This window comes from Acinetobacter sp. AC1-2, assembly GCF_016124155.1.
GTDB classification, from domain to species: Bacteria; Pseudomonadota; Gammaproteobacteria; order Pseudomonadales; family Moraxellaceae; genus Acinetobacter; species Acinetobacter calcoaceticus.
Window position 1 is genome coordinate 1 of the sequence record NZ_JABFFO010000008.1, and the last position, 90914, is coordinate 90914.

At 39.7% G+C, this 90914-nt stretch carries 86 protein-coding genes, 4 tRNA genes, 1 rRNA gene, 2 pseudogenes and 1 riboswitch; of the genes and pseudogenes, 36 read left to right on the forward strand and 57 right to left on the reverse strand.

The annotated features are described in order from the left end of the window. The 19 genes from HL290_RS17110 to HL290_RS17200 form a co-directional block, all read right to left on the reverse strand. Positions 1 to 139 (reverse strand): GTP-binding protein (locus HL290_RS17110; protein WP_227545342.1); only part of this gene is annotated, 139 nt, incomplete at its 3' end. A gap of 146 nt (positions 140 to 285) precedes the next feature. Beyond that, positions 286 to 360 (reverse strand) — tRNA-Thr (locus tag HL290_RS17115). Positions 361 to 373: 13 nt separating this feature from the next. Then, a tRNA-Gly gene (locus HL290_RS17120) sits at positions 374 to 449 on the reverse strand. Between the two features lie 37 nt (positions 450 to 486). Beyond that, a tRNA-Tyr gene (locus HL290_RS17125) sits at positions 487 to 570 on the reverse strand. 53 nt (positions 571 to 623) lie between these two features. After that, positions 624 to 699, reverse strand: a tRNA-Thr gene (locus HL290_RS17130). 98 nt (positions 700 to 797) lie between these two features. Then, positions 798 to 2291 carry an anthranilate synthase component I gene (gene trpE, locus HL290_RS17135; protein WP_198497089.1) on the reverse strand — a complete coding sequence of 498 codons (1494 nt, stop codon included), beginning with the start codon at positions 2289 to 2291 and terminating at the stop codon, positions 798 to 800. Positions 2292 to 2400: 109 nt separating this feature from the next. After that, a complete protein-coding gene (locus tag HL290_RS17140) occupies positions 2401 to 3069 on the reverse strand; it encodes a phosphoglycolate phosphatase (protein ID WP_198497090.1) in 669 nt (222 codons plus the stop codon). A 65-nt stretch (positions 3070 to 3134) separates the two neighbouring features. Further along, complete coding sequence (locus HL290_RS17145; RefSeq protein ID WP_198497091.1) at positions 3135 to 3764, reverse strand: FHA domain-containing protein; 630 nt, start codon at positions 3762 to 3764, stop codon at positions 3135 to 3137. A gap of 41 nt (positions 3765 to 3805) precedes the next feature. Next, positions 3806 to 6082, reverse strand: a complete 2277-nt coding sequence (gene gspD, locus HL290_RS17150) for a type II secretion system secretin GspD (RefSeq protein ID WP_198497092.1) — start codon at positions 6080 to 6082, stop codon at positions 3806 to 3808. A gap of 41 nt (positions 6083 to 6123) precedes the next feature. Further along, on the reverse strand, positions 6124 to 6960 hold the full coding sequence (locus HL290_RS17155; RefSeq protein WP_198497093.1) for a type II secretion system protein N: 837 nt from the start codon (positions 6958 to 6960) through the stop codon (positions 6124 to 6126). Between the two features lie 2 nt (positions 6961 to 6962). Continuing rightward, on the reverse strand, positions 6963 to 7706 hold the full coding sequence (gene gspN, locus HL290_RS17160) for a type II secretion system protein N (RefSeq protein WP_092709578.1): 744 nt from the start codon (positions 7704 to 7706) through the stop codon (positions 6963 to 6965). A 333-nt stretch (positions 7707 to 8039) separates the two neighbouring features. Next, positions 8040 to 8366, reverse strand: a complete 327-nt coding sequence (locus tag HL290_RS17165; RefSeq protein WP_003654486.1) for an H-NS family nucleoid-associated regulatory protein — start codon at positions 8364 to 8366, stop codon at positions 8040 to 8042. Positions 8367 to 8560: 194 nt separating this feature from the next. Continuing rightward, a complete protein-coding gene (locus tag HL290_RS17170; protein ID WP_198497094.1) occupies positions 8561 to 9001 on the reverse strand; it encodes an acyl-CoA thioesterase in 441 nt (146 codons plus the stop codon). Between the two features lie 7 nt (positions 9002 to 9008). Further along, the gene (locus tag HL290_RS17175) at positions 9009 to 10202 is read right to left on the reverse strand and encodes a heme biosynthesis protein HemY (RefSeq protein WP_198497095.1); all 1194 of its coding nucleotides are present in this window, start codon (positions 10200 to 10202) and stop codon (positions 9009 to 9011) included. A gap of 9 nt (positions 10203 to 10211) precedes the next feature. Continuing rightward, a complete protein-coding gene (locus HL290_RS17180; protein WP_198497096.1) occupies positions 10212 to 11054 on the reverse strand; it encodes a hypothetical protein in 843 nt (280 codons plus the stop codon). A gap of 8 nt (positions 11055 to 11062) precedes the next feature. Next, positions 11063 to 11830, reverse strand: a complete 768-nt coding sequence (locus HL290_RS17185) for a uroporphyrinogen-III synthase (protein ID WP_004640716.1) — start codon at positions 11828 to 11830, stop codon at positions 11063 to 11065. Between the two features lie 3 nt (positions 11831 to 11833). After that, the gene (hemC, locus tag HL290_RS17190; protein ID WP_198497097.1) at positions 11834 to 12751 is read right to left on the reverse strand and encodes a hydroxymethylbilane synthase; all 918 of its coding nucleotides are present in this window, start codon (positions 12749 to 12751) and stop codon (positions 11834 to 11836) included. A 101-nt stretch (positions 12752 to 12852) separates the two neighbouring features. Further along, the gene (locus tag HL290_RS17195; protein ID WP_005045199.1) at positions 12853 to 13593 is read right to left on the reverse strand and encodes a LytR/AlgR family response regulator transcription factor; all 741 of its coding nucleotides are present in this window, start codon (positions 13591 to 13593) and stop codon (positions 12853 to 12855) included. A 60-nt stretch (positions 13594 to 13653) separates the two neighbouring features. Further along, on the reverse strand, positions 13654 to 14793 hold the full coding sequence (locus HL290_RS17200; protein WP_198497098.1) for a sensor histidine kinase: 1140 nt from the start codon (positions 14791 to 14793) through the stop codon (positions 13654 to 13656). On the opposite strand from HL290_RS17200, the gene argH reads away from it, so the two are divergent. Further along, complete coding sequence (gene argH, locus HL290_RS17205) at positions 14784 to 16217, forward strand: argininosuccinate lyase (protein WP_017387747.1); 1434 nt, start codon at positions 14784 to 14786, stop codon at positions 16215 to 16217. The genes HL290_RS17200 and argH overlap by 10 nt on opposite strands. 9 nt (positions 16218 to 16226) lie before the next feature. Then, on the forward strand, positions 16227 to 16496 hold the full coding sequence (locus HL290_RS17210; protein WP_000089995.1) for an oxidative damage protection protein: 270 nt from the start codon (positions 16227 to 16229) through the stop codon (positions 16494 to 16496). 306 nt (positions 16497 to 16802) lie between these two features. Here HL290_RS17210 and phoU read toward each other — a convergent pair whose 3' ends face one another. The 4 genes from phoU to HL290_RS17235 all read right to left on the reverse strand — a co-directional run bounded on the left by phoU (position 16803) and on the right by HL290_RS17235 (position 20540). After that, entirely contained in the window at positions 16803 to 17525 is a 723-nt protein-coding gene (gene phoU, locus HL290_RS17215; protein ID WP_003654470.1) for a phosphate signaling complex protein PhoU, read from the reverse strand. A gap of 108 nt (positions 17526 to 17633) precedes the next feature. Continuing rightward, positions 17634 to 18965, reverse strand: coding sequence for a TolC family outer membrane protein (locus tag HL290_RS17220; RefSeq protein ID WP_198497099.1), 1332 nt, complete (start codon positions 18963 to 18965; stop codon positions 17634 to 17636). 95 nt (positions 18966 to 19060) lie between these two features. Beyond that, complete coding sequence (locus tag HL290_RS17230) at positions 19061 to 19966, reverse strand: DMT family transporter (RefSeq protein ID WP_198497100.1); 906 nt, start codon at positions 19964 to 19966, stop codon at positions 19061 to 19063. After that, positions 19959 to 20540: a TetR/AcrR family transcriptional regulator gene (locus tag HL290_RS17235; protein WP_198497101.1), complete on the reverse strand. Its 582-nt coding sequence runs from the start codon at positions 20538 to 20540 to the stop codon at positions 19959 to 19961. The genes HL290_RS17230 and HL290_RS17235 overlap by 8 nt, the downstream gene beginning before the upstream one ends. A gap of 108 nt (positions 20541 to 20648) precedes the next feature. Between HL290_RS17235 and HL290_RS17240 the strand changes: the two genes are divergently transcribed. The 6 genes from HL290_RS17240 to gluQRS all read left to right on the forward strand — a co-directional run bounded on the left by HL290_RS17240 (position 20649) and on the right by gluQRS (position 27034). Continuing rightward, complete coding sequence (locus HL290_RS17240) at positions 20649 to 21734, forward strand: hypothetical protein (protein ID WP_198497102.1); 1086 nt, start codon at positions 20649 to 20651, stop codon at positions 21732 to 21734. Between the two features lie 34 nt (positions 21735 to 21768). Next, positions 21769 to 21903: riboswitch (TPP riboswitch) on the forward strand. An 88-nt stretch (positions 21904 to 21991) separates the two neighbouring features. Then, positions 21992 to 23869: a phosphomethylpyrimidine synthase ThiC gene (thiC, locus tag HL290_RS17245; protein WP_198497103.1), complete on the forward strand. Its 1878-nt coding sequence runs from the start codon at positions 21992 to 21994 to the stop codon at positions 23867 to 23869. 75 nt (positions 23870 to 23944) lie between these two features. Next, positions 23945 to 24580 (forward strand): NUDIX domain-containing protein, encoded by a 636-nt coding sequence (locus HL290_RS17250; protein WP_198497104.1) that lies wholly within the window; start codon positions 23945 to 23947, stop codon positions 24578 to 24580. Beyond that, the gene (gene cpdA / locus HL290_RS17255) at positions 24577 to 25389 is read left to right on the forward strand and encodes a 3',5'-cyclic-AMP phosphodiesterase (RefSeq protein WP_005037307.1); all 813 of its coding nucleotides are present in this window, start codon (positions 24577 to 24579) and stop codon (positions 25387 to 25389) included. Before HL290_RS17250 ends, cpdA begins: the two co-directional genes overlap by 4 nt. Before the next feature lie 210 nt (positions 25390 to 25599). Further along, complete coding sequence (dksA, locus tag HL290_RS17260; protein ID WP_004640678.1) at positions 25600 to 26136, forward strand: RNA polymerase-binding protein DksA; 537 nt, start codon at positions 25600 to 25602, stop codon at positions 26134 to 26136. Position 26137: 1 nt separating this feature from the next. Then, positions 26138 to 27034, forward strand: a complete 897-nt coding sequence (gluQRS, locus tag HL290_RS17265) for a tRNA glutamyl-Q(34) synthetase GluQRS (RefSeq protein ID WP_198497105.1) — start codon at positions 26138 to 26140, stop codon at positions 27032 to 27034. Between the two features lie 49 nt (positions 27035 to 27083). Here gluQRS and ftsW read toward each other — a convergent pair whose 3' ends face one another. From ftsW to HL290_RS17290, 5 genes are all read right to left on the reverse strand, one after another. Then, positions 27084 to 28280 carry a putative lipid II flippase FtsW gene (gene ftsW, locus HL290_RS17270; RefSeq protein ID WP_004795141.1) on the reverse strand — a complete coding sequence of 399 codons (1197 nt, stop codon included), beginning with the start codon at positions 28278 to 28280 and terminating at the stop codon, positions 27084 to 27086. A 24-nt stretch (positions 28281 to 28304) separates the two neighbouring features. Further along, entirely contained in the window at positions 28305 to 29651 is a 1347-nt protein-coding gene (gene murD / locus HL290_RS17275) for a UDP-N-acetylmuramoyl-L-alanine--D-glutamate ligase (RefSeq protein WP_017387755.1), read from the reverse strand. 160 nt (positions 29652 to 29811) lie between these two features. Next, a complete protein-coding gene (locus tag HL290_RS17280; RefSeq protein ID WP_003654445.1) occupies positions 29812 to 30063 on the reverse strand; it encodes a DUF6587 family protein in 252 nt (83 codons plus the stop codon). A 20-nt stretch (positions 30064 to 30083) separates the two neighbouring features. Further along, a complete protein-coding gene (gene feoB / locus HL290_RS17285; RefSeq protein ID WP_017391154.1) occupies positions 30084 to 31937 on the reverse strand; it encodes a ferrous iron transporter B in 1854 nt (617 codons plus the stop codon). Continuing rightward, positions 31934 to 32197, reverse strand: coding sequence for a FeoA family protein (locus HL290_RS17290; RefSeq protein WP_016801736.1), 264 nt, complete (start codon positions 32195 to 32197; stop codon positions 31934 to 31936). Before HL290_RS17290 ends, feoB begins: the two co-directional genes overlap by 4 nt. 143 nt (positions 32198 to 32340) lie before the next feature. Between HL290_RS17290 and xerD the strand changes: the two genes are divergently transcribed. The 4 genes from xerD (at position 32341) to thrC (ending at position 36959) form a co-directional block, all read left to right on the forward strand. Continuing rightward, positions 32341 to 33261, forward strand: coding sequence for a site-specific tyrosine recombinase XerD (gene xerD / locus HL290_RS17295; protein WP_198497106.1), 921 nt, complete (start codon positions 32341 to 32343; stop codon positions 33259 to 33261). 146 nt (positions 33262 to 33407) lie between these two features. Beyond that, positions 33408 to 34220, forward strand: coding sequence for a DsbC family protein (locus tag HL290_RS17300; RefSeq protein ID WP_056484281.1), 813 nt, complete (start codon positions 33408 to 33410; stop codon positions 34218 to 34220). A 243-nt stretch (positions 34221 to 34463) separates the two neighbouring features. Beyond that, positions 34464 to 35765 carry a homoserine dehydrogenase gene (locus HL290_RS17305; protein ID WP_004640662.1) on the forward strand — a complete coding sequence of 434 codons (1302 nt, stop codon included), beginning with the start codon at positions 34464 to 34466 and terminating at the stop codon, positions 35763 to 35765. Between the two features lie 54 nt (positions 35766 to 35819). Further along, the gene (thrC, locus tag HL290_RS17310; RefSeq protein WP_003654438.1) at positions 35820 to 36959 is read left to right on the forward strand and encodes a threonine synthase; all 1140 of its coding nucleotides are present in this window, start codon (positions 35820 to 35822) and stop codon (positions 36957 to 36959) included. A 106-nt stretch (positions 36960 to 37065) separates the two neighbouring features. On the opposite strand, the gene pbpG is transcribed toward thrC, so the two are convergent. Next, positions 37066 to 38112: a D-alanyl-D-alanine endopeptidase PBP7/8 gene (gene pbpG, locus HL290_RS17315; protein ID WP_198497107.1), complete on the reverse strand. Its 1047-nt coding sequence runs from the start codon at positions 38110 to 38112 to the stop codon at positions 37066 to 37068. Between the two features lie 212 nt (positions 38113 to 38324). Between pbpG and HL290_RS17320 the strand changes: the two genes are divergently transcribed. Genes HL290_RS17320 through HL290_RS17330 form a run of 3 tightly spaced genes read left to right on the forward strand, consistent with a single transcriptional unit; the run spans position 38325 to position 41981 of the window. Continuing rightward, entirely contained in the window at positions 38325 to 38960 is a 636-nt protein-coding gene (locus HL290_RS17320; RefSeq protein ID WP_003654436.1) for a response regulator, read from the forward strand. Between the two features lie 9 nt (positions 38961 to 38969). Beyond that, positions 38970 to 40538: a sensor histidine kinase gene (locus HL290_RS17325; RefSeq protein WP_198497108.1), complete on the forward strand. Its 1569-nt coding sequence runs from the start codon at positions 38970 to 38972 to the stop codon at positions 40536 to 40538. A gap of 24 nt (positions 40539 to 40562) precedes the next feature. Then, on the forward strand, positions 40563 to 41981 hold the full coding sequence (locus HL290_RS17330) for a sigma-54-dependent transcriptional regulator (RefSeq protein WP_198497109.1): 1419 nt from the start codon (positions 40563 to 40565) through the stop codon (positions 41979 to 41981). 4 nt (positions 41982 to 41985) lie between these two features. Here HL290_RS17330 and HL290_RS17335 read toward each other — a convergent pair whose 3' ends face one another. The 4 genes from HL290_RS17335 to lptF form a co-directional block, all read right to left on the reverse strand. Next, a complete protein-coding gene (locus HL290_RS17335) occupies positions 41986 to 43170 on the reverse strand; it encodes a S41 family peptidase (RefSeq protein WP_198497110.1) in 1185 nt (394 codons plus the stop codon). Between the two features lie 15 nt (positions 43171 to 43185). Next, a complete protein-coding gene (gene gpmI / locus HL290_RS17340) occupies positions 43186 to 44733 on the reverse strand; it encodes a 2,3-bisphosphoglycerate-independent phosphoglycerate mutase (RefSeq protein WP_198497111.1) in 1548 nt (515 codons plus the stop codon). Positions 44734 to 44859: 126 nt separating this feature from the next. Further along, positions 44860 to 45930: an LPS export ABC transporter permease LptG gene (gene lptG / locus HL290_RS17345; protein WP_198497112.1), complete on the reverse strand. Its 1071-nt coding sequence runs from the start codon at positions 45928 to 45930 to the stop codon at positions 44860 to 44862. Next, complete coding sequence (gene lptF / locus HL290_RS17350; RefSeq protein ID WP_045437233.1) at positions 45930 to 47030, reverse strand: LPS export ABC transporter permease LptF; 1101 nt, start codon at positions 47028 to 47030, stop codon at positions 45930 to 45932. The genes lptG and lptF overlap by 1 nt, the downstream gene beginning before the upstream one ends. A gap of 143 nt (positions 47031 to 47173) precedes the next feature. On the opposite strand from lptF, the gene HL290_RS17355 reads away from it, so the two are divergent. The 4 genes from HL290_RS17355 to HL290_RS17370 all read left to right on the forward strand — a co-directional run bounded on the left by HL290_RS17355 (position 47174) and on the right by HL290_RS17370 (position 50048). Further along, positions 47174 to 48622, forward strand: a complete 1449-nt coding sequence (locus HL290_RS17355; RefSeq protein WP_198497113.1) for a leucyl aminopeptidase — start codon at positions 47174 to 47176, stop codon at positions 48620 to 48622. Next, entirely contained in the window at positions 48615 to 49022 is a 408-nt protein-coding gene (locus tag HL290_RS17360) for a DNA polymerase III subunit chi (RefSeq protein ID WP_009392261.1), read from the forward strand. Before HL290_RS17355 ends, HL290_RS17360 begins: the two co-directional genes overlap by 8 nt. Before the next feature lie 37 nt (positions 49023 to 49059). Beyond that, positions 49060 to 49698, forward strand: a complete 639-nt coding sequence (locus tag HL290_RS17365) for a hypothetical protein (protein ID WP_198497114.1) — start codon at positions 49060 to 49062, stop codon at positions 49696 to 49698. 131 nt (positions 49699 to 49829) lie between these two features. Further along, a complete protein-coding gene (locus HL290_RS17370) occupies positions 49830 to 50048 on the forward strand; it encodes a hypothetical protein (protein ID WP_198497115.1) in 219 nt (72 codons plus the stop codon). Positions 50049 to 50109: 61 nt separating this feature from the next. Here the strand turns inward: HL290_RS17370 and HL290_RS17375 are convergent, their stop codons facing one another. The 6 genes from HL290_RS17375 to glnK form a co-directional block, all read right to left on the reverse strand. After that, entirely contained in the window at positions 50110 to 50769 is a 660-nt protein-coding gene (locus tag HL290_RS17375; protein ID WP_005037345.1) for a riboflavin synthase, read from the reverse strand. A 43-nt stretch (positions 50770 to 50812) separates the two neighbouring features. Next, entirely contained in the window at positions 50813 to 52105 is a 1293-nt protein-coding gene (locus tag HL290_RS17380; RefSeq protein ID WP_003654420.1) for a DNA adenine methylase, read from the reverse strand. Then, positions 52102 to 53187 carry a bifunctional diaminohydroxyphosphoribosylaminopyrimidine deaminase/5-amino-6-(5-phosphoribosylamino)uracil reductase RibD gene (gene ribD / locus HL290_RS17385; RefSeq protein ID WP_198497116.1) on the reverse strand — a complete coding sequence of 362 codons (1086 nt, stop codon included), beginning with the start codon at positions 53185 to 53187 and terminating at the stop codon, positions 52102 to 52104. The genes HL290_RS17380 and ribD overlap by 4 nt, the downstream gene beginning before the upstream one ends. A 15-nt stretch (positions 53188 to 53202) precedes the next feature. Beyond that, positions 53203 to 53661 (reverse strand): transcriptional regulator NrdR, encoded by a 459-nt coding sequence (gene nrdR, locus HL290_RS17390; RefSeq protein WP_003654416.1) that lies wholly within the window; start codon positions 53659 to 53661, stop codon positions 53203 to 53205. A gap of 161 nt (positions 53662 to 53822) precedes the next feature. Then, positions 53823 to 55217 carry an ammonium transporter gene (locus tag HL290_RS17395; protein ID WP_005037351.1) on the reverse strand — a complete coding sequence of 465 codons (1395 nt, stop codon included), beginning with the start codon at positions 55215 to 55217 and terminating at the stop codon, positions 53823 to 53825. A 56-nt stretch (positions 55218 to 55273) separates the two neighbouring features. Beyond that, a complete protein-coding gene (glnK, locus tag HL290_RS17400) occupies positions 55274 to 55612 on the reverse strand; it encodes a P-II family nitrogen regulator (RefSeq protein ID WP_000780326.1) in 339 nt (112 codons plus the stop codon). A gap of 278 nt (positions 55613 to 55890) precedes the next feature. Here glnK and HL290_RS17405 point away from each other — a divergent pair, with 278 nt between their 5' ends. The 4 genes and pseudogenes from HL290_RS17405 to HL290_RS17420 form a co-directional block, all read left to right on the forward strand. Further along, positions 55891 to 56118, forward strand: a complete 228-nt coding sequence (locus HL290_RS17405; RefSeq protein WP_003654412.1) for an accessory factor UbiK family protein — start codon at positions 55891 to 55893, stop codon at positions 56116 to 56118. Positions 56119 to 56183: 65 nt separating this feature from the next. Next, a complete protein-coding gene (locus HL290_RS17410; RefSeq protein WP_198497117.1) occupies positions 56184 to 57668 on the forward strand; it encodes a YifB family Mg chelatase-like AAA ATPase in 1485 nt (494 codons plus the stop codon). Between the two features lie 106 nt (positions 57669 to 57774). Next, on the forward strand, positions 57775 to 58320 hold the full coding sequence (locus tag HL290_RS17415; RefSeq protein ID WP_198497118.1) for an NADPH-dependent FMN reductase: 546 nt from the start codon (positions 57775 to 57777) through the stop codon (positions 58318 to 58320). 3 nt (positions 58321 to 58323) lie between these two features. Next, positions 58324 to 58425 (forward strand): annotated as a pseudogene (locus HL290_RS17420) (ATP-binding protein); the annotation flags it as partial. A gap of 25 nt (positions 58426 to 58450) precedes the next feature. Here the strand turns inward: HL290_RS17420 and HL290_RS17425 are convergent. Further along, on the reverse strand, positions 58451 to 59884 hold the full coding sequence (locus HL290_RS17425; RefSeq protein WP_198497119.1) for a PLP-dependent aminotransferase family protein: 1434 nt from the start codon (positions 59882 to 59884) through the stop codon (positions 58451 to 58453). Between the two features lie 111 nt (positions 59885 to 59995). Between HL290_RS17425 and HL290_RS17430 the strand changes: the two genes are divergently transcribed. Further along, positions 59996 to 60772, forward strand: coding sequence for an aldolase (locus HL290_RS17430; RefSeq protein ID WP_198497120.1), 777 nt, complete (start codon positions 59996 to 59998; stop codon positions 60770 to 60772). A 15-nt stretch (positions 60773 to 60787) separates the two neighbouring features. Further along, positions 60788 to 61666: a dihydrodipicolinate synthase family protein gene (locus tag HL290_RS17435; RefSeq protein WP_198497121.1), complete on the forward strand. Its 879-nt coding sequence runs from the start codon at positions 60788 to 60790 to the stop codon at positions 61664 to 61666. Positions 61667 to 61710: 44 nt separating this feature from the next. Here HL290_RS17435 and HL290_RS17440 read toward each other — a convergent pair whose 3' ends face one another. After that, complete coding sequence (locus tag HL290_RS17440) at positions 61711 to 62523, reverse strand: TorF family putative porin (protein WP_045437199.1); 813 nt, start codon at positions 62521 to 62523, stop codon at positions 61711 to 61713. Positions 62524 to 63485: 962 nt separating this feature from the next. Here HL290_RS17440 and HL290_RS17445 point away from each other — a divergent pair. Then, positions 63486 to 64802 (forward strand): OprD family outer membrane porin, encoded by a 1317-nt coding sequence (locus HL290_RS17445; RefSeq protein ID WP_133748029.1) that lies wholly within the window; start codon positions 63486 to 63488, stop codon positions 64800 to 64802. 106 nt (positions 64803 to 64908) lie between these two features. On the opposite strand, the gene ppa is transcribed toward HL290_RS17445, so the two are convergent. Together ppa and HL290_RS17455 are read right to left on the reverse strand one after the other, a co-directional pair. After that, a complete protein-coding gene (ppa, locus tag HL290_RS17450; RefSeq protein WP_003654399.1) occupies positions 64909 to 65433 on the reverse strand; it encodes an inorganic diphosphatase in 525 nt (174 codons plus the stop codon). 127 nt (positions 65434 to 65560) lie between these two features. Further along, positions 65561 to 65959 (reverse strand): MAPEG family protein, encoded by a 399-nt coding sequence (locus tag HL290_RS17455; RefSeq protein ID WP_003654397.1) that lies wholly within the window; start codon positions 65957 to 65959, stop codon positions 65561 to 65563. A gap of 106 nt (positions 65960 to 66065) precedes the next feature. Here HL290_RS17455 and HL290_RS17460 point away from each other — a divergent pair, with 106 nt between their 5' ends. Next, a complete protein-coding gene (locus HL290_RS17460) occupies positions 66066 to 66455 on the forward strand; it encodes a hypothetical protein (RefSeq protein ID WP_005037366.1) in 390 nt (129 codons plus the stop codon). Positions 66456 to 66495: 40 nt separating this feature from the next. On the opposite strand, the gene HL290_RS17465 is transcribed toward HL290_RS17460, so the two are convergent. The 6 genes from HL290_RS17465 to HL290_RS17490 form a co-directional block, all read right to left on the reverse strand. Beyond that, entirely contained in the window at positions 66496 to 68175 is a 1680-nt protein-coding gene (locus tag HL290_RS17465; RefSeq protein WP_198079161.1) for a long-chain-fatty-acid--CoA ligase, read from the reverse strand. Between the two features lie 295 nt (positions 68176 to 68470). Then, positions 68471 to 70690: a DNA topoisomerase IV subunit A gene (gene parC, locus HL290_RS17470; protein WP_198497122.1), complete on the reverse strand. Its 2220-nt coding sequence runs from the start codon at positions 70688 to 70690 to the stop codon at positions 68471 to 68473. A 152-nt stretch (positions 70691 to 70842) separates the two neighbouring features. Further along, positions 70843 to 72162: an MFS transporter gene (locus HL290_RS17475; protein WP_198497123.1), complete on the reverse strand. Its 1320-nt coding sequence runs from the start codon at positions 72160 to 72162 to the stop codon at positions 70843 to 70845. 81 nt (positions 72163 to 72243) lie between these two features. Beyond that, on the reverse strand, positions 72244 to 72888 hold the full coding sequence (locus HL290_RS17480) for a trimeric intracellular cation channel family protein (RefSeq protein ID WP_002121256.1): 645 nt from the start codon (positions 72886 to 72888) through the stop codon (positions 72244 to 72246). Between the two features lie 45 nt (positions 72889 to 72933). After that, positions 72934 to 73401 (reverse strand): YchJ family protein, encoded by a 468-nt coding sequence (locus HL290_RS17485; protein ID WP_080026152.1) that lies wholly within the window; start codon positions 73399 to 73401, stop codon positions 72934 to 72936. 72 nt (positions 73402 to 73473) lie between these two features. After that, entirely contained in the window at positions 73474 to 75066 is a 1593-nt protein-coding gene (locus tag HL290_RS17490; RefSeq protein WP_198497124.1) for a TerC family protein, read from the reverse strand. A 326-nt stretch (positions 75067 to 75392) separates the two neighbouring features. On the opposite strand from HL290_RS17490, the gene HL290_RS17495 reads away from it, so the two are divergent. From HL290_RS17495 to dinB, 4 genes are all read left to right on the forward strand, one after another. Next, positions 75393 to 76016 carry a TIGR00730 family Rossman fold protein gene (locus tag HL290_RS17495; protein ID WP_005037381.1) on the forward strand — a complete coding sequence of 208 codons (624 nt, stop codon included), beginning with the start codon at positions 75393 to 75395 and terminating at the stop codon, positions 76014 to 76016. 170 nt (positions 76017 to 76186) lie between these two features. Beyond that, positions 76187 to 77578: a multidrug transporter subunit MdtD gene (gene mdtD, locus HL290_RS17500; RefSeq protein ID WP_198497125.1), complete on the forward strand. Its 1392-nt coding sequence runs from the start codon at positions 76187 to 76189 to the stop codon at positions 77576 to 77578. 77 nt (positions 77579 to 77655) lie between these two features. Beyond that, entirely contained in the window at positions 77656 to 78414 is a 759-nt protein-coding gene (locus HL290_RS17505; protein WP_198497126.1) for a GH25 family lysozyme, read from the forward strand. Position 78415: 1 nt separating this feature from the next. Next, a complete protein-coding gene (gene dinB, locus HL290_RS17510; protein ID WP_198497127.1) occupies positions 78416 to 79471 on the forward strand; it encodes a DNA polymerase IV in 1056 nt (351 codons plus the stop codon). A 229-nt stretch (positions 79472 to 79700) separates the two neighbouring features. Here dinB and HL290_RS17515 read toward each other — a convergent pair whose 3' ends face one another. Further along, positions 79701 to 80519 (reverse strand): hypothetical protein, encoded by an 819-nt coding sequence (locus HL290_RS17515; RefSeq protein WP_227602321.1) that lies wholly within the window; start codon positions 80517 to 80519, stop codon positions 79701 to 79703. 167 nt (positions 80520 to 80686) lie between these two features. On the opposite strand from HL290_RS17515, the gene HL290_RS17520 reads away from it, so the two are divergent. Further along, entirely contained in the window at positions 80687 to 81040 is a 354-nt protein-coding gene (locus HL290_RS17520; RefSeq protein WP_198497129.1) for a RidA family protein, read from the forward strand. Between the two features lie 206 nt (positions 81041 to 81246). Here the strand turns inward: HL290_RS17520 and HL290_RS17525 are convergent, their stop codons facing one another. The 4 genes from HL290_RS17525 to HL290_RS17540 form a co-directional block, all read right to left on the reverse strand. Then, entirely contained in the window at positions 81247 to 81747 is a 501-nt protein-coding gene (locus HL290_RS17525; RefSeq protein ID WP_198497130.1) for a DUF2726 domain-containing protein, read from the reverse strand. 314 nt (positions 81748 to 82061) lie between these two features. Then, the gene (locus tag HL290_RS17530; RefSeq protein WP_005037393.1) at positions 82062 to 84443 is read right to left on the reverse strand and encodes a YgiQ family radical SAM protein; all 2382 of its coding nucleotides are present in this window, start codon (positions 84441 to 84443) and stop codon (positions 82062 to 82064) included. A gap of 214 nt (positions 84444 to 84657) precedes the next feature. Continuing rightward, a complete protein-coding gene (locus HL290_RS17535; RefSeq protein ID WP_198497131.1) occupies positions 84658 to 85917 on the reverse strand; it encodes an esterase-like activity of phytase family protein in 1260 nt (419 codons plus the stop codon). Positions 85918 to 86062: 145 nt separating this feature from the next. Beyond that, positions 86063 to 86467 (reverse strand): helix-turn-helix domain-containing protein, encoded by a 405-nt coding sequence (locus HL290_RS17540; protein ID WP_198497132.1) that lies wholly within the window; start codon positions 86465 to 86467, stop codon positions 86063 to 86065. An 81-nt stretch (positions 86468 to 86548) separates the two neighbouring features. On the opposite strand from HL290_RS17540, the gene HL290_RS17545 reads away from it, so the two are divergent. From HL290_RS17545 to HL290_RS17560, 4 genes and pseudogenes are all read left to right on the forward strand, one after another. Further along, the gene (locus tag HL290_RS17545; protein WP_198497133.1) at positions 86549 to 87034 is read left to right on the forward strand and encodes a DUF2938 domain-containing protein; all 486 of its coding nucleotides are present in this window, start codon (positions 86549 to 86551) and stop codon (positions 87032 to 87034) included. Between the two features lie 16 nt (positions 87035 to 87050). After that, a complete protein-coding gene (locus HL290_RS17550) occupies positions 87051 to 87617 on the forward strand; it encodes a flavodoxin family protein (protein WP_198497134.1) in 567 nt (188 codons plus the stop codon). 4 nt (positions 87618 to 87621) lie between these two features. After that, a pseudogene (locus tag HL290_RS17555) lies at positions 87622 to 87855 on the forward strand (DUF2798 domain-containing protein). Positions 87856 to 88134: 279 nt separating this feature from the next. Further along, positions 88135 to 88743, forward strand: coding sequence for a lytic transglycosylase domain-containing protein (locus HL290_RS17560; RefSeq protein ID WP_198497135.1), 609 nt, complete (start codon positions 88135 to 88137; stop codon positions 88741 to 88743). A gap of 53 nt (positions 88744 to 88796) precedes the next feature. Here the strand turns inward: HL290_RS17560 and cysK are convergent, their stop codons facing one another. The 3 genes from cysK to rrf all read right to left on the reverse strand — a co-directional run bounded on the left by cysK (position 88797) and on the right by rrf (position 90910). After that, complete coding sequence (gene cysK, locus HL290_RS17565; protein WP_198497136.1) at positions 88797 to 89795, reverse strand: cysteine synthase A; 999 nt, start codon at positions 89793 to 89795, stop codon at positions 88797 to 88799. A gap of 313 nt (positions 89796 to 90108) precedes the next feature. Next, positions 90109 to 90651: a GNAT family N-acetyltransferase gene (locus HL290_RS17570; RefSeq protein WP_198497137.1), complete on the reverse strand. Its 543-nt coding sequence runs from the start codon at positions 90649 to 90651 to the stop codon at positions 90109 to 90111. Positions 90652 to 90795: 144 nt separating this feature from the next. Then, positions 90796 to 90910: ribosomal RNA gene (rrf, locus tag HL290_RS17575) — 5S ribosomal RNA — on the reverse strand. Positions 90911 to 90914 lie beyond the last annotated feature (4 nt).

The window sequence follows — 90914 nt, forward strand, 5'->3', positions numbered from 1 at the left end:
AATCTTTCGCTTCACCGCCGTAAGTTTTTGCACAAATAGTTGCAATCGCAGCAGTTAAAGTTGTTTTACCATGGTCAACGTGACCGATTGTGCCCACGTTTACGTGTGGCTTATTACGTTCAAACTTAGCCTTAGCCATGTTTATAGTCCTCGTTTACGTCGAACACAATTCTGAGTAAGACCCAGCATCGACATATCGCCTAAAAAATCAAACACCCAATACTTGAAAAGCAGACTAATAAGCCTGCTTTTTAAATCTTTGTAGAAAATCTACTAAACTGTATCTGGAGCTCTTATCGAGATTTGAACTCGAGACCTCTCCCTTACCAAGGGAGTGCTCTACCACTGAGCTATAAGAGCGATTATCCTTCGATGGAGCGGGAGACGAGGGTCGAACTCGCGACATGCAGCTTGGAAGGCTGCCGCTCTACCAACTGAGCTACTCCCGCACGATGCTGGTATACTTAGCACTTCAATCGAAGTTAATGGTGGTGAGAGAAGGATTCGAACCTTCGAAACTTTCGTAGCGGAGTTACAGTCCGCCCCCTTTGACCGCTCGGGAATCTCACCACTTCACACTTATTTCAGTGTTATTCTTCACTTAACAACTTCACACTTTTAGATGGTGCCGGCACACGGATTCGAACTGTGGACCTACTGATTACAAGTCAGTTGCTCTACCAACTGAGCTATGCCGGCGCTTCTTAGTGTTTCGTACGTTTCGTATCGGAACGGTGTGCAGTTTAGCAAAACTTCCAAACGATGCAAGTGGTTTTTTAAAAAAAATCGCTAAAAACTCATAAAATCAATCCGTTTGACGATAATTCAACCGCTTTGATCACTGCGCGAGCTTTTATTTGTGTTTCATTCCATTCTGATTCAGGATTTGAGTCTGCAACCAGCCCTGCTCCAGCCTGCACATACACCTTTTTATCACGGATAACACACGTACGGATTGCAATCGACATGTCCATTTCACCATGCCATCCTAAATACCCCACTGCCCCGCCGAAAACGCCTCGCTTAACAGGCTCAACTTCATCAATGATTTCCATTGCACGAATTTTCGGTGCGCCAGATAAAGTACCTGCTGGAAAGGTTGCCTTAAATACATCTAAGGCATCGATATCATCACGAACTTCACCTTGCACATTTGAAACAATGTGCATGACATGCGAATAGCGCTCAATCACCATTTGATCAGTAACTTTGACCTTACCAATTTTAGAAACTCGACCAACATCATTTCGACCAAGGTCAATCAACATTAAATGCTCTGCTATTTCTTTTTCATCAGAAAGTAAATCTTTTTCTAAAGCGATGTCTTCTTCTTTAGTTTTTCCACGCGGTCTTGTACCTGCAAGTGGGCGGACTGTCGCAATACCATTTTCTAGTCGAGAAAGAATTTCTGGTGATGATCCTACAATATGGAATGGTTTGTTATCTGTAATTGTTTGACCCTGCACCAAAAACAAATATGGCGAAGGATTTAAATGACGTAAAGCACGGTAAACTTGCAAAGCCTCACCATCAAAGTCCGAAACCATACGCTGGCCCGGAACAACCTGCATAACATCGCCCGCTCTAATGTATTCTTTTACCTTCTCGATTGTTTCAAGGAACTTAGCCTTACCCGTAATTGATTCAAAATGAGGTGGTGTATGCGGCTTAGCTTGCAAACTCACTGGTGTAGCTAATAACTGCTCTAATCGATCTAACTTTTGCTGAGCATCTTCATAAGCATCTGGCTGCGTTGTATCAGCATGGACAATTAGAAATAAAGTATCTTTAAGGTTATCGAAAACAATGACTGTCTTTGATAGCATCAACCACAAGTCTGGTAAAGCAATTGGATCAGCAGCAGGTACATTCTTTAAGCGCGGCTCAATATAACGAACTGCATCATAGCCCAAATAACCAACTAGCCCGCCAGTAAAACTTGGTAATGCTGGCAAAAGCTCAGCTGGTGGCACAGTAAATTGCTTCTGAAATTCACGAATATATTGAAATGGATCTAGGCAATCTTCTTGTGTGATCGAACCATCAGCATGCTGTATAGACAAGACCCCTGCATTGCATGAAAAAACTGTCGATTCGCCTAAACCGATCATGGAATAGCGCGCCCAGTTTTCACCACCTTCAACCGACTCAAATAAATAAGCTTGTTTTTGGTCCTTAAAACGAGCAAAAACTGATAAAGGTGTTTCCGTGTCTGCTAAACGCTGGCGATAAACAGGAATCGTGTTGTAACCTGATGCCTTAAGTTGTTCAAATTGCGCTAATGTAGTCATGAATTTTTCTCTAATATGGTTTCGATTTAAAACGGTGTTTTTCTAGTTTCGATTTAGACACGCCATCGAAAAACCATACGCTTATTCATGCTGATCTCCATTTCACTCATTAGATAATTAACTCAGCCAAACTATCAACCACTTGCTGAGGTTGGCAATCATAGATATTTTCTCCATGATTATAGCCATAGCTAACCACAATACAATCAATTCCCGCGCGCCGTGCAGCCTCAATATCATTACTTGAATCGCCAATCATTAGCGCGTGCGAAGCAGATATCTTTAAACTTTGCATACAATGCAGCAAAGGCAATGGATGTGGTTTTCTCTCTGGCAAACTATCTCCTCCAAGTACAACTTGAAAATAAGAAGAAAGTTCCAATGAATCAAGTAACCCTTGAGCAAGTTGCACAGGCTTATTGGTAACACATGCCATATGTATATTCAAAGTTTTACAATGCTTTAAAAACTCAGTTACTCCAGGATAAATTTGAGTATTTACACAAAGCTCTGCACCATATACATCCACAAATTTTTGTAATAAAACTTTATGTTGTTCGGTATCTAATTTTCCAAATATATGAAGCAAAACACTTTCACAAAGTTTTGAAGCTCCTTTACCCACCCATTCTCGTATTTGTGCTTCAGTTACCAATGGCCAACTTAGCGCTTGTAAACTTAAATTCATGGATCGATATAAATCAGCTGCAGAGTCAACTAACGTTCCATCTAGGTCAAATAAAATTAAATCGCGCTTATTTAGTTGTGCAACAGACATCTTCTTATACTCAAAATTAAAAAGGCATGCGTTTAGCATGCCTTGATTGTAAAAGCACCAACAAATTATTTAAAGAACAACCATGCCAATAAAGCTAAGATTACTAAAATAATAATAGTGATCAAACCAACTGAGGCATTCTTCTGTTGCTCTTTTTCTTCAGCAACACGAGAAACAGGCTCATCAAAGGCAACAGGTGTCTGTTGTGGTTGTACATTAACATCTATCCCTTCTGGGATCGGGGCAGGTTTTGGAATAGAGATATTCTGCGGCATACCATCGCGACTAACTTCTATTTCAGCAGCACGCTCTGTAAGACTTGGCATCCCTTGATCGCTTAAATCTTGAGATGGGACCGTATTTACAGGTTCTGCTTCAATTTCAGGCAAATCCTCTATTTCATGCACAGGCGCTAATACAGAAAATTTAAAGCTCGCAAATTGAACAATATCACCATCATGCAGCTGTTTTTCTTGCTCAATACGAATATCGTTTATGAATGTGCCATTCGATGAATTAAGGTCTTGCACCCATAGCAATTGATCTTTTAAAAGCAATGCAGCATGGCGGCGTGAAATTTCAGCAGCTTGTAACAACACATCAGCATCTTGATGGCGCCCTACCAACATATCACGATCAATACTAATTTCTTGGCCAGTAATTTCGCCAGTAATTGCTTGTAATTTCCAAGTCATGCGTATGTCCTATTTCACTTTTTATCAATCATAACATGCTACTACGGCGCTGTGCTTGGACGCAGTGTCGTTGTTGTTACTGTATTTTTAGTACGATTAATTTCAGGCTCAGGTAACTGTAAAGTTTGCTTTCGAACCGCAGGTTCTACCGCTACGGGTGTGGTTACTGTCGAGCTTTTTCCACCCGAAGGAACCTGTTGATAATTTTGTGGCTGAGAGGTAACACTTGGCAGTGTCATCTTTTGATTATAGACATCATCGACCTGCTCAGGCAGTTTGGCAAAATTACCATTTTGATCCATCGCCAATTGTAAGCTGTAAAGCTGATTATAGCGCTGCTGAGACAAACGACGCACATCATTCGCATCACCCACAATTGTTGGATGAATAAAGACAAGAAGATTACGCTTCGTATTACTTCTGCTATCTGATCGGAATAACCTACCTAGGTATGGAATACTGCTTAACCCAGGAATACCTTGACGACTAAGTTCAACATCATCAGACACCAAACCACCTAAAACAACTGTTTGTCCATGCTCGGCCAATACAGCAGTTTTAATAGCGCGTTTATTAGTAATTAAATCGGCTGCCTGACCTTTACTGGTCTGAACATTCGAAACTTCTTGCTCAACTTCAAGACGAACCGTACCACCTTCACCGATATGTGGAACAACTTTTAATGTCACCCCGACATCTTTTCGTTCAACAGTTGTGTATGGATTGATACCTGTACTATTCGTAGTGACCGACCCTGTTACAAATGGAACGTTCTGACCTACAACAATATAAGCCTCTTCATTATCCATAGTCACAATGGATGGCGTCGAAAGTAAATTTGATTTGGTGTTAGCTTTGAGGGCTTGAATTAATGCACCATAAGCCTTACGGGAATTCTCAAAATTACCTACAGCAAAAGTTGCACCATTACCTTTATTGGCACCACCAGCAATAGCGGATGCCGCTCCAGCCGAACCACCAGATAAATAACCAGCAGCAATAGAAGATAAACTTGCACCCACATTACTGAAGCTAAGCAAGCCTATTCCACTAGATAGATCACCTAGCGCCCATTGAATTCCGAGTTGATCTGCATCATCTCCTGAAACTTCAATAATGGCAGCTTCAATTAACACTTGCTGACGGCGAACATCGAGTTGCTGGATAGCAGATTCAATTTCACGCATTAATTGTGGATCAGCCTTAACCACTAACGAGTTTTGAGCATTATCCGCGATAATGCTCACACCATTTTGGCTAAAGCTAGAGATACTGTTCTGATTGTTGTTATTTGAATTACCATTTAGGTTAATAGATGGAGTAGAAATTGAGTTACCGTTTGAACCAGATGTATTTGAGCTGGAATTCTGGTTATTACCCATCAAATTATTAATCGGATTCGATGAGTTAGAAGAATTATTATTACTATTTGACGAAGAAACCGCCTGCCCTGTTACGAGACCTTGTAAAATCTCTGATAAATTTTTTGCACTTGCATATTTCAGTCGGAAAACTTTTAAGCCGCCTAAACGGTCTGCCGAAGGCACATCCAGCATCTCAATCATGTGGCGAATGCGCTTACGTGTTTCAGGATCACCCTTTACCAAAATACGATTCGTTCGGTTGTCTGCAATAATACGAATACGTGCACCACTAAAATCTTTCGATGCGCCCGTTGCACTCATTGCCTCAAGTTGAGTAATGATTTCTTCTGCCTGACTCGATTGCAAGCTAATAGCTTCAATATCATTTTGCCCCGTACCATCTAGATTACGAATGATATTTTCAAGTTGGTAGATATTCACAGCTCGGTCCGAAACAATCAGCGCATTAGTGCCTGCTATCGCAGCCATATGTGCAAATTGAGGCATTAAAGGGCGAAGTGCTGGAATTAAGTCATTTGGATTCGTATTTTCAAGCCAAATCACTCGAGTGACGATTTGATCACCACGCAGCCTATTTCTAGAATCGTAAGGAATTCCCGAATTTTTAACATTGCTATCTGGCACAAGTTTGATGGTGTTCCCAGAAGGAATTGCTACCACCCCATTTACATTTAAGACCCCAAGAAACAGATCATAAACTTCATCTTTATTGAGGGGTTTATTCGATATTACTGTGACATTGCCACGCACTCGCGGATCTACTGCAAAGTTTTTTCCCGTGATATCTGCAACTTCATTAATAAATGCAGTTAAGTCAGCATCACGTAAATTGATCTTCCATGTCTGGGCATAGACGCTGCTGCTCACTGTCGCAATCAATGGGGCTGCTGCAAGTAATGCCCAAAGTGGACGTTGATGATTCAATAAAGCCATAACTTGCGATAATTCCTAACTCTTATGGTGACGTGTTATCACTAAAAATTTTGTTGTATGGTCATCACTTGATCACCACGTTTTATTTCTATTTTCACTTGCCCAGCTCGACGAGCTTGTTCAAGTAACTGCACATCCGTTTGTCCTTGCCCAACCGTTTGACCATTTAAAGAAACAATCCGGTCACCCGGCCTTAAACCTAACTTATTTCGAAGTGCAGTGGGTGTACGTTCTGTAACTTCAAAACCTTCACTTGAGTTACCGCTTACACCCATATCACGTAGATATTGTTCACGGTTCCCTTGCATTTGCTGAATAGCCTGTCCCAGCGCTTCTTGAGTCGTATTAACAGGTGCCGATGGTTGAGACGCTGTAGCAGTTGGTTGTGAGGCATCTGGCGTCATGGGCTGATATAAACCGTTTGGCAAACCTTTGAACTGAAGTTCACGAGTACTGCCATTACCTTGACGCAATATAACGTGATCCCAATAAACTTCTGCCAACTGATAAGATGTAGAGCCTATTGTTTCCCCCACCCGATATCGGTCAGCAGTATTATCAAGCTTAATCACCGCTGAGGAAAAACGGTTCGGATAGCCCACCATCACACCCTGCAATTCTAGGTTGACATTTTCCTGAGCTGCATTGGCTGAAGGTTCATTAAAAATCGAAAAAGTACTAATGTTAGGAATTTGCGGCTGCTGTGATCCCAACTCTACCCGATCGAATTGCATCATTTGAGGAGGGGCAATGACCCACCAAAATAATGAAGCTAATTTCCAACACAGCCATAAAATTAAAAAGGCAAATACGACAACACTTAACCGATCTAATTTTTGCCATTGTAGTTGCTGTAATTTTTCAATCCATACTTTCATTATTAGTTACCCCCTTGTATTAAGGGTTGACGAGAACTAATGACAAAAGTATCTAAACCAGCTTTTCCATCATATGACGGAATATTCAGTAATAATCTTTGTGTAAGCTGCACATCAAGCATCATATTGGCATCTAATAGAAGATTTGCCATTTTTTGACTGCGTTGATCACGTATATCAATCTGTAATTGGCCATTTTGATCCGTTAATTGCCCATTTAAAGAAGGCATATTCATCCGGTCTTGACGGTCACCAATATTATAAATTAAAGCACCACCACCCCAATGCAATTGACCATCAACTGCAGCGAAACCTTGCTCTTTTTTATAATTAAAATCAATATCTTTTAACTGGATACTGTTCACAGGCCATTGCCAGTTCACAATTTGTTTTAATGTTTCAGGCGCAATTTGACCATTCATTGCTCTAACAAGTACTTTTTTACCAACACCATAGGCCATTACCCCAGATAATTGGGTATTTCCACTATGGATATCCACATCAGCCGCGAACCTTAATAAAAACAGGTCAAGAGGTCTAGTTTTCCAATGAATCGAGCCTCTCAAAGTACCGCGCCGCCAATCTGCTTGGCCCTGCCAGATATTTCCACTTACATTGTGTAGAGTTTGATTATTCTTTGAAAATTTAGAAATAAGCCACGTCGCTGGGATCTGTAAAATAATAAAAATTAAAAATGCAATGAGGGCAAATAACCACCACTTCCACTGCTTAGACTTTTTCTTCATTCAGCCTTACCAACATGCAAATTATCGTCCTTATTTTGAGAGTAGCTCCCTAGTCTGACATTATGCATACTTTTTCAACATCGCCAATTCACTTCATATAAAAAAACCAAGCAATCAGGCTTGGCTTCTGTATTAAGACTATAAGTTGAACGTATGACAAAATCATGAAAACTGGCTAATCAACTTACTAAATGTACATTTGATCTCAACAATCTATTTAAAGATGAATTTAAACACTCAAATTCTTAAATAATATTTATAGCAAAATTTTAAATATTTTCACGCATAAAAAAGCCAGGCAAATTTGCCTGGCTTTTTAGATCAGCAATACGATTAGATTAAGAAATCTTCAAGTTTTGCGCCTTTTTCAATTTCAGCAACTAACCAGCGTGGTTGTTTACCACGGCCAGTCCAAGTCTCTTCAGAATTGTTTTTGTTACGGTAACGCGGTTCAACAGATTTACGTGTTGTTTTCTTACGTTTTTGAGCACCAAACTCAAGAAGTTGTTCAACACTAAAACCTACATTTTCAGCGATCTCGATAATTTGATTATAAGCATCTTCGATTGCTTGATCTTTTTTACTTACAATTAAAGCTTCAGCTTCTTCTTGTAAACGTTTTAACTCTTCAACAGATAATTCACTGATATCCGGTTTCATTAATAAACACTCCAGTCTTACAGACAATTCAAAATAATACAGACAAAATTTAAAAACATAAAATCAAGACCAATATTATTTATAATCTATTCAATAAGCAATAGTTTGAAAGCCGTGTTCATCAGAATAATCAAAAAAATTACCTTTTAATTACATTATCAATTATAAATGACATATATTTTATTAATATTTATTTAAGATAAATGTATTAAGTCATGTCCAACAGTTTTTTCTAGCTCAATAATTTTTTGTTTTATATCTTGAGGTATTTCACATTTTCGTTCTGTTAATTTATCTACGCATACCATAACAGCTTCACCCGTAGCTACGATTTGTTGTTGTGTTTCGCTCCATAATATATAAGCCATACGGAATGCACTATTACGGAGCTCCTCCACGCGAACACCAACTTTCAATACATCGGGATAAAAAACGGGCTTTAAGTATTTGCATTGGCTTGAAGCGACAACGGTATATAATTGTGGGGTTAATATATTTATCGCTTCCATATATAAAATACGTGAGCTTTCAATATATCGATAATATTGTACATTATTGACATGACCAAAAGCGTCCATATCTCCCCACGCTACTTTCTGTTCATATATTATCGGGTAGACAGACAGTTCTTTCATTTTTACCTCATATTTTAAATTTTAAAAAATTCGCATCATTTTCAAAGATTAGGTTTAACTGATTGATTAACACTTCATCTTCTTTAAGGGTAGACTTAATACGCAAATAGCTCATTAAAATATTATCTGGATATAATGTTAATAATGTTTCAGCCTCTGCTTGACGTCCAGTTGCCATATAGACATGCCATTTTGCAAAAGTTAAAACTGGCAAATTCATATATTGATTTTCAAGCTCAATAATTTTTTCTTCGACATCAGCATAGTCTGGAACCTGTTTAAGCAATTGTTGCTGAAACCACAGGTAAAACACTTCTGGATCAAACTGCTCTTTTAATAAGTGTAGTGTTAAGGCTGCATGCTGCATGCTCATATCAGGCATACGTGCTAATAGTTTGAGCCATAACAACTTACTGCTATAAGGTCGAGTTTGGATCTCAGACTCCAAATCCAGATAACGTTGTTGCAAGGCATGCAGGTCATCAATAGAAGCCTGATCAAATTGCTGAAGAAGTTGCTGCAACCATAAATCACGGTGTTCAGCATCTAATAATCCATACTTCATTGACCGTAAATATACCCATGGATGTTGCAGCGCTAATTGCCCCCATAACGCAGTTAATCTTTGCTGGTAGGCTGTTTCTATTTCCTCAAGCCAAGGCGATAACTGATGCTGGTATAAAAACTCAAGATGGGTTAATGCCCGGTCAGCTTCGTTTTCAGCTAAGAAGATTTCGATTCGCTCTAACTCAGCCAATTCAAATGCCATGGGTGGTGATTGATCTAAAGCAGCCAATGCTTTTGGATAGTCTCCGCTTAAAACCAGAAACTTGGCATCAATAATATTTTTTAAAAGTCCTGATTGAGTAAAAACACGTTCAATAAATACACGTTGGTCTTCGGCAGCCTCTAATAACCAGACAATACCTAATTGTTCATAGGGATGAAGGTTTTTAAACTGGAAAATGTTTTCACTTTTTCTTTGCTCACGAGAGGAATAACGCTTAATCCAAAGCCATACGAGTTGTGCAATAAAACTCACTACCACAAAAGCAAGGGTTAATCCCCAGACATTTGTTTGCAACTGCAATTGTCGCCAGTAGATATAGACATACCCCATTCCATAGCCATAACTAAGTAAAGCTAAAGCTGCAAAGAGTATTAAGCTAATTACGAAATAAACCGACAGGAGGTGTTTCATATCTCCTCCTTATGAGCCAATTAGACCAAGTGTAGATAATTTAGGAACAGGCACTACCGATAAATGTGCCACTTTAGCAATACGTTTTTTTAACTGCTGACTCGTTGCATCAGGCATTTCATCTAGCTTTTGCATCACAGACTGCAACTCGTTTTGGTACTCTGTCATTTTCCCTTCATTGAGTGCCTGTTCAGCAATCAATAATCTTAATTGCACTTCTTTGAGCACTACACTTCGATTCATTAAATTAATAGACGGCGTTTCTACTTTTTCTATACGGAACCATTTCTTCCACCAAGACACAGACTCGGATTGATCCATCTCAAGTTTAGGCTGAGCTAAGGCTTGCTGAATATTTTTATCAATCGTCTGTAATAAATCGTCAATCAATTGATGGCGTTGATTTTGGGCCAAACTGAATTGTTGAACTGCCTGTTTATCCTGCTCCAGCGATTGGTTCAAGCTATGTTGCAATGCAGGGGCAATTTCATAGTGTAGAAGAGATTGCTGTAACTGGTTTAATTGATCAACTGCGTAAATCAATTGTTGCTGATCAATTGCAAATTGAATTAAATCTAACTTTTGTTTAATTAAAACTGTAGGGGCAATACCCATCGGCGGGACTTCTAAATGGCCGGCCGGACTCAGTTTATTCCCTGTATTTACAGGTTGATTCTGTAATTGTCGTTGTAAAGCAACCAATTGATCATTTAGATTGGCATAGTGCTGTTCTGATTGAAGCAAACTTTGCTTAAGCTCGGGAACAGTACGAGAAATTTGCCACATATCGTAACTGAGCTTAGCCAACCAAGCCATGCCCAGTAAAATGATGATAGAAACAAGTTTTCTCATACGAATCCTTATAATGCCTGAATGTGATGAATCATCCCCGAAGGCGATAAATTTTCAAGTTGAATAATGTGAAAATGAGCCTGTTGCTGATCGCGATATTCTTTAACAATTTGAAAAAGACGTGGCCCTAAAACCAAATATACACAATCAGGTTGTACATTATTTTTTGAACAGAGCTCTAACCAATACTTCCAGCTCGCCTCACTCGTAATTAAGACCAGCCATTTGTTTAAATTATAATTTGAATTCTGTGTCAGATGTTTGAATGTGGAATATGAGGCTTCTGGACACTGCCGATGATATAAAACGAAATTTAAAATCTGAATTCCTTGTTGTTGCAAGGTCTCCATCATAAATTGACGGCCACCTTCTCCTCGCCAAAAAGCGACGCTACCAGCTTGCTTCATATTATGGAGAATAGGTAGATTTAACATCCCCTCAGAGGTTTCAACATCTGGAATATGTGCTTCTATTCCATATCCATTTAGACAATTGGCCGTTGACTGCCCAACAGCAATCCACTGAATATGTTTTAAATCACTGAGCTTTAAACCGCTTTGCAGTAAATACTTCATCCCCACATCAACAGCGGTTGGACTCACTACAACTATAGCTTGTGCTTTAACTAATTGTTGGTAAAGCTGAAGTAAATGTTCGGAAAAGGGTTTAGCAACGAGTTCTAAAAGAGGTAAAGACTCAACCTGATAACCTTCATTTTGCAAAACTTCTGTTAATTCTGCAGCCCGAGAATCAGGTCGAGTATTAATAAACAACATAGCTTAGTAGAGAGCCTTTAATAGCTCACCAGCACCTTGATCAAGTAAGTTTCGAGCAAGGTTTTCACCCAATTGCTGAGCATTGCTGGCTTCATCTGTCAGTTCAGCACGTAATAATGTTTGACCATCGGCACTTCCGACACGACCTTCAATATGGATTTGTCCATTTTGTAGTGTGGCATAACCTGCAATTGGGACCTGACAACCGCCTTCAAGATAAGCATTAAAGGCACGCTCAGCACGCACACAAACATCTGTTTCTTGGTGTAATAAAGGTTGAATTAAAGCTAATACTTCGCTGTCAGCTGCACGGCATTCCAAACCCAATGCACCTTGGCCCACAGCAGGCAAACTAATGTCTGGTGTTAAACAATGACGAATACGTTCTGACAATCCTAAACGCTTCAAACCAGCACTGGCCAAAATAATCGCGTCGTATTGACCATCATCTAGCTTCCCTAAACGTGTTCCAACATTTCCACGCAAATCAATAATTTGCAAATCAGGGCGTTGTTTTAAAATCTGAGATTTACGACGTAAACTTGATGTACCAACTTTTGCACCTTGAGGTAGATCAGCAAATTTTTCAAATTGATTTGAAACGAAAGCATCTAATGGATCTTCACGTTCACAAATTACCGCCAAGGTTAAACCTTCTGGCAAAGCCATCGGGACATCTTTCATTGAATGTACGGCTAAATCTGCACGCCCATCTAAAAGTGCTGCTTCTAACTCTTTAACAAACAGCCCTTTCCCACCAATTTTTGCTAAAGGCGTATCTAAGATTTTATCGCCCTGCGTGACAAATTTGACCAACTCCACCGTTAAATCCGGGTGAAGCTCCTGTAATCGGGCACGAATATATTCTGCCTGCCAAAGAGCAAGTGGGCTTTGTCGTGTAGCAATTTTCAAGGTTTTCATAAATTCAAGCATGGGCTGGTCAAACAATACACCCTAAACTTAACTTGATCCCTTAAAATTGCAAGTAAAATCTCGCACGTCCAAGATAACTCTTTTTAAGTTTAGAGCTGATGAATTCGATCTCTAAGCATGGATAAATGTCGACGGCTCACCGAAAGTCGTTCATCTAAACCACGTAATCGAACCTGATATTGCCCCGAACTGACCAACTCCAATCCATCTAAATATGCAACTGCAACCAACGCATTGCGATGAATGCGAATGAATTGATCTGCAAATTCGGTTTCAAGCTCTTTTAATGTTTCATCAATTAATACACTGCCATTTTGATGACGCACCGTGACATATTTCTGATCTGCTAAAAAATAATAAATATTCTCCACAGGAATCAGCTCAACCCCCCGATAGGTTTTAGCGGCAATTTGATGTCGCTGTGTTTTTAGATCATGTAAAAAATCATGTTGTGGCAAAGCATTGAGCTGTGCTCGAGTCAGCTGCGTCAGTTGACTAAAAACTTGTTCAAGTTCTTGAGGATCGATCGGTTTAAGAAGATAAGCTTGAGCCTGAGATTTAAACGCTTCCAATGCATGTTGATCATAGGCTGTACAAAATACAATCGCAGGTCTAGGGCTCAGCTGACTTAACTGTTCTGCACAGACAAGACCATTCATACCTGGCATTTGAATATCAAGTAAAATTACATCCGGTTGATGAAGCCGCGCCTGTTCCAAGGCTTCCTGTCCATGATGAGCCGTTGATACAACTTCATGTCCCATCTTTGAAACTAAACGTGATAATCGCTCCACTGCAAGTGGTTCGTCATCACAAATCAGCACCTTCATTCATCCTCCTTGTCACCGTTAACTTGATCCATTTTTTTATGGTTAACTCTGACTAACTTATTATTTTGTTTGATATTGATAGCTCATAATGGTGGTATATAAGGTTTCACCTTTATAAACCTGAAATCTAACGGAGTTCCCATAATATGCTTTCAGGCGTTGTTTTACATTTTCAAGCGCGATTCCATGCCCTTTCCGTGAATTTATTGTATCGTCTGTATATGGGTTGGTAATGACTATACTGACCTGATTTTGCAATATTTCAACCAATACCCCGATGGTTGCCTTACCTATCATTGGTTCTACCCCATGAAAAATACTATTCTCTAACAAAGGTTGTAATGTCAATAAAGGAATGGTGATCTGTTTCAGTTGCACAGGTGAAAGTTCAATTTTCCAATCTACTTTTAAACGCTCTCCCAAACGTACCTGCTCAATCATTAAATATTGTTTACTCAGCTCGATTTCTTCATGCAGACTCACCAATTTCAATTCTTGGAAGCTTGCGCGAAATAAACGTGACAGGCTAATCAACATACCTTCTGCTTTATCTGGGTCTATCGCAATTAAGCTCACCACATTATTTAAACTATTAAATAAAAAATGGGGATGAATACGCGCCTGCATGGCCTGAATACGCGCATTTAACTCTGCAGATTGTTGATGTAGCCATTGCTCTCTCACATAGAGATAGCGCAAGCAGAAAGCCCCCAGTAATATCCCGTAGCTTAGATATAAAGGCACATTGGTAAAATAAATGCTCCAGTCCTGTGTTAAAGAAGCATGTTTATTTAAAAGACCAAACTGAAAAAAATTACTTATTAAGGTCGTCAAAACAACGATAGCTTGCAGCATGACAAAACCGATAGCTAAGGCAAATTCTTGACGTAAGCTGCTAAAAAAACCTTGAAAGCGTTCAACCAAGGCAAAAAACGACAATATTACCCAGTTAATGAAAACGATGTATTGTAAAAGGCGTCCACCGCTTAATGCTTGCCATGACTGAGCTTCAGCCAGTGCCAAAACCAGTGCCAAAATGTTACTTGCGATAATTAATTCGAATAAGTGTTGCCAACGACCGTTTTTCGTAAAAAAATAGGAGGAATTTTGATTTCGGTATGCTGTAGGAAACAACTTTGTTTGTTGAGCTTCGGCAAGTGATATACTCTTTTTTATTTTACTGAGCCACCATGACCACATCTTCAAATCCCCCTAATTCAGTAACCCCAGACCAAACCTCAGGTATGTGGGGTGGTCGTTTTTCTGAAGCGACGGATGCTTTTGTAGCCGAATTTACCGCCTCTGTTCAGTTTGACCAGCGTTTTTATAAACAAGACATCGCCGGTTCGATTGCGCATGCTACCATGCTTGCGAAAGTTGGCGTACTCACAGAAGCAGAACGCGATGACATTATTGAAGGTTTAAGCACCATTCGCTCAGAAATTGAGGCTGGAACCTTTGAATGGCGCATCGATCTTGAAGATGTTCACATGAACATTGAATCACGTTTGACTCAACGTATTGGTATTACAGGTAAAAAATTACACACTGGTCGTAGCCGTAACGACCAGGTTGCAACCGATATTCGTCTTTACCTACGTGACGAAATTGATGACATTTTAAAATTATTAGAGCGTTTACAAAAAGGCTTATTAGGCTTGGCTGCCAAAAATGTAAATACGATTATGCCTGGCTTCACCCACCTACAAACTGCACAGCCAGTGACTTTTGGTCATCACCTGTTAGCATGGTTTGAAATGTTAGTGCGTGACTCTGAGCGTCTTCAAGATTGCCGTAAGCGTGTCAACCGTCTGCCACTTGGTTCTGCCGCTCTTGCTGGCACGACATATCCAATTGACCGCGCTTACACAGCAGAATTATTAGGTTTTGAAGCTGTATGTGAAAATTCTCTTGATGCTGTATCTGACCGTGACTTTGCCATTGAGTTTAATGCAGCTGCGTCTTTAATTATGATGCACTTATCACGTATGTCAGAGGAACTGATTCTTTGGACTTCTGCACAGTTTAAATTTGTGAATATTCCTGATCGTTTCTGTACTGGTTCTTCAATCATGCCACAGAAGAAAAACCCGGATGTTCCTGAACTGATCCGTGGTAAATCAGGTCGTGTATTTGGTGACTTAATTAGCTTACTTACGCTCATGAAAGGTCAACCATTGGCGTACAACAAAGACAACCAAGAAGATAAAGAACCTTTATTTGATGCAATCGATACGGTTCGTGGTTCACTTATGGCTTTCGCAGATATGATTCCTGCATTGGTTCCAAATATTGAAATTATGCGTGAAGCTGCACTTCGTGGATTCTCGACCGCAACCGATCTTGCTGACTATTTAGTGAAAAAAGGCGTTGCTTTCCGTGATGCTCATGAAATTGTAGGTAAAGCAGTAGCCTTAGGTGTTGCAGAAGAAAAAGATTTATCTGAATTAACACTTGAGCAGTTACAACAATTCTCTGACTTAATTACAGCAGATGTGTTTGATAAAGCTCTAACACTAGAAGCTTCTGTAAATGCACGTGATCATATTGGCGGAACTTCACCAAAACAAGTTGAAGCTGCGATTGCTCGTGCCCATACACGTTTAGAACAGTTATACGCTTAAGGATAAACCATGAGTCGACAAGTATTTTGCCGCAAATATCAAAAGGAAATGGAAGGTCTAGACTTCGCTCCATTTCCTGGTGCTAAAGGCCAAGATTTTTTTGAAAATGTTTCTAAACAAGCATGGCAAGAATGGTTACAACACCAAACAACGCTAATTAATGAAAAACGCCTAAATGTGTTTGAACCAGAAGCGAAGAAGTTTCTTGAGGAACAACGTGAGAAGTTTTTCAATAATGATGAAAGCGTAGAAAAAGCTGAAGGCTGGAAACCAGAATAAGCGGTTTGTTTGAACCTAATCATCATTTAAAAGGCGGGTCTATATACATAGATCCGCCTTTTTTTACGTGAAACTTACACAAGCATAAAAAGCCTTACATAGAGCGAACAGGACTCTACATGACATCAAAAAGCGAAGAACTTAATATCAATTCATAGCAAGAAGAACACGATCCCTGTCGTGTTTATGCACTTGATTTTCTGTCCTGAACTTCCCCCCAAAGTTCGGGACATTTTTTTATCTATTATTTTAAAAAATAAAAAAAGCCTTGTTTCAAACAAGGCCTTTAAATATTTCAGCTTAAGATTACTTTTCGTGAACTTTAGCTTCAATTTCTTCAATTTTGGTATGGCGGGCATCAAAGCCTTTTGCCATGTAAATCACTTGCTCAGCAATATTACGGGCATGGTCGCCAATACGCTCTAAAGAACGTAACACCCACATCACATTAATTACACGAGCAATATGACGTGGATCTTCAATCATATAAGTCATTAAAGTACGTGTTGCTGACTGGTATTCACGGTCAATATCTGCATCGGCTAAAAGCACACGCAAAGCTTGATCTGCATCTAAACGCGCAAAAGCATCAAGTGCATCATGAATCATGACACGAACTTGGTTACCAATATGACGAGTTTCCATGTAGCCACGCGGAGAACCACCTTCTTCACAGAGGTTTTGCGCAATACGGGCAATTTTTGCCGCTTCATCACCAATACGCTCAAGGTCAGTGTTGGCTTTGCTCATCGCAATAACCATACGCAAGTCAATCGCTGCTGGATGACGACGTGCCAAAATTAGCGTAAGACCTTCATCAATATCACGTTCATATTGATTCACGGCGTTATCTTTAAATTGAACATCAATCGCTAAATTTGCATCTGTATCAAGCAAGGCATGAATTGCGTTCGCCACCTGTTGTTCGACCAAGCCACCCATGGTCATGAACTTTGTGTTTACATCTTGCAAATCTTCATTAAATTGAGAAGAAATATGATGGCTTAACACCGGATTACTTGGACTCAAGGGAAGCCTCCAACATGATGGCGCAGGAATAAAATGATTGAGCATTAGAACACAGCAATCATTAAGTTTTTATGACAAAATTAAAATTCAGATAAAAGCTTTTTTTGCTCACTGATAGGTTAGCCAGCTGTTTAATTCGACCAGATCTTTTTCGCCTAACTGGCCCACCGCAGCTTTTAACCGAAGTACATTCAATAAGTAGTCATATTGACTATTAAGATAATCCTGTTTTGCCGAAAAAGCATTACGCTGCGCTAATAAAACATCAACCATACTTTTTAAGCCTTCGTTATAACTCGCTTTTGAAGCTTGAGAAACAAGCGAAGACGAATCCATTGCAGCTTTTCGTGCTTCGAGTTTGGCTTGATCTGTATCTACCTGCATATATGCACTTTTCACATCAACATTAGCACGGCGAATAGCTGCATCAAGTTGTGCCTGAGCTTTACTGGCTTCTACAGTCGCTTTTTTAATTGATGTTTTAGTACGCCCACCATTAAATAAATTCCAGTTCATTTCCACCCCAACCTGATCAAATTTTCCGTCAGTCGAGATGAGTGTCTCTGGTGTCTGCTTTGTATATCCATAACTTGCAACAGCATCAATTTGAGGATAAAGCGCGGCTTTTTCCACACGGCGCTGATCCTCACTATATCGTTGCTGTAAGCGCGCTTGTTGAATCTTTAGGTTTTTTTGCTGTGCTAAAGAAAGCCAATCATTAAGCTGGGCTGGATACGGCTTTTGAAAACTAAAATCACCACGCAATACTGCAAGCTTATCTTGATAAGCACCAATATATTCGGAAAGCTGTTCTTGGGCTAAAAGTAATTGAACATTGGTTGAAATACGATTGGCTCTGGCATTTTGATATTGAGCATTTGCTTCACTCACATCACTACGTGCCACCAAACCCTCTTTGAGCTTGGCATTCATCATATTGAGTTGCTCAAGCAAAGCTTTTTCTTCTTGTAAGTATGCAACGCTTAACGCCTGCTGACGCAGCACATTAAAATAGGCTTCTGCTACATTTAAAACATGGTCTTGTTTTTGCAATCTTAAAGTGATTTCACTTAATGCAACCGAGGTTTTAACTTGCTTATAACCTTCCCAAGCATCCATTCGAAAAAGTGGCTGACGTGCAGTTAAAGTCGCTTGACGAGTGGTTGAAGTATTACTCACCAAGGCATCTGAAAGCCCTTCTTGGTCAACCCCCGGAAAATTAGAACGCTTCACCGTTTGTCGATTACGAGTAATATTTCCTGACAATGTGACCGTTGGTAATAAGGCACCAGTTGCCAAGCCTAAATTAAGTTGATCTGCTTCAAATTGTTGTTGATTGGCTTGCCATGTTGGGTCATTTTGTTTTGCGCGCTCATAAGCTTCAACTAAATCTAGAGCAAAACTGGAAGATGCAAAACTCCAAAGGCCAACAGCGACCATTAATTTTATTTTCATTGTTCAAATCAACGATAAAACTTGCCTTTAAGACTAAGAAAAATTCCAAGCAAACTCAAGCCATTAAAAGTTTTAGTTTTTTAAGCGTTCTCATTTTTTGACAATATTAAAATACAAATAAAAATCAAAAACATGCCTATCCAACCCAACCATGAAATATGCTCACCAACCAACACGATGGCAAAAAGTGCGGCAACTAAAGGTTCAAATAAAGTTAAGGTCGTCGCTTTACTGGCATTTACTGTTTTTAGACCAAAACCGAAAAGTAAATAACCTAAAAACATAGGAATCAACATCATATAACCAGCAACAAGTAAATTGGTTGAACTTTGCAACAACCCTCCACCTGTAACCAGTAAAGTAGGAAGCAAAATAACTGCCCCACCCCCCATAATCATGCCCATTGCAGCTTTAGCAGCAACACCCCGATCTATTAATCTTTTAGCAGCCCATGAATAAAGTGAATAAGTTGTAGCCGCGACAAGCCCAAGAAAAATACCGAAGATTTTATTCCATTCATTTGTACCCTCTTGGACCGCATGGTTTTCACCCATGGATAACAAACTTACGCCCATAACACCAAAAATAAAACTTAAGAACCAGATCGCTGACAAAGACTTCCGATCAAAGAATCGTTCTAAAATTGCTGCGATCAGTGGCGCTGCACCAATAGAAACCACGGTGCCAATCGTAATTCCTGCATAATGCATTGAGGAATAAAAGGCCAGAGGATAAATACCAACTGCCGCAACCCCTAAAAGCAGTATTAGAAGGTTTTGCTTTATAAATTGACGGTTTTCTCGAATAGCCCGCGATGCAACCAAAGCTTGCAAAAGACCTCCTCCACCCATAGCCACAGCACCAATGGCGAGTGGTCCAAGTGTTGGTGCAAATGCGGCAGCAGTACCTGTTGTTCCCCATAAAACAGAGGCAACTAAAATTGCAATTGTGCCACCATAACTACTATTTTTAATGAGGCTAATCATATTGGCCTTCTCTCTTTAGAAGCTCTTCTGCCATTTGTTTTGCTAAGAGGAGTTGACGACTACTTCCTTCCAACCCTGCTCTTGCCATAGAACCTTCTAAAAGAAAGGAAAGCTGTGTAGCCACGTAGCTAACGCGCTGCAAGTCTGGTATTAATTTTTTTAAATGCTCAGCAACAATAGCCTCGACTTCTTCTTTATGCTGCCTTACTGCACTTCGTCCTGCACTATTCGCTGGAAACTCAGCCGCAGCATTAAGCAAACCACATCCTCTAAAGCCTTTTTCATAGGCAAATTCTGCATGGTCTTGATAGGCATCAAACACTGCCAAAATAGCTTCTGTAGCTGATTTCGTTTGTTCTAAACGTTTTTGATAAAGATCAAGCCACTCCTGATGCCGCGCAGCAATGTAGGCATCAACAAGCTCACCTTTTGAAGAAAAGTTATTGTAAAGCGACATCTTAGCAACATCTGCTTTTGTCGTAACCGAGTTAATTCCAGTTGCAGTAATGCCATCGTTATAAAACAAAGTTGCTGCTGCATCGAGAATTTTCTGTCTTGCTGTTTTATCATTCATAGTTTTATTTTTAAGTAGACCGATCTACCCAATAATAAAGATTTCTAACAATGATGCAATCTTTTTCCGAGTTATAATTTGAGCAATGTTCACTTCGATAAAAATACAATGATGAAAAAATTTCTAATGATGAGTGTGTGCAGCGCACTACTTTTATCTGGATGTAATAAAACATCGCAGCAAGATCAAGCTGTTTCTAAAGAGCAAAAATCAACTGAACAAAAGCCTGTAATCAAACAAAACAATAGCTGTATCGAAATCAATGCCGCAATACAGAAGATTAATCAGAACAGTAAAATAGAAGACTTAAATCAAATTAATGAGAAGCTGAAAACGTGTGTGCCATCTTTAAAGAATGATGAACAGCTTAAGCTGATTGATGCATCAACAGCCATGTATCAACGTTTTCTAAAGCAAGACTACACTGACAAAACAGCCAGAGCTTTTGAAGCTTTTGGCTATGCCGTTTTAGAACAAAAACAACGAGACCCTAAAAAAGTCATTCAAAGCCAGAAAAAATTATTCGACCAACTTAGTCCACGCGACCAATACTTACTTCAACATAATGGTGAAGCCTATATTGACCTCCTTTATCAAGGCGAAGGCATGTTTACCTATCGACGTCAGCCAAACTATCTAGTCGATGTTTTTTCTAAAGCCTTAACCGCGGACCAAAAAGAGTTCTTAACTCGTATGGCGAAAGACAATCAAAATATTTTCTATAACGATGGTGCTTTGGCTGTTTCATGGAAAGAACTTACTGAACGAGCGCTGTTTTGGGAAAAATTTATTCAAAAATATCCAAAGAGCCACTTTATTGGTGATGCAAAACTACTCTTTAACGAATATCGCTATTTTATTTTCTTTGGTCTAGATAACACCCCTGTGTCAGATGAATATGCTCCGAACACATGGTTTGATAAAGATGCTCTTGAGCAAATCCGTTTTCTATCTACACAGAGCCAGTCGAGTTTAGCGAAACCTGCCCAGCAATTTCTTAAATTTATTGCCACGCCTGTAGAAGAGCGCAATAAGCAATTTAAAATAGATTTAACTGAGAAAAATGGCGATAAAAAATCAAATTATCAGATTACTCATGAACAACTTGAGCAGCTATTAAAATTTGATTCGCCATGGAACACTGAAGTCTATCGTGACTGCCATATAGATGCGGTTTGTATAGATACAAATTGACAATGCCAGCCAACCTAAATCATGTTAGTCTGTAATTCGCTTGACGGAGCGCGAGTAATAGCTCGCTGAGATTGTGTAAATTTCGTGTTATCGCAACACAAGTTTGATCACAAGTACCGTTGAACCTGATCAGGTTAAGACCTGCGTAGGAATCAAGCCATCTAAAAACTAAAGCCTCAAATTTATCTAGTAAAGATAAATCCGCCATCGTTTTTGGTCGTGCTTGATTCGTTGATGTTATTCATAAGGATCATGTAATGAACCAGTTAACGAATCTCTCTTCTGTTGAAATTTCAGCGCAACATGAACAAGATGCAAAAGATTTAACTCGCATCTTACCCGCTTCAAAAAAAGTTTATATTGAAGGCTCTCGCCCTGACATTCAGGTTCCAATGCGGGAAATTTCTCTCACCGATACCCCTACTGGTCTTGGTGGCGAACATAATCCCCCTGTTATGGTCTATGACACTTCAGGTGTTTATACCGACCCAAATGTTCAAATTGATTTAGACAAAGGTTTACCTTCAGTTCGCCAAAACTGGATTGAAGAACGTAACGATACTGACGTACTTTCTGGTTTAACTTCAACGTTTGGTCAGGAACGTTTAAAAGATATCCGTACCGCAGATATTCGCTTTGCCCACATTCAAAATCCACGCCGTGCCAAAGCTGGCAAAAATGTCTCTCAAATGCACTATGCCAAGCAAGGTATTATCACACCTGAAATGGAATATATTGCAATTCGTGAAAATCAGCGCCAGCGTGAAGGTGTTGATACGCGCCAGCATCCGGGACAAAATTTTGGTGCAAAAAATTTAAAAGAAATTACACCTGAATTTGTTCGCCAAGAAGTTGCTGAAGGTCGCGCAATTATTCCTGCAAACATTAACCACCCAGAACTTGAGCCAATGATTATTGGTCGTAACTTCTTGGTTAAAATTAATGCCAACATTGGTAACTCAGCGCTTAGTTCTTCAATTGACGAAGAAGTTGCGAAAATGACATGGGCAACCCGTTGGGGTGCTGACACCATTATGGATTTGTCGACAGGTAAAAATATTCATGAGACACGTGAATGGATTATTCGTAACTCACCTGTTCCAATCGGCACTGTACCAATTTATCAAGCACTTGAAAAAGTGGATGGTGTTGCAGAGGACCTGACTTGGGAAATCTTTAAAGACACGCTCATCGAACAAGCTGAACAAGGCGTTGACTACTTCACGATTCACGCAGGTGTATTACTTCGTTACGTACCACTCACCGCAAACCGTTTGACTGGTATTGTGTCTCGTGGTGGTTCAATCATGGCGCAGTGGTGTCTAGCACATCATGAAGAAAACTTCTTATACACACATTTCGATGAAATCTGTGAAATCATGAAAGCCTACGATGTTTCGTTCAGTTTAGGTGATGGCTTACGTCCGGGCTGTATCCAAGACGCAAATGACGAAGCACAATTCAGCGAACTTAAAACACTCGGTGAACTCACTCATCGTGCATGGGAACATGATGTTCAAGTCATGATTGAAGGCCCTGGTCACGTACCAATGCACATGATTAAAGAAAACATGGACTTGCAGCTAGAAGTTTGTAAAGAAGCGCCATTCTATACGCTTGGGCCTTTGACAACTGATATCGCTCCGGGTTACGACCACATTACCTCTGCAATTGGCGCAGCCATGATTGGTTGGTACGGCACGGCGATGCTTTGCTATGTCACACCAAAAGAGCATTTGGGTCTACCAAACAAGAAAGATGTTAAAGACGGGATTATTACCTACAAGCTTGCGGCTCACGCGGCCGATCTTGCGAAAGGACATCCGGGTGCACAGGTTCGCGATAATGCCTTGTCAAAAGCACGTTTTGAATTCCGTTGGGATGATCAGTTCAACTTAAGTCTAGACCCTGACACAGCTCGTAGTATGCATGATGAAACCTTACCGAAAGAGGCTCACAAATCTGCACACTTTTGCTCAATGTGTGGACCAAAGTTCTGCTCGATGAAAATCACCCAGAATGTTCGTGACTATGCCAACAACCTCACCAATATTAATACAGAGGTTGAAGAAGGCCTCAAAACCATGAAAGAGGTTTATCAAGAACAAGGACAAAAACTGTATCACAAAGTGTAAATATTCAAAAAAAACACTTGCCTAGCCATGATTCTCAGTTAGGATGAAATAAATAGATTTTATCCTGACTGGCTCATGAGCATTGTTAAACATCCAAGCTATATATCTGAAGATGTCGAAATAACATCCCGTGAATATGTATTCCGCGGTTTTATTCAGGTTGAAAAAGTCAGCCTTCGACATCGTCTATTTAACCAGTCTGAATATACCCCTGTAATACAGCGCGAGCTTATTCATCGCTCTGAGGTTGCAGGCGTTTTACTCTACAACGATCAAAAACAACAGTTCGCACTTATTGAACAGTTTCGTGTTGGTGCTTTAGATGACCCTCACTCCCCATGGCAACTGGAAATAATCGCAGGCGTGTTAGACGGTGATGAAACACCCGAGAATTGTATTCGTCGAGAGAGCCTCGAAGAGTCAGGGTGTTCAGTTCAGGATTTACAACATCTATTTAGCTTTTATCCGTCAGCTGGTGCGTGTTCAGAGTTATTTCATCTCTATGTTAGCGAAACCGATTTACCTGCTGAAGGCGGTGTTTTTGGTGTAGATAATGAGGGTGAAAATATTCAACTGCACTTATTTAATTATAGTGAAATCCAGATGTTACTCGACAGCGGACGTTTAAGAAATGCTCCTGTCATTATGGCGTTACAATGGCTGTCTCAACACATCACAACGATAATAAAATCCGACGAGGTAGGACGGTGACTTTTCAAGTCTCAACACTTTCACAAAAAGACCATGTCATTATACAAATTACCGATACTCACTTATTGGAGTATCCGCACTTAGAATTTGTGGGGATGAATCCTGAAGAAAGTTTTCATGCAATTATTCAACAGATCCTGAAAAAACATCCTGAAACTGATGCCATTATCCATACTGGAGATCTGGCTCAAGCACCAACGCCTATTACGTACAAACGTTATATTCAATATATGCAAACGTTAGGTCTGCCATTTTTTCAGACACTGGGTAATCATGATAACGTTGACCATTTTCCATTGCATAAAGAAAACCATCAGGAACCTGTGGTGATTGGCTTAGGAAACTGGCGTGTTATTTTATTAAATAGTGCGGTACAAGGTCAGATTGATGGACACCTGTCACCAGAACAACTACAAAATTTAGCGACATTACTCGAAGAATTTTCAGATAACCCTGTTTTATTGGCTTGTCATCATCATCCTTTTGCAATGAAATCAAAATGGATTGATCATCACAAGTTACAAAATTCTAATGCGTTGCTTACAACATTAGCTCCATTTAAAAATGTAAAAGCTTTAGTCTGCGGGCATGTTCACCAAGACTCACTCAACACTTGGCAAGGAATCGAGTTTTTCTCGACCCCATCGACCAGTGTTCAGTTTAAACCGTTTAGTAATGACTTTGCCCTAGACCAAAATGCTCCCGGCTACCGTTACATTCGTCTAAAAAACGATGGTAGTTTTGAAACCGAAGTCTTCCGTCTTGAAAATTTTCAGGGCCTTATAAATACTGATATTTCAGGCTATTAGCTCTATTTTTTATATGCTTACATGCAATTATGACTAGGGTAAACATGTTTTGAAAATATTTACGAGTCGGAATGACTATCATCTTGCAGGAAAAATCTATATGATGACGACCCGATGGTAAAATCCATCGATGGTTTTCTATAAAAACACTTGCATATCACCATATTTTTTGCGTATAGATAATACGTGTATGATGAGGAATGCCCTATTATGGCGAATGACAACCACAACCAAGTTTTGGATGAACATACAGAAGTTGTAGTGGAAGGTGAAAAAGCTTCTGCAAAACGTGCACGTAAAGTGAAACCTAAAACTTCTGATATAGGCACAACTGCAAGTTTATTTGGTATTGCACCTTATCAACCTAAGAAAAATGAAGAGTACATGTCTGAAGGACAGCTCGAGCATTTCCGACAAATTCTGCAAGCATGGAAAGCTGAATTGATGTCTGAAGTTGATCGTACGTTGAATACGATGCAAGACGAATCAACTGCATTGCCAGATGTAAATGACCGTGCTACCCAAGAAGAAGAGTTTGCAATTGAATTGCGTACACGTGACCGTGAACGTAAGTTAATTCGTAAAATCGAACAATCTATGGAAGCCATTAAAAATGAAGACTATGGTTTCTGTGAAACGTGTGGTATCGAAATCGGCTTACGTCGTTTAGAAGCACGTCCAACGGCAACTTTATGTATTGATTGCAAAACTTTGGCAGAAATCAAAGAGAAGCAAAATAACGGTTAATATGACCGAGGTAACTCTTAAAGAGAAACCTAGCTTTGCATATTCAGGCCGGTTTGCGCCATCGCCAACCGGCCCTTTGCATTTTGGATCACTCATTACTGCCGTTGCCAGTTATTGTGATGCAAAGGCCCATCATGGCACATGGCTCGTTCGTGTCGAAGACACAGATATCCCTCGTATTTATCCGGGTAGTGAAGATCATATTCTCACGTCACTGGAAGCCTTCCAGTTCGAACCCGATGCAGAAATCATCTTTCAAAAAAACCGTTTAGACATTTATGAAAGCGTATTAGACCAACTTAAAAAAGAGGGTCTTATCTATGCTTGTCAATGTACACGCAAAATGTTGGGTTCAAATGCAATCTACGCCGGAACTTGCCGCAATCTAGGGCTTGATTTTCAAGGTCAAGCGATTCGGGTAAAAGTTCAAGATCAGCAAATCTGTTTTGATGACCGACTACAAGGAACTCATTGTTCTAATCTGCAACATGACCTTGGAGACTTTGTTCTTAAACGCCGTGACGGGATTATTAACTATCAACTTGCCGTAGTCGTTGATGATTATCTGCAAGGCATCACCCATGTCGTTCGAGGCGCAGACCTATTAGATAACACTGAACGGCAGATCTGGCTTGGTGAGCTCTTAGGTTACCCTAAACTAAGCTATATGCACCTACCCCTCGCCATGAACGATCAAGGGCAAAAGCTTTCTAAGCAAAACCTTGCTCAAGCACTCGATTTGTCAAAAGCTCCTCAATTGCTGCAACAAGCAATACAAGCACTAGGACAACCTAACGTTGATTTAGACCAGCCTAAAGTTATGCTTAAACAAGCAGTAGCGCAGTGGAATGTAGATTTAATTCCACATGTAGAGCAGCTGAATGGAACCTACCTATAAATAAAAAAACCCGATATCAAATCGGGTTTTCTAATACCTAAATACTCAACTAGAAGTTTGATTCTTCCCTTTCTGGGTTAACTTCTTGGGTTGAAGCATCAATCTTTAAAATCAAGCTAATCATCGCAGCACACATCATTAAAGATGTACCACCATAACTAATAAATGGCAGAGTCAAACCTTTAGTTGGCATCAACCCCATATTCATGCCCGCATTTACCAAGATCTGGAGCAAGAAAATAATACTAATGCCATACGCCAAATAACCTGCGCGAAGGTAATGATGTTTCAATGCACGATGACCAATTTTGATACAGCATGCCAACATCAAGAAAGACAAACCAATAACAATCGAAATACCAAAGAAACCGAACTCTTCGCCTAACACTGCCAACATAAAGTCAGTATGTGCTTCTGGCAAATAAGATAGCTTTTGTACACTGTGCCCTAAGCCTGTACCAAACCATTCACCACGACCAAAGGCCATTAACGCATTTGATAACTGGTAACCAACCCCTAATGGATCTGCCCACGGGTCAGTAAACGAAATCAAACGCTGGAAACGATACGGCTCAAACAAAATTAAAAAGACAATACCGGTTACAATCGCACCCAACATAATTAAGAACTGTGTTGGCGGCGCACCAGCTAAAAAGAACACCCCGACCATCATCAATACAATTACGATCGTAGCACCCAAGTCAGGCTCAGCAATAATCAAACCGACCGTGATTGCCATGACCCCACTTAAACGTAATAAGCCTTTCCAATGAGTACGAACCTCTTTGGCACGGCGCACAACGTAGTCTGCGGTAAAGATTGCCATCATGACTTTGGCAACCTCGGTTGGCTGTAAGGTAAAGCCACCAATCTTAATCCAGCGTGTAGAACCGTTGACTTCTGAACCCACTACTAAAGCAGCAAGCAAAAGAACCATGGTCAACAACCACAACGGGAAAGTATTTTTAAACCACGTATTAAGTGATATCCGATAGGTCAAATAAGCCACCACAGCCGCAGCGACAATCGAAATACCATGACGAATCACATAGTGAAACGGGTTTTCATGCATATATTCAGCATAGGGCATCGAAGCAGATGCGACCATCACTGAACCGATACACAATAATGCAACGACACAGAAAATCAGGACATTACGTGGCGTCACTTCCGCTGGCCATTTAGGCAATATCCGTTCATACCAATGATTGATTTTCTGGATTGTGGTCTGAGCTAAGCCTGCCATACTACATTCCTAATCATGTTTTCTTTAAACCAACGAATTGACGCAGGCAACAAACTGCTGACCACGGTCATTATAACTTTTAAACATATCAAAACTTGCACAGGCTGGTGATAACAGCACAACATCTTCAGCTTGTGTTTCACGTTGACACAGCTCTACAGCTTCTTTAAGCGTTGCTGCATGCAAAATTTTGGTTGCACCCTGAATTGATTGTTCAATGACTGGAGCATCCTCACCAATCAATACCACAACTTTGGCATATTTTTCGATAGAAGAACGTAATGGAGCAAAATCCTGACCTTTGCCCTGCCCACCCAAAATCAAGGCAACCTTACCCTTTTTAACCTCAATTGCAGCGCCTAAACCATCAATTGCTGCAAGTGTAGCACCAACGTTAGTCCCTTTAGAGTCATTGTAATAACGTACATCATGTACAGTTCTCACATACTCACAGCGGTGCTCTAATCCTTTAAACTGTTTTAACGTCTCAAGCATAGATTCCATAGGCAAACCAATTGCTTCACCTAGCGCCAAACAAGCTAAAGCATTGGCTACGTTGTGCATGCCTTGAATATATAAATCTGAGCTTTTAATTAAACGCTGCAAACCACGTGCAAGCCAAAGCGTGCCATCGCCATCTCTTAAAACACCATATTGATTTAAGTCTGGAGCATTTAGACCAAAGCTTTGCATTGGTGTTGTATCTGGAACAAGAGGACGACTTAAAGCATCATCACGGTTAAATATAACTTTTTTAACACCTTGGAAAATACGGTGTTTTGCTTGGTGGTAACCCCACATATCGCCATGACGATCTAGATGATCTTCACTCATGTTAAGAACCACAGCAACCTCAGCATTCAAATGAGATGTGGTTTCTAATTGAAAACTTGATAACTCAAGTACAAGCAACTCTGGTTGATCTTTTAATAAATCTAGAGCTGGGCGTCCAAGGTTTCCACCAACAGCAACTTTCTTACCTGCATCTTTAGCCATTAAGCCAATTAAAGTCGTTACTGTACTTTTCGCATTAGAACCCGTAATCGCCACAATAGGTACTTCGGTCGCACGGCGTAATAATTGAATATCGCCTACCACTGAAATCCCTTGAGCAATAGCTGCCTGAATTTCTGGTAATTGCGGTGCAAGGCCTGGGCTTAAAATAATTTCTTCTGCTTGTAATAATAATTCTTGGTCAAGTTGACCGAAACTGGTTTTAACGCCAGCTGGAATCTGATCATAACCTGGGGGCGTGGGACGAGAATCCGTTACTGCAACTTGGTAGCCTTGTTCATGCAGGAAATTAACAGCAGAAACGCCTGATATTCCCAAGCCTGCGACAACTTTTAATCCACCACGTTGTATTAACATTTTTGCCCCACAATTTATCAATCGACAGAATGGCAAAAATGTTAGCACTTTGCTGTTTTGAATGCTTTTTCAGTTTGAACTTTATTCATCTTTTTTTGTGTCAGTGCGTAAAAAAGCCATCAATATGATGGCTTTTTAGACGAAACAAGAAATACTAAATTTATTGCCATTTAATCGGCTTAATTTCTTGAACTGTATTGGTAGGTTTATCTTCACTTGAGCAACCACAGCCGCCAGCACAGCCAAAGGTCATTTTTGGCTTAAGCCATTTTGCCAAGGTTGTCCAACCCTGCTTTTCACAAAATGAAGAGAGTGTAGAAAAGACTGAATTTGCTGTTTTTGGAAATACTTTCTTAAAAACAACAACAGCACTCCAACTCACTAAAACCGCGATAATCAGATATTGAATCATGTACAACCTCCGTTCTTGCCTTAACCCCAATAGTGGGAAGCAATTTGATAGGTAACAAACGATGCCAAATAAGCCAAGCCGAACAGATATGCAGTCATGACAGCAACATGTTTCCATGAACCTGTTTCACGTCGTACCGTTGCCAATGTGGCCAAACAATGTGGAGCATAAATAAACCACACTAAAAGCGATAATCCTGTTGCCAAAGACCAACCCGAGCCATCTGCACTAATCAGATGTGACAAACCTTGAGCTACAGCATCGTCACTCGTTGCAGACAAGGCATAAACTGTACCTAATGCTGCCACTACAACTTCACGAGCTGCCATTGCTGGAATTAAAGCAATACAGATTTGCCAGTTAAAACCAATTGGAGCAAATACAGGTTGAATAAGATGTCCGAGCATACCGGCAAAACTATAATCTATCGCAGGTAATGTCGCCCCTTCTGGTGGCTGTGGGAAAGTACACAAAAACCAGAGCAAAATAGAAAGCGCAAAAATGATTCCACCGACACGTTTCAAGAAGATCTTCGCGCGATCCAACAAACCAATTCCCACACTTTTTAAATCGGGGAAACGATAACTCGGCAGCTCTAGCAGTAAAGCATGCTGTGACTTATCTTTTTGCAAAAACTTCATTAAAAATGAAACACAAAGAGCACTCACAATACCAGCCATATACAGACCAAATAGCACCAGACCTTGTAAGTTGAAAATACCCCAGATCATTTTCTCTGGAATAAAAGCTGCAATCAGCAAAGCATATACGGGCAAACGTGCCGAACAGGTCATTAAAGGCGCAACCATAATGGTCGTAAAACGATCACGAGGGTCACTAATACTACGCGTTGCCATAATTCCCGGTACTGCACAGGCAAAGCTTGAAAGTAAAGGAATGAAAGCACGCCCACTTAAACCGGCTTGAAACATTAATTTATCAAGCAAGAATGCTGCACGCGGTAAATAACCCGATTCTTCTAATACCAAAATGAAGAAGAACAAGATTAAAATTTGTGGCAAGAACACAACTACGCCACCTGCACCCGCAATAATTCCGTCAACAACCAAACTATGCAGTAGGGGCTGTGTAATCACAGTTCCCACCACTTCACCTAACCAGCCAAAGAAGCCTTCAATGCCATCCATAAACGGAGCTGCCCAAGCAAAAACTGCCTGAAATACAATAAACATCATGAGGGCAAGGCTAAATAGGCCTAAAACTGGGTGTAAGAAAATTCGATCTAGAAAATCAGTACGTTTATCTCCCTGATCGACATATTGAACAACATCTTTAAAAATCATATCGATTTTTTGATGATGAGTTCCAGTCAAACCACTCAGTTCGGTCTGTGGCACACTGTATTTTTCTTGATCAAGGGCATGTAATAAATTTTCAATACCCGCATTACGAACAGCAACTGTCTCAACGACTGCTACGCCCAAACGTTGAGACAACTTTTGAGTATTAATTTGGATGCCACGACGACGCGCTTCATCCATCATATTCAGTACAAGTAAAATCGGACGGCCAAGCTCGATCATTTCGAGCACTAGTCCTAAATGCAATTTTAAGTTAGTCGCATCGACTACGCATAAAAAAGCATCTTGCTGACCTTCTTCGGCAATCTTACCCAAGCAAACATCACGGGTAATAACCTCATCAGGACTGGTTGCATTTAGACTATATGTACCCGGTAAATCGAGTACACGCACTGCACGCCCTGAAGGTAACTGAAAATGACCTACTTTACGCTCGACCGTTACGCCCGCATAGTTTGCGACTTTTTGTCGAGTTCCAGTTAAATGGTTAAAAAGAGAGGTTTTACCACAGTTTGGATTTCCCACAAGGGCAATACGTAACGCATCACTCATGCGGGTACTCCTTCTTCTACTTGAATTTCGATTTTGTCCGCTTCTGCTTTACGCAAAGCGAAACGAGTAAAGCCAATTTGGATCAAGATCGGATCACCACCAAAAATACCCTTGGTAATCACTTCCACTCGTGTGCCTGGCACAAAGCCCAGACTTTCCAAACGAATTGCGACCAAATCTTGCTGCTCGGACTCTACTGATATCCGATTCACTTTGCTGATGGTCGCCGCTTGCTTCACTTTTAAAGCTGATAAACGCACCGCATCCGATCCTAAACCTTTTTTTCTAGTATACATATAAATGAGAATAATTACCAAATAAGGTTAAATTTCACTTCCTATTCAGTTTAATCGACAAACCTTAAAGTTTCTTTTACAGTACAGAGGTTTAGAGGATGTAGTGTATGTTAAATAAAAAACCGCGTATTCCAAGCCCTGTTCAAATTCCAGAACATTTAAGCTTTTTACAAGGTTTTCGCGACTATCTCGTTGCACAGACTGTTAGTCCACATACACGTAATGCTTATTTATCTGACCTCATTCAATGCAGCGAACTCCATAAAAAAAATGCTCTTCCACAATGGTCAAGTGATGATATTGCCGATGTTCTTATCGAACTGACAAAAGCAGGAAAAAGTCCCCGCTCAATTGCACGGTGTTTATCTGCCCTACGTCAGTTTTACAAATTTTTACGTGAACAGAAGTTACGGAATGACAATCCAGTTGCGACCCACCACTCTCCTAAAATTGGGCGAGCATTACCCAAAGACCTATCTGAAGAAGATGTCGAATCACTGATTCAAGCACCAGATATCAATACAGCACTTGGCTTACGTGATCGAGCAATGTTTGAAGTGCTTTATGCATGTGGTTTGCGTGTTTCAGAATTACTTAACTTGCGTCTGGAACTTATTAATTTAAAACAAGGCTATTTACGTGTTACAGGTAAAGGCAATAAAGAGCGTTTAGTGCCGTTAGGACAATTTGCCTGTGAGTGGGTAGAACGCTATTTGAATAATGCTCGGCCTCAACTCTATAAAAGCTCGACTGACTATCTCTTTTTAACCCAACATGGCGGGATTATGAGTCGACAAAACTTTTGGTATGCCATTAAACGCTATGCGCTACAAGCCAATATTCAAGCTGAACTCTCACCTCACACCTTACGTCACGCCTTTGCAACACATCTGCTCAATCACGGCGCAGACCTACGCGTCGTGCAAATGTTACTGGGTCATAGCGATTTATCTACGACTCAAATCTATACGCATGTTGCACAAGTCAGAATGCAACAATTACATGAAAAACATCACCCTAGAGGATGATAAAGCTTTCAAGCTCCACGCAAGTATTTCAGATCAATCGTTTGATTTCGTTCACAAAGGTTAAGAAAGTTTTAACAATACACGTTAGATTTTTTGGTATGCTTAGCAGCTTCTGACTATAAATACTGATGAAATAAGGGTTATCTATGTCTTTTACCCGCTCTCAAATTTTTCTTGCCTGTACTCTGGCATCTAGCCTTTTGTTCAGTGCTTGTTCTAAAGAAAACAAACCACAAAAAGAAGATGCGCTCACAGCGACTGCACCTGCTACAGGGGAAGCTTCAACCATTATCGAGCGTAATGCCAAGCAGCGTTTAATCGAAACTTTGCAAAAACAATTTAAGAATGCAAATATCAGCGCCAAAATTTTAGATATCAAGCCGACTGAAGTTCCTAATTTATATTGGGTAAATCTAGAAGGGATGACATCAGTTTATACAACAAGTGATGGTAAATATTTAATTCAGGGTGATGTAATCCGATTAGGAGGCAAAGAGCTTCATAATATTGGTGACTCACTTCAAGCATCAGAAAATAAAAAGCATCTTGCCGCTTTAAAAAATGAAGATCTTATTGTCTACCCTGCAAAAGGCAAGGCTAAGCACGTGATCTATGTGTTTACCGATGCAAGCTGTCCTTATTGCCATAAACTACATGAGCACATACCCGAAATTAATGAAAAGGGTATTGAGGTACGCTATATCGCTTGGCCACGCGGCGAACAATTTATGCCGACCATGGAAGCTGTATGGTGTAGTGCAGATCGTAAAGCTGCCTTTAATCAAGCAGTACAAGGTATCAACATTCCACCAGCTCAATGTAAAAACCCTGTTCGAGAGCAATATCAACTTGGCTTGAATATGGGTGTAAATGGTACACCTGCTATTTACAATGCTGATGGCGAGTACTTGGGTGGATATCTAACACCAGATGAATTAATTAAACGTCTGGATAAATAATCCACTTAAAGTTGATGAATGATTAATCATCTGTCTCTTAAGAAAAGCGCTGCTCTTATTGCAGCGCTTTGTTTTTTCAATAATTAATACTTTATCCACCTGTGTTTAAAGACTGATCTACTCTTCTTTTCCAAACATCGCACTCTAATTCATTGAACAGGCACTAAAAGCGCTAGAGTCTGGCGTTTTTTTTAGCTATGATCTAGCTTCAACTAAATGATTAAATGATGAATGGAGTGTGACGTGAAACCAGTTCGCCTGGCAATACTCGGTCTAGGAACCGTAGGTGGAGGAGCCCTTAAACTACTACAAGAAAATGCCGCTGAAATTAAACGTCGCACCGGTCGAGAAATTCAAATTACCCACGTTGGAACACGCCGCCCTCGTCCAGATCTCGAATTAGAAGGGATTAAACAAAGCGCAGATTTACTTGATATCGTTCGTCAACCAGATGTTGATATGGTTGTTGAAGTGATGGGTGGTATACACCCTGCTTACGAAGTCATCATGGAAGCGATCAAACACGGCAAACAAGTCGTTACTGCAAATAAAGCTTTACTCGCTGAACATGGCAACGAACTATTTAAAGCAGCTGAAGATAATGCTGTACAAATCGCTTATGAAGCAGCAGTTGCTGGCGGTATTCCAATTATTAAAGTCATCCGTGAAGGTCTTGCTGCAAACCATATTCAATGGTTGGCAGGTATCATTAACGGCACAGGCAACTTTATTCTGACCGAAATGCGTGAGAAAGGTCGTGCATTTGATGATGTATTAAAAGAAGCTCAAGAACTTGGCTATGCAGAAGCAGATCCAACTTTTGACGTTGAAGGTATCGATGCTGCGCACAAACTTACAATTTTAGCGTCTTGTGCGTTTGGTATTCCTCTTCAGTTCGATAAAGTCTATACCGAAGGTATTAGCAAAATTACTGCACAAGATGTGAAATATGCCGAAGATCTCGGTTTCCGCATTAAACACCTAGGAATTGCGCGTCGCGCTGAAAAGGGTATTGAACTACGTGTTCACCCAACACTCATTCCAGATGAGCAGCTTATTGCGAATGTAAATGGTGTTAAAAATGCTGTTTTAGTTCAAGCGCATGCTGTAGGCCCTACACTCTATTACGGCGCTGGTGCTGGTGCTGGTCCAACTGCTTCTGCTGTTGTTGCCGATGTAATTGATATTGTCCGTGATATTTCTTATACCGAAGATGGTGCTGGAACTATTCCTCAACTTGCTTTTGAAGCATTAACAAATGTGCCAATTTTAAGCCGTGAAGAAATGACCACAGGTTATTACATCCGCTTAAATGCAGAAGATCAAACTGGCGTACTTGCAGATGTCACTACCATCTTAAGCCGTGCTGGAATTAGTATTGATGCCATCATGCAACAATCCCGTTTAAAAGACCTTATTCCAATCGTGATTCTCACCGATCCAATCGTCGAATCTAAAATGGATGAGGCACTTGCACAAATTCAAGCCTTACCTGCAATTCGTGGCGAAATCGTAAGAATTCGTTTAGAATCGCTCGATAGTTAATCAGGTTGAGGGAAAGATTCCCTCTCCCGCTTCATCTCTAATTGGAACACCATCATGTCTAATGCCAATCGTTATACTGGTCTTGTAGATCGTTATCGTGACCGTTTGCCAGTTTCGGCAACTACTCGTGCTATCTCTTTGGGGGAAGGCAACACCCCACTCATTAAACTAGAGAATATTCCACGTATTATTGGCAAAGATGTTGAAATTTATGTGAAATATGAGGGTTTAAACCCAACTGGTTCATTTAAAGACCGTGGTATGACCATGGCTGTAACCAAAGCGGTTGAAGAAGGCTCTAAAGCGATTATCTGTGCATCTACTGGTAACACTTCTGCTGCTGCTGCTGCTTATGCTGCACGTGCAGGTATCAAAGCATTTGTTTTGATTCCAGAAGGCAAAATTGCAATGGGTAAAATGGCGCAAGCGATGATGTATGGTGCGATCACTATGCAAATCCGTGGTAACTTCGATGATGGTATGCGTCTTGTAAAAGAAGTCGCTGATCAAGCGCCTGTAACGATTGTAAACTCAATCAACCCTTACCGTTTGCAAGGTCAAAAAACCATTGCTTACGAAATCGTTGAAGCTTTAGGCCGTGCACCTGATTATCACTGCTTACCTGTAGGTAACGCAGGTAACATCACAGCTCACTGGATGGGCTATACTGAAGCAGTAGCAAATCAACCTGCTGATCAGTTTGAACAAGTTATTTATGACGCAGCAACAGATCAGTTTACTGGTCCAAAACCTGAAGGTTTACCAACAATGGTAGGTTATCAGGCTTCTGGCGCAGCTCCATTCTTACGTGGTGCTCCAGTTGAAAACCCAGAAACAGTTGCAACTGCAATTCGTATTGGTAACCCACAAAGCTGGAACCATGCTAAAGCGGTAGTACGTGACTCTAAAGGCTGGTTTGATGAACTTCAAGACAGCGAAATTTTAGAAGCTCAGCGCTTACTTTCTATGTATGAAGGCGTATTTGTTGAGCCAGCATCTGCTGCTTCTATCGGTGGTGCGATTCGTGACATTAAAGCAGGTAAAATTGCTGAAGGTTCTGTAATTGTATGTACAGTGACTGGTAATGGCTTGAAAGACCCAGATACTGCAATCAAACAATGTGCTGATGCAGTCATGTTGTCAATTGATGCAACAATGAGCCAAGTAAAAGATTCGATTTTATCTAACATGTAAAATCTGAGTTTTCATAAAAACGGCTGTTCAACACAGCCGTTTTTTATGTCTTTTTAATAGGTATAAAAAAACGCTTCTTGATAGAAGCGTTTTTAGAATAATTAAATTAAATACGTTTTGGTAAATTACTTAACCAACTCAATAGGTTAGTTGCATCATTATTACGTGCTTGCGAACTTGGCTCACCAAGCAATACAATCACTGCTGGACGTGAGTTTACAGTCGTATGCATGACAACACAGCGACCTGCTTCATTGATATAACCCGTTTTAGACAAGTTAATATTCCAACCACCATTACGCACTAGAGCATTGGTATTGTTAGATTTCAATACGCGATAACCCAAGTTGAAATCATAAGTTGGTGTCGTTGAAAATTGACGAATTAAGCCATACTGAGATGCTGTACTCGCCAAAATCCCTAAGTCACGCGCAGAAGATACATTACGCGGATCTAACCCTGTAGATTCATAATAATGAGTTGCGTTCATACCTAAAGCACGTGCTTTAGAGTTCATTGCAGCAACAAATGCAGGACGACCACCCGGATAAGTACGCGCTAAAGCCGCTGCTGCCGGATTTTCAGACTTCATTAAAGCAAACAATAACACTTCTGCACGGTTCATCTTGTCACCAACACGGAGTGTTGAACTTGAATTTTTACCGTTTGCCCCCGCAAAATCAATTTGCTCAAGCATAATTTCTTCTGACATGTTTAAACGGGCATCTGCCGTTACCACTGCTGTCATTAACTTAGTAATAGATGCAATTGGCACAGAAGCATTCGTATTTTTACTAAACAGTACTTCACCAGTTTGCGCATCCATCACTAACGCAGCGCGAGCACTTACACTCGGCTGAGCATTGTACCCACTCGTATCACGAATTGGAGCAAGCTTAGGAGCAGACGCTATAACTTTCGGTGCATTACCGCCACGCAATGTTGTAGTTACAGATGTTGAACCTTGCGGAGTGGGTTCATCATCTTCCTCATTCAAAAATTGGCTAGCGTCAGCTGAAGACCAATTTAAGCTTGCAGTACCACTACTCCCTGAGGACGGGTTATTGACGAGTTCTGCAAAGCTTGTTGAACTCAAACTAAGCAAAATAGACATGCTTAGCACATGTATTAAAGACTTTTTAGAATTTTTCACGGCACAATACTCGACTCAGGGTGATACACATTTGCGCTTACTATAATTATGCCTTACATTTGAGGTATAAGGTATAACGCTTTTACCGACACAATTGTGCACAACTATTCGCTCACTATATAAGAATAGGATTGCTAATTTTGTCATTCCATTGCAAGCTAATTTTGCTTTATGTAACAAAAAACTTGTTTTTTGAAAGAAAGGAGGTCTTCTTGATTACAGTTTTAGTTGTGGATGACCATGAACTTGTACGTACAGGCATTTGCCGTATGTTAGAAGATCATGCCGATGTAGAGGTCATTGGACAAGCCGAATCGGGTGAAGAAGCAATTGCTATTGTTCGTCAGAAACATCCTCAAGTTGTGCTACTTGATGTCAACATGCCAGGCATTGGGGGCGTAGAAACAACACGCCGTTTACTACAAACCGCACCAGATACAAAAGTTATTGCTGTAAGTGGCTTATCAGAAGAACCTTACCCTTCTCTTTTGCTTAAAGCAGGAGCTAAAGGCTACATCACGAAAGGTGCTCCAATTACAGAAATGGTTCGAGCAATCAACAAAGTCATGCAAGGCGGCAAATACTTCAGTGCAGATATTGCTGAGCAGTTAGCGAGTTCCTATCTGTCAGACACACAACAATCACCTTTTGACGCTTTATCCGAACGAGAAATGCAAGTTGCAATGATGGTTGTAAATTGTATTAGCGCTCAGGAAATTGCGGACAAACTTTTTGTAAGTGTCAAAACGGTGAATACTTACCGCTACCGTATTTTTGAAAAACTCGCCATCGATAGTGATGTTAAACTAACTCATCTTGCGATTCGGTATGGTCTGATCAAACCATAATCATACTATATGCAATTTCCCTTAAACTCATCGTTGTCCAATACGATTTTTCGTTTGGGCACGTGGTATGGTTTATATCGTCTTATTATTGCGGTTAGCCTCAATATTATTTTGGTTTTAACCGATGCTCAAATCGACAATAGTCTACAACAACCCACATTATATTTTTACACACTGCTTGGCTATTCCATATTAAGCCTTCTTCAGCTTTTGTGTTTTAAGTTTGTTGCAACTCAGGCAACAAAGCAGCTTATTTTATTTTTTGTAGTTGATGTTATCTGCCTGAGTTTACTTACATTTTCTGTAGGTGAACCAAATCTACAACTCAGCTTGCTGTATGTTATTGCTATATTTACCTCGGCAATTTTACTCAGCGCAAGAATGTCTTTACTCATTACATTACTTGCAGTCATTGCTGTTATTTACCAACGTTTTGTCGGTAGTTTATTTGACTACAATAATCTAAATACAATTGGTAATAGTGCCTTATTAGCCTTCTTATTTTTTGTGGTGCATGGCATCGGGCAAATTGCTGTTCAGCGCTTTAAATTACTTGAGGCGCTAACTTTCCACCAATCAATAGAACTCTATCAACTACAAAATATTAACCGCTATATTCTGGAACAAATTGAAGAAGGCTATCTTGTCCTAGATGAAAACTACGACATTGTTCTAAGTAATCCGGCTGCCTGCTCTCTGTTAGGCATTCCGCCACAATTTGCCAGTGAAAAATATCCTTTAGCTAAATGGCACCCCGATTTATTTGAAATTCTTAAGTTTGATAACCTACAAGAAGGTGATCGATTTATTTTTGAGTCTCGGCTGTCGGCTTACTCTATTAACATTAAAGTTCAGCATCTTGTGGTGCCACAACAAGCATTGACGCTACTCATCTTACAAGATGCACAACACATTAATCAGCAAGCTCAACAACTCAAACTTGCTGCTTTAGGGCAACTTTCAGCCAGTATTGCACATGAAATCCGTAATCCTCTGGCAGCAATTGTTCAAGCAAATGAATTACTTAAAGATAGTGATTTAGAGCAGCAAAATACTTTACGTCGTATGATTAGTAAGCAAACAAAACGCATCGATTGTATTGTTCAAGATACATTAGGACTTGCCAGCAGCGAAAGAACTTACCCAATCCAGATTGAATTAAACGACTTCATAAAGACGTTATTAGACGAAGATCTATTAGATGTTAAACATTCTATACAGCTTAAAATTTCTGATTCATCCTTAAAATTATTATTTGATGAGAAACAACTTAGGCAGGTACTCATTAACCTTGTCAGAAATGCTTTACGACATAATGCACCCGATTCACCCCATGTTCTGATCAACATTCACTCGCAAACAAATAAAATTTATATTGATGTGATCGATTACGGCGAAGGGGTTTCAAAACGTGATATATCTCAATTATTTAAACCATTTTTTAGTACCGAAATTAATGGAACTGGTTTAGGATTATATTTGTCTCATAGTTTTTGTGAGGCAAACCATGCAAAGCTCACGTATGTAGAGCAAAAACAAGGGGCATGCTTCCAAATGGAATGCCCAATAATATATTGATTTTTTTATTAGGTTTTTGGGGAAATGGCAGAACAGCAACCACTAGTTTTGCTTGTAGACGATGAAGAAGATTTGTGCCTTTTAATGCAAATGACTCTTGCGCGAATGGGGATTAAAACACATCTTGCTTATCGGGTTGAACAGGCCAAACAACTCTTTACTCAGTTTCATTACGATGCATGTTTAACCGATTTGAACCTACCCGACGGTAGCGGTTTAGAATTGGTTAAACACGTTTCTCAAACTTACCCACACACACCAATTGCAGTTTTAACTGCATACGGCAATATGGATATTGCAATTGCAGCATTAAAGGCGGGAGCTTTTGATTTTGTAAGTAAACCTATTAACCAAATTCATTTAGATCAGTTATTAAAAAAAGCGTTAAATCAGCCAAAACCAGAGCATGAGTTCGGTGAAATAACTTTGGAAAATGACCTATTAATTGGTCGTTCTCCTCCAATACAAAACTTACGAACAGCTATTAAAAAAATAGCCCGCTCTCAAGCTCCAGTGTTTGTTACAGGCGAGTCTGGTACAGGTAAAGAGGTTGTTGCTAATCTTATTCACCGCTTGAGTAATCGCAGTGAAGGTCCGTTTATTGCGATTAACTGTGGAGCAATTCCAACTGAGCTCATGGAAAGTGAACTTTTTGGACATAAAAAAGGCAGTTTTACTGGAGCTACCCAAGACAAACAAGGCCTGATTTTGTCTGCTCATGGCGGCAGCTTATTTTTAGATGAAATTGCTGAATTGCCTTTAAGTATGCAAGTCAAATTACTTCGGGCAGTACAAGAAAAAAAAATCCGTCCAGTAGGTTCAGATCAGGAAATCGATGTTGATTTTCGGGTGATCAGCGCCAGCCACCAAGATTTAGATTTATTAGTTCGACAAGGTAAATTCCGTCAGGATTTATTTTTCCGTATTCATGTTATGGATATCATGTTGCCGCCACTGCGTGAGCGCGGTGGAGATATTTTGTTATTAGCCAATCATTTTATTCAAAAGGTTTGTATGGAATGGGAAATTCCAAGCAAACAATTAACCACTACTGCTGAAACTTATTTATTGCAGCAAGATTTTCCAGGTAATGTTCGTGAATTAAGAAATATGATTGAACGAGCTATTACCTTAAGTGATGATGAATGTATTGATTTAACACACTTAGCACCTCCTCTCAGAGGCAGTAGCGTTAACTCGCAAATCGCAACTAAACCAGTGAATGACACATCAACTGCGATTACTCAGACTCGGCCAAAATTACCAATGGAAGGCTTAGAACGCTACTTAGAAAATATTGAAAAAGATATTCTACTGAACGCGTTAGACATGACACATTGGAACAGGACCTTAGCAGCTAAAAAGTTAGGAATGACCTTCCGTTCTTTACGCTATCGACTGAAAAAGTTTGGCTTAGATACCGAATTGGGAGAGGAAGTATAAAAGACTATTTTTTCTTTAGAAATAAGTCTGTAACACGGTCTAAATATACGTCTTCTTTCATTTCTGGGGGCAAAGGATAGGTCTGGTTAGGCTGAATACCTTGCCCTTCAATCATATTGCCATTTGGCGTGTAATAGTGTGAGACTGTCATTTGTAGTGCCGCACCACTTGGCAAAGGAAATAGTTTCTGCACTACGCCTTTCCCATAACTTTTTTCACCGATTACCCATGCACGCTGGTGTTCTTTCATGGCCGCGGTAAAAACTTCTGCTGCCGATGCAGAACGATGATTAATCAATATACCTAATTTTATATTCTGAAATTCATTGCCTGGCAGAGCCTGAAATTGCTGATTACCTTCCGAACGGCTTTTAGTTGAGACGATAATCCCACTATTTAGAAATAAATCTGCCGACTCGACTGCTGCCGATAACAACCCACCTGGATTGTTTCGTAAATCGATTAAAACGGCTTTTAAACGTGGTGAACTATTTTCTTCAATTAACCGTTTAATTTCATTTGCCGTGTCTTGCTGGAATACTCTAATTTTTAGCACCAAAACCTGATTATGCAGCATTACAGGTTCTATATCGGTTTCTATTTTTTTATTACGAACTAAGTTGAGGTTTCCATTTAAATCTTCTGCTTGTACTTGAAGCGTACTTCCGATAGAGCCATAAAGCAGCCCAAGCACCTGATCTTGGTTTAAATTTTTTAAGTCTTGATTATCAATCTTGAGAATCGCTTGACCATTTCTCAAACCTAATTTGTATGAGTCTGAGCCAGTTTTAAGATCACGAATCATCCATTTATGGACATGCAATTCAGGGCTTAAAGCAAAATCAACCGAGGCAAGGTCACCTTCGGTATATTGAATCAATTGACGATATTCTTCTGCCGACAAATAGCGTGAGTAACGATCTAGCCCACTCACTAGACCTTTAATGGCTTGTTGAAATAAGGCATCATCAGACTTCACATCGACATAGTTATCTCGAACGATTCCATAGATTTGTACAAACTGTTGAATCGATTCGATCGGCACCTCTGCATAGCTATGTTCCGGCTCTTCCGAATCAGAATGCAGAGGTGACAATTTCTCTTTTACAACTGGCGCCGCAAAAGCAAATTGGCTGCAACACAGCAACATACTTACAATAAGTTTTTTATATTTAATGTGTTGCAGCATCCAATCACCTTTAGTTTATGCAGATAATGTAATCAGGTTACGCCCTTGCATTTCAGCAGGAACAGGAATCTGCATTAAATTGAGAATCGTTGGTGCTACATCTGCAAGCACACCACCTTCTGCAATGGTTGCTTGTGTTGGGCCAACATAGATAAACGGTACAAGTTCCGTTGTATGTTGAGTGTGAACTTGACCGCTTTCGTAGTCTTGCATTTGTTCCACGTTACCATGGTCGGCAGTAATCAGCATATGGCCTTTCTTTGCCATTACCGCTTCATAGACACGTCCTAGGCAGAGGTCGACTGCTTCAACTGCTTTAACAGCAGCATCAAAAATACCTGTATGACCTACCATATCACCATTGGCATAGTTCACAACCAATAAATCGTATTCACCAGAATTAATGGCTTTAACCAATTCATCAGTTACTTCATAAGCACTCATTTCAGGCTTAAGGTCATATGTTGCAACGTTTGGAGATGGAATCAAAATACGCTTTTCGCCCGGATATTCATCTTCACGCCCGCCACTAAAGAAGAACGTTACATGAGCATATTTTTCAGTTTCGGCAATACGTAACTGAGTCTTTCCAAGAGAAGATAAATATTCACCCAATGAATTTTTTAATGCTTCTGGCATGTATGCAACTGGCGCATCAATGCTAGCTTGATAACGGGTTAGCATGACAAATTTAGAAAGGTTTGGTACAACTTTACGCTCAAAACCTGCAAAGTCTTTTTCTACAAATGCACGAGTAATTTCACGAGCTCGGTCAGCACGGAAATTCATAAATACAACGCTATCGCCGTCTTGTACTTTAGCAACATCACCAATACGAGTCGCTTTTACAAACTCATCGTTTTCATTGGCTGCATAAGCTAACTCTAAGCCTTCCACTGCTGTTTGCGCAGTACGAAGTGCCTCACCTTCAGTCAACAAGCGATAAGCTTGCTCAACACGATCCCAACGGTTATCGCGGTCCATTGCAAAGTAGCGGCCAATCATAGTCGCGATACGGCCTTGGTCTGGATACTGAGCGAATAATGCATCTAATTTTTCTAAAGACGGCTGAGCACTGCGTGGAGGTGTGTCACGGCCATCAAGGAAAGCATGTAAATAAACTTTTGCACCACGTTTTAATGCAAGCTCACACATCGCCACAATATGGTCTTCATGTGAATGCACGCCACCGTCTGAGAGCAACCCCATAATATGAACAGCACCATGAGCAGCTTTGGCTTTTTCAACGGCGTCAATTAACACTTCATGTTTAAAAAAGTCGCCAGTACGAATATCTTTAGTAATGCGGGTAAAGTCTTGATACAAAACACGACCAGCACCAAGGTTCATATGACCGACTTCAGAGTTACCCATTTGTCCATCAGGCAAACCAACATCTTCGCCAGAACCAGAAATTAGACTATTTGGATGCTTTGCTGTCATTGCCGCCAAATTCGGTGTTTTTGCTGCAAGAAAAGCATTATCTTCAATCGCTTCACGGTGACCAACACCATCCATAATGACCAGAACGTGAGGGATCTTGCCAGCAGTTGCATCCGTCATAATCTATTTCTCTTTTGTCTACAATTTCGTCACGATATCTTACCGAATTTTCGGTCAAGACTCTATTTTTTCCTATGGCTTTCACCAATATCTACGATTGATGAAAACCATAAATTTCAATTATTACTAGCGAGCGCGGTAAAGCAAATAACTTCCGACGCCAAACATTAACAAGATAGGTACGAGTACGAACCATGCAGGAGATGGGGCATAAACCAAGCTGGCATAGCCCAAGAAATCTTGCAAATAATAGAAACTCAAACCAATAAACAATGCAATTACCAAACGGAAACCCATCGATTGTTGGCGTAATGGTCCAAAAATAAATGAACACGCCACGAGAACCAAAGCGATCAACGAAAATGGCGAGGCAACTTTTTGCCAGAAAGCCAATTGGTAAGTCTTTGGTACCTGACTATATTCATCCATATAACGCATAAAGCTAATGAGCTGGCTTGGCGATAAATCTTCAGGATCTAAAGTCACCATATGCACATATTTAGGCTGTAATGCTAAAGAAAGCGATTGTTCGTCATGGTCAGTCTTGATGGCATTGCCTGTCGCCAAAATATCCATTTGTTCTGCTTTCTTCAAAGCCCATTGACCATCTTTTACGAACTGTCCTTGCTGAGCATTGATTAATGATTGCAAGTAATAGTTCTGGTCAAAATCGACCACTTGAATACCTTTTAAATTGCCTTGAGAGTTAGCATAGTCGATATAGATAAATCGCTGTCCTTCACGTGACCAATAACCTTTCACTTCACCTAAAGCAGCTACAGAGCGGTGGCTTTTAACACTTTGTGCTTTTTCATTCGTATAAGGGATAACCCATTCACTTAAAGCGAAAGACAAAATAATAAGCAGTAAAGCTGAGCGCATCACCCAACCAACAATACGCCATAAGCTAATACCAGCAGAGCGCATAACAATAAGTTCACTGCTAGTCGCTAGTGAACCTAAACCGATTACAGCACCAATCAAGGCAGAAATAGGCAAAATTTCATATAGATAACGAGGCGCTCCCCACAACACATAGATGAGAGCTTGCCATGCGTTATAGTCTGGTTTGAGTTCACCCAACTCGCCAAGGTACGTAAATAAGATCTGTAAAATCGACAAAACAACTGTGGTGCCAAACATTGCAAGCGCAGTGGTTTTCGTCACATATTTGGCGACTATTCGACGTGCTAACATTATAATTTCACTCGCTTGATCTGTTTCTTGATTTTAGGTGCCAACTTCTGTTTACGTGAAAATAAGGCAGCTGCAACGCCATAAACAACCAACACGGCAGGATAAGCCCAAATATCGAGTTCTTCTTTACTAATACGAGTCTTGATTGCAATCATTAATACGATCAGACTGGAAAAAATAAAAACCGCAGGAATAAGACGGTAATAACGACCTTGTCTTGGACTCACCTCAGACAATCCCACAGAAAGCATTAAAGCAATAAGAATGGTGAATGGTCCAAATAAACGCCATCCCAACTCGCTTCTTATGACTGGATCATTTGTTTTTGAAAAGAGTTTAGTCGTTGATAAGGCTTCTACATCGCCACTCTCAAACTTAACATCTTTATCATTTTCTAAACGTAGACGATAAGACTGAAACTCTGCTTGTGTATACTTTGGTTGTCCCGGAAATATTTCATAACGACGGCCTTGCACCAGATCAACGACATTGGCTGTGTCATTTGCAACTTCTACACGAGTCGCTTCTTTTGCCAAGATCATGACATCTGGCTTATCTTCTTTGGTCGCGCGTTGATAAAAGAAAATGTCTTTTAGATTTTTTCGATCTTCAGATAGTGAACCCGCATAAATTGTATAGGGTCCAGAAGAGATAAATTCTCTTGGGCGAACCAAATCGAAACCTGTCCGAACCGCTTGGGTGGTTGTCAGCTTTTCAAACTCACGTAGTCCCCACGGTGTCATCCAGAGCATAAGCACAGACTGACAAACCATATAAACAACTGTCATTGGAATGAGTAATCGTGCTAATTGATGACGGCTCACACCACTACCATTCAGTACTGCCATTTCATGGTCAACATATAAACGACCAAACACCAACATTAAACCAATGAAAAAACCAAGTGGTAAAATGAGTGTTAGAAATTCAGGTAAACGATATCCAATGATGCTAAACAAGATGCTGGCATCTAAACGCCCCTGCGCCGCCACACCAAAGTATTTGATCAGACGACCACCCATCATGATTAAGGTCAATAAAGAAATGACCACCAATGAGGTAGAGACAACTTGCTTGACGAGATAACGCCGAATAATCAAAGTAATACTTCCAAAAGGCTAATCGGGACGACTGCTAGTTTACCCGAATGTTAAAAATATAAAACCGCACATTGCAACGCTATGCTTGAAAGTGTTTCAATGTTTTAATTCATCATAACTTTCTATAGGCAATCACGACAGCCATGAAATTTACAACTTATACAACTTTTCCCGAACAAACATCTAATGAGTCTTTGTGGGTTTTAGTTGATTCAGAACAGCTACAAAGCAACGTCAACACATATCAAATCAATAACCTAGAAAGCGTTCTTAGCGCTACCCAATTTAAAGGCAACTTTAATGAAACTCTGCCTTTATTTGGTCAGATTTCAAATCAGCCTCACAGCCAATTACTTGGCTTGGGAAAAACAGCTGAACTTCAGACAGTTAAGTTAGCTAAACTTGCCCAAACGATTATCAAATCGACACAAAATAAATTTAAGCATATCGCAATTGATATTGCTGCGTTACCTGTCGAGCACCATTATTTATTTGCTTTAAGCTTAACTCAAGCAGCTTATGGTTATGATGAGTTTAAATCGAAAAAAAATGAATTTGTGTTACAACAGGTTGATTTAATTAGTTCAACGACTAGCCTAGATGAAAAACAACTGGCTTTAGTACATGCAGTACAGTCTGGTCAGTCTTATGCACGCGACCTTGGCAACCGTCCGGGTAATATTTGTTTCCCAGAATATTTGGCAGAACAGGCTCTAGCTTTAGCGGCAGAATTCCCTGACTTACTTAAAGTCACTGTTTTAAATGAGCAACAAATGGCTGATTTAGGCATGTATGCTTTTCTTGCAGTGAGTAAAGGATCTGAACGTCCGGGCCGTATTGTAACTCTCGAATATCAAGCGCAGATTGATCAAGCTCCGGTTGTTCTCGTTGGTAAAGGCGTAACTTTTGATACGGGTGGTATTTCTTTAAAACCAGGCCTTGGCATGGATGAAATGAAATTCGATATGTGTGGTGCAGCCTCTGTACTAGGTACCATTCGTGCATTATGCGAAGCAAAACTTTCTATTCATGTAGTAGGTGCAATTGCAGCAGCAGAAAATATGCCTTCTGGTAAAGCAACCCGTCCAGGTGACATTGTGACAACCATGAGCGGGCAAACTGTTGAAATCTTGAATACAGATGCTGAAGGCCGTCTTGTACTGTGTGACACATTGACCTATATCAAACGCTTCAATCCAGCAGTAGTGGTTGATATTGCAACTTTAACAGGTGCCTGTGTAGTCGCTTTAGGTAAAGTACTCAGCGGTTTGTTCTCACCAGATGATGCTTTAGCAGCCGAGCTCCAACAAGCGGGCGAACAATCATTTGACCGTGTATGGCGTATGCCAGTCATTGATGATTATCAAGAGTTACTTGATTCACCATTTGCAGATATTGCGAACATCGGCGGTCCATACGGTGGTGCGATTACGGCTGCATGTTTCCTTGAGCGATTTACACGTGAATATCGTTGGGCTCATTTAGATGTAGCAGGAACAGCATGGTTATCTGGTCCAGCTAAGGGTGCAACAGGTCGTCCAGTACCACTCCTCATGCAATTTCTAGCGAATCGTGTAAATACGAATGGCTAAAGTTAGTTTTTATCTGTTTGAAACCAGCGAAGAACGGCAAGTCGATAGTGCTTGCCGTTTATGTCGAAAAATATTACAGAAGCATCCTAAAATCTGGTGGTATTGCCCAGATGTGCAGCTACAACAGATTCTTGATGAAAGATTATGGGACTTCGACCCTGTCAGTTTCATTGCGCATGGTGTTGACCAGACTGATGCTGCTGTATGTATTTCGGCTAAACAACCACTTGAACAAGGCTTGTTAGTATTTAATTTTAACAATCATGCACTTGAACAAGTTGATCATTTTAGCCACATTATAGAAATTGTTGAAAATAATGAAACAGCCAAGCAAATTGGTCGAGAAAAATTTAAAATGTATCGCCGTTTGGGTATAGAACCGCGGACCTTTAAATTATAACGCGCTAAAATGTAAATACTGTTGATCAAGGAGAACCATGGTGGCATTAAATGTCGGGCAAGATTTTAAAAAAAGATGGTTAAATGCGCCTGAAGCTGTCCGTCATACCTATCAACAGGATTTGGCACGTATTTGCGATCTACTCGAACCCCAAACCCCTATTCAGCTTTGGGTTTTAAATGACGAAAAAGCGCAGTTAGAATCACAGCAAAAAATTGAACAAGCCTACGCAGACCTCAAAGCAGAGCTCATTGAGCAAGCACGTATTCGTCGTCAACTTGCTTTAGAAAAAGCACTTGCTGACAAACGTGCATCAGAAGTTGCTTATGCTGCGGAGTTGCAAGCAGATGAAATTCGTAAGTTTAATGAACAGACTGAAACATTACACATATTACGTAGTCATTTAGAACAAGAGGTTGCGGAGCAAACCGCGCGTTATCAGAAAAATCCTGAAACACCAGCAGTCAATTACTCTGCTGGTGTAAAACTTAGTATTACCGATGATCAAATCTTATCTGAGCTTGAAAGTTTACGTATTCGTTTAGAACTTGAAGCTGAGAGCTTAATTGAACAGTCTGTAACGGCTTTCCGAGCCAAGCTAAATTCGGCAGCTCAAGAAGAAATTGAATACATTTTAAAGAATTCTAAGTTTTCTGATGAAAAAATAGAAAAGTAAACCTTTAAATATTTCTTTTGTCATAAAAGTGACACGTATATGTCACAGAATAGACATATAGATTATTCTTATAGATCAATTAATTATAAGAATGAAAAGTAGCTATTCAAGATAATTAATGAGGATAAGAGATGGACATTCTGCATCAGATTTCAAAGCAAGTTGAACAGCTAAATCAGGGTGAGCAATGGACGTTTTCAGCACAAGAATTTTATATGAGTCATAACGACTTTAACTCTTTATCTATCTTACTTACACGTGAGTCTGAAACCCGTGATTTTACAATTACGCGCACTCAGCATAACAAGTCATGGGTCGGCACACACTCGGTTACTCTAACCAAGCATTAAGTTTTCAAAATAAAAAAACCGGAACATGTGTCCGGTTTTTTTATTTTAACGATCTAGCTTTTTATTTTAAAAAGCCATTCTCAGCTAAAAAAGCCATACTAATATTTGACTCTGTTTTTTGTTCAGCAGCCTTATCACCTAGTAATAAACGCTCGATATAACGCGCTAAAACATCGACTTCAAGGTTTACTTTACTACCTACTTGCCACGTTCCAATGTTAGTACGTTCTGCTGTGTGCGGAATTAAGTTCAAGCTTAAAATATTTCCACGTAAATGGTTAATCGTTAAACTAATCCCATCTACCGTCACAGAACCTTTTTCCGCTAAATATTTAGCAAGTTCTGCAGGTGCTGTAACTTCATAATAGATTGAGCGAGCATCTTCACGTACTACGGTAATTTCGCCCACGCCATCAACGTGACCACTCACAATGTGTCCACCAAAGCGTGTTGTCGGCAACATTGCTTTTTCAACATTGACACGTTGCCCAACTTTCCAGTGACCCAAAGTCGTTCGGTTTAAACTCTCACGAGAAACATCAGCCGCATACCAATTATCACCCCATTCAATCACGGTGAGACAAATACCATTGGTCGCAATTGAGTCACCCAAATGTACATCTGACATATCCAGATCAGTCTGAATACGTAAACGCACATCACCACCTACGCTTTGCAGGCTTTCAACTTTTCCTAAACTTTCAATAATGCCTGTAAACATGGCTCAATCTCCAAATCTTTTTACACTGCTTAAATTGCAGCGCTTACCAAAGTGCGAGCTGTGTACTATTACCTGAAGTATCTACACCACCTAGCTCGGCAAAGTGGTAAAGCTGGCCTAATAACTGACGTAATGGTGGTCCTGACTTGGCATGAGTATCAGTAATCACAATAAACTCAAGCACGCGTGCACGTTCAGACTGTCGTTGTTTACTCACTCGATAGCGTGGAACATCTTGTGTTAGCAAGGTCACTTTGCCCCGCTCCAGATTAGCCATAAGCAAATCTTTCGGCTCGATATTACCATCAGTTGAATAACTGGTCAGAATATAGCGGGCATTGATGGTTGAAAGTAGTTTTTCATACGCATCTTTCGCATATTTAGAAGAGTTATATGGGCTTGGACGTTCTTTACGCCAAGCTCTATCAATTCCACTCTTATAACCTTTGGTATCTGGTGAAGGTAAATCGACCTGATCCCATAAAGTTAATGCATTCAAAACATGGTAATTACTACTATATGCATGCTGGTTATACGGTGGATCGAGATAGGCAACATCTACTTCAAAACCACTCATTTGATTTGCTAGATGCTGTGAATCTACACACCACATTTCAGCAGCAGGACGTTTACGATCACCAATCTCGCAAAAACGGCTTGGTGTTAACCAAAGTAATGATTCAATTCGTTCTAACGCAGTTTGAGTACGCCCGCCCCACCCTTGATGGAAGCTTTTAAATACACCACTGGTGTTACTGACAAAACTTGCTGAATAGAGCAAAGGCGCGAGCAAAGCACTCATCTCTACATCATTAATTGCGCCTTGAGATTGCCATGTTGCAATCTGCTGGCGAATCGCATCAATACGCATACCATTACGGCGTTTAAAGAACAATCGGTCACGAGCTGGATCATAAATATCATCATTACGTGGGCAAAGGTTATGTGTTACCCAACCTTTAACTTCAGGTAAGCGATTTAAATAATCGATTGCCTTCTGATACCCGCCTAGCTCTTTAAAAGCAGGTGCATCGATGCAAGCTAAAATCGCATGATTTAACGCATGGCTATAAGGTTCCCAGTCATTCGCAATCACTCGGTAACCATTTTGACGCGCCAAACGAGATACTACGCCACTGCCGGCAAAGAAATCGGCAAAAATCGGAGGATTCTTTTTCTTGCTATTCAGCGTCCCTGTAATTTCAAGGGCTTCTAAAATTAGATGGAGCAATCGGCGCTTATTACCCAAGTAAGGAACAAGCTGATGGAAAAGATATTCGTCTGTCGTACGGGCTGCATGACGACGTTTGTGATAAACCGAAGGCTCTGGATTCATACTTTCTCTTGCGTAGGGATTAACCTTAAGCGTATATCTTGATCAAGTTGTGTCACATCAAGAAGTGTAAAACGAAGTTGTTGTGCCATATATTCAAACTCTGCATTGAACATGGCTCTTGCACTTTTCCCCAATAATGTTGGGGCAATATAACTGATCAACTCATCTACCAAACCTTCTTGTAAAAAGGCAGTAGATAATGTTGCACCGGCTTCTACCAATACATCATAAATTTGATATTGCTTAGATAGGGTCTGTAACAGCACTTTTAAAGGCTGAATTTCTAATTGTATCACGCCTAAATCAGCAAGTTCTTCACGATATGGCCCCATCACCATCACAGTTTCAGGGTTTTCTAAAATTTTAGCAGCGAGCGGCAAACGACCTTGGCGGTCTAAAATAATCCGTTTTGGCTGTGCAATTGTATCAATATCAACACTGTCCAGACTTCGTACATTAAGCTGACAGTCATCTGCAATCACAGTATCAATCCCTGTAATCACTGCTCCTGAAATGGCACGCCAATGCTGTACATCCTGACGCGCAACTGCACCGGTAATCCATTTCGATTCACCCGATGCCATTGCAGTACGTCCATCTAGGCTTGAAGCTACTTTTAAGCGTACATAGGGCATGCCCGTAGACATCGCTTTTAAGAAACCTTGGTTTAATTTTTCTGCCAAATCTTCACAAATGCCAACTTCTACTTCAATTCCGGCATTTTTCAAAATCTGAACGCCCTTACCCGCAACGAGTGGGTTTGGATCAGAACATGCCACAACCACCTTTTTAACCTGTGCCTTAACCAGTGCTTCGGCACAAGGAGGAGTTCGCCCATAATGTGCACATGGCTCAAGCGTCACATACGCTGTTGCACCTTGAGCCTGCTCAGCTGCCTGACGTAAGGCAAAAACCTCTGCGTGTGGTTGACCTGCTTTAGGATGAAAGCCCTCACCTATTAACTGATCATCTTTGACAATGACACAACCAACATTTGGATTAGGCTTAGTCGAATATAGACCTCGTTTGGCAAGTTCAATAGCTTGTTGCATCCAATATTGATCTTTTTTCAACTCAGACATAAAAATCTCAAATAATTATTGTTCACGTTGCTGCATTTGCTCAATTTGTCGGCGAAAAGCTTCAACATCCTGAAAATCTTGATAAACAGAAGCAAATCGAACATAAGCGACATGGTCGAGTGCAAATAGAGATTGCATGACGACTTCACCAATTGTTCTAGACTTCACGTCACGCTCACCTAAACGGCGAATCTGTAATTGGATATCACTTAAAACAGTTTCTATCTGTTCTTGGGTGACCGGACGTTTTTGCAATGCATGCATTAACGAACGGCGTAGCTTGGCCTCATCGAAAGGTTCATTCTTTCCATTCGATTTGATCACACGGGGCATCACCACTTCATAGCTTTCAAAAGTGGTAAAACGTTCACCGCAACTTACACACTCACGACGTCGACGAATCTGACAGCCTTCGGCGGCTAAACGTGAATCGATGACTTTACTATCTGCGGCGTTGCAAAATGGACAATGCATAGCGGATTTATAGGGTCGATTACTTTGACCTAGTGTAGCAAAATTTCTACACTTACAGAACCAGCATTCTATGAGACAAAAAAACAGTCCTGAGCAAGATCAAAGCAACTCTTTGATCACAGCGCAAGACTGTTCTTTTAAGACAGCAGATATATTACGAATTATTCAATACGTTCGCCATGTTGGCTTAAATCCAGACCCATGCGTTCATCATCAGCGTTAACACGGATACCAATCACAAGATCAATCACTTTAAGAATTACAAAAGTCGCTACACCACTGTAAACCATGGTTGCCAATACGCCTTCAACTTGTACCCATAATTGACCAGCGAAGGTTGGAGCTAAGGTAACGTTGGCTGCTTTGATGATTTCATCACTGTAAAATACGCCAGTTAAAATCGCACCGACAATACCACCTACAGCATGTAAACCAAACGCATCCAAAGCATCATCAGCTTTAAGTAAGCGTTTAAGTGCAGTAATACCCCAGAAGCACACTACGCCACCGATAAGGCCCATGACTAAAGCACCGCCTACACCGACGAAACCTGCTGCTGGCGTAATCACAACCAAACCAGCAACAGCACCAGAAGCACCACCTAATACAGATGCTTTACCGCGAATCATACGTTCAACAACTAACCAAGAGAACGCAGCAGCAGCGGCAGCAACTTGAGTCACTAAAATTGCCATGCTTGCACGAGCGCCAGCGCCTAGAGCACTACCGCCGTTAAAGCCAAACCAACCTACCCAAAGTAAGCTTGCACCGACTACAGTTAAAGTCAGGTTATGCGGAGCCATAGATTCACGGCCCAAACCAATACGTTTTCCAAGCATGTAAGCCGCAACGAGACCTGCAACACCTGAGTTGATATGTACAACTGTACCACCAGCAAAATCTAATGCGCCTGCTTTAAATAACCAACCATCTGCCGCCCAAACCCAGTGAGTAATTGGTGCATAAACAACGAGTACCCAAACTGCAATAAAAACCATGAAAGCTGAATACTTCATGCGGTCTGCAATAGAACCGCTAAGGATCGCAACTGTAATAATGGCAAAGGTCATTTGGAAAATAACAAAGAGACTTTCAGGAATTGTCCCACTCAATGCATCAAACGCGACTCCGTTTAGCATTGCTTTAGACAAATCACCAAAAAATGCACCTGTGCCAGAGAACGCGATTGAATAACCAGCAATCACCCACAGCAAACTTACTAAGATTGCAGCTGAAAGGCTGAACATCATAGTACTGAGTACATTTTTCTTACGTACCATACCGCCGTAGAATAGTGCCAACCCCGGAATGGTCATTAATAGAACCAATGCGGTTGAAACTAAAATCCAAGAGGTATCACCCGTATCAAGAGTAGGTGTCGGTGCTGGAGCTGCTGGAGTTTCAGCAACTGGTGCTTCTGCAGTAGTTGCAGTAGCTTGAGATGTTGATGCAGCCGCAACTTCCGATGTAGGCGTTGTTACAGCTTCTTCTGCCCAAACGGCAGTACCACCCAAAAGAGCGCCTGATAGACTCAGCGCCATAAGCATTTTTTTCATTCGTGTCCCCCAACCTCATTTGCGAGTTATTTTCTACTCAGCAAGCTTTGTGCCAATTAGACAGCATCTGGTCCAGTTTCACCCGTACGGATACGGATTACTTGTTCCAGGTTAGTCACAAAAATCTTACCATCGCCAATTTTTCCTGTGCTTGCTACACGTGTAATTGATTCAATTACCGCGTCGACCATTTCATCACTAATCGCAATTTCGATTTTTACTTTAGGTAAGAAATCAACCACATACTCCGCGCCACGGTAGAGTTCTGTATGTCCTTTTTGACGACCAAAACCTTTAACTTCAGTTACGGTAATCCCTTGTACACCAATGTCAGAGAGCGCTTCACGCACATCATCCAATTTAAACGGTTTTACAATTGCAGTTACAAGCTTCATGTTTGTTTCCTTCGGCTTCTTTTCACCAGTAAGGTTTTATGTTCAATTTTCATGCCAATATTTCAAAGGTTGAGGGAAATGAATCTATTGCATGAACTTTCTTTATAACCTATTTAGTGATCAAGATGTAGATGAGCTATTAAAAATAAAATGAATTTTCAGTATGTTTACATGCTGATTTAATGTTCTATTTGTACTAAAAGAATTGAAACCTATATCCCACCTTCAAGCAGTGGTAAACTGTAAACCATAAGGTAATACAACACTTTGGATATTTCATGCTAGAAACTTTATTACAGGCCATTCTGGAACAAATTGATGAGCCTAAAAAAGATTTGGAAAAAAATTTACGTGCATTATTAAATGAAGCAGTCGAAAAGTTAGATCTTGTTTCCAGACAAGAAATTGACCGCCAAAAGACCGCACTGCAATCAGCTAACCAACGTTTAGCAGAGCTACAAAAACAAGTGGAACTATTAGAAGAAACTTTAAAGAATAAAAAATAAGCACCAATGTAGCGCACTTATACTTTACAACGATTAAAAATGAAGCACCATAATGGAACAATAAGATGTCTTTTTCTAAAATTTATACACGGGGACTTTTGGGTTTACATGCACCTCTCATTGAAGTAGAGGTACATGTGAGTCAAGGCTTACCTTCTCTTACCATTGTAGGCCTAGCCGAAGCGGCAGTAAGAGAAAGTAAAGACCGAGTTCGCTCAGCGATTATTAACAGTGGATTTCAATTTCCGACTAAACGACTGACCATTAATCTTGCACCAGCAGATTTGCCCAAAGATGGTTCACGTCTGGATTTACCAATTGCTTTAGGTATTTTAATTGCCTCTGGTCAGCTCCCAGAAAACTGTGCCGAAGATTTTGAATTTATTGGAGAGTTAGCACTTGATGGTCATGTAAGGCCAGTGTCAGGTACTTTAACTTTGGCAATGGCTTGTCAACAAGCCAAACATAAAATGCTTTTACCACTTGATAATAGTCAGGATATTAGTCACTTACCTGACTTTAAATGTTATCCAGTGAGTCACTTAAAAGAAGTCTGTGAACATTTTTTGGGCACGAAATCTCTATCTTCGATTGAGCCTACGACCACTTCAAACCAAATGCCTTATAAATTTGACCTTGCAGATGTAAAAGGTCAGTTACGCCCACGCCGTGCACTCGAAATTGCTGCTGCTGGAGGGCACTCCTTACTTTTTAAAGGACCACCCGGCACAGGTAAAACTTTACTCGCCTCAAGGCTTCCTTCAATTTTACCGCCTCTGACTAATCAAGAAACGCTTGAAGTTGCTAGCATTTATTCTATTTCAAATACATCACATACTTTTGGTCAGCGACCATTTCGAGCGCCCCATCATACAGCATCAGCGATTGCACTCGTTGGGGGCGGTTCTCACCCTAAACCGGGCGAAATTACATTATCGCATTTAGGAGTACTTTTTTTAGATGAGCTCCCCGAGTTTGATAGAAAAGTACTAGAAGTCTTACGCCAGCCGCTTGAGTCAAAAGAAATCATTATTTCACGAGCAGCTCGGCAAATTACTTATCCGGCTAACTTCCAATTGATTGCGGCGATGAACCCATGTCCATGTGGTTATGCATTTAATCAAGATAGCCGTTGTCAGTGTTCACCCGAGAGTATTAAGCGCTATCAAAACCGTATATCGGGGCCATTACTTGACCGTATCGATTTACATATTGATGTACCACCGTTAAAGGCCCAAGAGCTACAAGATCCAACGCCTGTTGAAGATTCGAGTAGTGTTCGACAACGTGTGATTTATGCCTATGAACAACAGATTCAAAGACAAAATTGTTTAAATCAGGCGCTTTCACCGAAACAGCTAGAACAACATGCTGTACTTGATAGTACTTCTCAACGAATGATTGAAATGGCTCAACAACGTTTAAATTTATCGGCCCGCGCTTATCATCGTGTTTTACGAGTAGCGCGGACCATTGCCGATTTAGCTCAAAGTGAAGTGATTCAAAGTTCTCACCTTACAGAAGCATTATCCTATCGAGGAAATAGTTAACAAATCAGTTAAACAGCGGATCGTGAGTCCGCTGTTTTTTAATATTTATATGAGTTGTTAATTAAAGAATTTATTACTGCCTATATAAAAAGGCAAAGAGGACGCTATGAAAATTTTGGCTATATCCGGCAGTGCAAGAGAGGCATCTACAAATACAGCGCTATTACGAGCAATGAAAGATATAGCACCGTCCAGTATTGAATTTTCAGTTTTCGATCAAATTAATACTTTGCCTATCTTTTCTTCGGATGATGAGGGAGAAAAAACGCCTGCTGTAGTAGAAGAATTTATCAAATCTGTTTCTGCCTCAGATGGCATTATCATCTCAAGTCCTGAATATATCCGTTGTATTCCAGGCGGTCTCAAAAATGCAATTGACTGGATGGTTTCACGCACTGAAATCATAGATAAACCTATTGTTCTAGTTCATGCATCTAGCCGCGGCGACGATATGCTAGTTTCTTTAAGAAGAGTACTTTCGACAGTCAGTAGCAATTTTTTTGAAGATTTATTTTTACGCTTCTCTCTTCTTAGCAAATCGCCTGAACAAATTGTTGAGATGCTACAAACTGAAGAATATAAGTCACAAATTACACCGTTCCTACTTAGCTTTGTCTCAGCGATTCAAAAGTATCAAGATCAATTAGAGTGAACTTTTCATCGTGTTTTACAAGTAGCACGGGCCATTGTCGATTTGGCTCAAAGTGATGTAATTCAAAGCTCTCATCTTACAACAGCGCTGTCTTATCAGAGATAATCAGCACTAAGATTAGAACAAAGAATTATAAGTCCGCTGTTCTTTTATTAAGAACCTCATTTAACTTCTCGATTAAAGAAGTAATTTCTTTCTCGGATAAAGCTGCAAAGCCAAAGCGAATACAACGATTAGAAGAATCATCTTGTCTAAACTTATGCTCTGTATCCATGTTGAGTTCGTCTAATTTTAAGGCTTGCTCTTTAGTAAAAGATTTCTGGAATTTAACCCATAAAGCCATTCCACCTGCTGGAGGTTGAATCTGGACATCACCTGAAAAAACTCTGCTAAATTCAGTTAAGGCATGGTCACGGCGTAACTGATATATTTTTTTCATTTTACGAATATGTCGTTTGATTTCACCGCGCTGCATTAAATCTGCTAAAGCAAGTTCCGTAATGTTATTACCTTGTCGATCGATCAATAAAATATCTTCGGTAATGGATTGAATGACTGATGCAGATGCCACGATGTATCCCAAGCGAATACCGGGTGCAAAAACCTTAGATAATGAGCCAACATGAATGACCAGCTCAGAATGAGGCAAACTCGCTAAGGGTGGCATAGGCCGACTGTCATAGTGGAATTCATGATCATAATCATCTTCAATAATATAAAACCCCCATTTTTTTGAAAGTTCTAAGAGCTGAAGACGGCGACTCATTGGCATCGTGACAGTTGTGGGATATTGATGATGCGGAGTTGTATAAATGGCAGCAACTGAATGTTCTTGTAAAATCCGTTCTAAATTCTCAATGACAATACCTTGTTCATCTAATTTGACAGAAACGACCTGAAACCCATTCGACTGAAACGCTTTAAAAGCAGAGGGATAATACAGCTGTTCAACTACAATCACTCCCTGTCGATTTGGTAGTGCACGGGATGCAAGAAAAATTCCCATCTGGCTGCCACGTACAATACAAATCTCATCTTCGGCAACACTCATAAAACGTTCCATCGACAACATTTTTTGTAAGGCTTGTCTTAACTCAATCATACCTTGGGGGTTTCCATAACCCATGTACTGGTTTTGGGTAATTTTAATCAATGCATGCCGATAGGCTCTTGAAAATAACTCATACGGAATAAGCCTTGGGTCAGGCACACCATCGTTGTGTGGATATAAAGCAGCTTCTTGAATAGTTGGCCTATCATTAACTTTTCGCTCATTTACAGAGTCTATTTGGAGCTGCTTTTCCGGCAAAATATCTGCCACAAATGTGCCTTTTCGAGGACGAGTCACAAGCCAGCCTTGAGCCTCTAATTCTTCATATACCGCTTGTACGGTTTTTCTATTAATTCCCAATTCTTTTGACAAGCTACGAGACCCCGGCAACATAGTCCCTTGCACCAAGCGACCACTTAAAATCTCCTGACTAATCAAGTTGGTCAATTTTAAAAAAACTGTTTTTTCTTCTCTTTCATCGATACGGAAATGTATTTGCCAAGGTCTTAGCATATTCGCCCCATCTGGACCATATAACTTGTAAAAACTGGATGTATTGATTCACCCAGTTGTTTTCTATTCTGCCTTCACCTACTTAATTTGGTCAACGGGACTGGAGAAGAGATGAAGACTGCTTCTGTAAACAAACAAGATCTGATGCAACATGCGCAGCAAGACATGCAAAAGTGGATTAGCGATTCAGATTTAACTGACCGCCAAAAGCTTGCACTCACTTGTCGTATTTTATTTGATCATGGCCATGATGTTGGTTTAGCGGGCCAAATTACATGTCGTAGTGAAAATAAAGATTCCTTTATTACTCAACGTTTTGGTTTTAGCTTTGATGAAATTACTGCCTCAAACTTGCTTGAGGTTAATCAAGATTTAGAACCAATCAATCAAGAAGGAATGGCAAACCCAGCCAATCGTTTTCATACGTGGATTTATAAAGAACATCCCGAAGTGAACTGCATTATCCACACGCATCCTACGCATGTAGCAGCACTCTCCATGCTACAGATTCCACTCATGATTTCCCAAATGGATGTTTGCGCACTCTACGAAGACTGCTCGTTTGTAGGTCATTGGCCTGGTGTCCCAGTAGGTAACGAAGAAGGCATTTTGATTTCCTCTGCTCTGGGTAAAAACCGTGCTGTTTTGTTGTCTCATCATGGTCAACTGGTCACAGGAAAAACCATTGAAGAAGCCTGCAACTTGGCTCTTTTAATTGAACGTGCAGCTCAATTGCAACTGCTAGCGATGTCGGCCGGACAAATTCAGCCTATCCCCCACGATTTAGCAACAGAAGCTCATGACTGGGTATCTACTGACAAACGTAACAAAGTGAACTTTGCTTATTACGCACGTAAAGCTTTGAAAAAACATTCTGACTGTATTTAAAAAGAGACTTCTACCATGAAACTAAACGGTATTATTGGCTACCCTGTTACTCCATTTTCTGATGACAACACCATTAACATTGCTGTTTTAAAGCAGATGCTCGATTTACTTATCGAAAATGGCTGTGATGCCATCGCACCTTTAGGCAGTACAGGTGAAAGCGCTTATCTTGAATGGGATGAGTGGTGCTTAGTGGCTAAAACTTCAATTGAAAGTATTAATAAACGCTTACCTGTCATTATTGGGATTTCAGAACTCACGACGGATCAAGCCATCAAAAAAGCGCAGATCGCGCAAAGCTATGGTGCAGATGCACTTATGGTGATTCCCGTATCTTATTGGAAACTAAAAGATCTAGAGATTTTTGAATATTATCAGTTAATTGCACAAGCAACGACTTTGCCGATTATGATTTATAACAACCCTGCAACTAGCGGTGTTGATATGTCTCCAGAGTTAATCGTACATATGTTTAATCACATTCCAAACATTACGATGGTAAAAGAAAGTAGCGGTGATATTCAGCGTATGCATCAAATTTATGAGCTATCAAAAGGAGAACTCCCGTTTTATAACGGCTGTAATCCTCTAGCTTTAGAAGCCTTATGTGCAGGAGCTAGTGGTTGGTGTACAGCAGCGCCTAATCTATTAGGTCAGCTCCCCCAACAACTTATTCAGCATGTGAAAAATGGTAATTTAAATCAGGCTCAAAAATCATTTTACCAGCAACTTCCTCTACTACGCTTTATCGTAAGCGGTGGTTTACCTAAAACGATTAAAGCAGGTTTGCAGCTAAAAGGTATTTCTGCGGGTACGCCACGTAAACCTCTGATCAAAGCAAATGATGTTGAGCTTAGTCACTTAAAACAGTTACTTGCTCAAATAGAGGACTAATTAAAAAAAGCGGGCAATAAACCCGCTTTTTTTACCGCATAAACTTAGAATGTTTTAGTTAAACTAAACACTAAGCCTGTGTCATAAGGTTTTTTACCAGCATCAGTCATACCAGAAGTGCTAATGTCTGTACCCACAACATCTAGCTCAGCGACAATACCCAAAATATTATAATTCACACCCACTTTATAATCGATATAGCTATCGTCTTCACCTGGCCCACCCGCAACTACAAGTAAAGAGTCTTTATTTTTGAGTTTGTTATATCCAACTGAAGCAAGTCCAGTGAAGCCTGTGTCTGCAATTGGTGCTGAATAACCTAGGTTAAAGTACCAGAACTCATCAGAGTGACCCCAATAATCATCTGAATAGCTTACGCCCACACTAAGTGCATCACCTTTAAATAAAGAATCAGCAAAAGTTAATTTTCCGTAAAATTCATTAAAGTCAAAACCAGTATCCCCATTGTATGGGTTAGTAAATTTTGAGTCAGAACCAATATAGCCGTAATGAATTACACCCACGTCATAGGTCGGTGCCAGCTTATCTGACAGTTTTAATGTATTTGTATAACCTAAAGAGATATCGGTTTCAGTTGAAACGCCAGGTGTATTAAAGTCAACGCTTGAACCCCACAGCGCGACATAGGCACCTGACTTATGAGAAAAAGTAAAACCACCTTGAATGGCTGGGTTATTTGACGATTGTGTAACACCGCGGAAGCGGTAGTCTGTAGTTGCCGCTACACTACCTGTTGCAGTGATACCATAAAAAGATGGTGCTTCTTCAGCCATAGCCATGGTTGAACCAGCTGCGAAAATACCAAGACCTAAGGTCTTAAGTGCAAATTTCATCATTTTGATCTCCCCCATAATGAATGCACGATTTATGTATATAAAACACATTGTGTTACTTAAGCTTTAGCAATTGCTGTGCCAAGTCCATATTCCCCTTCGCTGCATATCATTAATATTGAAATCAAAATATCTCTACAATAAAAATTCCATTTTATTTTTATAAAAATATATTCATAAAAAACAATATTATAAAATAATACATCTATCCGATTAGAAAAGAGCAACATGAGAAAACACCTTGTCGGAAATAAATTAGCGACGTCAGCAGTATCCATTTACTCAATGTAAAATTTCTATTTAAACTTGAATAAGAGATATAAAAATTACGTAAATTTCTTAAAGCCGAGCTTGTAATGGTCTGTGAATGGGCATTTCTTTTAATTAGATTTCTTCATTTTTTTCTGTTTTAAAACTTATGAACTATTTTGGGTCTTTTTTAAGCAACAATATGAGCAAAAAGAGTAATGCACAAAATTTACGCAAAATATCGCACTAAATTTGATCAAATCAATTAAATTCGATTGGCTTATTATAGTGATCTCTTTTTGCACATCATGCATTAAAAATAATGTTATATAGTAACAATTTAGAGGGTGTTGAAAATAAACTGTTAAAAAAATCAACTTAAGACAAGATTAAAAAGTAAACATATCCAATAAAAAAGAGCAAAAAATGAACACAAGAATCAACTATTTTTTGAGCTTAGAATATAAAATAAATGGTAGAAATCCACTAAAAAATAAATTACTTTTTTTATTTTAAACAATATATTAAGTATAAAAGCTTAATAATAAATTTACTAAACAATCAGTAACACATTAATCAATTTCTGCATAGCATATATAAAATAAAATCAACAAAAATATATCTTTTTTATAGATTACTTATACAATTGATTCAAATCCTAGGCCCTGAACAATAACAAGGCACAGGATTTATCGTTTTTATGAGGTTCTTTAAATATGCTAAATGCACAAAAACTTACATTAGCAGTTCTCATTTCTGCGGCAATAATTTCCTCAGCTCAGGCAAGTGAGCAAAGTGAGGCAAAAGGATTTGTTGAAGATGCGAACGGTTCTATTCTCTTCCGTACAGGTTATATCAGCCGTGACAAAAAACAGGGCGCCAAAGATACTAGCTCATTTGCTCAGTCAGCAATTGTAAGTATCGATTCTGGTTTTACCCCTGGTATTGTCGGCTTCGGCGTTGGCGTTGTTGGTGATGGTTCATTTAAGATCGGTGAAAATAAAAATGCCGGAAATCAAATGATTCCAAAATACAACGATGGTTCAGCTTACGATCACTGGGCTCGTGGTGGTGGTAGCGTTAAAGCACGTTTTTCGAATACAACAGTACGTTACGGTACTCAAGTACTCGATTTGCCGGTTCTTGCAAGTAACACTGGACGTATGGTTCCTGAATATTTTACAGGTACTTTATTAACCAGCCATGAAATCAAGAACCTTGAATTGGTTGCTGGTAAATTTACTAAAGACCAAATGTCTGATCAAATCAATACCGATGCAGATGCTTCTGGCAGAGGCCTTGATCGTGCCATTGTTTGGGGCGCGAAATACAAGTTTGATGATAACTTAAATGCATCTTATTATGGCTTAGACAGCAAAAACGCTCTTGAACGCCATTATGTAAATGTAAACTTTAAACAGCCTTTGGCTAATGACAGTTCATTAACTTATGATTTTAGTGGCTACCACACTAAATTTGACGCAAGTGCCCACACTTATTCAGCAACTGGATCTGTAGCACCAAATTATGGTACTGATGGTGTTGCTGGCGAAGAAAAGACTAATAATATTTGGGCAGTTTCAGGCACTTATGCAACTGGCCCACATAGTGTGATGTTAGCATACCAACAAAACAGTGGTAATGTTGGTTATGACTATGGTCAAAACGCTGATGGTTTCCAAAGTATCTATTTACCGAATTCTTACATGTCTGACTTCATCGGTAACGATGAAAAATCTGCACAAATTCAGTACAACGTTGATTTTGGTAAGTTAGGTGTATTACCTGGTTTAAACTGGACGACTGCGTTTGTATATGGTTGGGACATCAAAGTTAGAAATGTAACTGACAGTGCTCAAGAACGTGAATTCTTTAACCAAGTGAAATACACTGTTCAAAGCGGTTTCGCTAAAGATGCAAGTCTTCGTATTCGTAACTCGTACTACCGTGCAAGTGACTCATACCAAGGTGCGTACATTGGTGACACCAATGAATGGCGTTTATTCCTTGATATTCCTGTGAAATTATTCTAATTCATAGATCTATCAAGCATAAAAAAACCTACATCTGGCAACAGATGTAGGTTTTTTATTAAGCTCAGAATATCAATTGAGAAACTCTGAGCTTATAAATTAAAGCTTATTTAGCAGCTTCAATTGCTTTTAGTACTTCAGCTTTAGCAACATCAGCACCTTCCCAACCACTGATTTTTACCCACTTACCTGGTTCTAAATCTTTATAGTGGCTGAAGAAATGCTCAACTTGGCTAATCAACAATGGAGGAAGATCTGTATATTCCTTCACATCTTTATAAAGTGGAGACAATTTTTCGTGTGGAACAGCGATTAATTTCGCATCGATACCACCGTCATCTTCCATTTTTAATTTGCCCACTGGACGGCAACGAATTACAGAACCAGCAGCAACAGGATGTGGAGTTACAACAAGTACGTCTAACGGGTCGCCATCTTCAGACAAAGTATTTGGAACATAACCATAGTTCGCTGGATAGAACATTGCTGTGCCCATGAAACGGTCTACAAACAATGCATCAGAATCTTTGTCGATTTCATATTTAATTGGTGCTGCATTTGCAGGAATTTCAATGATGACATAGATGTCATTTGGGGCATCTTTACCTGCTGGGATATCGCTGTAACTCATATCAATACTCTTTCGTTATGAAGTCAGATGTAAAATCCACTCGATTATAGCGTGGATATCATCAAAATGATGCCGATTATACAATGCGCACACGCGAAAGTTGATATGAATGATGACAGAATGACACTCAAGTCAGTTTAATCGTAACCACTAATAAGAAGATTGGACACAATATAGATAAGAACCAGACAATCGAGCGTAAAGTTGCCCAATTACTTAAATAGCAGATCCCATAAATAACTCTTAAAATAATATATGCCCAACCTAATCTCAGAATAAAGTATTCTGGAACAACCATATATTCGGCCATTAAAATAGCCGTTAAGAATAAAGGTAAGCTTTCAAAACTATTTTGTTGTACGGCATTAGCGCGAGCAGCCAGACCAGTTGTTTTGGCAAAAAAAGCTCTCGGGTTTTGATTATCGGCAGGCTGAAAACCACCTGTAATTTTTGCAATTGCGGTAAATGCGTATGGCAGTAAACATGCCACTAAAATAATATAGATAATGCCGCTGATGCCCTGCATAGTGCCATCCATCACTGAAAATACTGTTGATCATGCTATCATAACATTGCGTTTTTACCTGAAATTTTATGCAATCACTTGTCAACACTGATGAATAGGGCCATGTATGCAACAACCTGATCAAAAAGAACTGTTTGAAGTCTTGGATAAGCAAAAACAGAATCAACTTCAGATAGATCGCATATTAAAGATCGTACTCCCTATTGTCGCTTTTTTACTGAGTGTGATTTGTGCAAATTTGAATTGGCAATCTACACTTGGCACCTTTGTTATTTTAACAATTACCTTTATTGCTGTTGGTATTAAACGACTTCCTTTGTGGCACTGGCTCATTGTGATTACGATATATTGCTTAGCAGATAATTATTTAAGTTATGGCCAGCTTGACTTAACTCACTTACGCCTGCAACTCGGCACAATGCTTGTTTTTGTGGGGATGGTTGGCATTGGACGCCCTTATATAGACCGCTGGTTTATAAAAAGTCATAAAATATAAAATAAAAAAAGCGCCCTAAGGCGCTTTTTTTATTAACCGATTAAGCTGGTTTACGTAAGTCTTTACGTAAAATTTTGCCTACATTTGATTTTGGTAATTCATCCATAAACTCAACATAACGAGGGCGCTTATAGCCTGTTAAGTTCTCTTTAGCAAAGCTCAAAACTTCTTCTGTAGTTAAGCTTTGATCTTTTTTCACGATAAAGAGTTTTGGAACTTCACCTGATTTTTCATCAGGAACACCAATCGCTGCAACTTCCAATACTTTTGGATGTTTAGCAATAACTTCTTCGATTTCACTTGGGTAAACGTTAAAGCCAGAAACCAAAATCATATCTTTTTTACGATCTACAATTTTTGTATATCCACGGCTATCCATCACGCCGATGTCGCCCGTACGGAAGAAACCATCTGCTGTCATGACTTTAGCTGTCTCATCAGGGCGGTTCCAGTAACCTTTCATGACTTGAGGTCCACGAATCGAGATTTCACCTTGCTCACCTAAAGCAACTTCTTTACCGTCATCATCTAAAATGGCCACTTCAGTTAAAGGTAACGGAATACCAATGGTGCCACTAAATTCAGTAGAAGCCGGTGGATTTGCAGTTGCTACTGGTGAGGTTTCTGACAAGCCATAACCTTCAATAATGGTTGTGCCAGTAATTTTCTTCCAAGCTTCTGCTGTAGAAGGTAAAACAGCCATACCACCGCCCATCGCCATTTTTAACTTGCTATGGTCAAGTTGTCTGAACTCTTCATTATTCACTAAAGCATTAAATAATGTATTTACTGCTGGGAAGAATGATGGTTGATATTTACGCAGTTCGTTAATAACAGCTGGTAAATCACGAGGGTTCGGAATCAAGATATTTGCCTGACCTTTATACATACCGTACATCGCGCAAACCATGAACGCAAAAATATGATAAAGCGGCAATGCACAAACAATACGGTCGCCTTTAGCACCATCGTTTGCTCCAAATTTACTTTGGAAAATGCCATCACACTGAAGTAAGTTTGCTACAAGATTACGATGAGTAAGCTCTGCACCTTTTGAAACACCCGTCGTACCACCAGTGTATTGAAGTACAGCAGTATCACTTAAAGTTAACGTCGGGCGCTTATAATTACTCGAGTTTTCTTTATTTAATGCCGAATTAAATTTAACGTGTCCCGGAATATTCCAAGCCGGAATTTGCTTACGTACTTTACGTAAGACAAAGTTCACCAGAGTACCTTTGAGTGTACCGAGCATATCTCCTACTGATGCAACAACAACATGCTTCACTGGAGTTTTACCTAAAATGCTTTGGTAAACACTGGCAAAGTTTTCGATGATCACAAGTACTTCTGCACCTGAGTCATTTAATTGATGCTCAAGTTCACGCGCGGTATAAAGTGGATTAACATTCACTAATACCAAGCCTGCACGTAAGACAGCTAATGCAACTACAGGATACTGCAACACATTCGGCATCATCACTGCCACACGAGTTCCTTTTGCTAACCCCAAATTTTGCAAATAGGTCGCGAACTTACGGCTTGCAAGCTCCAACTCATTAAATGACATCGCTTTATCCATAAAGATAAAGGCATCGCGAGAACCAAATTTTTGGAAATTACTCTCAAAAATATCAACAAGTGAGGTATTTTCCGCAGGCAATGCTACTGTTTCTGGAATCCCTGTCTTTTGGTATTCTGCAAACCAAATTTTTTCCATAATGCCATTATCTCCGATTCGTAATCCTTAGTAATAACTGTTATTCAATGCCCCAGCTATTCTTTAGCTTCTTGGTGCCAGAACATATTTAAAACTTATTGGCACATTCATGACACTTCGAACAAGATTATGAGACAGAAGTTTTGACAATTTAACCCTGCCAAATTTTTTGCATGGAGTACAAATTACGTACTCCAAATTGCTGTCCTTTTAATCGTTATTCATACCAACAAGTTCAGTTCATTGCTTGAACATGTTGCCATATATAGCGTATTTATGTTGCCAGACGCTAGCTTTATCTCTGAATCAACAGTTTATTTGCTTTTTGATATCCACGTGGTAAGAGCTGACCTTTTGAAGCTCGTTTACCCAGGTATTTTTGTAGATCATCACCTTTTAATTTTAAATGTTGTTGCCCTGCAACCACCTGAATTATTTCATCTAAGTTCAGGGTTGTCATGGATAAAATTTGCTCTTTCGCTTCAAGTTGTATCAACTTATTACCTTTACCCTTATTTAAATTTGGGAGTTCTGCCAAATCAATGATTAAGAGTCGACCTACTGAACTGAGCACAGCCAAATGTGTCATATTTTGAGCAGATATTAATGGTAAAGCTTTTGATTTTTCAGGCACCGACAAGAATGTTTTCCCTGCCTTGGCATTGGTATCTAGCTGTTTGGCTTGAGTTTTAAATCCATAACCTGATGTACTAGCAGCGATAAGTTCAGACGCTTCATCTTCTAGATAAACCTGAATAAACGACACGCCACTTGCAGGAGCAAGTTTGGAACTTAATGGTTCACCTAAACCTCTTGCTGATGGCAAACTGCTGATAGGTAAAGCATAACTACGCCCTGTCTCATCAAGGAAATAAATCCTTTGATTGGTTTTGCCCACAGCGTGACTTAGATATTGGTCGCCAGCACGGTAGTTTAAATTTTCTGCATCAACATCTGCACCTTTTGCAGCACGAATCCAACCTGCTTCAGATAAAACCACTGTTACTGTTTCTGCTGGTACAAGGTCTTGTTCTTTAATCTGAACAGCTTCAGCACGCGCTACAATTGGAGAACGGCGCTCATCACCAAACTTTTTCGCGTCTTCTTTTAATTCACCAATAATCAGGTTCTTTAAAGATTCTGGATTTCCTAATTGCTCACGAATAATGGCTGCTTTTGCTGCAAGTTCATCCTGCTCTTGACGGATTTCCATCTCTTCGAGTTTTGCTAAATGACGTAACTTGAGTTCTAAAATTGCTTCTGCCTGTATCTCATCAATCTTGAAATGTTCCATCAATACAGGTTTAGGCTGATCTTCTTCACGAATAATACGGATGACTGTATCAATATCAAGGTAAGCAATTAAAAGACCTGCCAAAATATGCAGGCGTTTTTCAATTCGGTTTAAATGATATTCCAAACGGCGAGTCACCGTTTTTTTACGGATCTCAATCCATTCCAGCAAAATACGACGAATCGATTTCACCTGAGGACGTCCATCCTCACCAATCATATTTAAATTAACACGATAGCTTGACTCTAAGTCCGTCGTTGCAAATAAGTGGCTCATCACCGCTTCAGCATCAATACGATTTGAACGAAGTACAATCACTAATCGTGTTGGATTTGCATGATCCGACTCATCACGTATATCCACCACCAATGGTAGCTTCTTAGCCTGCATTTGATCGGCAATTTGAGTAATGACCTTAGAGCCCGATACCTGATAAGGCAATTCAGTAATCACGATTTCATTTTTTTCGATGGTGTACACCGCTCGCATGCGGTAACTACCACGACCAGTAGTCTGGATTTTGAGTAATTCTTCTGGTGGAGTAATGATTTCAGCTTTTGTTGGTAAATCTGGCGCTGGAATATATTCAGCCAATTTTTCATCTGAAGTTTGCGGATTACGAATTAAGGCAATCGTTCCTTTAATCACTTCACGTAAATTATGCGGCGGAATATCTGTCGCCATACCAACAGCAATCCCCGTTGTGCCGTTGAGTAGAATATTAGGAATACGTGCTGGCAACGTAATGGGTTCTTTTAATGAACCATCAAAGTTATCTTGCCAGTCAGTTGTGCCCTGCCCTAACTCATTTAACAATAACTCACTGTAGGCAGAAAGTTTTGCTTCGGTATAACGCATCGCAGCAAATGACTTAGGATCATCTGGCGCCCCCCAGTTACCTTGTCCTTCAATTAAAGGATAACGATAACTAAACGGCTGTGCCATCAATACCATGGCTTCATAACATGCCGAGTCACCATGAGGATGGTATTTACCGAGTACATCACCGACTGTACGTGCTGATTTTTTTGGCTTACCACTATTTTTCAGCCCTAATTCGCTCATGGCAAATACAATACGGCGCTGTACAGGCTTTAAACCATCACTGATATGTGGCAATGCACGGTCCATGATGACGTACATGGCATAATTCAGGTAAGCCTGTTCAGTAAATTCGGCTACAGAGCGGTTTTCTGTCGCTTGATGCGCAAGGCTGGTCATAGTCAGCTTATCTTCCAAATCAGTCGTTATTTTAAATGAGTCTTATGCTAAGTGGGCTATGTTACAGACACAAGAGGGAGTCTGTCACCTGAGCGTCAAATTATGTCTCATCTCTCTATATTTTTAGTTACTTGCTATAAAGTTAGGCAAAACTAGAGGCCTATCGACTCTAATCTTTTTCCTTGGGTTTCTTCACCCAATATCAAAATTACAGCAGCAACCAAAAGCAAAACAACTGTAAACATCATAAAAACATGGCTAAATCCGTTCTTAGCCACCATCATATGTGTAACTACGATCGGCGCCAAAATCCCGCCTAAACGCCCCATTGCCGAAGCCCAACCAGAACCAAAAGCTCGAATATTGGCTGGATATTGCTCTGGCGTATAGGTATATAACACTCCCCATGCTCCTAAATTAAAGAATGACATGAGGCAGCCCCAAAACATGATGCTATTCACACTGTCGGCTTGTCCAAAGAAATATGCAGACAATGCACAAAAGCCAATAAAAGAAGCCAGTGTAATCTTTCTTCCCAAGCGCTCTACAAACCATGCAGCTGCCAAGTAACCTGGTAGCTGTGCCAAAATCATAAGAAGAACATATTCAAAAGATTTAACAATGTCATAGCCTTGTTTCACCAATAAACTCGGTAACCAAGTAAAAATACCGTAGTAGGAATAGACAATCCCAAACCAAATGAGCCAGAGCATTAAACTACGACGTGCAAAAGGACCACTCCAAAGCTGTTTAAAAGAAACCTTTTGTCGTATAGCTACAGGCATGACTTCAATATGATGGACAATTTGAACACCAGCTTGAGCTTCTAATTTTTGAACTAATGCATGCGCCTCTTCAATACGACCACGATTAATGAGATATGGTATCGACTCAGGGAGTTTTTTCCAAATCACTAAAATATAAATCAGTGGGAGGCCACCCATGAGAAATGCAATATGCCAACCAAACTTAGGAATAATAAAATAAGAAATTAATGCAGCAACTAACCAGCCTAAACCCCAAAAACTTTCAAGTAATACAATAAAACGACCACGTACATGTGAGGGTATATACTCACTCACCAATGTCACCGCAACAGGCAACTGTCCACCTAGACCAACGCCAACAATAAAACGAAAAATTAATAACCACTTTAAATCTGGCGCAAAAGCACATAAGGCTGTGGCAATACTATAAATTGCCATGGTGGTCGCAAATATTGTCTTACGGCCAAAACGGTCTGCTAAAGCCCCCGAGCAAACTGCTCCAATCGCCATTCCCACAAAGCCAATACTCACAATCCAGCCACTTTCGGCTGGAGTTAGTGCCCAGTCTTTGACTAAGGTTGTCATGATAAAAGCAATGATTCCTGTGTCCATCGCATCAAACATCCAACCTAGCCCAACCACCCACAATAATGTGTAGTGGAATTTGCCGATTGGAAGATTTTGTATACGTGAAATCAGGTCCATAGGAAAACTCTACTGGAAAAAGTAAGTGAGCAAGACAATATATTTAATTGTTATAGCATGCTCACATAGCATTCTGCATGATTAATGTTCGTCGGTTGAAGAAGCCGATTCTGCATCATCATCTTTATAAATAAATTTAGGCATTTCTAAACCAAAATAGATGGCTATCAAACGCAGGGTAAAACCAAAAATTAAGGTTGAAATGACGGTTAACTCTAAACTTAATCCTAAATCCTGACATACCCAGTAACAGATGACCGCCACAAAAGAAATACTCGCATAAAGTTCGCGGCGGAAAACAAATGGGACATCGTTACATAAAATGTCACGTAAAATACCGCCAGAAACTCCGGTCAATACACCAGCTACAGCGGATACGACAAAACCGTGCCCCATTTGTAATGCAATTTGGCAACCAATGATGGTAAACCCGATTAAACCTAAAGCATCGAGCACCAAAAAGATGTTATGTAAGTGACGCATCCATTTGGCAATAATGATTGTGACAAATGCAGCACAACAAGTCAGAACCAAATATTCAGGATGTTTTACCCAAGTTAAAGGATAGTGGCCGAGTAGTACATCACGTACAGAACCACCACCCAAGGCCGTCACACAGGCAATCAGTACGACACCGAACCAGTCCATACTCCGTCGCCCAGCAGACAATGCTCCTGTCATGGCTTCGGCAGTAATCGCAATAATATAAATAACGGTGAGTAACATCGCCCTTTCCCTCAGGCCAAACGGTGGCCGTATTTTAAGGTAAAGTTATATGAATTGTGCACAGCATTGCTTAAATTTTTTTCCGGAGCCACATACGCAAGGCTGTTTCATCGTGACATGCATATCTACTGTGGGATCAAGAAAAAACCATTGTTGTTGGTGACACACAAAATGTGAAACCTCATGGTGGACCTGAGCTTTTTGTCCATCATGATAATGGGCCTTGAACTCAACCTGCGCATGCGTTTTGTCTAGTTTTTCTTTAGCATTGACCACCTCTAAACCCAACCATTGATTTTGTTTGCTCCAGTCTGCAATAGCCTCTTTATCAAGCGCAGCTTGCTGACCTAAAGCAGTTGTTTTCACAATATAATCAATTTGCTGCAATGCAAAAGCACTATAACGCGAACGCATAAGCTGCTCTGCTGTTAGGGCTTTTGCTGTGCCTAAATGTAAAGGCTCGCAACATTCTGCATAGCTGGCTTTTCCACATGGACAAGTGTGTTGAGTCATTCTGTGTTTCTCAAATAAAAAAATAGCTCAGATTTGAGCTATTTTATGATGTTTCTAGACTTGAAATGTCATTTAATCTTTCGATTCATCTTGTTCGATAGAAACAATATGAACTTTCTCGATTTTATGGCCTTCCATCGTCACCACTTCAAAGCGATAACCATCTGCTTCAACAGTTTCACCATTTTCAGGCAAGCGACCTAAATGGAATAACAAATAGCCCGATAAAGTAGAATACTGTTCACTTTCATCAACCAAATCACGGCCTAATAACAAAGATACATGGCGAATGTCGGTTGAACCTTCAAGTATTAATGAACCATCTTCCAAGCTCTCAGCAGCTGCATCTAGTTCATCTTCATCTGGGAATTCACCCGCAATTGCTTCTAAGATATCGATTGGTGTTGCAATACCTTCAATTGAACCGTATTCATTTAAAACGATTGCCATTTGTAAAGGCGCTTGACGTAATTGCTCCATCACCATAAGTACTTGAGCATTTTCATGCACAATGACGGGCTCACGTAAATGCTTTTGGAAATCGACTACACCAGTTTCAATAAAGCCATTCAAAACTTTATGAGTGAGTGCAATACCTTCAATATTATCAAGTTCACCACGTGCAACAATCAAACGAGAGTGTGTCATTGACATTAAACGTTCTTTTAAAACTTCCGGCTCGTCGTCTAAATCAATCCATTCAAGTTCAGGTCTTGGTGTCATAACAGACTTTACAGGACGTTCTGATAAACTAAGAACACCTTGCACAAGTACACTATGATAAACACCATTGTCTTCATCAAAAACTTCATCTGCAAAAGCTTGAGTAGCTAATACGTCCTCTTTATCAGAAGATTGTGTATCTGAGCTAGAGCCACTGTTTTTACTTCCTAGCATACGTAAAACCGCAGAGGCAGTGCGATAACGCAAGTCTGTGGTTGTAACCAGCTTTTCCTGATTGCGGCGCATGCTCTGATTGATAATTTCCACCAAAACCGAGAAGCCAATTGCAGCATATAAGTAGCCCTTCGGAATATGGAAACCAAAACCTTCCACGACCAAAGAGAAACCAATCATCATCAAGAAACCAAGACACAGAATAACGACCGTTGGATGCTTATTAACAAAGTCCATGAGTGGTCTTGATGCCCACAACATGATTCCGATAGCAATTACAACGGCAACCATCATGATTGATAGCTCTTTCACCATACCTACAGCTGTAATCACACTATCTAACGAGAACACAGCATCAAGCACAACAATCTGGACAATGACCATCCAGAACGCAGCATGAACAGGATTATCTTCTTTATGAAGTTGGTTACCTTCCATTCGTTCATGCAATTCCATGGTGCCTTTAAAGAGCAAGAACACACCACCGAACAACAAAATCAAATCACGACCAGAGAATGGATGATTAAGAATATGGAAGAGTGGTTCAGTCAGAGTCACAACCCAAGCAATCGAAGCTAAAAGTATTAGACGCATTCCTAAGGCTAATACTAATCCCAGTTTTCGAGCCTTACCACGCTGCTCTGGCGGCAGTTTTTCGGCCAAAATAGCAATGAAAACGAGGTTATCGATCCCCAATACAATTTCAAGAACGATTAAAGTTGCTAAGCCCACCCAAGCAGCGGGATCAGACATCCATTCAAAGATCATCGATCCTGCTCCTGCGCTGACTGAATTTTATCTTTATTTGGCAACACAGCAGGCATGCCCATACAAAGGAGGGAAAATGTTTTTTTAGGACAAAAAATTAAAACGGAGCGACTACAACCACTACCCATATTTGTTCATATGTTGTTAAACGAATTTTTAGTATAGGCAAGATTTAATAGAAATTCATCATTTTTATTTGTTCATGACGGGCATTCACCAAACCCATACAAAACATGAATCTTTCTTATTAATCTGCTTATAAAGTTGTCATATCTTTGGCTTAGTGTAGACAAGAAATATGAACGTGATAAGGTGAAAATAAAGCAATGAATAGCGTATTAACAATGGCAGTAAATGATTCATCTATAACAGCTGTAAAAACAAAACAACCTCTTATTGCATTATATTGTGGTTCACGTGTAGGAAATAATCCAATCTATCGAGAAAAAGCAATTGAGCTCGCTCGTGGAATTGCTGAGCAAGGCTTTGGTTTGGTCTACGGCGGTGCAAGCATTGGCTTGATGGGACAAGTAGCCGACAGCGTACTCGAAAATGGCGGTGAAGCTGTGGGAGTGATCCCTGATTTTATGCTTAACTATGAAGAAGCACACTCAAGATTAACCGAATTACACGTGGTAGAAACCATGCATGAGCGCAAAGCCATGATGGCTGAACGTGCAAGTGCATTTGTTGCATTACCGGGTGGTTTAGGAACATTCGAAGAGATATTGGAAATAGCCACTTGGGGTCAACTCAACCAACATCAAAAACCCATGATTTTATATAACGTAAATGGTTTTTATAATGCATTGATTGCTCAGTTAGATCATGCGGTTCAAGAGGGTTTTCTCCCACTTCAACACCGCGCTAAATTGATTATCTGCGAAGACGTTGATCAAATTTATAACGTGATTAAAAACTTAAAAATGCCAAAAAGATTTGTTGTCTAGTTGCCCACCTACTCTCCATAAAAAAGCGGTCCTGCCGCTTTTTTTGTTTTAACTATTTTCACCGTGCCTTTAAAAGTACTTAGATTTAGTAAAGGGGTACTCAACATTGTCTTACTTTTTTTACTTTCAATTTGTTTTACACTAGACCAAAACGTTAACTTTCAAATGTTATGAATGCCACGCCGACTCACCAAGCCTTGCAACCTGAATATCGCCTACTCGTTCTTTTGGTTTCCATTGGCTTTTTTATGCAGGCTTTGGACACAACGATTGTAAACACCGCTATTCCTGCAATGGCTCATCATCTAAATGAAGATCCATTACGCATGCACAGCGTAGTAGTGGCCTATGTTTTATCAGTAGCTGCCTGTATTCCTTTAAGTGGCTGGTTAGCAGACCGCTTTGGTGTTAGAAATATTTTCTTATCGGCAATCGTTATTTTTACTCTGGCTTCTTTAGGTTGTGGTCTTTCTCAGAGCCTCAATGAGCTATTAGTTTTCCGAGTTATCCAAGGCGTGGGTGGAGCATTATTACTCCCTGTTGGTCGATTATCTCTTTTAAAAATTATTCCCCGAACTCAGTTCTTAGCTGCAATGAGCTTAATGAGTCTTGCAGGTTTACTCGGACCTTTGGCTGGTCCAACTTTAGGCGGCTGGTTAGTTGAAGTTGCAACTTGGCACTGGATTTTTCTCATCAATATTCCTATGGGTATCTTAGGCATCTTAATGACATTAAAAGTCATGCCTAATTTAAAAGAACCTTCAGTCAAAACATTTGATTTAGGCGGCTTCATCTTATTAGTGGTAGCAATGATTGGATGGTCTTTGGGTATCGAACATCTGGCCTCACCTGAATATTCAAAATGGTTCAGCATTTCGCTATTAGTCATCGGCATAATCGCAACACTTTGGTATGCCTATCATTCTCATACCCATCAAAACGCATTATTCCGCAGTCGACTCTTTAGAAATAAAATTTATGCGATTGGTATTTTAGGTAATTTCTTTGCCCGCTTTGGTGGTAATGCCTTACCTTTTGTTTTACCGCTCATGTTACAGATCGCTTTTGGTTTTGAACCTTTTATTGCGGGTTTAATGATGATTCCTCTAGTGTTAGGTTCGTTATTTTCAAAGCCAATTGTCAGACCTATTATTCAGAAAATTGGCTACCGACGTTTTTTACTCATCAACACCACGCTGGTCGGGCTATGTATTGCCTCTTTCGCCATCATGACAGTCGATACTCCAACTTGGTTTAGAGCCTTACACTTTTTCTTATTTGGCACATTAAATTCATTACAATTTGTTGGAATGAATACTTTGACCCTAAAAGATTTACCTCAACAAGATGCGAGTAGCGGTAATAGTTTTTTATCGATGATCATGATGCTATCAATGAGTATTGGCGTGGCGCTGGCAGGTACACTCATTAATGTATTTACCAGTTATTATGGTGCCGATCACGTGACAACAGCATTCCATGTCACTTTAATTTGCCTCGGTTGTATCAATGTCATTGCTGCACTTATCTTCTGGCAAATTCCCAAAAATACCCCCGTATAAGCTGTTGCACTTTTAGCGTGGTTTATCACTCTTGAATCACGTTATGATGGCGGCCTAACATCTTTAATGAGTTTTGCATGACCAAACTGGCTAAAACCTTTTTCACAGCACAGCACAATACTTTAATCGGAATTGGCTTGGCATGTGTTATGGGAGTATTGGCTTATTTTGGTCTGTTCTATCAACAAAAAGCCGTGGCACAAGATTATCCAGTTCAGGGATTCGATGTCTCTCACCATCAAGGTGACATTGACTGGAAAAAAATATCACCAGAAAAGTTCCAATTCGTTTATTTAAAAGCGACTGAAGGTGGTGATTATAAAGATTCAAAATTTCAAGAAAATTGGCTTAAGGCTCGTGAACATGGGTTTCATGTAGGGGCTTATCACTTTTACCGTCTATGTCGAGATGGTAAAACACAAGCAGATAACTTTATTGCGACTGTGCCTAAAAAATCAGATGCGCTTCCGCCAGTTATTGATCTGGAATACGACAGTAACTGTATTAATACATACACCAAAGAACAATTAATTAAAGAAATTGGCATCATGCATGATCGCTTAAAACAGCATTATGGCAAACAGCCCATCTTTTATATTTCTAGAACTTTTTATCACATTGTCTTAGTTGGAAATTTTTCTGGTACTCCCCTTTGGGTTCGTGATTATGAAGCTAAACCTGAACTCAAAGATAAAAGAAAATGGCTCTTTTGGCAGCATAGTAATCAAGGTAAAATTGAAGGGGTGATAAAGCCTGTAGACTTAAATGTCTATGAGGGGTCAGTCAAAGAATGGCACCAATTTTTACAGCAGCAAGGCATCGTGAAAGCACAATAATATGCGCAAAATCATTCATATCGATATGGATGCCTTTTATGCATCAGTCGAGCTACGGGAACAACCTGAATTAAGGCATTTACCCGTTGTTATTTCGTCTCATCATCCGCGAGCTGTAATTGCTGCTGCATCTTACCCTGCCCGCGAATTTGGTTTGCGTTCAGCCATGTCGATGAGTCAGGCAAGAAAACTATGCCCTCAAGTCGTTATTATTGAACCAAATTTTGAAAAATATCGCACAGTTTCAGCTCAAATTCACTCGATCTTTCAGCAATATACGCTACTTATTGAGCCTTTATCTTTAGATGAAGCTTATTTGGATGTCACTGAGAATTTAAAACAGATTGCGAGTGCAACTGAAGTTGCCATGCATATTCGAGAAGATATTTTCAGATTAACTGGACTGACTGCATCGGCAGGTGTAGCACCCAATAAGTTTTTAGCAAAAATCGCCTCTGACTGGAATAAACCGAATGGTTTATGCGTAATAAAACCTTCGCAGGTTGCTAATTTCATTCAAGATCTTCCACTTAAAAAAATTCCTGGTGTGGGTAAAGTCACTCAGGAAAAATTACAACAGCTTCAGTTACATACGCTGGGTGACTTACAAAAAATTGAAGAGGCTATTTTAATTCACCACTTTGGTAAATATGGTCAACAGCTCTATCTATATGCGCAAGGGATTGATTACAGACCTGTTCAAGCTGAAAGAGCTCGCCAACAAATTTCAAAAGAGACTACCTTTGATAGTGATTTTACTTTAGCTCAATGTCAGCCCTATTGGCAGGGATTAGCCGAAAAAGTCTGGCAAAGCTTAGAGAAAAAACAGCTCAATGCACGTGGTGTTAATGTCAAACTTAAACTCAAGAATTTTCAGACTTTACAACATAGTAAAAGCTTTAAAAGACCTATTCAGTCGCTACACGACCTAATCCAAGTTTTATTTTTATTATTAAATGAAATGCAGATTCCCGAACATTTCCAGTTTCGCTTAATTGGTATAGGGGTTTATCAGTTACAAACCCAATCAGATGACTTTCAACTAAACCTTTGGTGATTGACTACTTTTCACTCAAAGAGAGTGGATTTTGAACAAAATCTATTCCCTTTTGCTCCAAGTTTAGAGTAACCTAATCAGCGCATATTCATTACCCATGTATTTGCAACATGCTTAAAGCAACCTTTACTTTTGGCATACCGTCCTGTGATTGGCGTGACGACCAAATCCGAATATTACAGGGCACAAATGTGCCCTTTTATTATAATTTATTCTTTAATAAAAACATTTATATATTACAGTCCTGTTTGGTCATTTTAATTTTAGTTAATGGCACATTATCTTTATATAAATACTTTAAATTAATTTGCGCTCCTTTATTTAATAATTCTTTCATTTTTATATTATCGCAAACACCTTTAACAATTTCAGGAACACCATTAACTTCCATTGCTTGTACCCATTCAGCAGGCATATCCGCAGACGTTATATGAATCAGACGATAATTCAACGTTAATTCTTTCCCTTGGGCCTCAACATGTTCTAAATTTGTTTCTCGATCTACTTGCATAGGCAAGTTTTTATTGATCATCTTGGCCCCAAAAGTTAACTGTAGCGGCAAATCATCCTTAATACTTTCTTTACACAAATTCTGAGGGACACTTGTAGAATATTCCTCTGTAATATATAACTGTTTATCCACCCCACGAGAAACCACCATATAGTAATCACTATCTGTAAAACAGTTCTTAGTGCTATATCTCGTCGCTGAAATCTTTGCAGAGTTTTGACTTCTCGTCACTTTCACATCACTATAGTTAGATGTATATCCCAGCTTTTGAAGCATTTCTTGATTTTCTAAAAACAGTTCTTTTAGTTTTTTCCCAGACATACTCATGCTTTGTTCAATACCATCCGGTGTGATTTGTTTTTGATGAAGTTTGGCATTGTCTGCATAGAGTTCCATTCCTTTTGGATCACTCTCATTTGACAACTGTTTATATTTTTCAAAGAACAATATATATTCTTGATCAGGATTTATAGCATGCGTTATTGTTGTCATTCCCAATAATCCTCCCAATATAATAATCTCTATTTTTTTTCGCATGATCATGTCCAATATATTATTTTATTCAATGCAGATATTAGCAATTTATAATAAATCTTGTCATTAATTAATTAATTAATTATAGCCACCAATATCAACTAAAAAAATTCCACTGCTTAATTCAATCAAGTACAATTCTAAGCATCTTTTTTTATTGGTTCATCATCATGACGATTCAACGCCTGCACGTTACTTCACGCTACTGCGAAGTTGCGATTTCAGGTAATTTAGTACACTTAGCTGGGCAACTCGCAGATGATACAAGCGTAGATGTTACATCACAGACTCAGCAAACTTTAGATAATATTGATCGCTTATTGGCAGAAGCTGGAACCGATAAAACCCACATTCTTTCTGTCATGATTTTTCTAAAAGATATCGAAAAAGATTATGCAGCGATGAATGCTGTTTGGGATGCATGGATTAGTGAAGGGAACCCGCCAGCGCGTACTTGTGTAGAGTCCAAACTTTATGCGCCAGACGTGCTTGTAGAAATGACGGTTGTTGCAGTACTTCCATAATTTTTATAAATATAAATCGAGATTAAATTGAGCAATATCTCTAGTTATATTGCTCAATTTTTTACTGCTTAAATAATTAATGTCAGTATCTTATTAGGGCTTATCAAATTGCTAAGCTTGCCCATACTTGTTATTCAAGATGAGGCACAATTATTTTTAATCTTTATTGCACCGAACTCTTATCCAAATCCGACGTTACCTACTTTTTAAGACTTCACAAAAGCATTTGACATTCTTTCTAGCTGTGGCGTTGCATGTAAAGTTGCCATCTCTGTTTCTGGACTCAATAAGTCTCTTCTTAGATCATGATAGTCAGGTACCTCACTATAATGCAGCACGCGATAACCAGCGAGTTGCAACAGACGACGTTCATATTGTTGATGCGCTCGGCGTAAACCATTTTCGCCAAGAACAACAACTACAACAACCTGATAATTTTGATCAAGTACAACAAAATCAGCTGCCATATTTTGATATTTTCGACGTGTATGCGCATATTTTGTAGTTAATAGTGCATCAAAGGATACATGTGCCAATACTGTAAATTTAGGCAAAACTGTTTGTAGTCTGGTTAATGTTATTTGCTCATGACTCGTTAATACTGCACGGCGCTTCAAGGCACTATCATGTTGATGCCTTCGTGAAAGACTTTTCACTGCCATCACAATAGCCAAAAATAATAATAAGATCGTAATTAGATAATACATGGGCTTAATCCTTTAAGTTTTTTATAATGATTTTGCTAGATCACACTTTGTTTTAATTGATAACGACACAGCCGTTCTTTAAAAGGTTCACTTAGTAATTTCACTTGTAGTTATCAAGCTTGGCTTAAATTTAGCCACCCTCACATTATTTATAATCATAGAGTCAACAACAATCAAGTGCAGCTCGTCAGATTTATTAAAATTATCGTTTTTCGTTACGTTTTTTGTACTTTAAATCTGCAAAAATCTCATTATGCGATTTAAATAGACACATTAAAAACAAAAAAGGCTCTGTTTAAGAGCCTTTTTTATCATTATCCACGAGCTTTTGATTTTGGTTTACTTTTACCACCAAACGGTCTTTTCTCACCTGTTTCACGAGGAGGTAAACCTGTATGCTGGGTTAGAACCTGTCCTTTTTGTGGACGTTTTTGCCCCGCTGCTGAGCGAGATTGCCCCTGACCGCGTTTTGCTGAATCTCCCGCCACAGACGAGTTCTTCTTACGTGCAGATTTATATTCACCTTCAGCAGTACCTTGTGGCTGATAGGTCGGAATCAAATGCTGCTTCGAATTACCAATTAAATCGGCACGGCCCATTTCTTTTAAGGCCTCACGAAGTAATGGCCAGTTGTTTGGATCATGGTAACGTAAGAATGCTTTATGCAAACGACGACGTTTCTCACCTTTTACAATATCAACTTTTTCGGTATAGCGAGCTACTTTAGCAAGCGGGTTTTTACCCGAATAGTACATGGTGGTTGCAGTTGCCATTGGCGATGGATAGAACGTTTGTACCTGATCGGCACGGAAACCATTTTTCTTAAGCCAAATTGCAAGGTGCATCATGTCATAATCTGAAGTACCCGGATGCGCAGCAATAAAGTAAGGAATTAGGTATTGCTCTTTTCCTGCTTCTTTACTGAAACGGTCAAACATTTGCTTGAAACGATCATACGTACCAATACCCGGTTTCATCATCTTAGATAAAGGGCCATTTTCGGTATGCTCTGGAGCAATTTTTAAATAACCACCAACATGATGTTGTACCAGTTCTTTTACATATTCCGGATTCAGTACGGCAAGGTCATAACGTAAACCTGAACCAATTAAAATCTTCTTCACACCTTTAATCGCACGCGCTTTACGATAAAGCTGTACTAAAGGTGCATGATCGGTATGCAAGTTTTGACAAACGCCCGGATATACACAAGAAGGTTTACGGCAGTTCTTTTCAATTTCAGGGTCTTTACAGTGCAAACGGTACATGTTTGCTGTTGGACCGCCTAAGTCAGAAATAATGCCTGTGAAGTTTGGTGCCGTGTCACGAATTTTCTCAATCTCACGTAAAATTGAGTCTTCAGAACGGTTTTGAATAATACGCCCTTCATGTTCTGTAATCGAACAGAAAGTACAGCCACCAAAACAGCCACGCATAATGTTGACCGAGAATTTGATCATATCAAATGCAGGGAAACGAGCATCGCCATAAGTTGGATGAGGCAAACGTGCATATGGAAGATCAAACACATAGTCCATTTCCTCAGTGGTTAGAGGAATTGGTGGGGGATTGATCCAGACATCACGTTCACCATGGCGTTGAACCAAAGCACGGGCATTACCCGGATTAGTTTCAAGATGCAAAATACGGTTTGCATGCGCGTAAAGCACGTGATCATTTGACACTTCTTCAAAAGAAGGTAAACGAATTACCGCCAACTCGCGTGGAGGCAACTTATGTTTAATTGCTTTTGACGGTGCTGGCTTTAATTGAACGATTTGAGTGTCGTCATCTAGTTTGTCGCCTTCACGCACAATCGGGTTTGCAACAATCTCTTTCTGGAAATCTTGATACTGAGCTAAAGAATTACCCTTTTCTTTTTCAACCTCACAGCCATCAATATCTTCAGTCATGACATATGGATTAATAATTGGATCAACACGCCCAATCGTATCTACATCATTACTCGCAACTTCAACAAACTTTGCTTTCGATGCTTTGTTATGTTTATTAATAATAAATGCTGTACCACGAACATCTGTAATCTCGTGGATTTTTTCACCTTTAGCCAAACGGTGCATCACATCAATAATGGCACGCTCACCATTACCATACATAAGCAAATCGGCTTTTGAATCCATCAAAATCGAACGACGAACTTTATCTGACCAATAATCGTAGTGTGCAATACGACGTAAACTGCCTTCAATTCCACCTAATAACACAGGTACATCAGGGAATGCTTCACGACAACGCTGGCAATATACCGTTGCTGCACGGTCAGGACGTTTGTTCGGCTCATTGTTTGGAGAGTAAGCATCATCTGAACGAATTTTACGATCTGCCGTATAACGGTTGATCATCGAATCCATATTACCTGCCGTCACACCCCAAGCAATGGTAGGCTTACCTAAAACGCGGAAGCTTTCAACATTGGTCCAGTCTGGCTGTGCAATAATTCCGACACGAAAACCTTGTGCCTCAAGCACACGTCCAATCACACCTGAAACAAATGACGGATGGTCAATATAGGCATCACCGCAAACTAAAATGAAGTCACACGCATCCCAGCCTAGTTGATCCATTTCTTCTCGTGACATCGGCAAAAATGGCGCTGGTTCAAAACACGACGCCCAATATTTGTCGTAATCAAACAACGCTTTTGGCGCAGTTTGCATGGTGTAGGCAGTAGACATGGCTTGCGAATCTCGGCTAGCAGATGGAGGAGTGACATCTAAAGATGAAAGCCGATCATTTTAACATGAATTCCATTCATTTTCGCTGTTTATAAAACAAACGAAAACAAGGATATAAAAATTAATTTGATTAAAGTTTATTCAATATTTTATTCTTCTAATAAATGCGGCGGAATAAAACCCACCGCAGTTTTAACTCACTTATTTACAGGGCTTAGAACAAGGCTTTTGGCAAACGAATTTGAATAATCTCATTATCGTCAGCCAATTTTGCGTTACGCCCTGTAGACCCAGGGAAGTTATTATCATTTAGAACAGTCAACGTTGTACTATTTTCAATGATGACATCTTCAATGGTTTCAAATGGGAAGGCAAAAACTTGTTCTGTCCCAATATCCCCTGCTCTTGCTGTGCCATAAAGTAAATTAGGATTGGCAATTTTAATTAAATCGACTAAATCTTCGCGACTTACTGGTTGGCCTGACTCATTTAATTTAATACGAATTAATTTTTTATATCCGCCTAAATTATTCTGAGTCGCATCACGCTCAATAATAATACCTTCTTTATCATTAAAGAGTTGGAAGTCACCAATATTGGTTGCCTTACTGTCCAATTGGAACCAATAATATTTTCCTGTATACGCTTTTTTCTTCAGATCAAATTGGGAAATCAATAATTGTCTTTCCGTTTCTCGAATTGATTTAAGCGGTTTCTCTACAAGAGGATAGAGATATTGGCCATCTGGAGAGATTGCCATTCCTTCAAAACCACCACTTTGCTGAACTAGAGGCTCTACAAAATTAATTTGCGCTTTATTAAACTGATTTTGAGGAGAGCGAAGTTCTTGCGTCGGATTTAGTGGATTTGGCAGAGCAATTGGAGCATCCAACAACACACCATCTGCTGAGAAATGAAGTAAATAAGGACCAAACTCATCCCCAATCCAATAAGTCCCATCACTAGTACGTTGCATTGACTCTGGGTCAAAATCAGCACCCGTTAATAAACGCTCAGCTGTATCACCATTGACGATACTAAATGGAATTAACTTGTTTGGATCACGCAGTTGGATAAAGCTTTGCACAGTAACTTGACCCGTACCTTTAGCTTTAGTTTTGAAATCAGGCTTTAATTTATAGATACGAAGTAAAAAGTCTGATGAATTATCTTGAGTCCCAAACCCATTATCGGCCATTGCCATATAACTGCCATCTTCATTTTTTAATGCAGCAGAAAAGCCCTGTACAGGTTGACCTTTAAATGGAGGATAAATTCCATTTGCACCTTTCACATATGCGCCAGAGTCTGGACCAGCAGCATAGGTTTCTACAGGTAACTTGGCAAAAGAAATTAAGGTCGGTTCGGTAACATTTTCAGTGGTTGAAGTTTGTTCTTGATCGTTATCATCGTTACATGCCGTCAATCCTAAACTGGCACAGCATAATAATGCGACTAAAGTTTTTTTGCTCATGGTTTTATACAGTCGGTAAAAAATTAAGCAAATTTAATCAAGCTTATATGAAGTTTTTACTTCAAAAAGATGAAATCTTTATGGCGAAAATATGACAAATATATCTGTTAGATCAATGTTAAAAAACTATTGGCTCAAGATTTCACTAAAGTTTCGTTGGCTGATATTCTCCAGCAATTGCTGCTTTCAAAAAGTTCTGGAAAGTAGGACATTGCATATGGTTTTCAGCAGGACATACTGCCGCATGTTGTAATCCCTGACTAATAAAATGTAATCGCTTTGCCATTTGCTCTAATTGTTCAGCTTTATCTTTTAGTTTTTGACGATCAAGATCAGGTTTACCATCTTGTCCAAACATTGTGGCGATCTCATTTAAAGAAAAACCCGCAGCACGACCTAAAGCAATTAATGCCAATTGATCAAGCACCTGTTTACCATACTGCCGGCGTAAACCTTGCCGCCCTATTGATTTAATTAATCCCTTCTCTTCATAAAAACGTAGCGTTGCTGTTGTGACTTGTGCCTTTTTCGCGACTTCACCAATATCCATAATACCCTCTTGACTTCAAGTGAACTTTAACTTGCACAATAAATTTATCACGTTTCATACGTATAAAAGCAAGGTGTAAAAATGAATATCTCCACATTGTTCTTTCAAGCTTTATGCCTCGGTATCGGGGCAACAGTAATTATGGATATCTGGCTGTTAATATTAAAGATATTCAAAATTCCTACCTTAAACTTTGCCTTTCTCGGACGCTGGGTTGGTTGGATATTTCAAGGCAAATTCATACATCAATCCATTGCCCAAAGCTCTCAAATTAAGGGTGAATATTTATTGGGTTGGATTGCTCACTATAGTGTTGGGCTGATTTTTGCCTTGAGCTTTCTTTGCATTGTGGGCTCCGATTGGCTCATTCATCCTCAGTTTTACTCAGCGCTACTTTTTGGTTTAGTCACTGTTCTCATTCCTTTTTTTATTATGCAACCTGCTATGGGTAGTGGTTTCGCTTCTTCAAAAACCCCTCATCCATTTTTGAATTGTCTAAAAAGTTTGCTTAACCATAGTGTTTTTGGCTGTGGTTTATATCTCACTGCAAAAATCTTTCAAATTTAAAATAAAGGAAAATCTCATGAAAACCGTTGCCATTATTTACTATAGTCGTCAGGGTCATACCCAGTTTATTGCTCAGCAAATTCAAATTGGCGTATTAAGCCAAAAAAATATTAAAGTAGATCTACTGAATGCTAAACATCTCATTGAAAACCCTGAAATACTTATCCAATACGATGGCTTAATTTGGGGATCTCCGACTTACTTAGGCGGAGTGTCCTCCAAATTAAAACAACTCATGGATTCAACTGGCCCACTATGGAAAAAACAGAGCTTTAAAGGAAAACTAACGGCTGGGTTTACCGTATCATCCCTTCCCGCGGGTGATAAACAATCGACGCTAATTTCACTTTTTACCTTTTGTATGCAACACGGCATGTTATGGGTTGGCAACCCGATTATGCCTGAGCAACACCAAGGGATTCCTTATACTCAAGCAGCCAATCGTCTAGGCTCATGGTCAGGGTTAATGGCTCAGGCTGAGCATGGCAGTAATGCCGATAGGTTTGATGAAGGAGATATTAAAACTGCTCGATTATTTGGAAATAATTTTGCAATCACCTTGAATGCTTATCTTGGAGTGTAAGATTATGACAGCACAAAGGATTTTATTACCCTTAATTTTATCCGCAACGATGTCATTTATAATTTCAGGAATTACGACTTTCAAAGCAGTAAGACCAGTTCAAAATTTCTTTTCATTATGGATATCCGCATGAGGTATTGCGTGGATATTTGCTTTCCCAAGTGTGTTGATCTGTATTCTTCTAGCACAGAAACTAGTCGACATCGTATTTAAGAAAGTTGAAAAAGTATATCTGTAAGTTAAAACGTACAAAACTTGCGGTGAATTGCGGATATCCAGCTTTAGTATTTTTTTATAATATATGAAGCATAGAGAGACAGGATGTCTCATTGAAGAAGAATAAGAACGCAGGAAGCGGTAGTTGACAGGAGTTAGCTACATAAGCTGAATACGAAGGAACCTCGACAGGATGTCGGGGTTTTTTCATTTTAATCATACAAAATTCTCACTATTTTCTTGTGCTGAGCAACAGAACTTATATTGATCCATTAGTTACAGCTGAATACCATGATTTCATTTGAAATTTGATTATCGGTTTTATATTTTGCTTACCTCATCTTTATCTAACAATTATTTTAAACCAACTCAAATACACATTTTGAGCCTCAAATTTTTTACAATTGTTTTAATGACAATAATGACGGGATGTACGAGCTTAGGCCCGAATAGTGGTTCATTTTCATGGCGTTCAAATAAACTCTCGTCTGGTTTACAAAAAGCTTATTCTGTTCCACAAAACACAGCGAATCGGTTATCTCCAATTATTATTCAAAGTGCTGATCAATATAATGTACCTCCTCTTTTACTTGCCGCGGTCATAAGACAAGAGTCTAGTTACAATAGTAGCGCCCTCTCACCTACGGGTGCAGTCGGTTTAACTCAAATTATTCCTAGCTATTGGCAACAAACTTGTGCCGGTAATTTGTATGATGAAACGACTAATATTCAATGTGGGGCCTATATTTTAAATCATTATTATCAGTCAGCTGATAGTTGGTTTAAAGCCACTGCTTATTACAACGTTGGACCTACAGGATATGAGCGAAGTTTCTGGACACGTCACAAAGCTAAGAAATATGCCCGATCTGTTAAACGTCATCAAAAAGCTCTAAAAAGCGCCTTATAAATTAAGGTCAAATAAAAAGCCCATCTGTTGATGGGCTTTTTATACAAGTAATTTTATTCGTCAAATAAACCTTCAAATAGAACAGAAGATAAATAACGCTCTCCACTGTCTGGAAGAATAACAACAATCGTTTTGCCAGCATTTTCAGGACGTTCTGCAATTTTAGCAGCCGCAGCCAAAGCTGCTCCACTTGAAATACCCACTAAAATGCCTTCCTGCATTGCACAATTTCTTGCCCACTGAATTGCGTCTTCACTAGTTATTGGTAGGACTTCATCAACAAGATCTAAATCAAGATTCTTTGGAATAAAGTTCGCACCAATTCCCTGAATTTTATGCGGTGCAGGTGTAATATTCTCACCATTTCTAGTTTGAGTAATAATTGGAGACTCGGCAGGTTCAACTGCTACAGAATACAAAGGTTTATTTTGAACTTGTTCAAAATAACGAGAAATACCAGTAATTGTGCCCCCAGTACCTACGCCAGCAACCAAAATATCAACTTGCCCACCTGTTGCTTGCCAAATTTCAGGACCAGTTGTATCCACATGAATTTGTGGATTCGCTGGGTTTTCAAATTGCTGAGGTAGAAAATAAACATCTGGTTGTTCAGCTGCTAATCTCACAGCTTCATCAACTGCACCTTTCATCCCTTTCGCTGGTTCAGTTAAAACTAAATTGGCACCGAGTGCTTTTAATACTTTTCTACGCTCAAGACTCATGCTTGCAGGCATAGTTAAAGTAATTGGGTAACCCTTAGCCGCTGCAACAAAAGCCAATGCAATCCCCGTGTTACCACTGGTTGGTTCAATAATATGCATGCCTTCTTTTAACACACCACGCTTTTCTGCATCTGCAATAAGTGCCGCTCCAATACGACATTTCACAGAAAATGCAGGATTCCGACTTTCTACTTTTGCTAATACAGTTGCACCAGTTTTAATCAAACGATTGATACGAACTAAAGGTGTATTACCAATTGCTTCTGCATTATTTGAATAAACTGCGATCCCTAAATTATTGGGAGTTGGAAATTGCTGGTCGGTAGACATGTTATATCCTTATTAGATTTGGAATGATTCTGAATCATTATAAGCTTCTCTAATAAACAGGAAAGTAGAAAAGCTAAGTAATGCCTAAATTATCAAATTAACAACGTGTCTTGTCATAGATTTATTTTTAACAAATAAAAATTTAAAAATACCTTAAGAATCAAATTATTAAATTAGATAAATTTATTTTCCTATCCACATACCACATTAGAAATAATAGGAACGCTGGCTAATATTTCACATTATTAAGACTACTCTAATCTTCTGATCAAACATTAAAGCTAAGGTTTTTCACGATTTTATATAACTAGAACTACCAAACTTCACCCTCTCGCCATTCTGCGCAAATAGTATTCTCTTCTGAACGATGTGATAGTCGGTCTGTCAGCTTAGTAATCAAAGGATATAGCATAATTTCATGGTCATCAGTCAGATAAGTAGAAGTATCTTGTTTGATGTATAAATCTCCCCACCATGAAATCCAACCTAATTTTTTATAAAATGCTTCATCTTCTGGTTGTAATGCCGCAAGCCCATATTCCAAAGAAGTTAATGTATCAACTAAATGTCTTAATAATTGTGATGCGAACCCCTTACCCCGCATCTTGTAGTCAGTAGTCACATACTCTATATAAGCAGTTTTTACATTGAAACCGCCATTTATGGTGAAAACTCTATCTGTCCATAAAGCATGTGACACAATATTATCATCTAATATGCCTAATAAATGAACAGCAGTTTGCATGAAGGTATATTGACTCCAAGGATCTTCATCAAAAGCAGAAAAACATAGCTCAGCAATCTGTTGTCGCTGTTGCTTATTTAGGTCTTGGGCCGCGATAATTTTAAACTGCATAAGCAGAAGCTCAATTTTAATTGCTCATATCATAAGCAAAGATCGCAATAATATGCAGTATTTTTAATGAAAACCATTCTAATGGTTATTTCCAAGCATAAAAAAACACCCTCAACTGTTAAGTTGAGGGTGTTTAGAATAATGAGCTGGCGATGACTTACTCTCACATGGGAAACCCCACACTACCATCAGCGCTAAGAGGTTTCACTTCTGAGTTCGGGAAGGGATCAGGTGGTTCACTCTTGCTATGGTCGCCAGCACAA

Coding starts and splice junctions, on each gene's coding strand:
- HL290_RS17235 (WP_198497101.1), bottom strand. CDS start 20,540: ATGAATGATAAAACAGCAAGACAGAAAATTCTCGATGCAGCAGCAACT.
- HL290_RS17240 (WP_198497102.1), top strand. CDS start 20,649: ATGATGAAAAAATTTCTAATGATGAGTGTGTGCAGCGCACTACTTTTA.
- glnK (WP_000780326.1), bottom strand. CDS start 55,612: ATGAAGCTTGTAACTGCAATTGTAAAACCGTTTAAATTGGATGATGTG.
- HL290_RS17395 (WP_005037351.1), bottom strand. CDS start 55,217: ATGAAAAAAATGCTTATGGCGCTGAGTCTATCAGGCGCTCTTTTGGGT.
- cysK (WP_198497136.1), bottom strand. CDS start 89,795: ATGTCTACCGACCAGCAATTTCCAACTCCCAATAATTTAGGGATCGCA.
- HL290_RS17335 (WP_198497110.1), bottom strand. CDS start 43,170: ATGCTGCAACACATTAAATATAAAAAACTTATTGTAAGTATGTTGCTG.
- HL290_RS17355 (WP_198497113.1), top strand. CDS start 47,174: ATGAAATTTACAACTTATACAACTTTTCCCGAACAAACATCTAATGAG.
- HL290_RS17195 (WP_005045199.1), bottom strand. CDS start 13,593: ATGAAGGTGCTGATTTGTGATGACGAACCACTTGCAGTGGAGCGATTA.
- HL290_RS17460 (WP_005037366.1), top strand. CDS start 66,066: ATGCAACAACCTGATCAAAAAGAACTGTTTGAAGTCTTGGATAAGCAA.
- HL290_RS17145 (WP_198497091.1), bottom strand. CDS start 3,764: ATGACTTGGAAATTACAAGCAATTACTGGCGAAATTACTGGCCAAGAA.
- HL290_RS17540 (WP_198497132.1), bottom strand. CDS start 86,467: ATGGATATTGGTGAAGTCGCGAAAAAGGCACAAGTCACAACAGCAACG.
- HL290_RS17230 (WP_198497100.1), bottom strand. CDS start 19,966: ATGATTAGCCTCATTAAAAATAGTAGTTATGGTGGCACAATTGCAATT.
- feoB (WP_017391154.1), bottom strand. CDS start 31,937: ATGAGTGATGCGTTACGTATTGCCCTTGTGGGAAATCCAAACTGTGGT.
- HL290_RS17200 (WP_198497098.1), bottom strand. CDS start 14,793: ATGTGGTCATGGTGGCTCAGTAAAATAAAAAAGAGTATATCACTTGCC.
- HL290_RS17485 (WP_080026152.1), bottom strand. CDS start 73,401: ATGACTCAACACACTTGTCCATGTGGAAAAGCCAGCTATGCAGAATGT.
- HL290_RS17165 (WP_003654486.1), bottom strand. CDS start 8,366: ATGAAACCGGATATCAGTGAATTATCTGTTGAAGAGTTAAAACGTTTA.
- gpmI (WP_198497111.1), bottom strand. CDS start 44,733: ATGACGGATGCAACTGCTGGCAAGATCCCTCACGTTCTGGTCATTATG.
- hemC (WP_198497097.1), bottom strand. CDS start 12,751: ATGAAAACCTTGAAAATTGCTACACGACAAAGCCCACTTGCTCTTTGG.
- HL290_RS17180 (WP_198497096.1), bottom strand. CDS start 11,054: ATGAGAAAACTTGTTTCTATCATCATTTTACTGGGCATGGCTTGGTTG.
- ribD (WP_198497116.1), bottom strand. CDS start 53,187: ATGTCTGAGTTGAAAAAAGATCAATATTGGATGCAACAAGCTATTGAA.
- HL290_RS17505 (WP_198497126.1), top strand. CDS start 77,656: ATGACCAAACTGGCTAAAACCTTTTTCACAGCACAGCACAATACTTTA.
- HL290_RS17515 (WP_227602321.1), bottom strand. CDS start 80,519: ATGCGAAAAAAAATAGAGATTATTATATTGGGAGGATTATTGGGAATG.
- HL290_RS17300 (WP_056484281.1), top strand. CDS start 33,408: ATGTCTTTTACCCGCTCTCAAATTTTTCTTGCCTGTACTCTGGCATCT.
- gspD (WP_198497092.1), bottom strand. CDS start 6,082: ATGGCTTTATTGAATCATCAACGTCCACTTTGGGCATTACTTGCAGCA.
- HL290_RS17570 (WP_198497137.1), bottom strand. CDS start 90,651: ATGCAGTTTAAAATTATCGCGGCCCAAGACCTAAATAAGCAACAGCGA.
- HL290_RS17490 (WP_198497124.1), bottom strand. CDS start 75,066: ATGATCTTTGAATGGATGTCTGATCCCGCTGCTTGGGTGGGCTTAGCA.
- HL290_RS17370 (WP_198497115.1), top strand. CDS start 49,830: ATGGACATTCTGCATCAGATTTCAAAGCAAGTTGAACAGCTAAATCAG.
- HL290_RS17375 (WP_005037345.1), bottom strand. CDS start 50,769: ATGTTTACAGGCATTATTGAAAGTTTAGGAAAAGTTGAAAGCCTGCAA.
- HL290_RS17545 (WP_198497133.1), top strand. CDS start 86,549: ATGAATATCTCCACATTGTTCTTTCAAGCTTTATGCCTCGGTATCGGG.
- argH (WP_017387747.1), top strand. CDS start 14,784: ATGACCACATCTTCAAATCCCCCTAATTCAGTAACCCCAGACCAAACC.
- HL290_RS17405 (WP_003654412.1), top strand. CDS start 55,891: ATGCTAGAAACTTTATTACAGGCCATTCTGGAACAAATTGATGAGCCT.
- HL290_RS17220 (WP_198497099.1), bottom strand. CDS start 18,965: ATGGTCGCTGTTGGCCTTTGGAGTTTTGCATCTTCCAGTTTTGCTCTA.
- mdtD (WP_198497125.1), top strand. CDS start 76,187: ATGAATGCCACGCCGACTCACCAAGCCTTGCAACCTGAATATCGCCTA.
- HL290_RS17525 (WP_198497130.1), bottom strand. CDS start 81,747: ATGTATTATCTAATTACGATCTTATTATTATTTTTGGCTATTGTGATG.
- HL290_RS17325 (WP_198497108.1), top strand. CDS start 38,970: ATGCAATTTCCCTTAAACTCATCGTTGTCCAATACGATTTTTCGTTTG.
- HL290_RS17360 (WP_009392261.1), top strand. CDS start 48,615: ATGGCTAAAGTTAGTTTTTATCTGTTTGAAACCAGCGAAGAACGGCAA.
- HL290_RS17365 (WP_198497114.1), top strand. CDS start 49,060: ATGGTGGCATTAAATGTCGGGCAAGATTTTAAAAAAAGATGGTTAAAT.
- HL290_RS17550 (WP_198497134.1), top strand. CDS start 87,051: ATGAAAACCGTTGCCATTATTTACTATAGTCGTCAGGGTCATACCCAG.
- HL290_RS17455 (WP_003654397.1), bottom strand. CDS start 65,959: ATGCAGGGCATCAGCGGCATTATCTATATTATTTTAGTGGCATGTTTA.
- HL290_RS17330 (WP_198497109.1), top strand. CDS start 40,563: ATGGCAGAACAGCAACCACTAGTTTTGCTTGTAGACGATGAAGAAGAT.
- HL290_RS17415 (WP_198497118.1), top strand. CDS start 57,775: ATGAAAATTTTGGCTATATCCGGCAGTGCAAGAGAGGCATCTACAAAT.
- lptG (WP_198497112.1), bottom strand. CDS start 45,930: ATGTTAGCACGTCGAATAGTCGCCAAATATGTGACGAAAACCACTGCG.
- gluQRS (WP_198497105.1), top strand. CDS start 26,138: ATGACCGAGGTAACTCTTAAAGAGAAACCTAGCTTTGCATATTCAGGC.
- HL290_RS17480 (WP_002121256.1), bottom strand. CDS start 72,888: ATGTTACTCACCGTTATTTATATTATTGCGATTACTGCCGAAGCCATG.
- HL290_RS17410 (WP_198497117.1), top strand. CDS start 56,184: ATGTCTTTTTCTAAAATTTATACACGGGGACTTTTGGGTTTACATGCA.
- HL290_RS17475 (WP_198497123.1), bottom strand. CDS start 72,162: ATGGACCTGATTTCACGTATACAAAATCTTCCAATCGGCAAATTCCAC.
- dinB (WP_198497127.1), top strand. CDS start 78,416: ATGCGCAAAATCATTCATATCGATATGGATGCCTTTTATGCATCAGTC.
- parC (WP_198497122.1), bottom strand. CDS start 70,690: ATGACCAGCCTTGCGCATCAAGCGACAGAAAACCGCTCTGTAGCCGAA.
- HL290_RS17170 (WP_198497094.1), bottom strand. CDS start 9,001: ATGAAAGAACTGTCTGTCTACCCGATAATATATGAACAGAAAGTAGCG.
- HL290_RS17495 (WP_005037381.1), top strand. CDS start 75,393: ATGAATAGCGTATTAACAATGGCAGTAAATGATTCATCTATAACAGCT.
- HL290_RS17430 (WP_198497120.1), top strand. CDS start 59,996: ATGAAGACTGCTTCTGTAAACAAACAAGATCTGATGCAACATGCGCAG.
- ppa (WP_003654399.1), bottom strand. CDS start 65,433: ATGAGTTACAGCGATATCCCAGCAGGTAAAGATGCCCCAAATGACATC.
- HL290_RS17435 (WP_198497121.1), top strand. CDS start 60,788: ATGAAACTAAACGGTATTATTGGCTACCCTGTTACTCCATTTTCTGAT.
- HL290_RS17280 (WP_003654445.1), bottom strand. CDS start 30,063: ATGATTCAATATCTGATTATCGCGGTTTTAGTGAGTTGGAGTGCTGTT.
- HL290_RS17185 (WP_004640716.1), bottom strand. CDS start 11,830: ATGTTGTTTATTAATACTCGACCTGATTCTCGGGCTGCAGAATTAACA.
- HL290_RS17520 (WP_198497129.1), top strand. CDS start 80,687: ATGACGATTCAACGCCTGCACGTTACTTCACGCTACTGCGAAGTTGCG.
- HL290_RS17250 (WP_198497104.1), top strand. CDS start 23,945: ATGAGCATTGTTAAACATCCAAGCTATATATCTGAAGATGTCGAAATA.
- HL290_RS17140 (WP_198497090.1), bottom strand. CDS start 3,069: ATGTCTGTTGCACAACTAAATAAGCGCGATTTAATTTTATTTGACCTA.
- gspN (WP_092709578.1), bottom strand. CDS start 7,706: ATGAAGAAAAAGTCTAAGCAGTGGAAGTGGTGGTTATTTGCCCTCATT.
- ftsW (WP_004795141.1), bottom strand. CDS start 28,280: ATGGCAGGCTTAGCTCAGACCACAATCCAGAAAATCAATCATTGGTAT.
- thiC (WP_198497103.1), top strand. CDS start 21,992: ATGAACCAGTTAACGAATCTCTCTTCTGTTGAAATTTCAGCGCAACAT.
- HL290_RS17425 (WP_198497119.1), bottom strand. CDS start 59,884: ATGCTAAGACCTTGGCAAATACATTTCCGTATCGATGAAAGAGAAGAA.
- thrC (WP_003654438.1), top strand. CDS start 35,820: ATGTCTAATGCCAATCGTTATACTGGTCTTGTAGATCGTTATCGTGAC.
- HL290_RS17380 (WP_003654420.1), bottom strand. CDS start 52,105: ATGAATCCAGAGCCTTCGGTTTATCACAAACGTCGTCATGCAGCCCGT.
- xerD (WP_198497106.1), top strand. CDS start 32,341: ATGTTAAATAAAAAACCGCGTATTCCAAGCCCTGTTCAAATTCCAGAA.
- HL290_RS17445 (WP_133748029.1), top strand. CDS start 63,486: ATGCTAAATGCACAAAAACTTACATTAGCAGTTCTCATTTCTGCGGCA.
- HL290_RS17530 (WP_005037393.1), bottom strand. CDS start 84,443: ATGTCTACTGCCTACACCATGCAAACTGCGCCAAAAGCGTTGTTTGAT.
- HL290_RS17210 (WP_000089995.1), top strand. CDS start 16,227: ATGAGTCGACAAGTATTTTGCCGCAAATATCAAAAGGAAATGGAAGGT.
- nrdR (WP_003654416.1), bottom strand. CDS start 53,661: ATGCATTGTCCATTTTGCAACGCCGCAGATAGTAAAGTCATCGATTCA.
- HL290_RS17440 (WP_045437199.1), bottom strand. CDS start 62,523: ATGATGAAATTTGCACTTAAGACCTTAGGTCTTGGTATTTTCGCAGCT.
- HL290_RS17465 (WP_198079161.1), bottom strand. CDS start 68,175: ATGGAAAAAATTTGGTTTGCAGAATACCAAAAGACAGGGATTCCAGAA.
- murD (WP_017387755.1), bottom strand. CDS start 29,651: ATGTTAATACAACGTGGTGGATTAAAAGTTGTCGCAGGCTTGGGAATA.
- dksA (WP_004640678.1), top strand. CDS start 25,600: ATGGCGAATGACAACCACAACCAAGTTTTGGATGAACATACAGAAGTT.
- HL290_RS17535 (WP_198497131.1), bottom strand. CDS start 85,917: ATGAGCAAAAAAACTTTAGTCGCATTATTATGCTGTGCCAGTTTAGGA.
- HL290_RS17175 (WP_198497095.1), bottom strand. CDS start 10,202: ATGAAACACCTCCTGTCGGTTTATTTCGTAATTAGCTTAATACTCTTT.
- trpE (WP_198497089.1), bottom strand. CDS start 2,291: ATGACTACATTAGCGCAATTTGAACAACTTAAGGCATCAGGTTACAAC.
- HL290_RS17155 (WP_198497093.1), bottom strand. CDS start 6,960: ATGAAAGTATGGATTGAAAAATTACAGCAACTACAATGGCAAAAATTA.